The 114,937-nt window shown below is 63.0% G+C and carries 105 protein-coding genes, 2 tRNA genes and 1 pseudogene (2 of these 108 running past the window's edge); 61 read left to right on the top strand and 47 right to left on the bottom strand.

The window, feature by feature from the left end:
- From ileS to mutL, 11 genes are all read left to right on the top strand, one after another.
- Positions 1-2,371: the 3' portion of an isoleucine--tRNA ligase gene (gene ileS / locus OIM99_RS02585; protein WP_311848751.1), read on the top strand. 698 nt of this gene lie to the left of the window's left edge; 2,371 of the gene's 3,069 nt are visible here — the last part of the coding sequence; its start codon lies off the left edge, out of view; the stop codon is at positions 2,369-2,371.
- Positions 2,368-2,871: a signal peptidase II gene (lspA, locus tag OIM99_RS02590; RefSeq protein WP_311848752.1), complete on the top strand. Its 504-nt coding sequence runs from the start codon at positions 2,368-2,370 to the stop codon at positions 2,869-2,871. The genes ileS and lspA overlap by 4 nt, the downstream gene beginning before the upstream one ends.
- 77 nt (positions 2,872-2,948) lie before the next feature.
- Entirely contained in the window at positions 2,949-3,683 is a 735-nt protein-coding gene (locus OIM99_RS02595; protein WP_311848753.1) for a hypothetical protein, read from the top strand.
- 212 nt (positions 3,684-3,895) lie between these two features.
- The gene (locus tag OIM99_RS02600; protein ID WP_311848754.1) at positions 3,896-5,257 is read left to right on the top strand and encodes a pitrilysin family protein; all 1,362 of its coding nucleotides are present in this window, start codon (positions 3,896-3,898) and stop codon (positions 5,255-5,257) included.
- A 74-nt stretch (positions 5,258-5,331) separates the two neighbouring features.
- Positions 5,332-6,612, top strand: coding sequence for a pitrilysin family protein (locus OIM99_RS02605; RefSeq protein ID WP_311848755.1), 1,281 nt, complete (start codon positions 5,332-5,334; stop codon positions 6,610-6,612).
- A gap of 266 nt (positions 6,613-6,878) precedes the next feature.
- The gene (locus tag OIM99_RS02610) at positions 6,879-8,042 is read left to right on the top strand and encodes an ABC transporter substrate-binding protein (protein WP_311848756.1); all 1,164 of its coding nucleotides are present in this window, start codon (positions 6,879-6,881) and stop codon (positions 8,040-8,042) included.
- A 24-nt stretch (positions 8,043-8,066) separates the two neighbouring features.
- The gene (locus OIM99_RS02615; RefSeq protein ID WP_311848757.1) at positions 8,067-8,930 is read left to right on the top strand and encodes a branched-chain amino acid ABC transporter permease; all 864 of its coding nucleotides are present in this window, start codon (positions 8,067-8,069) and stop codon (positions 8,928-8,930) included.
- Complete coding sequence (locus OIM99_RS02620; RefSeq protein WP_311848758.1) at positions 8,927-9,940, top strand: branched-chain amino acid ABC transporter permease; 1,014 nt, start codon at positions 8,927-8,929, stop codon at positions 9,938-9,940. The genes OIM99_RS02615 and OIM99_RS02620 overlap by 4 nt, the downstream gene beginning before the upstream one ends.
- Positions 9,937-10,698: an ATP-binding cassette domain-containing protein gene (locus tag OIM99_RS02625; RefSeq protein ID WP_311848759.1), complete on the top strand. Its 762-nt coding sequence runs from the start codon at positions 9,937-9,939 to the stop codon at positions 10,696-10,698. Before OIM99_RS02620 ends, OIM99_RS02625 begins: the two co-directional genes overlap by 4 nt.
- Positions 10,688-11,416, top strand: a complete 729-nt coding sequence (locus OIM99_RS02630; protein ID WP_311848760.1) for an ABC transporter ATP-binding protein — start codon at positions 10,688-10,690, stop codon at positions 11,414-11,416. The genes OIM99_RS02625 and OIM99_RS02630 overlap by 11 nt, the downstream gene beginning before the upstream one ends.
- Before the next feature lie 98 nt (positions 11,417-11,514).
- Positions 11,515-13,350 (top strand): DNA mismatch repair endonuclease MutL, encoded by a 1,836-nt coding sequence (gene mutL, locus OIM99_RS02635; RefSeq protein ID WP_311848761.1) that lies wholly within the window; start codon positions 11,515-11,517, stop codon positions 13,348-13,350.
- Here the strand turns inward: mutL and rsmD are convergent, their stop codons facing one another.
- The gene (gene rsmD / locus OIM99_RS02640) at positions 13,351-13,911 is read right to left on the bottom strand and encodes a 16S rRNA (guanine(966)-N(2))-methyltransferase RsmD (protein WP_311848762.1); all 561 of its coding nucleotides are present in this window, start codon (positions 13,909-13,911) and stop codon (positions 13,351-13,353) included.
- A gap of 6 nt (positions 13,912-13,917) precedes the next feature.
- On the bottom strand, positions 13,918-15,975 hold the full coding sequence (locus OIM99_RS02645; protein ID WP_311848763.1) for a pseudouridine synthase: 2,058 nt from the start codon (positions 15,973-15,975) through the stop codon (positions 13,918-13,920).
- A gap of 54 nt (positions 15,976-16,029) precedes the next feature.
- Here OIM99_RS02645 and OIM99_RS02650 point away from each other — a divergent pair, with 54 nt between their 5' ends.
- From OIM99_RS02650 to OIM99_RS02660, 3 genes are all read left to right on the top strand, one after another.
- Complete coding sequence (locus tag OIM99_RS02650) at positions 16,030-16,485, top strand: nucleoside deaminase (protein WP_311848764.1); 456 nt, start codon at positions 16,030-16,032, stop codon at positions 16,483-16,485.
- Positions 16,486-16,769: 284 nt separating this feature from the next.
- Positions 16,770-17,522, top strand: coding sequence for an IclR family transcriptional regulator C-terminal domain-containing protein (locus OIM99_RS02655; RefSeq protein WP_311850332.1), 753 nt, complete (start codon positions 16,770-16,772; stop codon positions 17,520-17,522).
- 378 nt (positions 17,523-17,900) lie between these two features.
- Positions 17,901-18,932, top strand: coding sequence for a hypothetical protein (locus OIM99_RS02660; RefSeq protein WP_311848765.1), 1,032 nt, complete (start codon positions 17,901-17,903; stop codon positions 18,930-18,932).
- Positions 18,933-19,115: 183 nt separating this feature from the next.
- Here the strand turns inward: OIM99_RS02660 and OIM99_RS02665 are convergent, their stop codons facing one another.
- A complete protein-coding gene (locus OIM99_RS02665; RefSeq protein WP_311848766.1) occupies positions 19,116-20,018 on the bottom strand; it encodes an alpha/beta hydrolase in 903 nt (300 codons plus the stop codon).
- 216 nt (positions 20,019-20,234) lie between these two features.
- Here OIM99_RS02665 and OIM99_RS02670 point away from each other — a divergent pair, with 216 nt between their 5' ends.
- A complete protein-coding gene (locus OIM99_RS02670; RefSeq protein ID WP_311848767.1) occupies positions 20,235-21,245 on the top strand; it encodes an NAD-dependent epimerase/dehydratase family protein in 1,011 nt (336 codons plus the stop codon).
- A 129-nt stretch (positions 21,246-21,374) separates the two neighbouring features.
- Here OIM99_RS02670 and OIM99_RS02675 read toward each other — a convergent pair whose 3' ends face one another.
- The 6 genes from OIM99_RS02675 to nikR all read right to left on the bottom strand — a co-directional run bounded on the left by OIM99_RS02675 (position 21,375) and on the right by nikR (position 26,684).
- Positions 21,375-22,475, bottom strand: a complete 1,101-nt coding sequence (locus OIM99_RS02675; RefSeq protein WP_311848768.1) for a 5-methyltetrahydropteroyltriglutamate--homocysteine S-methyltransferase — start codon at positions 22,473-22,475, stop codon at positions 21,375-21,377.
- Between the two features lie 247 nt (positions 22,476-22,722).
- Positions 22,723-23,967, bottom strand: a complete 1,245-nt coding sequence (locus OIM99_RS02680) for an amidohydrolase family protein (protein ID WP_311848769.1) — start codon at positions 23,965-23,967, stop codon at positions 22,723-22,725.
- Between the two features lie 51 nt (positions 23,968-24,018).
- On the bottom strand, positions 24,019-24,612 hold the full coding sequence (locus tag OIM99_RS02685) for a hypothetical protein (protein ID WP_311848770.1): 594 nt from the start codon (positions 24,610-24,612) through the stop codon (positions 24,019-24,021).
- Positions 24,599-24,964, bottom strand: a complete 366-nt coding sequence (locus tag OIM99_RS02690; RefSeq protein ID WP_311848771.1) for a Rieske 2Fe-2S domain-containing protein — start codon at positions 24,962-24,964, stop codon at positions 24,599-24,601. Before OIM99_RS02690 ends, OIM99_RS02685 begins: the two co-directional genes overlap by 14 nt.
- 308 nt (positions 24,965-25,272) lie before the next feature.
- A complete protein-coding gene (locus OIM99_RS02695) occupies positions 25,273-26,226 on the bottom strand; it encodes a LysR family transcriptional regulator (RefSeq protein WP_311850333.1) in 954 nt (317 codons plus the stop codon).
- A complete protein-coding gene (nikR, locus tag OIM99_RS02700) occupies positions 26,223-26,684 on the bottom strand; it encodes a nickel-responsive transcriptional regulator NikR (protein ID WP_311848772.1) in 462 nt (153 codons plus the stop codon). Before nikR ends, OIM99_RS02695 begins: the two co-directional genes overlap by 4 nt.
- Before the next feature lie 201 nt (positions 26,685-26,885).
- Between nikR and OIM99_RS02705 the strand changes: the two genes are divergently transcribed.
- The 3 genes from OIM99_RS02705 to OIM99_RS02715 all read left to right on the top strand — a co-directional run bounded on the left by OIM99_RS02705 (position 26,886) and on the right by OIM99_RS02715 (position 28,254).
- Positions 26,886-26,959 (top strand) — tRNA-Gly (locus tag OIM99_RS02705).
- Between the two features lie 350 nt (positions 26,960-27,309).
- Complete coding sequence (locus OIM99_RS02710) at positions 27,310-27,606, top strand: PRC-barrel domain containing protein (RefSeq protein ID WP_311848773.1); 297 nt, start codon at positions 27,310-27,312, stop codon at positions 27,604-27,606.
- Between the two features lie 408 nt (positions 27,607-28,014).
- Positions 28,015-28,254, top strand: coding sequence for a hypothetical protein (locus OIM99_RS02715; RefSeq protein WP_311848774.1), 240 nt, complete (start codon positions 28,015-28,017; stop codon positions 28,252-28,254).
- 189 nt (positions 28,255-28,443) lie between these two features.
- Here the strand turns inward: OIM99_RS02715 and OIM99_RS02720 are convergent, their stop codons facing one another.
- Positions 28,444-29,916, bottom strand: coding sequence for a lyase family protein (locus OIM99_RS02720; RefSeq protein ID WP_311848775.1), 1,473 nt, complete (start codon positions 29,914-29,916; stop codon positions 28,444-28,446).
- A complete protein-coding gene (locus OIM99_RS02725; protein WP_311848776.1) occupies positions 29,913-30,896 on the bottom strand; it encodes a tripartite tricarboxylate transporter substrate binding protein in 984 nt (327 codons plus the stop codon). The genes OIM99_RS02720 and OIM99_RS02725 overlap by 4 nt, the downstream gene beginning before the upstream one ends.
- A gap of 94 nt (positions 30,897-30,990) precedes the next feature.
- Here OIM99_RS02725 and OIM99_RS02730 point away from each other — a divergent pair, with 94 nt between their 5' ends.
- Positions 30,991-31,914 carry a LysR substrate-binding domain-containing protein gene (locus tag OIM99_RS02730; protein ID WP_311848777.1) on the top strand — a complete coding sequence of 308 codons (924 nt, stop codon included), beginning with the start codon at positions 30,991-30,993 and terminating at the stop codon, positions 31,912-31,914.
- A 25-nt stretch (positions 31,915-31,939) separates the two neighbouring features.
- Here OIM99_RS02730 and OIM99_RS02735 read toward each other — a convergent pair whose 3' ends face one another.
- The 4 genes from OIM99_RS02735 to OIM99_RS02750 all read right to left on the bottom strand — a co-directional run bounded on the left by OIM99_RS02735 (position 31,940) and on the right by OIM99_RS02750 (position 36,832).
- Positions 31,940-32,530: a hypothetical protein gene (locus OIM99_RS02735; protein WP_311848778.1), complete on the bottom strand. Its 591-nt coding sequence runs from the start codon at positions 32,528-32,530 to the stop codon at positions 31,940-31,942.
- Positions 32,531-32,627: 97 nt separating this feature from the next.
- Entirely contained in the window at positions 32,628-34,055 is a 1,428-nt protein-coding gene (locus tag OIM99_RS02740) for a TolC family outer membrane protein (protein WP_311848779.1), read from the bottom strand.
- Positions 34,056-34,192: 137 nt separating this feature from the next.
- A complete protein-coding gene (locus tag OIM99_RS02745; protein ID WP_311848780.1) occupies positions 34,193-36,415 on the bottom strand; it encodes a TonB-dependent receptor domain-containing protein in 2,223 nt (740 codons plus the stop codon).
- Between the two features lie 48 nt (positions 36,416-36,463).
- Positions 36,464-36,832: a hypothetical protein gene (locus OIM99_RS02750; protein ID WP_311848781.1), complete on the bottom strand. Its 369-nt coding sequence runs from the start codon at positions 36,830-36,832 to the stop codon at positions 36,464-36,466.
- 185 nt (positions 36,833-37,017) lie between these two features.
- On the opposite strand from OIM99_RS02750, the gene OIM99_RS02755 reads away from it, so the two are divergent.
- Together OIM99_RS02755 and OIM99_RS02760 are read left to right on the top strand one after the other, a co-directional pair.
- Positions 37,018-37,788, top strand: coding sequence for an SIMPL domain-containing protein (locus OIM99_RS02755; RefSeq protein WP_311848782.1), 771 nt, complete (start codon positions 37,018-37,020; stop codon positions 37,786-37,788).
- A gap of 250 nt (positions 37,789-38,038) precedes the next feature.
- Entirely contained in the window at positions 38,039-38,833 is a 795-nt protein-coding gene (locus tag OIM99_RS02760; protein WP_311848783.1) for a hypothetical protein, read from the top strand.
- A gap of 18 nt (positions 38,834-38,851) precedes the next feature.
- Here the strand turns inward: OIM99_RS02760 and OIM99_RS02765 are convergent, their stop codons facing one another.
- Genes OIM99_RS02765 through OIM99_RS02775 form a run of 3 tightly spaced genes read right to left on the bottom strand, consistent with a single transcriptional unit; the run spans position 38,852 to position 41,427 of the window.
- On the bottom strand, positions 38,852-39,634 hold the full coding sequence (locus OIM99_RS02765) for an ABC transporter permease (protein ID WP_311848784.1): 783 nt from the start codon (positions 39,632-39,634) through the stop codon (positions 38,852-38,854).
- On the bottom strand, positions 39,631-40,416 hold the full coding sequence (locus OIM99_RS02770) for an ABC transporter ATP-binding protein (RefSeq protein WP_311848785.1): 786 nt from the start codon (positions 40,414-40,416) through the stop codon (positions 39,631-39,633). Before OIM99_RS02770 ends, OIM99_RS02765 begins: the two co-directional genes overlap by 4 nt.
- Positions 40,417-41,427, bottom strand: coding sequence for an ABC transporter substrate-binding protein (locus OIM99_RS02775; protein WP_311848786.1), 1,011 nt, complete (start codon positions 41,425-41,427; stop codon positions 40,417-40,419).
- Between the two features lie 363 nt (positions 41,428-41,790).
- Between OIM99_RS02775 and OIM99_RS02780 the strand changes: the two genes are divergently transcribed.
- The 3 genes and pseudogenes from OIM99_RS02780 (at position 41,791) to OIM99_RS02790 (ending at position 43,068) form a co-directional block, all read left to right on the top strand.
- Positions 41,791-42,270: a BA14K family protein gene (locus OIM99_RS02780; RefSeq protein WP_311848787.1), complete on the top strand. Its 480-nt coding sequence runs from the start codon at positions 41,791-41,793 to the stop codon at positions 42,268-42,270.
- Between the two features lie 166 nt (positions 42,271-42,436).
- A pseudogene (locus tag OIM99_RS02785) lies at positions 42,437-42,709 on the top strand (DoxX family protein); the annotation flags it as partial.
- Positions 42,664-43,068, top strand: coding sequence for a tripartite tricarboxylate transporter substrate-binding protein (locus OIM99_RS02790; RefSeq protein ID WP_311850334.1), 405 nt, complete (start codon positions 42,664-42,666; stop codon positions 43,066-43,068). The pseudogene OIM99_RS02785 and the gene OIM99_RS02790, both read left to right, overlap by 46 nt.
- A gap of 4 nt (positions 43,069-43,072) precedes the next feature.
- Here the strand turns inward: OIM99_RS02790 and OIM99_RS02795 are convergent, their stop codons facing one another.
- Genes OIM99_RS02795 through OIM99_RS02805 form a run of 3 tightly spaced genes read right to left on the bottom strand, consistent with a single transcriptional unit; the run spans position 43,073 to position 46,830 of the window.
- On the bottom strand, positions 43,073-44,305 hold the full coding sequence (locus OIM99_RS02795) for a cytochrome c (protein WP_311848788.1): 1,233 nt from the start codon (positions 44,303-44,305) through the stop codon (positions 43,073-43,075).
- Positions 44,302-46,068 carry a GMC family oxidoreductase gene (locus OIM99_RS02800; RefSeq protein ID WP_311848789.1) on the bottom strand — a complete coding sequence of 589 codons (1,767 nt, stop codon included), beginning with the start codon at positions 46,066-46,068 and terminating at the stop codon, positions 44,302-44,304. The genes OIM99_RS02795 and OIM99_RS02800 overlap by 4 nt, the downstream gene beginning before the upstream one ends.
- Before the next feature lie 3 nt (positions 46,069-46,071).
- Positions 46,072-46,830 carry a gluconate 2-dehydrogenase subunit 3 family protein gene (locus OIM99_RS02805; RefSeq protein WP_311848790.1) on the bottom strand — a complete coding sequence of 253 codons (759 nt, stop codon included), beginning with the start codon at positions 46,828-46,830 and terminating at the stop codon, positions 46,072-46,074.
- A 396-nt stretch (positions 46,831-47,226) separates the two neighbouring features.
- On the opposite strand from OIM99_RS02805, the gene OIM99_RS02810 reads away from it, so the two are divergent.
- Both OIM99_RS02810 and OIM99_RS02815 read left to right on the top strand, forming a co-directional pair.
- Positions 47,227-47,634, top strand: a complete 408-nt coding sequence (locus OIM99_RS02810) for a DCC1-like thiol-disulfide oxidoreductase family protein (RefSeq protein ID WP_311850335.1) — start codon at positions 47,227-47,229, stop codon at positions 47,632-47,634.
- Positions 47,635-47,648: 14 nt separating this feature from the next.
- On the top strand, positions 47,649-49,262 hold the full coding sequence (locus OIM99_RS02815; protein WP_311850336.1) for a DUF4166 domain-containing protein: 1,614 nt from the start codon (positions 47,649-47,651) through the stop codon (positions 49,260-49,262).
- Between the two features lie 164 nt (positions 49,263-49,426).
- Here the strand turns inward: OIM99_RS02815 and OIM99_RS02820 are convergent, their stop codons facing one another.
- A complete protein-coding gene (locus OIM99_RS02820; RefSeq protein ID WP_311848791.1) occupies positions 49,427-51,112 on the bottom strand; it encodes a SulP family inorganic anion transporter in 1,686 nt (561 codons plus the stop codon).
- A 129-nt stretch (positions 51,113-51,241) separates the two neighbouring features.
- On the opposite strand from OIM99_RS02820, the gene OIM99_RS02825 reads away from it, so the two are divergent.
- The 5 genes from OIM99_RS02825 (at position 51,242) to OIM99_RS02845 (ending at position 56,439) form a co-directional block, all read left to right on the top strand.
- The gene (locus tag OIM99_RS02825; protein WP_311848792.1) at positions 51,242-51,928 is read left to right on the top strand and encodes an isochorismatase family protein; all 687 of its coding nucleotides are present in this window, start codon (positions 51,242-51,244) and stop codon (positions 51,926-51,928) included.
- Positions 51,929-52,070: 142 nt separating this feature from the next.
- Positions 52,071-52,973 (top strand): DUF3829 domain-containing protein, encoded by a 903-nt coding sequence (locus tag OIM99_RS02830; RefSeq protein ID WP_311848793.1) that lies wholly within the window; start codon positions 52,071-52,073, stop codon positions 52,971-52,973.
- Between the two features lie 10 nt (positions 52,974-52,983).
- A complete protein-coding gene (locus OIM99_RS02835; RefSeq protein ID WP_311848794.1) occupies positions 52,984-54,585 on the top strand; it encodes a gamma-glutamyltransferase family protein in 1,602 nt (533 codons plus the stop codon).
- 22 nt (positions 54,586-54,607) lie between these two features.
- A complete protein-coding gene (locus tag OIM99_RS02840; RefSeq protein ID WP_311848795.1) occupies positions 54,608-55,468 on the top strand; it encodes a class I SAM-dependent methyltransferase in 861 nt (286 codons plus the stop codon).
- 86 nt (positions 55,469-55,554) lie between these two features.
- Positions 55,555-56,439, top strand: a complete 885-nt coding sequence (locus tag OIM99_RS02845; RefSeq protein WP_311848796.1) for an AraC family transcriptional regulator — start codon at positions 55,555-55,557, stop codon at positions 56,437-56,439.
- Positions 56,440-56,484: 45 nt separating this feature from the next.
- On the opposite strand, the gene OIM99_RS02850 is transcribed toward OIM99_RS02845, so the two are convergent.
- The 3 genes from OIM99_RS02850 to OIM99_RS02860 form a co-directional block, all read right to left on the bottom strand.
- On the bottom strand, positions 56,485-57,309 hold the full coding sequence (locus OIM99_RS02850) for a prephenate dehydrogenase (protein WP_311848797.1): 825 nt from the start codon (positions 57,307-57,309) through the stop codon (positions 56,485-56,487).
- A gap of 189 nt (positions 57,310-57,498) precedes the next feature.
- Complete coding sequence (locus OIM99_RS02855; RefSeq protein ID WP_311848798.1) at positions 57,499-58,341, bottom strand: amidohydrolase family protein; 843 nt, start codon at positions 58,339-58,341, stop codon at positions 57,499-57,501.
- 4 nt (positions 58,342-58,345) lie between these two features.
- Positions 58,346-58,963 carry a glutathione S-transferase gene (locus OIM99_RS02860; protein WP_311848799.1) on the bottom strand — a complete coding sequence of 206 codons (618 nt, stop codon included), beginning with the start codon at positions 58,961-58,963 and terminating at the stop codon, positions 58,346-58,348.
- A gap of 233 nt (positions 58,964-59,196) precedes the next feature.
- On the opposite strand from OIM99_RS02860, the gene OIM99_RS02865 reads away from it, so the two are divergent.
- Together OIM99_RS02865 and OIM99_RS02870 are read left to right on the top strand one after the other, a co-directional pair.
- Complete coding sequence (locus tag OIM99_RS02865) at positions 59,197-59,988, top strand: alpha/beta hydrolase (protein ID WP_311848800.1); 792 nt, start codon at positions 59,197-59,199, stop codon at positions 59,986-59,988.
- Positions 59,989-59,999: 11 nt separating this feature from the next.
- Positions 60,000-60,962, top strand: a complete 963-nt coding sequence (locus OIM99_RS02870; protein ID WP_311848801.1) for a tripartite tricarboxylate transporter substrate binding protein — start codon at positions 60,000-60,002, stop codon at positions 60,960-60,962.
- Between the two features lie 187 nt (positions 60,963-61,149).
- Here the strand turns inward: OIM99_RS02870 and OIM99_RS02875 are convergent, their stop codons facing one another.
- The 7 genes from OIM99_RS02875 to OIM99_RS02905 all read right to left on the bottom strand — a co-directional run bounded on the left by OIM99_RS02875 (position 61,150) and on the right by OIM99_RS02905 (position 67,383).
- Complete coding sequence (locus OIM99_RS02875) at positions 61,150-62,118, bottom strand: tripartite tricarboxylate transporter substrate binding protein (RefSeq protein ID WP_311848802.1); 969 nt, start codon at positions 62,116-62,118, stop codon at positions 61,150-61,152.
- Between the two features lie 37 nt (positions 62,119-62,155).
- Positions 62,156-63,004, bottom strand: a complete 849-nt coding sequence (locus tag OIM99_RS02880) for an alpha/beta hydrolase (protein ID WP_311848803.1) — start codon at positions 63,002-63,004, stop codon at positions 62,156-62,158.
- Between the two features lie 123 nt (positions 63,005-63,127).
- Positions 63,128-64,141, bottom strand: a complete 1,014-nt coding sequence (locus tag OIM99_RS02885; protein WP_311848804.1) for a DUF4105 domain-containing protein — start codon at positions 64,139-64,141, stop codon at positions 63,128-63,130.
- Between the two features lie 196 nt (positions 64,142-64,337).
- Positions 64,338-64,787 carry an NUDIX hydrolase gene (locus tag OIM99_RS02890; RefSeq protein ID WP_311848805.1) on the bottom strand — a complete coding sequence of 150 codons (450 nt, stop codon included), beginning with the start codon at positions 64,785-64,787 and terminating at the stop codon, positions 64,338-64,340.
- Positions 64,788-64,892: 105 nt separating this feature from the next.
- Positions 64,893-65,879, bottom strand: a complete 987-nt coding sequence (locus OIM99_RS02895) for an NAD(P)H-quinone oxidoreductase (RefSeq protein ID WP_311848806.1) — start codon at positions 65,877-65,879, stop codon at positions 64,893-64,895.
- Positions 65,880-65,890: 11 nt separating this feature from the next.
- The gene (locus tag OIM99_RS02900) at positions 65,891-66,517 is read right to left on the bottom strand and encodes a fumarate hydratase C-terminal domain-containing protein (protein ID WP_311848807.1); all 627 of its coding nucleotides are present in this window, start codon (positions 66,515-66,517) and stop codon (positions 65,891-65,893) included.
- Positions 66,514-67,383 (bottom strand): fumarate hydratase, encoded by an 870-nt coding sequence (locus OIM99_RS02905; RefSeq protein WP_311848808.1) that lies wholly within the window; start codon positions 67,381-67,383, stop codon positions 66,514-66,516. The genes OIM99_RS02900 and OIM99_RS02905 overlap by 4 nt, the downstream gene beginning before the upstream one ends.
- Before the next feature lie 199 nt (positions 67,384-67,582).
- On the opposite strand from OIM99_RS02905, the gene OIM99_RS02910 reads away from it, so the two are divergent.
- The 3 genes from OIM99_RS02910 (at position 67,583) to OIM99_RS02920 (ending at position 70,582) form a co-directional block, all read left to right on the top strand.
- Entirely contained in the window at positions 67,583-68,656 is a 1,074-nt protein-coding gene (locus OIM99_RS02910) for an Ldh family oxidoreductase (RefSeq protein ID WP_311848809.1), read from the top strand.
- A 9-nt stretch (positions 68,657-68,665) separates the two neighbouring features.
- Complete coding sequence (locus OIM99_RS02915; RefSeq protein WP_311848810.1) at positions 68,666-69,499, top strand: DNA-binding transcriptional regulator; 834 nt, start codon at positions 68,666-68,668, stop codon at positions 69,497-69,499.
- Between the two features lie 90 nt (positions 69,500-69,589).
- A complete protein-coding gene (locus tag OIM99_RS02920; protein ID WP_311848811.1) occupies positions 69,590-70,582 on the top strand; it encodes a tripartite tricarboxylate transporter substrate binding protein in 993 nt (330 codons plus the stop codon).
- Between the two features lie 127 nt (positions 70,583-70,709).
- On the opposite strand, the gene OIM99_RS02925 is transcribed toward OIM99_RS02920, so the two are convergent.
- From OIM99_RS02925 to OIM99_RS02935, 3 genes are read right to left on the bottom strand one after another with little or no spacing between them, the layout of a single operon-like run.
- The gene (locus OIM99_RS02925; protein ID WP_311848812.1) at positions 70,710-71,651 is read right to left on the bottom strand and encodes a DUF6282 family protein; all 942 of its coding nucleotides are present in this window, start codon (positions 71,649-71,651) and stop codon (positions 70,710-70,712) included.
- Between the two features lie 24 nt (positions 71,652-71,675).
- Positions 71,676-72,593 carry a hypothetical protein gene (locus tag OIM99_RS02930; protein ID WP_311848813.1) on the bottom strand — a complete coding sequence of 306 codons (918 nt, stop codon included), beginning with the start codon at positions 72,591-72,593 and terminating at the stop codon, positions 71,676-71,678.
- A 12-nt stretch (positions 72,594-72,605) separates the two neighbouring features.
- On the bottom strand, positions 72,606-73,388 hold the full coding sequence (locus tag OIM99_RS02935) for an aldolase/citrate lyase family protein (protein WP_311848814.1): 783 nt from the start codon (positions 73,386-73,388) through the stop codon (positions 72,606-72,608).
- Between the two features lie 252 nt (positions 73,389-73,640).
- Here OIM99_RS02935 and OIM99_RS02940 point away from each other — a divergent pair, with 252 nt between their 5' ends.
- Entirely contained in the window at positions 73,641-74,567 is a 927-nt protein-coding gene (locus OIM99_RS02940; RefSeq protein ID WP_311848815.1) for a slipin family protein, read from the top strand.
- Positions 74,568-74,667: 100 nt separating this feature from the next.
- Complete coding sequence (locus OIM99_RS02945; protein WP_311848816.1) at positions 74,668-75,693, top strand: fatty acid desaturase; 1,026 nt, start codon at positions 74,668-74,670, stop codon at positions 75,691-75,693.
- 123 nt (positions 75,694-75,816) lie between these two features.
- Here the strand turns inward: OIM99_RS02945 and OIM99_RS02950 are convergent, their stop codons facing one another.
- From OIM99_RS02950 to OIM99_RS02970, 5 genes are read right to left on the bottom strand one after another with little or no spacing between them, the layout of a single operon-like run.
- Complete coding sequence (locus OIM99_RS02950; protein WP_311848817.1) at positions 75,817-76,392, bottom strand: TetR/AcrR family transcriptional regulator; 576 nt, start codon at positions 76,390-76,392, stop codon at positions 75,817-75,819.
- Positions 76,393-76,436: 44 nt separating this feature from the next.
- The gene (locus tag OIM99_RS02955) at positions 76,437-76,928 is read right to left on the bottom strand and encodes an aromatic-ring-hydroxylating dioxygenase subunit beta (RefSeq protein WP_311848818.1); all 492 of its coding nucleotides are present in this window, start codon (positions 76,926-76,928) and stop codon (positions 76,437-76,439) included.
- Complete coding sequence (locus OIM99_RS02960) at positions 76,928-78,262, bottom strand: aromatic ring-hydroxylating dioxygenase subunit alpha (protein WP_311848819.1); 1,335 nt, start codon at positions 78,260-78,262, stop codon at positions 76,928-76,930. Before OIM99_RS02960 ends, OIM99_RS02955 begins: the two co-directional genes overlap by 1 nt.
- An 8-nt stretch (positions 78,263-78,270) precedes the next feature.
- Complete coding sequence (locus OIM99_RS02965; RefSeq protein ID WP_311848820.1) at positions 78,271-79,431, bottom strand: enolase C-terminal domain-like protein; 1,161 nt, start codon at positions 79,429-79,431, stop codon at positions 78,271-78,273.
- The gene (locus OIM99_RS02970; protein WP_311848821.1) at positions 79,431-79,829 is read right to left on the bottom strand and encodes a VOC family protein; all 399 of its coding nucleotides are present in this window, start codon (positions 79,827-79,829) and stop codon (positions 79,431-79,433) included. The genes OIM99_RS02965 and OIM99_RS02970 overlap by 1 nt, the downstream gene beginning before the upstream one ends.
- 416 nt (positions 79,830-80,245) lie before the next feature.
- On the opposite strand from OIM99_RS02970, the gene dctP reads away from it, so the two are divergent.
- From dctP to OIM99_RS03000, 6 genes are read left to right on the top strand one after another with little or no spacing between them, the layout of a single operon-like run.
- Positions 80,246-81,235, top strand: a complete 990-nt coding sequence (gene dctP / locus OIM99_RS02975; protein ID WP_311848822.1) for a TRAP transporter substrate-binding protein DctP — start codon at positions 80,246-80,248, stop codon at positions 81,233-81,235.
- A 30-nt stretch (positions 81,236-81,265) separates the two neighbouring features.
- On the top strand, positions 81,266-81,802 hold the full coding sequence (locus OIM99_RS02980; protein ID WP_311848823.1) for a TRAP transporter small permease subunit: 537 nt from the start codon (positions 81,266-81,268) through the stop codon (positions 81,800-81,802).
- Positions 81,799-83,109: a TRAP transporter large permease subunit gene (locus tag OIM99_RS02985; protein ID WP_311848824.1), complete on the top strand. Its 1,311-nt coding sequence runs from the start codon at positions 81,799-81,801 to the stop codon at positions 83,107-83,109. Before OIM99_RS02980 ends, OIM99_RS02985 begins: the two co-directional genes overlap by 4 nt.
- Positions 83,106-83,987: an FAD binding domain-containing protein gene (locus tag OIM99_RS02990; protein WP_311848825.1), complete on the top strand. Its 882-nt coding sequence runs from the start codon at positions 83,106-83,108 to the stop codon at positions 83,985-83,987. Before OIM99_RS02985 ends, OIM99_RS02990 begins: the two co-directional genes overlap by 4 nt.
- Positions 83,980-84,462 carry a 2Fe-2S iron-sulfur cluster-binding protein gene (locus tag OIM99_RS02995; protein WP_311848826.1) on the top strand — a complete coding sequence of 161 codons (483 nt, stop codon included), beginning with the start codon at positions 83,980-83,982 and terminating at the stop codon, positions 84,460-84,462. Before OIM99_RS02990 ends, OIM99_RS02995 begins: the two co-directional genes overlap by 8 nt.
- On the top strand, positions 84,459-86,816 hold the full coding sequence (locus OIM99_RS03000; protein WP_311848827.1) for a xanthine dehydrogenase family protein molybdopterin-binding subunit: 2,358 nt from the start codon (positions 84,459-84,461) through the stop codon (positions 86,814-86,816). The genes OIM99_RS02995 and OIM99_RS03000 overlap by 4 nt, the downstream gene beginning before the upstream one ends.
- A 7-nt stretch (positions 86,817-86,823) precedes the next feature.
- Here OIM99_RS03000 and OIM99_RS03005 read toward each other — a convergent pair whose 3' ends face one another.
- On the bottom strand, positions 86,824-87,762 hold the full coding sequence (locus OIM99_RS03005; RefSeq protein ID WP_311848828.1) for a class I SAM-dependent methyltransferase: 939 nt from the start codon (positions 87,760-87,762) through the stop codon (positions 86,824-86,826).
- Positions 87,763-88,554: 792 nt separating this feature from the next.
- On the opposite strand from OIM99_RS03005, the gene OIM99_RS03010 reads away from it, so the two are divergent.
- A complete protein-coding gene (locus OIM99_RS03010; RefSeq protein ID WP_311848829.1) occupies positions 88,555-88,860 on the top strand; it encodes a hypothetical protein in 306 nt (101 codons plus the stop codon).
- 118 nt (positions 88,861-88,978) lie between these two features.
- On the opposite strand, the gene OIM99_RS03015 is transcribed toward OIM99_RS03010, so the two are convergent.
- Positions 88,979-89,063: transfer RNA gene (locus tag OIM99_RS03015), tRNA-Leu, on the bottom strand.
- A gap of 228 nt (positions 89,064-89,291) precedes the next feature.
- On the opposite strand from OIM99_RS03015, the gene OIM99_RS03020 reads away from it, so the two are divergent.
- The 4 genes from OIM99_RS03020 to polA all read left to right on the top strand — a co-directional run bounded on the left by OIM99_RS03020 (position 89,292) and on the right by polA (position 96,086).
- Complete coding sequence (locus OIM99_RS03020) at positions 89,292-90,110, top strand: ABC transporter ATP-binding protein (RefSeq protein WP_311848830.1); 819 nt, start codon at positions 89,292-89,294, stop codon at positions 90,108-90,110.
- The gene (locus tag OIM99_RS03025; protein ID WP_311848831.1) at positions 90,107-91,627 is read left to right on the top strand and encodes a hypothetical protein; all 1,521 of its coding nucleotides are present in this window, start codon (positions 90,107-90,109) and stop codon (positions 91,625-91,627) included. The genes OIM99_RS03020 and OIM99_RS03025 overlap by 4 nt, the downstream gene beginning before the upstream one ends.
- Positions 91,628-91,797: 170 nt before the next feature.
- Entirely contained in the window at positions 91,798-92,901 is a 1,104-nt protein-coding gene (locus OIM99_RS03030; RefSeq protein WP_311848832.1) for a hypothetical protein, read from the top strand.
- A gap of 131 nt (positions 92,902-93,032) precedes the next feature.
- Entirely contained in the window at positions 93,033-96,086 is a 3,054-nt protein-coding gene (gene polA, locus OIM99_RS03035; protein ID WP_311848833.1) for a DNA polymerase I, read from the top strand.
- A gap of 219 nt (positions 96,087-96,305) precedes the next feature.
- Here polA and OIM99_RS03040 read toward each other — a convergent pair whose 3' ends face one another.
- Both OIM99_RS03040 and OIM99_RS03045 read right to left on the bottom strand, forming a co-directional pair.
- On the bottom strand, positions 96,306-98,564 hold the full coding sequence (locus OIM99_RS03040; RefSeq protein WP_311848834.1) for a molybdopterin cofactor-binding domain-containing protein: 2,259 nt from the start codon (positions 98,562-98,564) through the stop codon (positions 96,306-96,308).
- A 10-nt stretch (positions 98,565-98,574) separates the two neighbouring features.
- On the bottom strand, positions 98,575-99,030 hold the full coding sequence (locus OIM99_RS03045; RefSeq protein ID WP_311848835.1) for a 2Fe-2S iron-sulfur cluster-binding protein: 456 nt from the start codon (positions 99,028-99,030) through the stop codon (positions 98,575-98,577).
- Positions 99,031-99,304: 274 nt separating this feature from the next.
- Here OIM99_RS03045 and OIM99_RS03050 point away from each other — a divergent pair, with 274 nt between their 5' ends.
- Genes OIM99_RS03050 through OIM99_RS03060 form a run of 3 tightly spaced genes read left to right on the top strand, consistent with a single transcriptional unit; the run spans position 99,305 to position 103,666 of the window.
- A complete protein-coding gene (locus tag OIM99_RS03050; RefSeq protein WP_311848836.1) occupies positions 99,305-100,624 on the top strand; it encodes a UbiA family prenyltransferase in 1,320 nt (439 codons plus the stop codon).
- Between the two features lies 1 nt (position 100,625).
- On the top strand, positions 100,626-101,945 hold the full coding sequence (locus OIM99_RS03055) for an FAD-binding oxidoreductase (RefSeq protein WP_311848837.1): 1,320 nt from the start codon (positions 100,626-100,628) through the stop codon (positions 101,943-101,945).
- 5 nt (positions 101,946-101,950) lie between these two features.
- Entirely contained in the window at positions 101,951-103,666 is a 1,716-nt protein-coding gene (locus OIM99_RS03060; RefSeq protein WP_311848838.1) for a hypothetical protein, read from the top strand.
- Here OIM99_RS03060 and OIM99_RS03065 read toward each other — a convergent pair.
- Positions 103,663-104,079, bottom strand: a complete 417-nt coding sequence (locus OIM99_RS03065) for a DUF6636 domain-containing protein (protein ID WP_311848839.1) — start codon at positions 104,077-104,079, stop codon at positions 103,663-103,665. The genes OIM99_RS03060 and OIM99_RS03065 overlap by 4 nt on opposite strands.
- Before the next feature lie 134 nt (positions 104,080-104,213).
- On the opposite strand from OIM99_RS03065, the gene OIM99_RS03070 reads away from it, so the two are divergent.
- Both OIM99_RS03070 and OIM99_RS03075 read left to right on the top strand, forming a co-directional pair.
- A complete protein-coding gene (locus OIM99_RS03070; RefSeq protein ID WP_311848840.1) occupies positions 104,214-105,056 on the top strand; it encodes a folate-binding protein in 843 nt (280 codons plus the stop codon).
- Positions 105,043-105,768, top strand: coding sequence for a tRNA-uridine aminocarboxypropyltransferase (locus OIM99_RS03075; RefSeq protein ID WP_311848841.1), 726 nt, complete (start codon positions 105,043-105,045; stop codon positions 105,766-105,768). The genes OIM99_RS03070 and OIM99_RS03075 overlap by 14 nt, the downstream gene beginning before the upstream one ends.
- A gap of 112 nt (positions 105,769-105,880) precedes the next feature.
- Here OIM99_RS03075 and OIM99_RS03080 read toward each other — a convergent pair whose 3' ends face one another.
- Positions 105,881-106,780, bottom strand: a complete 900-nt coding sequence (locus OIM99_RS03080; protein ID WP_311848842.1) for a hypothetical protein — start codon at positions 106,778-106,780, stop codon at positions 105,881-105,883.
- 166 nt (positions 106,781-106,946) lie between these two features.
- On the opposite strand from OIM99_RS03080, the gene OIM99_RS03085 reads away from it, so the two are divergent.
- The 7 genes from OIM99_RS03085 (at position 106,947) to OIM99_RS03115 (ending at position 114,050) form a co-directional block, all read left to right on the top strand.
- Positions 106,947-107,714 (top strand): DNA-3-methyladenine glycosylase I, encoded by a 768-nt coding sequence (locus OIM99_RS03085; RefSeq protein ID WP_311848843.1) that lies wholly within the window; start codon positions 106,947-106,949, stop codon positions 107,712-107,714.
- Positions 107,714-108,340 (top strand): HD family hydrolase, encoded by a 627-nt coding sequence (locus OIM99_RS03090; protein ID WP_311848844.1) that lies wholly within the window; start codon positions 107,714-107,716, stop codon positions 108,338-108,340. Before OIM99_RS03085 ends, OIM99_RS03090 begins: the two co-directional genes overlap by 1 nt.
- A gap of 18 nt (positions 108,341-108,358) precedes the next feature.
- Positions 108,359-108,871, top strand: a complete 513-nt coding sequence (locus tag OIM99_RS03095) for a protein-tyrosine phosphatase family protein (RefSeq protein ID WP_311848845.1) — start codon at positions 108,359-108,361, stop codon at positions 108,869-108,871.
- The gene (locus OIM99_RS03100) at positions 108,871-109,866 is read left to right on the top strand and encodes an NUDIX hydrolase (protein ID WP_409371497.1); all 996 of its coding nucleotides are present in this window, start codon (positions 108,871-108,873) and stop codon (positions 109,864-109,866) included. The genes OIM99_RS03095 and OIM99_RS03100 overlap by 1 nt, the downstream gene beginning before the upstream one ends.
- A gap of 87 nt (positions 109,867-109,953) precedes the next feature.
- The gene (locus OIM99_RS03105; protein ID WP_311848847.1) at positions 109,954-111,120 is read left to right on the top strand and encodes an acyl-CoA dehydrogenase family protein; all 1,167 of its coding nucleotides are present in this window, start codon (positions 109,954-109,956) and stop codon (positions 111,118-111,120) included.
- Between the two features lie 68 nt (positions 111,121-111,188).
- Positions 111,189-112,364, top strand: a complete 1,176-nt coding sequence (locus OIM99_RS03110; protein WP_311848848.1) for a CaiB/BaiF CoA-transferase family protein — start codon at positions 111,189-111,191, stop codon at positions 112,362-112,364.
- A gap of 3 nt (positions 112,365-112,367) precedes the next feature.
- Positions 112,368-114,050, top strand: coding sequence for a thiamine pyrophosphate-binding protein (locus OIM99_RS03115; protein WP_311848849.1), 1,683 nt, complete (start codon positions 112,368-112,370; stop codon positions 114,048-114,050).
- A 197-nt stretch (positions 114,051-114,247) separates the two neighbouring features.
- On the opposite strand, the gene OIM99_RS03120 is transcribed toward OIM99_RS03115, so the two are convergent.
- Positions 114,248-114,937: the end of a cation:proton antiporter gene (locus tag OIM99_RS03120; protein WP_311848850.1), read on the bottom strand. It continues 1,143 nt past the right edge of the window; only the last 690 of its 1,833 coding nucleotides appear in the window; the start codon falls outside the window, past its right edge — the gene reads right to left on this strand; the stop codon is at positions 114,248-114,250.

The following is a 114,937-nucleotide window of genomic DNA, read 5'->3' on the forward strand; positions in this document are numbered from 1 at the left end:
GCTCGCCAAGGGCGTCGGCGATGCCGCGAAGCGCGCCATGCGCGATTCCGGCGAGAGCGATGAAGACATCGCCGGCGTCGATGCGATCAACGAAGAGCTGCAGGCCGCCTCCGTCGTCATCTGGACGACGACGCCCTGGACCCTGCCCGGCAACCGCGCGGTCGCCTTCTCACACAAGGTCGAATACGGCCTCTATCGCGTCGTCGAGGCACCAGAGGACAATTGGGCCAAGACCGGCGACAGCTATGTGCTGGCCGATCGTCTGGCCTCCGCCGTCTTCCAGGCGGCGCGCGTCGAGAAATTCGAGCGCGTGCGCGACGTCGATCCCTCCGACATCGCTGCGTGCAGCCATCCGCTGAGCCATCTGCCGGGCTATGGTTTCGACGTGCCGCTGCTCGACGGCGATCATGTCACCGACGATACCGGCACGGGCTTCGTCCACACCGCGCCAAGCCATGGCCGCGAAGACTTCGACATCTGGATGGCCAATGGCCGGCTGTTGGCCGAACGCGGCATCGATACGCGCATCCCCTACACGGTTGCGCCGGATGGCTCCTACACCAAGGAAGCGCCGGGTTTCGAAGGCAAGCGCGTCCTCGACGACAAGGGCAAGAAGGGCGATGCCAATGACGCGGTGATCCAAGCGCTGATCGCCGCCGGCCATCTCGTCGCGCGCGGCAAGCTGAAACATCAATATCCCCATTCCTGGCGCTCGAAGAAGCCGGTGATCTTCCGCAATACGCCGCAATGGTTCATCGCGATGGACAAGCCCTTCGCGAGCACGGAACCCAGCAATGGCGCGACCTTGCGCGACATCGCCTTGCAGGCGATCCAGGACACGCGCTGGGTGCCGGCGGCGGGCGAAAACCGCATCAACGGCATGATCGCCAACCGGCCCGATTGGGTGGTGTCGCGTCAGCGCGCCTGGGGCGTACCGATCGCCGTCTTCGTCAAGAAGGGCACGCATGAGCCTCTGGTCGACGAGACGGTGAACAAACGCATCGCCGATGCTTTCGAAAAGGAAGGCGCCGATGCCTGGTTCGCCGCCGACGCCAAGGCGCGCTTCCTCGCCAGCGATTACGATCACGACACCTACGACAAGATCGACGACGTGCTCGACGTCTGGTTCGATTCCGGATCGACCCATGCGTTCACCCTGGAAGACCCGGTGCACTTCCCCGGCCTTGCCGGCATCAAGCGCGTGCGCGATGGCGGCCCCGACGAGGTCATGTATCTGGAAGGCTCCGACCAGCATCGCGGCTGGTTCCATTCGTCGCTCTTGGAGAGCTGCGGCACGCGCGGCCATGCGCCCTATGACGTGGTGCTGACGCACGGCTTCGTGCTCGACGAGAACGGCCGTAAGATGTCGAAGTCGCTCGGCAATGTGGTCGCGCCGCAGACGGTGATCAAGGATTCCGGCGCCGACATCCTGCGCCTGTGGGTGGCGGCGTCCGACTATTCGGACGATCTGCGCATCGGCAAGAATATCCTGACTACTTTCGTCGAAACCTATCGCAAGCTGCGCAACACCATCCGCTGGATGCTGGGCTCGCTGGCGCCGTTCACCGAAGCCGATCGGATCAAACCGGCCGACATGCCGGAGCTTGAACGGCTGATGCTGCATCGCCTTGCCGAGCTCGATGGCGAGGTGCGCGAGGCCTATCAGAAGTTCGACTACAAGAAGGTCATCGCGGCGCTCTCCGCCTTCATGACCAGCGATCTGTCGGCCTTCTATTTCGACGTGCGCAAGGACGCGCTCTATTGCGATCCGCTGTCGAGCCGCACGCGCAAGGCGGCGCTGACCGTGATCGACGAGATCTTCAAGCGCGTGACGACCTGGTTCGCGCCGATCCTCGCCTTCACCTGCGAAGAGGCGTGGCTGTCGCGTTATCCCTCGGAAGACGGTTCGGTGCATCTGCAAGCCTTCCCCGACACGCCGGCGGCGTGGCGCGACGAGGCTTTGGCGCAGAAATGGCGCACCATCCGCACTGTCCGCCGGGTGGTCACCGGCGCGCTCGAGATCGAGCGGGCGCAAAAGCGCATCGGCTCGTCGCTGGAAGCCTGCCCGGTCGTCACCATCGCCGACCAGGCGGTTTATGACGCGGTGATGAGCGTCGATTTCGCCGAAGTCTGCATCACCTCCGGCATCGTGGTGAAGCTCGGCGACGGCCCGGCGGAGGCCTTCCGGGCCGACGACGTGAAGGGCGTGGCCGTGACCTCGGCCCCTGCCTCGGGCATCAAATGCGCCCGGTCGTGGAAATATTTCGACCCGGCGACGGCTGAAGCTGACTATCCGGGCGTGACGCCGCGCGACGCCCAGGCCTTGCGTGAGCTGAAAGCCGCCGGGCGGTTGCCAGGAAACGCCGCATGACGCCACGCGTCCTCGGTCTCTTCGCCATCTTTCTGGCCCTGGTCATCGACCAGGGCCACAAGCACTGGATGCTCTATACTTATGACATCGGCGCCCGGCAGCCGGTGTCGGTGACCCCCTGGTTCGACCTGGTGTTGGTCTTCAACACCGGCATTTCCTATTCCTGGCTGCAGGTGCATCCGCTGATTCTGCTGGCGCTGATGGCGACGGCCGTGCTGTTCCTGGCGATCTGGCTGTGGCGGGCCGGCAGCGCGCTGACCACCTTCGGCCTCGGCCTGATCATCGGCGGGGCCCTTGGGAATGCCTATGACCGCTGGCAATATGGCGCAGTCGCAGATTTCTTTTATTTCCATATGGATACAGAGCGTTACGGACGCCTGTCCTGGTATGTTTTCAACCTCGCCGACGTCGCCATCGTTGCCGGTGTGGCCCTCTTGCTGTATGAAACACTCTTTACAGGAGAAAGCCGGCAGGATCGCGCGGATGGCGCAGTCGGCTAAAGTAGAGCCGTGGCGCCACTAAATCGCCCTCAATGGCGGGCAGGTTCGGCGGCTCAATTTCGCGAGTGAGGAAGAGTATGACCCTTCGCATGCCGGCCCTGGGCCGCACGATCACGCTGGCGGCGGCCGCCGCCCTGACCGGAGGCTTTCTGGCGGTGACGCCGGCGAGCGCACTCGACGATGGCGACCAAAGCTTTCTGGAGACCGTGAAGGGTCTCGCCGGCTATGCCATCGGTTTTGGCATGGGCGCCAGCGACGAGGACGAAAAGCCGCGCATTCAGTATCGCGAGCGCGCGCCGCTGGTGCTGCCGCGCGATAAATCGGCCCTGCCGGCTCCCGGCAACGGCGCCGCCGCGCGCAATCCCAACTGGCCGCAGGATTATGACGAAGCCCGTCGCCTGAAGGCCAATGCCGCCAAGAACCGCAACCGGGACCTCGATTACAGCGGCAGCGCCCGGATGAGCAACGAGGAACTGGCCCGCGGCCGCACCGCCCGGCCCGCCGCGCGCAACCCCGGCGACGAACAATGCGGCGCCGGCGGCACCAATAGCTATGGCGAAATCTGCAATCAGGCCCGCTACTGGTATGTGATGAAGAATACCCGCAGCAAGGAAGACACCAGCCGCGACCTGCAGGCGGGCGTCGAGCCGGACCGCAAGGCCCTGACCGATCCGCCGACGGGCCTGCGCCGCGCCACCACGACGGTCAAGGCGACCGTCGAGGCGCCGCGCGAGGAAGTGCCGCTTCTCGATGCAGCCGGCCAGGCGCGCGAGGAAGCGCGTATCCGTCGCGAGCGGTACGAGAATCAGTAGACGTTTCGCCGTCTGACGGACCGAAAAGATCAGAAAGCGCGTTTCTCACGAAACGCGCTTTTCTCTTGCGCGAGTAACCCTACGAGCAAGCTCGGCAGTCCCCCGTACCGCGGGGCATGACGAACGCAACCTGAGCACCTATATTGCGTCTTTCCGAACCGCCGCTCCCCCGCCAGGGGCAAACGGCGGAGCGACATGCGGAAGGAACGCAATTGACAGTTCAAGCCCAGGGAAAAGGCGCTAGCGCCGCCCTCACGCCCCATGCGACGGCCCCCGACGCGAAAGGCGCAGGCCCCGATATCGGCCACTTCCATCTCGCCAACGGATTGGAAGTCGTTGTTATTCCCGACAATCGCGCGCCCGTCGCCACCCATATGGTGTGGTATCGCAACGGCTCCGCCGATGATCCGGTCGGCAAGTCAGGCATAGCGCACTTCCTTGAACATTTGATGTTCAAAGGCACGGCTCGGCATCCCAAGGGCGAATTCTCGGAAATCGTCGCCGAACTCGGCGGCCAGGAGAACGCCTTCACCTCGATCGACTACACCGCCTATTACCAGCGCGTGCCGAAAGAGCATCTGCCCGTCGTGATGGATTTCGAAGCGGACCGGATGACCAATCTGGTGCTCACCGACGATGTGGTGACGCCGGAACGCGATGTCGTGCTGGAAGAGCGCCGCATGCGCACCGACAGCGATCCCGCCGCGCAGCTCGGCGAAGCGGTGCAGGCCGCGCTCTATACGCATCACCCCTATGGCAAGCCGATCATCGGTTGGGAGCATGAGATCGAAGGGCTCGATCGCAACGATGCGCTCACCTATTACAAGCGCTTCTATACGCCCGAGAACGCCGTTCTCGTCATCGCCGGCGACGTGACCAGCGACGAAGTGCGCGCGCTCGCCGAAGAAACCTACGGCAAGATTCCGGCGCGGGGCGAAGCGCCCCGTCGCACCCGCACCAAGGAGCCGCCGCCGCGCGCCCATCGCCTCGTCCAGCTCGCCGATGAAAAGGTCGAGCAGCCGAGCGAACAGCGCGTCTATCTGGTGCCCTCCTACACGACGGCGGAACCTGGCGAAGCGGAAGCGCTCGAACTCGCCTCCCATCTCTTGGGCGGCGGCCCGACGAGCCGGCTCTATCACGCTCTCGTCGTCGACAAGAAGATCGCGGTCGCCGCCGGCACCTATTACATGGGCACGTCGCTCGACGATACGCGCTTCTATGCCTATGCGGTGCCCGCCCCCGACGTCTCGCTCGAAACACTCGACGCGGCAGTCGGCGCCGTCATCGATGCGATGGCAAAAACGCCGGTGCCGGAAGGCGATCTGGCCCGCGCCAAGACCCGGCTCATTGCCGATGCGGTCTATGCGCAGGACAGCCAGACGTCGCTGGCGCGCTGGTATGGCGCGGCACTGACGACCGGCCATACGGTCAAGGACGTGAAGGAATGGCCTAATCGTATCGATGCCGTGACCGCCGAACAGGTGCGCGCCGCGGTGGCGAAGTGGCTGACGCCCAATCGTGCCGTGACCGGCTTCCTGCGGATGAAAGACGACGGCGAAGCGCAGGCGGCCTAACCGCCACGCCTTATTCCTAGCGTATCCGCGCCCTTCGGCGCGGGACGCTGTATTTGTTTCGAGTTGGATTGATCATGAACGCAGCAGCAGAAATCCGCAGCAAGAGCCGCGCCGAAACCGTCCAGAAAATCGTCACACCGCGCGGCATCGAAGTCTGGTTGGTGGAAGACTATGCCGTCCCGCTTGTCGCCGTAGACTTTGCTTTCAAGGGTGGTTCGACCCAGGATCCCACGGGCCTTTCGGGCACGGCGACCGTGCTCGCCGGTCTGCTTGACGAGGGCGCCGGCACGCTCGATGCCGATGCCTTCCATCGGGCGCTGGACGACAAGGCGATCGAACTGTCGTTTCATACCGGCCAGGACAATTTCCATGGCGAGATGAAAACCCTGTCGCGGAATATCGACGCGGCTTTCGACATGCTGCGCCTCGCGGTCAACGAGCCGCGCTTCGACACGGATGCGATCGAACGGGTGCGCAGCCAGCTCATCGCCGGCCTGCGCCACGAAGCCAACGATCCCAATGCGGTGTCCGGCAAGGCGTGGCGGGAGGCGGCCTTCCCGCATCATCCCTATGGCCTGCCGACCGGCGGCAGCCTGGAGAGCGTACCGCTGATCGGCCGCGAGCACATCGCGGCGTTGCGGCAACGGCTGTTCGCGCTGAGCAATCTCAAGGTCGCCGTCGTCGGCGCCATCGATGCCGACCGGCTGGCGAAACTCATCGATCGCGTGTTCGGCGCCCTGCCGGCCGCACCGTCGCTGACCGCCATTCCCGACATCGCGCCGCAAGGTGCGGGCACCCGCAAGGTGATCGAGATCGACGTGCCGCAGTCGACCCTGCGCTTCAGCCTGCCGGGCATTGCCCGCCATGACGCCGATTTCATCACCGGCGCCGTGGTCAATCATATTCTCGGCGGTGGCGTGTTCTCCGCCCGCCTGTTCAAGGAAGTGCGCGAAAAGCGCGGCCTCGCCTATTCGGTGTGGACGCAATTGCACGCCAACGACCATACCGCGCTGTTCTCGGGCGGCACGTCGACCAAGAACGAGCGCGCTGCCGAATCCCTTCAGGTGATCGAGGAAGAGATCAACAAGATCGCCGAGACCGGGCCGACCGCCGAGGAACTGGCGAAAGCGCAGAAATATATGATCGGCTCTTATGCGCTGCGTTTCGACACATCGACCAAGATCGCCGCCAATCTCGTGTCCTTGCAGACAGACGGCTATCCGGTCGATTATCTCGATCGCCGCAACGGCCTGATCGCCGCCGTCACCCTCGACGACGCGCGCCGCGTCGCCAAGCGCCTGTTCGATCACGAACGGCTGCTGGTGGCCGTGGCCGGCAAGCCCTCGGGGCTTTGACGATTTACCGCGAGCTCTGTGTCATCCCGGACACGCGAAGCGTGATCCGGGAGCCAGGGCAAACGGTAAAACGTTGCGCGCTAAACGCACCCGATCAGTCCCGCCCAGTCTCTACCACACGCCCCTGGCTCCCGGGTCGCCTGCGGCGCCCGGGATGACACGGAGAGTTCTGCAACATCTACCAGACTAGACAGCACCTAGCTTTCCGGGTGAACCTGTCTCCACCGAGCGCGCCATGACGCGCAGGTCCGATGGGGAGGGAAGCCATGAGGATCGTATGTTCCGCGCTAGCGGCGACAGCACTCACGCTGGCAGGCTTTGCCGCGCAAGCGCAAGAGACGGTGAAGATCGGCATTCTGCAAAGCTTTTCGGGCATCACATCGCTGGGCGGCCAGCAGGCCGACGGCGCCGTCAAACTGTTCATGAAGAAATATGGCGACACCGCCGGCGGCAAGAAGATCGAACTCATTCGCCGCGATACGACAGGTCCCAATCCGGAAGTCGCCAAACGGCTGGTGCAGGAAGTCGTCACCCGCGAACGCGTCAATCTGCTGATCGGACCGGACTACACGCCCAATACATTGGCCGCGGCGCCGATCCTGATGGAAGCCAAGGTGCCGTCCTTCGTCACCGGCGCGGCAACCACGGGCATCATCGGCGAGAAATCGAAATATTCGACGCGCACTTTCTTCGCCGTGCCGCAACTGTGCCGGCCGCTTGCCGCCTATGCGGTGAAGAACGGCTGGAAGCGCGTTTATGTCGCCGTCGCCGATTTCGCACCCGGCCATGACTGCGAGAAATATTTCCTGGACGCGCTGAAAGAGGCCAATGGCGAACTGGCCGGCAATGTGCGCATCCCGGTCTCCAATCCGGAATTCTCCGGCTATATGCAACGCATCCGCGATGCCAAGGCGGATGCGGTGTTCATCTTCATGCCGATCGGCGAATTGAGCATCGGCATTCTGCGCGCCATCAACGATTCCGGCCTCAAGAGCACCGGCATCAAGATCATGGGCACCGGCGACATCACCGACGAGACCTATATCGACGCTGTCGGCGATGCGGCGATCGGCACGATCACTACCGGCATCTATTCGACCCAGCACAATTCGCCTTTGAATAAGGAATTCGTCAAGGAATGGGCGGAATTGAACGGCAAGCAACGCATCGGCTGGGGCGCGCTGGCGGTCTATGATTCCATGCGCCTCACCTATGATGCGCTGAACGCCCAAGGCTCGGGCAAGTTCGATCCGGACAAGTTCATTTCCTTCGTCCATGGCCGCACGTTCGAGAGCCCGCGTGGCCCCGTCACCATCGACAAGAGCAACGGCGACATCATCCAGAACATCTACATCCGCCGCGTCGATAAGGTGGACGGCGTGTTGCAGAACGTCGAGATCGAGAGTTTCAGCAACGTCGGATTTAAATAGCCCGCAGTCGCTGGAGCCCCTCTCATGACGGCTGTTCTGACGGTGCTCTTCAACGGCATCGCCTATGGCTTCCTGCTGTTCATCATGTCGGTCGGGCTCTCGGTCACGCTCGGCATGATGAACTTCGTCAATCTGGCGCAGGCCAGCTTTTCGATGTTCGGCGGCTATGTGATGATCATGGCCATGCAGTGGTTCGGCATTCCGTTCCTTTTGACCTTGCCGCTGGTCTTCATCGCCATCGGCCTTCTCTCGGTCATCATGGAACGGCTGGTGTTCCGGCACTTCTACAACACCGACGACCTGACGCAGGTGCTGTTGACCATCGGCCTGGTGTTCATGTCGATCGCCACCGCCACCTATTTCTGGGGCGGCACCTATCAGCGCATCGACATGCCGCCGTGGCTCATCGGCCAACGCGAGATTTTCGGCTTGACCCTTGAAACCTATCGCATCTTCCTGATCGCCATCGGTCTGGCCATGGCGCTGGCCTTGATCCTGGGACTGGAGCGCACGCGCTTTGGCGCCATGGTGCGCGCCTGCGTCGACAATCGCCGGGTGGCCGGGGCTTGCGGTTTGAACACCGGCCTGATCTTCGCGCTTACCTTCGCCGTCGGTGGCGGGCTCGCCGGGCTTGGCGGCGCGCTGTCGGCCAATCTCCTCGGTCTCGATCCGAACTTTCCGCTGCGCTATCTCGTCTATCTCTTGATCATCGTCTCGGTCGGCGGCATGGGCACGATCAGCGGCACTTTGATCGCCGGCATCGCGCTCGGCGTCGCCGATGTGATGGGCAAATATTACTTCCCGCAGTTTGGCGGCTTCGTCATCTATGTGCTGACGGTGCTGTGCATGCTGTGGCGCCCGCAAGGCCTGATGGGGCGCAAAGCATGAGCGCTTTCGACAGCCCCGAGCAACGCGCCGCTTCCGGCACCGGCTATTTCGCCAGCCTGTCGCGCTGGAACATTTTTGAAATCCTCTTCTGGCTGGCGCTCGCCGGCCTGTATTTCTGGCCCCATGCGGATCTGGTGCTGATGAGCCAGATTTTCATCTGGGGCCTGTTCGCCATGTCGCTCGACGTGCTGCTTGGCTATCGCGGCATTCCCTCGCTTGGCCACGCGGCCTTTTTCGGCATCGGCGCCTATGTGGCGGGCTATTGCGGTAAGTTCGGCTGGACCGAGCCGATCAGCGCCCTGGTGCTGGCCATGCTGGTCGCGGCCGGTGTCGGCTGGCTCACCGGCAAGCTGGTGCAACGGGTGGCCGGCGTCGCGCTGTTGATGGTGACGCTCGGGCTCAATCTCATTCTCTACGATCTGGTGCATCGCTCGACCGAGATCACCGGCGGCGACGACGGTCTGCAGGGCATCGTCATCGATCCGGTGCTGGGCCTGTTCCGCTTCGACATCTTCGGCCGCACCGCCTTCTGGTACGCCTTGATCGTCACCTTCGTGCTCTTCGTGGCGACGCGGGCGATCATCAAGTCGCCGTTTGGCTTGGCACTGACCGGCGCGCGGGAGAACTCGCGGCGCATGATCATGCTCGGCGCGCCGGTGGAAGGCGATGTGTCCCGCGCCTTCGCGCTCGCCGCCGCTTTGGCCGGTGCCGCCGGCGCGCTCCTCACCCAGACGACGCAATTCGTCGCGCCCTCCTCGCTGTCGTTCCAGCGCTCCGCCGACGTGCTCGTCATCCTCATCATCGGCGGTGCCGGCCGGCTCTATGGCGGCTTCATCGGCGCGCTGATCTTCCTGTTCCTGCGCGATTGGCTGGCGGCGATCAGCCCGGTCTATTGGTATTTCTGGATCGGCCTTCTGCTCGTCCTCGTCGTCTCCTTCTTCCGCAAGGGCATCCTGCCGACGATCGAGGATTTTTACACCCGCTGGCGCGGCCGACGAGGCGCGCCATGACGCAGATGCCCGCATCTGCCGATCTCGTGCTGGAAACGCGAGACATGCACATGGCCTTCGGCGGCCTCGTCATCTTCGAGCGTATGAATTTTTCGCTGCGGCGTGGCGAACGCCACGCCATCATCGGCCCCAATGGCGCCGGCAAGACCACGTTCGTCAGCCTGGTCACCGGCTTGTTGAAGCCGAAGTCCGGCGCGGTGATGTTCGAGGGCCGCGACGTGACGCGCCTGTCGCCGCAGGAACGCGTCAAGGCCGGCATGGTGCGCACCTTCCAGATCAATTCATTGTTTCGCGCGCTCAATCCGCTCGAATCCGTGGTGCTGGCGTTGCTCGAGCGCGAAGGCAAAGCGCATCTGTCGCTGCGCCACGTCGCCGCCGAGAAGTCGCTCATCGGCGAAGCGATGGAGCTGCTGCATCAGTTCGGCCTCGATCGCGACGCCTATGCGCTGACCGAGGCCTTGCCCTATGGCAAGCAACGCCTGCTTGAAATCGTGCTCGCGCTGGCGCTACGCCCAAAACTGCTGCTGCTCGACGAACCGGCGGCCGGGCTGTCGACGCAGCAGGGCCATGAAGTGTTCGCGCGTCTCGCCCATTTGCCCCAGGAGACGACCATCCTGTTCATCGAACACGATATGAACCTGGTATTCAGCTATGCGGATGTGGTGTCGGTCTTCGCCGCCGGGGCGCTGGTGCTGAGCGATACGCCGGAGAATGTGCGCAAGAGCCCGCGCGTGCGGGAGGTCTATCTTGGGAATTGAGACAATAATTGACCTTGCCCCCGTGCTCAGCGTCCGCAACCTCGCCGCCGGCTATGGCCCGGCGCAGGTGCTGCACGATGTCAGTTTCGATGTCGCGTCTGGCGAAATGCTCGTCGTCATCGGCCGCAACGGCGTCGGCAAGACCACGCTGATCGAGACCCTGTGCGGGCTGACGACCTGGCAGGGCGGCGAGATCACCTTTGCCGGCACCCGCATCGAAAAGCTCTCGCCCTTCCGGCGCAACCGGCTCGGCATCGGCTGGGTGCCGCAGGAGCGTGAAGTGTTTCCGACGCTGAGCGTCGCGGAAAATCTCGATGTCGTCTATCGCGGCGGCCCGTGGACGAGGCCAGCGCTCTACGATCTCTTTCCACGCCTCGCCGAGCGGCGCAGCCACTATGCGCGGCAGCTCTCGGGTGGCGAGCAGCAGATGCTGGTGATTGCCCGGGCGCTCGCCACCAATCCCTCTCTGCTGCTACTCGACGAACCGGTGGAGGGCCTGGCGCCGCTCATCGTCCAGGAAATGATCGCCGCCATCCACAAAATGCGCCGAGAAAGCGCCATGAGCATCATCATGGTGGAGCAGAAACACGATATCGCGCTCGCCCATTCCGACCGTTGCCTGGTCATCGACCACGGCGCCATCGTCCATACCTCGGCCAGCGCCGAGCTGCTGGCCGACCACGCCCTGCTCGACCGGCTGATCGGGGTGGCGGAATAGGCGTTCCTGCTGGTGGATGGCCGCAATTTCAGCCGTATTCGGGTTCAGATGGGCGGCCTGCCGGGCTAGAATACGGTCCGAATCCTCCGAGTGCCCCCATGACCGTCCGCCGCCTCGATCCCATTCTGGTTGACCGCATCGCCGCCGGCGAGGTGGTCGAACGGCCGGCGTCCGCCGTGAAGGAACTGGTCGAGAATGCGCTCGATGCGGAGGCGCGGCGGATCGAGGTGACGATCGAAGCGGGCGGGCGCAAGCTGATCCGCGTCGTCGACGATGGCTTGGGCATGAGCCCGGAAGACCTCGCGCTGTGCGTCGAGCGTCACGCCACGTCGAAACTGCCCGACAGCGATCTCTCCAACATCGCCACTCTGGGCTTTCGCGGCGAAGCGCTGCCGTCGATCGGCTCGGTCGCCTTGCTGGATATCGCCACCCGCGCCAAGGGCAGCAATCAGGGCCACGCCATCCGCGTCGACCAGGGCCGCAAGAGCGAGGTGATGCCCTCGGCGCATCCGCTGGGCACCAAGGTCGAGGTGCGCGACCTGTTCGCGGCGACGCCGGCGCGGCTCAAATTCCTGAAGAGCGAACGCGCTGAGGCGCAGGCCGTCGCCGATGTGCTGCGCCGGCTGGCCATGGCGCATCCGCAAGTACGTTTCGCGCTCAACGGCGACAATCTCACCGGCTTCGATCACGTCGCCTGCGCGGAGGGCGGCGAAGGCCTGCTGGCGCGGCTGGCGCAGGTGCTGGGCAAGGAATTCCGCGACAATGCTCTGGGTGTCGATGCGGAACGCGAGGGCTTGCGCCTGACCGGCTATGCCGGCCTGCCGACTTTCCATCGCGCCAATGCGCAGAGCCAATATCTCTACGTCAACGGCCGCCCGGTGCGCGACAAGCTGCTGCATGGCGCGGTGCGCGCCGCCTATATGGATTATCTGCCGTCCGACCGGCATCCGGCACTGGTGCTCTATCTCGATTGCGAGCCGCGCGATGTCGATGTCAACGTCCATCCGGCGAAGGCCGAAGTGCGCTTTCGCGATCCGGGTCTCGTGCGCGGCCTGATCGTCGGCGCGCTGAAACAGACCTTGGCCAATGCCATGCAGCGGGCAACGACGACCGGCGGCGAGCGCACGATCACCGCTTTCGCGCGGCGCAGTTTCGGCGGACCGGCGCCTTATGGGCGGCCGATGCCGCAGCGGTCTTGGGACTGGACGACATCACCGGCGGCGCCGGCTTTCCAAGAATCTGCCCTCCAAGAGCCTGCCTTCCATGAACCTGCGCAAGCCGCCTTCGCGCATGACCAGGCGCCGGCCGCCGATATGCGCGCGCATGAAGCGCCGATGGCACCGGCTGCCGTCGATGCGCCGCTCGGCGCGGCGCGCGCGCAGGTGCATGACACCTATATCGTCGCACAGACGCGCGACGGCATCGTCATCGTCGATCAGCACGCGGCGCATGAACGCCTCGTCTATGAAAAACTGAAGCGCCAGCGCGAAGCCAGCGGCATCAGCCGGCAGATGCTGCTGATCCCGGCGATCGTCGAACTCGACCCGGCCGAGGTGCAACGCCTCGTCGATCACGCGGAGACACTGGCGAGCCTTGGTCTCGTCGTCGAGCCGTTCGGCCCGGGCGCGGTCGCGGTCAGCGAAACCCCGTCGCTCTTGAAGGATGGCGACATGGTGCGGCTGGTGCGCGACATCGCCGACACTCTGGCGGAGGATGGCGCCGCGACGTCGCTCGAGCGCAAGCTCGATCACGTGCTGGCGACGATGGCCTGCCATCATTCGGTGCGGGCCGGCCGCCGGCTCAACGGCGAAGAGATGAACGCGCTGCTGCGCGAGATGGAAGCGACGCCCGGTTCCGGCCAATGCAATCACGGCCGGCCGACCTATGTGGAATTGAAGCTTTCGGATGTGGAGCGGCTGTTCGGCCGGAAGTAGTCAGACCTTTGCGAACCGCAGGAAGACGACTTGCGTGTCGCCGTAGTCGCGGCGATCGAGCAAGGTGAAACCGTCCAGCGCTGGCAGATCGGCCTTGGCGCTTTCCTCGACCACCAGCAAGGCCTCCGGCGCCAGCCAGCCGCCATCGCGCAAAGAGGCGAGCGCCAAAGGTGCGAGACCGCGGCCATAGGGCGGATCGAGGAAGGCCAGGGTGAACGGATCCTGCGGCGGCATGGCGCCGAGGCGCGTGGCATCGCGGCGGAAGATTTTGCTGACGCCGGTGAGCGCCAGGCTTTCCACATTGGCGCGCACCAGAGCGCGGCCCTCGACGCTGTCGTCGACGAACAGAGCGAAGCGCGCGCCGCGCGACAGAGCTTCAAGCCCGAGCGCGCCGGTGCCGGCGAAGAGATCGATGACGCGCGCGTTCTCAGCTGGATCGCCATGGGCATGGGCGAGCACGTTGAACACCGCCTCGCGCAGCCGGTCGGACGTCGGCCGCACCGTCTGCGACGACGGCGCTTTCAGCGCGCGGCCGCGCAGACTGCCCCCGACGATCCGCATCGCCGGTTAGCGGTCGCCACGCGACGGACGACCGCCAGGCTTGCCCGAAGGACGACCACCGGGTTTACCGCCACCAGGCTTGCCGCCAGGTCTGCCGCCACCGGGGCGACCGCCGCTTGGACGACCACCGCCGCTTGGCTTACCACTTGGCTTGTCGCCAAACTTGCCAGCCGGCCGACCGCCAGAGCGCGGACGATCGCCGTCGCGGGAAAACCGCGACGGACCTTCGCCACGGGCGGGACGCTCGCCACGCGGACCATCGCGTTTCTCGAAACGCGGACGCTCGCTCGGCGCGGGACGGAAAGGCACGGGCGGCTCGCCCTCGCGGAAAATGCGCGAACGGCCTTCGCCCCGTGGCTCACGACGCGGGCCATCACGTTTCTCAAAGCGGGGACGATCGCCAGACGGAGCGCCACGGAACGAGCGGCCTTCACGCGGCGCGTCTCCATCGCGGGAGAAACGTGGACGACCTTCGGTGCGCGGCGCACGCGACGGCAGCGTGCCGTCCGGCCTGTCGAAACGAGGACGATCGCCATCACGCGAAAACCGCGACGGCCCTTCGCCACGCGCCGGACGTTCGCCGCGCGGTCCATCGCGCTTCTCGAAACGCGGACGGTCGCCAGCGCCAACAGAGCCACGTGCGGGCCGATCACCGCCGCGCTCGAAACGGCGCTGCGGCCGTTCACCGCCCTCCGTGTTGCGGTCGCCTCTGGCCACATCGCTGCGGCCTTGTCCGCGACCGGCGACATAGGGCGCGGGCGCATCGGAACCTGGACGCGCGCCGGGCTTGCGCATCGGCCGCTCGCCCCCGGCGGCTTCGGCGAAGCGCCGGGCATTGCGCGAGGACGCGCCCGTGGACGCACCCTTGCCGCGCTTCGGCCGCTCGGCCGGCGTGACACGTTCCACGGTCACGGCGCGGCCATGACGATCCTGCGTGCTGTCGCGCGTGACGCGCTTGCGCGCGCCCTTGGCATTCTGCGTGCCGCGTTCGTCACGCAGAGTGGAGACATGCTTGCGCTTGCGATCGGGCGAATGCGGCTCGACGGGGCCTGGTTCTTCTTCGACGAAACGGCCGCGGCGCTCACGCGTGCGATCGGCATCGGGCGAAAAGATCGGCGCTTCGAAATCGGCGCCCGCGTCCTCGGCGAGCTTTTCGCCGAGCTGATCCTTCAGCACGCGGGTGCGGATTTCCTCGATCGCGCCTTCGCCCAGTTCGCCGAGCTGGAAGGGGCCATAAGAAATGCGGATGAGCCGGTTGACCTGCAGGCCGAGATGTTCGAGCACGCGTTTGATTTCGCGGTTCTTGCCTTCGCGCAGGCCCATGGTGAGCCAGACGTTGTCACCCTGCATGCGATCGATATGCGCTTCGATGCCGCGATAATCGACGCCATCGATGGTGACGCCCTCGCTCAGGCGATCGAGGATCGACTGATCGGTCTCGCCAAAAGCGCGCACGCGATAGCGGCGCAGCCAGCCGGTCGCCGGCAGTTCGAGCACACGCGCCAAGCCACCGTCGTTGGTGAGCAGCAGCAGCCCTTCGGTGTTGATGTCGAGACGGCCGATGCTGACGACGCGCGGCAATTCCGGCGGCAAGGCTTCGAAAATGGTCGGCCGGCCTTCGGGATCCTTGTCGGTGGTGACGAGACCGCGCGGCTTGTTGAACAGGAACAGACGCGTGCGTTCACGCTGGGCCAATGGCTTGCCATCGACCGTGATCTTATCCTTTTCGGTGACGTTGCGGGCCGGGCTGTCGAGCACCGTGCCGTTCACGGCGACGCGCCCCTCGGCGACCCACAATTCGGCATCGCGGCGCGAGCAGAGGCCGGCGCGGGCCATCACCTTGGCGATCCGTTCGCCGTCATGGGCGGATTCGGCGGCAGCCGCATTGACGCGCGGCCGTTTGAAACTGGGCTTGCCGGAACCTGATTTGCCCAAACCAGATTTGCCCGAACCGAAGCCCGGCTTCTGCGAATCAAATCTGGCGCCGCGCGCCTTGGGGGCGCCGGGTCGCGGGGCGCCGGGCTTGCGGCGCCCGCGCCCTTCGTGGTCAGTGTCTCTTGTCATGGATGTCTCGCGTTTGGTGGACCTGTAGCAGAGCGCCGATGCGGAAGGAACAGAATGTCTGCAGGTGAACGGATCGATCCGATGGGGATAGCGCTGGCGGCGGCCCAGGCGGCGGCCGAGCGGGGAGAGGTGCCCGTGGGGGCCGTGATCATGCGCCAGGGAGCCGTGCTGGCGGTGGCCGGCAACCGCACCCTTGATGACCGCGACCCGACGGCCCATGCGGAAATCCTGGCCATTCGGGCAGCAGCCGCCGCCATCGGCTCGGAACGGCTTTTGGACTGCGACCTCTATGTCACGCTGGAGCCCTGCGCCATGTGCGCCGGCGCGATCTCCTTTGCCCGGATTCGTCGGCTTTATTTCGCGGCAAGCGACGAAAAGGGCGGCGCGGTCGAAAATGGCCCGCGTTTCTTCGCCCAGCCCACCTGCCACCACGCGCCGGAGGTCTATGGCGGCATCCGCGCGAGCGAGGGCGCATCCCTTCTCACGGACTTCTTCAAACAGCGGCGATGAGGGGCAAAACAGCGGCGGGCGATCAGGGATCAGGCCCGTCCCGCACAGGGTGCTGCTCACCAAAGCGCCGGGACCGTTTCCGGTCTAGGACACCTTAGCGTGCAGGCACGCCTGGGCGTTCTTGGAAGTCTCCCTAGACTTGTGGCCATTTGCGCGCTATGCGCACATAGTTTTTATTTTGCGCACACAGGTTAGCCGCAGTTTTGAAGAAGTCAAGGGAAGAGCCAAGAGCAGAGGCAGGAACGGAAGACGCCCCGGACCGGGCGCGATCCTTCGTGACCAGCATGGACCGCGGGCTGCGGGTCATCCGCGCCTTTGGCGAACGGCGTGCCTTTTTGACTGTCACAGAAGTGGCGGAGCGGACCGACATTTCGCGCGCCGCCGCGCGGCGTTTCCTGAAGACGCTCGAAGCGCTCGATTATGTCGGTACCGCCGATGGCCAGCGCTATTTCCTCAAGCCCTCGGTGCTGACGCTCGGCTTTGCCTATCTGTCGTCACTCGGCCTCAACGAAGTGGTGCAGCCGGTTCTCACCTCCATGCTCGATCGCACCGGCGAGCCGTGCAGCTTTGCGGTGCTGAACGAGACGGACGTGCTCTATGTGGCGCGCGCCTATAACCACCAGCCGCTGCGCGCCGCCATTCGCGTGGGCGACCGCCTGCCGGCTTTCTCGACGGCGTTGGGCCGCGTCCTCCTCTCCGGCAAGAGCGACGAGGAGCTGCGCGCCATCATGACGACGATCCAGCTCACACGGCACACACCCGACACGATCATCGATCCCGTCCTTATCCTGGAAGAAATCGCCAAGATCCGCCGGCGGGGTCATGCCTTCTCCGCCAGCGAGCAGATTTTCGGCCTCACCGCCATTGCCGTGCCGATCCGCAATGCGGCCGGCGAAATCATCGCCGGGCTTGGCGTCAGCACACAATTTCCGGAAATGGCCGCCAAGCTCGAAACCATCATCGTGCCGCAGCTCAAGGACGCGGCGGCGACGATCGAACTGGCGATGCGCACGAACCCCTCGCCGCTGTCGATCTAACGGGGTGTTGCGAATCCTTGGTGCCATCAAGTCAGTTAAATACGCCACAGCCTTGGTGTCATCCCGGACACGCGCAGCGTGATCCGGGAACCAGGGGCGCGTGGTAGAAACTTACAAATACATCGCACCCAGCAGAGAGACCCTGCGCCAACATAGAAGCTGTTGCCCCTGGGTCCCGGATCGCGCTTTCAGCGCGTCCGGGATGACACCAAGGTGCTGGACTCTTCTTCAACGTCCGTCATTTTCCCAGAGCCTTGGTGTCAAAAATCTGGGCGCATCGGGAATGACACGGAAGGTTGTGCATTTTCCTGCACGTTTCCTTCCTGAGAAAATCGTTTAGCATCGCGCATAACGATCAAATCGTCTGGGAGGACAATCTTGCAAGGACGCGCACTCCGACGTGCCTTTCATCTTGCCTGCGCCGTGCTGGCGCTTTCCGCCGCCAGCGCTCGTGCGCAGGATTTTTACGCCGGCAAAACCATCGATTTCATCATCGGCGCCGATGTCGGCGGCGGCTATGACATCTACAGCCGCACCATCGGCCGCCACCTCGCCCGCTTCATTCCGGGCCATCCCAACGTTCTGCCCAAGAACATGCCCGGCGCCAGCAGCGCCGTCGCGGCGGCGACGCTTTACAATATCTCGCCCAAGGACGGCACCGCCATCGGCGCCCTGATGCCGGGCGCCGTGCTCGATCGTGTCTTCGACAGCCGGACCGCAGGCAATTTCGTGCCGTCGAAATTCGCTTATCTCGCCAGCGCCGACAGCGGCACGCGCGTGTGCATCACCTTCAACACATCTAAGGTGAAAGACATGGCGAGCGCGCGCACGCAGGAAGCGATTTTCGGCGCCAGTGCGGGCGGTGGTTCGACGCGCGATTATGCGGCGATGATCGCCAAGACGGCCGGCGCGAAATTCCGCATCGTCAGCGGCTATAAAGGCACGACCGACATTCTGCTCGCCATGGAGCGCGGCGAAGTCGACGGCCTGTGCGGCTTCGACTGGAACAGCCTCAAATCGCAGAAGCCGGATTGGCTGCGCGACAAGAAGATCAACATTCTTCTCCAGATCGCGCTGGAGCCCAATGCGGAGTTGAACCAACTCGGCGTACCGATCTTGTGGAATTTCGTCACCAAGGATGACGATCGCAAAGCGCTTGAGCTGATCGTCAGCCAGCAGGTGTTCCTGCGCTCCTATATCGCCCCGCCGGGGACGCCACAGACGCAGGTGAACATGCTGCGCGAAGCCTTCGCCCGCACGCTCGCCGATCCGGACTTTTTGAGCGATGCCGCGAAGGCGAAGATCGACATCAATCCCTCGTCCGGCGAGAAAGTGCAGAAGGTCGTGGAGACGCTGTATGCGACGCCGGCCGACGTGGTGGCGCGGGCGCGGGAGTTGATGACGCCTTGAGGGGTATTGAAGAGCCTCGGTGTCATCCTCGACACCTGCGCAGCAGGTGATCCGGGATCCAGGAGCGTGTGGTAAAGCGTTCAGCGTTGGAACGTGCTGACTGGGCAAACCGCAGCATTCTACTGTTTGCCCCTGGTTCCCGGATCACGCTTCGCGTGTCCGGGATGACACCGAGGTTGCCGATCAGCTTAGAAAGAACTCGACCAAAGCCTGGGCCGTCGCTTCTGCATTCTCTTCCGCCAGGAAGTGGCCGCTGTCGATAGCCTGACCCGTCGCTTTCGGCGCGAAGGTTTTGTGCCAGACATCGAGCGGCGAGCCGGCGCTGGCGGTGAGATAGAAATCGCCCCACAGCACATGCACCGGCGCGGCGATGGTGCGGCCGGCACCGAGATCGGCTTCATCGAAAGCGAGATCCTGCACGGCACCGGCCCGATAGTCCTCGCAGAAGGCATGGATGCGGGACGTGTCGCCCCAGGCATTGCGATAGGCCTGCAAGGCTTCGGCACCGAAAGCCGCCAATGATCCGCTCTTCGACCATTTCGTCAGCAGGCTCTCAAAATAGATATCTGGCCCTTGCGCGCGAATGGCCTCTTCCGGCTGCGGCTCGGGCTCCGACAGAAAGGCCCAATGCGCCGCCGGCGTGACGCCGGCCTTGATGTTCTTCCAGACCTGCACGGTCGGCAGGATGTCGAGCAGCGCCAGTTTTTCGATCCGGCCCGGCTGATCGAGCGCCAGACGATAGCCGACGCGGGCGCCACGATCATGGCCGGCGAGATGGAAGCGGACGTGACCGAGCTTTTCCATCACTTCGACCACATCGGCGGCCATGGCGCGCTTGGTATAGGCTTCGCCGCCCCGGCTCGTCGGCACCGACGACCATCCATACCCCCGTAAATCCATCACCACGACATGGAAGGATTTGGCCAGCACGGGCGCCACATCGCGCCACATGACGAGCGATTGCGGAAAACCATGCAGCAGCACCAGCGGCCGCCCTTCGCCACCGCTGCGCGCGAAAATGCGACCGGCGCGCGTATCGATCCAATGGGAAGCGAAACCAGGGAAGAAATCGGGATCGCGGTCCATCCATCACCTCATATCGTCATTGCTTCGCGGCGAAGCAATCCAGAAGCCACGGTGTAGACTCCATGGGCGTGCGCCTTGACAACCTGCCACGCGCCCTAGATTGCTTCGTCGCTGCGCTTCTCGCAATGACGGCTCCGGTGTGACCATTGCGTGCCGCGCCAACTTCGTCAACGATCGCCTGTCGATAAGAGTTCCCCATCGCCTGCAGGATTGCTCATGAAGGTTTTCATCACCGGAACCGCCGGCTTCATCGGCTTTCATCTGGCCCGCCATCTCCTCGACCTCGGCCATCAGGTCGACGGCTATGATGGGATGACCGCCTATTATGATGTGCGGCTGAAGGAAAAGCGGCATGCGCTGCTGGGCACGACCAACAATTTCCGCGCCCATATCGGCATGTTGGAAGATGAAGCCGCGCTGAATGCCGCGGCCGAAGCGGCCAATCCGGATGTCATCGTCCATCTCGCCGCGCAGGCCGGCGTGCGCTACAGCATCGAACATCCCAGAGCCTATGTGAACACCAACCTGGTCGGCACGTTCAATGTCATGGAACTGACACGCCGGCTGGCGCCGAAACATTTCCTCTTTGCTTCGACCAGCTCCGTCTATGGCGCCAATACGGTGATGCCGTTCGTCGAGCAGGAACGCACCGATCATCCTCTTACGCTTTATGCGGCCAGCAAAAAGGCCGGCGAGGTGATGACCCACTCCTATTCCCATCTTTGGCACATCCCCACCACGGCTTTCCGCTTCTTCACGGTGTACGGTCCGTGGGGGCGGCCCGACATGGCGCTCTATAAGTTCGTCGATGCGATCGAGAACGACCGGCCAATCGACATCTACAATCACGGCAAGATGGCGCGCGACTTCACCTATGTCAGCGATCTGGTGAAGGCGGTTGCCTTGCTGATCGACCGCATCCCACCCGCTGGCGGTGCGGCCGACCTGACCGACGATCCCTCGTTGTCGCCCGCTGCCCCTTATCGCGTGGTCAATATCGGGCGCGGCGCGCCGGTCAACCTGCTCGACTTCGTCGAGGAGATCGAGCGCAAGCTCGGGAAAAAGGCGATCCGTAACTATATGGACATGCAGCCGGGCGACGTGCCAGCGACCTTCGCCAGCGCCGACCTGCTGGAACGCCTCACCGGCTATCGGCCGCACACCAGCGTGCGCGAGGGCGTGTCGGCATTCGTCGATTGGTATCGGGCCTATCGGGCGGAAGGGTAGGCGGAAGCGCCGGATGTGTAACCGTCATTGCGAGGAGCAAAGCGACGAAGCAATCCAGGGCGCGTGGTAGAATGTTGCCTTAGCCCCTGGATTGCTTCGCTTCGCTCGCAATGACGGTACTCCGCTAACTTAACCCCACACCTCTTTCGAGACATCGACGATCATGCGCAGCTTGGCCCATTGCTCGTCTTCGCTCAGGGTGTTGCCGTCCTCAGTCGAGGCGAAACCGCATTGCGAGGACAGGCAGAGCTGATCGAGCGGAATGTATTTCGTCCCTTCATCGATGCGGCGCTTGATCTCGTCCTTCGGTTCCAGTTTGCCGGTCTTCGACGTCACCAGGCCCAATACCACGGAGCGATCCTTCGGCACGATCTTCAACGGTTCGAAACCGCCGGAACGATCGTTGTCATATTCCATGAAATAGCCGTGCACCTTGATGCGATTGAACAGAATGTCGGCCACCGGCTCGTAACCGCCCTCGCCCATGAACGTGGAGCGATAATTGCCGCGACACAGATGCATGGTGACGGTCATATCGGCGGGAATATCCGACATGGCGGCGTTGATCAGATCGCCATAGGCGCGGCCGATATAGTCGGGATCGTCGCCGCGCTCTTTCAGCCCATGACGATATTTCTCGTCGCAGAGCATGGCGATGAAGACTTCATCGAGCTGCAAATAGCGGCAGCCGGCATCGGCGAAATCGCGCACCGATTTGGCGTAAGCCGCGCCGAGATCGGCGAAGAAATTGTCGAGCGAGGGATAGACTTTCTCCGGCACCGCCGTGCGGCCGGTGCGGCCATAGATGGCCGACGGCGAAGGGATGCACATTTTCGCCGTGCGCTTGGTGTGATCCTGGACGAAGCGATAGTGATCGAGCATGGGGTGTCTGAGATAGCCGACCTTGCCGGTGACGCGGATGCCTTTGGGGCGCGTGTTCATGCCGGAAAAGGCCACGCCTTGCGTCATCTCATAGCCTTCGACGCCGTTCAGCCCTTCGAGATAATCGAGATGCCACCAGCTGCGGCGGAATTCGCCATCGGTGATCGACTGCAGGCCGACCTCTTCCTGTTTGGCGATGATCTTAAGGATTTCCGCATCCTCGACCTTGCGCAAATCCTCAGCGCTGAGGCTGCCGGCGGCGCGCTTTTCGCGGGCCTGCCGCAAGGACGCGGGACGCAACAGGCTGCCGACGTGATCGGCGCGGAATGGCGGTTTTGAGCGCTGCATATTGTCCTCCCTAGGCACATCGCAGGATTGGAGGACAGTCTTGCCGAACCGCGCCATCAGGTCAAAGCGGAAACCTCGGTGTCATCCCCGACAGCCGCACAGCGGCTGAGCGGGGATCCAGGGGCGAGCGCTCAAATGTTGGTCGAAACTGCGGCAAGCGATGGTCCCGCAAGGTTTCACCGCTCGCCCCTGGATTCCCGCTCGCGCCTTCGGCGCGTCGGGAATGACACGGTGGCCAATTGGAGGATCAAGCGGCTTTCAGATTGCCGAATTTGATCAGGTTCTGCTTCTGGCCGTCGTTGCGCGGCGGCAGTTTGAACAGACGCGCGGCGGTGCCGCCCAGAATGTTGTGCTTGGCCTTCTCGCTGACGAAGGGCAGATCCCAGATCGTCGAGGGCAGATCGAAATCCCAGTGCGGATAATCCGAAGCGTAGAGCAATTGTGTTTCCGCATTGATCATGCGGAACGTCGTCTCCAACGCGCCCATGTCCTGAATTTCCATCGGCTGCGACGAATAGAACATGTCGCGCATATAGTCCGACGGCTTCTTCTTCAAGATCGGGCATTCGGACGGGCGCAGCAGATATTCGTGATCGAGCTTCTGCATCAGGAAGGGAATCCAGGCGAGGCCGGCCTCGATCCAGATCACCGGCAGTTTCGGGAAGCGCTCGCCCATGCCGTTCACCACCCAATTGGTGCAGTGAAGGATGTTGAACCAGCTAAAGCCCAGCGCATGGGCAGAGATGAAGCGGTTGCAGCTCTGAAAAGTCTGGCTGCCCCAGTTCGGGCCCGAGTGGAAGGAGAGCGCCAGGCCGCGCTCCTCGATGGCGCGATAGAGCTTCATATAGGCGTTGTCGTAGACGGCCATGCGCTCGCGCACGGTGGTGATCATGAAGCCGCCGACGCCCTTGCGGTCGCCGAAGGTTTCGACCATGCGCAGGCAGCCTTCCGGATCGCTGAAGGGCAGGCAGAGCATGGTGTAAAGACGCCCGCCAGATTCAGGGATCACCTTTTCGGTGACCCAGCGCGCATAGGCCCAGCACAGTTCGAATTCCATTTCCTTCTGCGGATGCAGGCCGATGTTGAGCATGCCCGTCGGAAACAGGCAGGAATAATCGACGCCCATGGCGTCCATCCAGCGCTCGCCAAGCTGCACGTCGCGGACGCGGTTGTTCTCGGTTTTTTCCGAGGCGCGCAGCGGATAGCGCGTCACGCGGCCGCCCATGTCCTGATAGCCGAAGGTGCCCGGCGCCACCGAACCGCGGCTGCCCTTGGCGCCCGCCGCCATCGCCAGTTGCTTGAAGACCTCGTTCTCCATGAAGGGGAGAATTTCGGACATATGCTCGTTTTCGTAGTGATGGGCGTCGCAATCGACGATCATCACATCCTCGAACTTGCGGTCGCGCGCCTGTTTGGCGGCATGCGCCAGCAGTTTGCTGGTGTTCAATTCCTCGACCGATACGCGACGGCCGCGATCAGAAATCAGATCCATTAGCGTTGTCCTTCCCAGGCTATTCTTGCCCAAATCTTATTCACTGCGAACTCAGCGGGAGCTCCAGCTCTGCCAAAGCCCCAGTTCGAACACTTGCAGGTCGACCGCCTTCAACAGCGCGCCACACAGAATCATCACGTCCGTGGCATTCACCGCGGACGGTTGACCGATGGCGCCGAAGCGATTGCCGATATCGTTGTTGGCGCTGTAGAGCCGGCAGACGGCCGATATCAGCGCTTGCTGCGCATGCGGCTGGAATTTCTCGAAGTCGCCGTCGCGCAGCGCCTTTTCGATTTCCTGTGCCAGCGCCACGGCCCGCGCCGAGGCTTCGTTCTCGACAATTTCGACGGGGGCTGGAATCTTGCGCAACACTTCGACTTGCGGGGCTTGCGGAACTGAGCCGTTCTTCTTGCGCGCGACGGAGCGGGCGGCTTCGGTGCCGGGCTGCACGCCCTGCAACATCGCCTTGGCGAAAGCCGTCTTGGCTTCGGACGGCGGTTCGGCGCTCATCAGCTTTTTGGCCATCGCACGCGCCGCCGTCGTGGCGCTGCCTTTCACGCCAGATTTGGCACCACTCTTGGCGGAGGCCCGGGTGGCTGTCTTGCTGGCTGTTCTGCTGGCGGCTTTGCCTTTAGGCGACGACATAGACATCCCCGGCCTTCTCGACGACCTTATATTTGCGCAGGCGAATGCGCTTGTCGGCGACATGGCAACCGGTGCGCATGTCATATTCATAGCCATGCCACGGACAGACGAAGTTCATGTCCTTTTCCGAGAAGGACAGGCCCATCGAGGTTTTATCGGGACGCAGATGCTCCTCGACCTTGGCGATGGTCAGTCCTTCGCAGGCCGGGCCGCCCTGGTGAACGCAGTAGTTGCTGTAGGCAAAATATTCGCCCTCATGCTTGAACACGCCGACTTCGTCCTCGCCGAGACGGATGATCTGGCGCTCGCCGTTCTTGAATTCAGACGATTTGCAGACGAACTGCTCAGGCATGGTCCTTCTCTCCCAAATTTCCCGCCAAACTTTGCCGTGGCGAGCTTTCTATGAGGGTGAAGTATCGTCCTGCCGTCGCCGATGTCCAAAACAATCCATGTCTGTGAGCCCAAAGTTTTTCTTTGGTCTAAATCCAGCCCATGCCTTTTTGCGCTGCACCAGCAGGCGAGATCACGGCTCTTTGGGTCATCCCGGACGACGCAGGCGATCCGGGAACCAGGGGCAAATGGCAGGGTCTCAGTCGGACGCCCCTGGGTCCCGGATCACGCTGCGCGTGTCCGGGATGACACCGAGGCTTCGATGGATCGCTACGTCAGCCGGCGCGCCCAGGGCTGGGTCAGCTCAAGCATGGCTTCCACCAAGCGCTCGATATGGGCGTCGACCTGGCCGTCATCCAGCGCCCAGCGGCCGTTGCGGCGGCGCGCGATATAGAGCGTCCAGGTCAGCGCCGGCCGGTCGATCCGCCGCGCCGCCAAAGTGCCGGCGCGGACCTCCCGGGCAACAAGGCTGTAAGGCAGGATGGTGGCGGCGGTGCCGCGCGCCACCATGGTCTTCATGGTCAGCATCGAATGCACTTCATAGGCGACGTGCACGTTGAGCGACAGGCGCCGCGCCTCGGTCTCGACGATGTGGCGCAGGATGCCGCGCTCGCCGCCAATGGCGAGATCGTAACGCAGCGCCTCGGCGAAGGAGACGGTCTCGGTGACAGGCTGCTTGTCGGGCGCGGTGATCAGCAGCAGGTCTTCTTCGATCAAGGCGCGGCGGATAAGATCGGGCCGCTCGTCGACATTGTAGAGAAAGGTGATGTCGACCTGATCGTGATCGAGCGCATCGAGCAGGACGGGCGTGCGCTCCTCCACCAGGGAGATGGCGACATCGGGCAGACGCTTTTCCGCATCCATCAGAATGTCGGGACCCAGCATCACCACCATGCCGGAATTGACGCCGAGGCGCAGATGCTCCTGCTTGCGCGCATTGAGCGCACGCACATCACGCGCCGCCTGATCGACTTCGCCTAAAATGCGCTGCGCCCGCTGATAGAGCAATTTTCCCGCCGGCGTCGCGGTGACGCCACGCGAATGGCGCAAGATGAGGGAGACGCCGAGTTCGGTTTCGAGCTGGCGGATTTGCGCGCCGAGCGCCGGTTGGGCCAGATGCAACGCCTCGGCGGCCGCCGTCATCGTGCCGGCGTCGATCACCTTGATGAAATAGCTGAGCTGGCGAAGATTGATGGTTTCCTCCCTATCGTTCTTCGCCGCTATAGAGCCGGTGTGGAATGACTGTGGCTGTGGCCGTCGCCGTGGCTGTGACGATGGCCGCCGGGCACCACCGGCACCATATTGATCTGGCCGAAGCGCACGCCGCGCTCGGCGATGGTGCTTTCGGCCAGTTTGCGGACGTCAGCCGTCGGCCCCTTGAGCAAGGTCACCTCCATGCAGTGGCGGTGATCGAGCCTGGTGCGCATGGAGGAAATGGTGAGGTCGTGATGATCGTGCTGGGCCTTGTCGAGGCGCAGCGCCAGATCGCGGCCATCATAGTCGTAGACATAGCTGACGGCGGCGACGCATTCCGGCGTCTCGCTGCCGGCTTCAGTGCGCACCAGGGCATCGCGCACCAGGTCGCGGATGGCCTCGGAGCGGTTGGAATAGCCGTTCCGGGCCATGAAGGTGTCGATCGCGGCGGCGATGGCATCGTCGAGGCTGATGGTGAGGCGTTGCATTTTTGTCTCCGGGCGGCGGCTGGCCGACACATTTCTAGGTTTCGGCCCGCTCCCCGGGCCGGGATTCTTCTAGCAGAACCAGGCGCCAAAGGGCACCGGGCGCCGGGGCGGCGGGCGGCTCATGGTTTTGGCTTATTTTCCGGGTTGGCGGCCCGCCGCCATCTTGCGCAAATCGGCCGGCTGTGGCTATCGTCGCGGCGCGCGGGCGTAGTTCAATGGTAGAACGGAAGCTTCCCAAGCTTCATACGAGGGTTCGATTCCCTTCGCCCGCTCCAAACAATCCTTTGAGCACCAATGTCTCCGTTCACCCTTTTGGATGGCGTCGCTACGTTCGCCCACGGCGTGCTTCCTTCAAAATGTGAAATGTCTCAGCCGCGGTGTCATCCCCGACAGCCGCGCAGCGGCTGAGCGGGGATCCAGGGGCGAGCGGTAGAACGAAAATCGAGAGCTGTGTTGCATCGCCATCACGCAACGTTTTACCACGCGCCCTGGATTCCCGCTCGCGCCTTCGGCGCGTCGGGAATGACACGGAGAGTTTTTCAATAGCCGACTACGAGCGCGCCAAAAGCTCGACTTGGAACGCCTCTTTTGTTCATGCGTTGACCCCTCATCACAGGAGGGAGCCATGGACCATGGCCAGCATGTGCGTCTCGCGCTCGCCGAAATCACGCCTGATGTCGTTGAAGGCGTCACCATTTATGGGCGGGATGAGGACGTCATCAGCAGCGTCGATCATCTGCACGGATCGGGCGAGCAGGCGCAGGTCGTTTTCGATGTTGGCGGATTTTTGGGCATTGGCTCGAAGCGGGTCGCGCTTTTTGCCAGCCAGTTCGATTTCATGCGCGATGAGAATGGTAACGTCCATGCGATCACGCAGATGACCATGGATCAATTGGAAGCCTTGCCCGAACATACCGACTGAGCACGGAACAACGATTGAATTGAAACATTGGTCTTCATCTGCATCTCGCATTGCAGATGGCGGGCCATCCAAAAAGCTCTCGGCTCGCCGCCCCGTCGCTTGACTGCATGAAGGCGTGCCGGTCAAGCGGCGGGGCATTTCTACTAGATGCAAATCTACCAGGTACAAATCTACCAGATACACTTGCATCATGAGCGCGGGTGCCCCTGCATCGCGACTCTCCTCTGAACACCCGCCTATTCTGCCGCTCCCAAACGGTTGAGGTGCGGAATGCGAATTGCGATTATGAAACAAGGGCAGATCAACCCGTTCGTTCTGATCCCCCTGACGGCCCTGGCCGGGGCGCTCTTTCTCGCCGGCACCGTTCTCTTCCTGATCGCGACATAGATAGACCGGCTGCGATTGGACATGTCTTTCATCAGTGAATGGATCGAAAGTGGCGAAGGCTATCTGCGGGAGGAAAAATGCGACGGCGTGACCATGCTCGTTCGCCATACGTCAACGGGCAGTGAGCATTCCCGTGTCGCGCTGAACGGCAATCTGGTGGCCGAGATCGTCGATCGGCAGCGGCGCGGCACGATCGTGCGTCGATACCAGCCCGGCCTTCACGATACGGCGATCTATGATTTGAACAGTCCGCAGCTTTGACAAAAGGCCCGTCATTAAAAAGGCCCGTCTTGGCAGGGGAGCCAAGGACGGGCCAGTCAAGGGAGGAAACGTCCGGTGGGACGTTTTGCTGCGGCGGGATAGGAGCCGCAGATTTCAGCTTCGCACCGGATCGCTGCTGCGTTCATTGATCCATCGCAAAGATGCGGTCGGCCCCATTCGCCGGCCTGCCTAATCGGCAGAGCGGGCCAGAAGGCGCTCAAAATTCTGATCGAGGACCTTTTGAGCACGCGCCAGATTCTCGACATGCGCTTTTTGCCATTGCCGATCCGCATCGAGCGCCGCCCGCGCGGCCGTCAACATTCTCTCCACCTCAGCCGCCTGCGGGCCGCCGAGGCCCCTGCTCGATTGCACCATGTTGTCGGCATCGAGCGCGCGGCGGAACATGGCTTCCGACAGCGGCAGCGCACGGACGGAGAAATCCAGCTCGTCCGCCACCTCGCGCCAGATGCGCTGGGCTTCCGCGAAAGCCATGTCGCTTGAACGCTGCTCCTGCGCGCGCAGGTGCTCGACGAGGCGCGCCGCGAAATGGTGGCCGATGCGGAAGGGAATGTCGCCGTCACGTTGCAGCACGTCGGCGAGTTCGGTCATGGTCGAGAATTCGCTCTCGACCTCCTGCTTCGCCCGCACCGGATCGAAGTGCAGCGCGCGCACCACCTCGGCCAGACTGTCGAGCACCAGCGCCATCCGTTCGACCGTGGCCTGGGGCTGGTTGCCCTGTTCGGGATCGATGAAGGGTTTGTAGTCGCCCATGCCGGTCGCGACATTGTGGGCGACGAGGGCAAAGGCTTGCGCCGAACCGATCAGCCGGCTGGCGCGGCCGCGCAGAAAGGTGAGACCTAAAGGATTGCGCTTCTGCGGCATGATGCTGCTGCCGCCGGTCTGCGCGCCCGACGCCAGCAGCAGCCAGGGGCGCGCCTGCGCATATTGCGCGGTGAGATCGGCGACGAGAGCGCCGATGGTCAGGCCGCAGGAGGTGGCAAGCCCCGCCAGCTCGGCGCCGAGATCGATGGGGGCGATCTGGCCGGCATCGAAAGAATTTTCGATGAGACCATCGAAACCCAACAACTCCGCCAGGCGCATGCGGTCGATGTCGAAACTCGACGTGCCCATGGCGGCGGTGCCGAAGGGCGAACGGTTGATACGCGGATAAGCCTCGCGCATGCGCTCGGCGAGACGCGCGAAGGCGCTCAGGAAGCCCAGCAGATAATGGCCCAGAGTGAGCGGCTGCGCCTGCACGCCCCAGGTATAGGCCGGGATCACATCCTTAGGATGCCGGGCCGCCAGATCGAGCAGCGCGGCGCGTGTTTCGATCAGACGCTCGAAGACATGCAGATAGTCGCGCCGCAAGGCCAGCCGCTGCAAGGTGGCGCCGAGATCCTGCCGGCTGCGGCCGATATGGACGCGCGAGACATCGCGACCCGCGCGGGCGACCATCGCCTTTTCGAACTCGAGATAATCGCCGGGGCGCTCCCCGCCCGCTTCGCCGCGCGCCGCGACCGCAGCAATCGCCTCGGCAATCGTGCGGCCGAGCGCCGGCGGCAACAGGCCGCGCTCGACGAGCATCACCGCCGAGGCCTTGTTCATCTCGACCAGCCAATGAAACGCATCGGGCATGGCGGGTCGCACGGGAGCCTTAATCAACGCGGCGTCTCCGTCGCGCTATTGGCGGCGGCAACGACGGCAGCGAGACTGTCCGTCTCCTGCTTGAGGAACTGCCCGAAGGCTTGCGGCGTCGATGGTGGCGACGGCACTTCCAGCGAGGTCTTGCGCAGTTCCAAGGTTGCCGGATCGGCATTCACGGCGGCGACCGCCGCATTCAACTTGTCGACGATCTCCTTGGGCGTGCCTTTCGGCGCGAACAAGGCCGTCCAGAAGGAGGCGTCGATGCCTTTCAGATATTTGCTCTCGTTCACCGTCGGCACGTCCGGGCGCTGTGGATCGCGCTCGGCGCGCAGCATGCCGAAGGCTTTCATCTGTCCGGTCGACAATTGCTGATCGACGGAGGCAAGCACCGCCACGGCGAGATCGACATGGCCGGCGCCGATGTCCTGCAAGATGGGGCCGGCACCGCGATAAGCGACATAGCGCACTTTCAGGCCGGCCTTCTGCATCGAGAGAACGGCGGCGAGATATTGAAACGTGCCGACGCCAGGATGGGCGAGCGACAATCCATCCGGATTGGCGCGGCCATATTCGATTAGCTCGTCGAGCGTATTCGCCGGCAGGCCATTGCGGCCGAACAGCACCGCCGTCGATCGCGCGATGAGCGCCACCGGTTCGAAATCGGCGACGCGATATCGTGTTGCCGGATTGACCAAGGGCGTGACGATCATTTCATTGGTGGTGCCGAACAGCAGCGTGTAGCCGTCGGGCGCTGATGTCGCGACCTTCATGGCGCCGATCGCGCCGCTGGCGCCGCCGACATTTTCAACGACGATGGACTGGCCGAAATATTTTTCGAGAAACGGCGTGCCGACCCGCGCGGTGATGTCGGCACCACCGCCGGCCGGATAGGCGACCACAAGGGTGATCGGCCGCGACGGATAGGTGCCTTGTGCCGCAGCCGGGCTGCCGAGCCCCACGACCGCCGCCAGAAGCGCGGATTTCATCCCAAAAGACATGTGCCCTCCCCTCTTTTCGAGGGCTGCACATTTAAGACTTGCTCACTCATACGAAAAATACGAAATTTGCATCTTCACATACCATATTTGATATATGACTTCTCCCAGCCATCTGCGCGCCTTTCGCGCCGTCATGGAAACCGGCGCCGTCACCAGCGCCGCCACTGCCCTGCGCCGCGCGCAGCCGCAGATCAGCCGGTCGATTGCGGAGCTCGAAGCCGAGATCGGCTTTCCCCTGTTCACGCGCAAGGGCCGCCGCGTCGTCCCGACCGAACGTGCCCTGAAATTCTACGAGGAAGTGTGCAGCGCGCTCGACGGGCTCGATCGCGTCGATCAGGTAGCGGACGATCTGCGCCGCGAAGCGTCCGACGAATTGCGTATCCTGGCGCTGTCGCATGCCGCCTATTCCATCGTGCCGCTGGCCATCGCCCATCTGCGGCGCGAGCAGCCCGATCTGCGCTTCGCGCTGGAGATCGTATCGCGCAATGCCATGGGCGCCATCGTCTCCTATCGCAACTATGATATCGGCGTCGCGGTGCTGCCGTTCGACGGGCCTGGCGTGCGCGTCGAGGAAATCGGCCACGTGCCGATGAGCCTGTTCATGCCGCGCACCGATCCGCTGGCGCGCAAGAAAACCATTTCGGCGGCCGAGATTTGCCAACGACCGTTCATCGCGCTGGTGCGCAACACGCCGCTGCGGCAGATGCTCGATGCGCATTTCGCGGCGCAAGGCCTGCGCCTCAACATCATGGTCGAAACCCAGACCGTGCGCGCCGCCTGCGAACTGGCGAGCCGCGGCGCCGGCCTCACCATCGCCGATGCGATGACGGCGACGGCGGCCCTGTCGCCCGACACGCTGCTCGTGCCCTGGCGCGAGATCGCGCCCTCGCCCATCGGGCTCATTCATCCCGAGGGATCGCAGCCAACGTCCGCCGCGCAGCGCTTCGGCGCCATCCTGGCGCAGGTGGTGCAAGCGGGGCCGAAGGCGTTTGAGCCAAAGTGGAAGCCGAAGGACTGAAGCTCAGTCTGTCGGCCCGATCCGGTTACGACACGGGGACCTTGCGCCGTCTCGCCGGCTTGCGCTCGGCGGTTTCGTCCGACGGCGAGACGGTTGGCGCCGGCGCAGCGCTTGGCAATTGCTCCGCCTGATCGCCATAGATGCGCTTTGCGAGCGATTTCGCATATCCCTCGCTCAGCTTGCGATCGACGTCGGCCAGGTCCTGCGTGGCGGCGATGGCCGCGCCGATGACACCGTTGAAAATGTAATCGGCCTGCTCGTTGAGCGGAAATTCGGCGATGACACTGCCGCTCCTGTCCGTCACGGACACCGTCGTGCCCAAAATGTTGGCGCTGCCGACCAGCAGCGACATGACGGCATTTTTATAGTTCACGCCGTTGACGGTGATGTGCACGCTCGCCGGTCGTCCGTTCGGCATATCCTTGACGATCGTCGCGGTAGCCGCCTTGGCAACGACCGACTTGATGTCGGTGGCGCTTTGCACCGTCGGCTTGGCCGATACGGAAACGCTGCGCACCGACAGCGGACCAAACTGATCGACGAGAGCCGTCTGGCACCCCGCCAAAAGCGTCGCGAACGCAACGACGAGCGTTGCCTTAACTACATGAATAATCATCCGATCCCCCCAATCTCCGAAGCCCTAGCAGCGGCTCAGGAGAGAGGGAATGTCGACTTAAGACCATTCGTGCGGAAACTGTGGATGGCGAGACCGCTCACCGCCCGTCGGGGATGCCGGTGCCGAACCATTTGCCCTTCACCTGGTCGTAGTGCACGCCCGGATCATAGGAGCTGACGCGCAGGCCGAGCGAGCGGGCCGAGAGCTGGCCGACGGCCGACAACAGAGCGTAGGAATTGACGACGCGGTCGCGCTGCGCCGAGATCAGATTGACGCGCGATTGCAGCAGCGCCTGCTGCTGGTTCAACACTTCGATCGTCGTGCGCTGGCCGACCTTGGCTTCTTCCCGCACGCCGTTCAAGGCGATCTCGGCGGCGCGCACCGCCGCCTGGGTCGATTGGATGACACGGGCCGAAGCATCCCATTGGCCCCAAGCCGAAACCACCTGGGCGCGCACCTGATCGCGTTGCAGATCGGCCTGGAGGCGCGCCTGGGCGAGCAATTCCTTCGACTGGCGGATCGAAGAATAGGTGAGGCCACCGTCGTAGAACGGCACGGTTAACGTGCCGGCGACGGATGCGGTCGTCGCATGCATGCCGACAAGGCCCTGCTGCTCAAAGGAGCGGCTGACATTGGCGCTGGCATCGACCGAAGGCATCAGCGCGCCTTCGTTGATCTTCACCGACAGGGCCGTGATATCGACATTGTGCAGGGCCGCCTGAATCAGCGGGTGCTCGGCCTGCGCACGATTGATGGCATCAGTGAGCGAGCGCGGCACCAGGCGATCGAGCGGGCGCGCCGGATCGAGGCTTTTCGCTTCGACGCCGATATATTGCCGATAGGCAGCGAGCGAAGCCGCCAGGGTGGCTTGTGCGACGATGGCGCTGGCGCGCCCCTGTTCGAGCGCGGCTTGGGCCTGCGCAACGTCGGTGCGCGTCAATTCGCCGATGCGGAAGCGGCCTTCCGTCAGCCGCAATTGTTCGGCCAGCACTTCGACATTGTTGTTGTTGAGATTGAGCGTCGCCGTATCGCGCAGCACGTTCATGTAAGCGGCGGCGGCATTGGCGAGCAGCAATTGTTCGCTCTGGCGCAATTGTTCGCGCGAGCCCAGAACCTGGGAATCGGCCTGCCGCACGCCATTGATGGTGCGATTGCCGTTCCAGATGTTCTGCGAAACGGTGACGCCGAACATGCCCGGCGTCGTATGTGTCTGGATCACGGCGCCGGTGCCGGTGCTCGTCGCATTGGTGCCGAGATATTGCACGCCGGCCTGCGCCTGCCCGGTGATAGTAGGGCGATAGCCCGCCGTCGCCTTCGGCACGTTTTCATCGACGGCGCGGGTCGCGGCGCGTTGCTGGTTCAGGTCCGGATTGTTGCCATAGGCGCGCGTTAGGGCGCTGGAAATGGTTTCCGCTTGAGCCGGCGCCACGCCGGCGCAGGCCAGGATCGCCACCCCGACAAGCAGCGCTTTGCGGCGAACGGCGCGAACGGATGCGGGGCCGGATTGCGAGAGCCTGACTTGCATATGATCGTGTCCAGAACCATCCCCGCCAACTGACGACCACGTTAGCAGGTGTCACCCTGGATGAGTAGCCCAATAGCATGAGCTGAGCAGGCCGCAGCCAGTCCCGAAACACATCGGTGATAGCTGCGGCCAGATGGTTACCAGCGATATTTCAGCCCGGCATAAATCGCCCGGCCGGTGCCTGGCTCAAACAAAGGCGAAGCCGCCGTCGCCTTGTCGATGATGCTGGCGCTGGCGATATATTTGACGTTGCCGAGATTGCGCGCCTCGACATAGGCCGACCAGTTGCCGCCGTTGTCATAGCCCGCCTTCAAGCCGATCAGCCCATAGGCCTGGGTCTTCAGCGTATTGGCGCTGTCGACGAAATAGGCCTGCGGCACCCATTCGACATTCGGGCCGACGTAGAGCCCGCTCGGATGTTTGTAGAGCAGTTCGGCGCGCAAATAGTGGCGCGGCGCGCCCGGCAGTTGATTGTTGCCGTAGAGCGGATCGTTGCGGAAGCGGAAATCGTTGAACGTGTAGGCGAGGTTGAGCCAGAGCCGGTCGGGTGTGTCCGACAGGGTCAGGATGTTCTTCAGCAAGGTCGCGCCGAGCGCCGCCTCGATGCCCTGATGATACGTGCCATTGGCATTGGTGACGTTGCAATTGCCGAAGGCGCTGTAGAGACACAGCAGCTCGTTGCGGATGTCGGCGCGATAGGCGGCGAGATCCCAGGTGAAATCGGGCGTACGGCCGCGCGTGCCGATCTCATAGGTGGTGGCGCGCTGCGGCCGGATGCTCGTCCAGGGAATGACGGGCGCCGGGAAGCTGGAGCTTTCGCCGAAACTCGGCACTTCGGCGCTGCGCGAGACATTGGCGAAGACCTGCCAGGCCGGCGTCACGTTCCACAACAGGCCGGCCTTCGGGCTCCACAAATTGAAATTAGTGGAGCCCGACTGATTGCCGTCGCTGAGGAAACGATCCTGCCGGCTGCGCGTGGCGCGGACGAATTGCGTGCCGGCGACGATCGCCACCGTCGGCAGAACGTAAAAACTGTTCTCCGCATAGAGCGTGGTGTTTTGCGCCCGATCGAGCGACGACGACAGCAGCGCACCCTTATTGCCGGAGAGATTGGCGAATTGCTGATTGTCGATCGCGCCATTGTGCAGATTGACGCCGGCGACGAAGCGATTGCGGAAGCCGCCGATCACCCGATCGTCGGTGGCACGCACGAAGCCGCCGTAATCATTGTAGCGATAGTCGAGATATTGAAAGATCGGATGCATCAAATGGCGATTGACATAGAAGGCGCCGAATTCGACCACCGTCTTGTCGAAGCGTAAGGTCGTCTTATTGGCGAGTCGTAGGGTGTCGATATTGCGCTGCTGATCGCCGGTGATGTTGTTCAGCGCCGCCGTTTCGGGAATGGTCAGGGCCGCCGCGCGCGTCACCGAACCTGGAATGCGCTGGCGCACCGTATTGGCGTTGAAATAGAAGCGCGTCTCGACATCGTCCGAGAAGCGGTAGCCGATATTGCCGCTGCCGCGAAACGACGAGCCCTGGCTGTGATCGCGGAAGCCGTCAGCGCCTTGGGCGGAGCCAGTGAAATAGCCGTCCCAATTGCCTTGCGTGCCGCCGAGATTGAACTGGAGCCGGCGGAAACCGAAACTGCCGCCGTCGATGCTGATGCCATTCGGCCTCTCGTCGCGGCCGGTGGCGGTGACGAAATTGATGGCGCCGCCCAGCGAATTGGCGCCGTAACGCAGCGCATTGGCGCCCTTGAACACTTCGACATGGCGATAGGCCGTGGGATCGATCTCCTGGAAATCGCCATAGCCATCCGATGTGTTGATGGGAATGCCGTCCATATAAAGCTGCACGCCGCGCAGGTGGAAATTGCGCGACAGGCTGGAGCCGCGGATCGACAGACGCGTGTCGTCGCCCCATTTCGGCTGGGCGAAGACGCCAGGCACATAGTCGAGGACATCCTTGATCGTGTTGGAGGGCGTCGAGCTGCGATAGCTTTCGGCGGGAATGACGACGACGCTGCCGGGCGCTTGCGCCGCCTCGCGCTGCGCCTGGGCGGTGCCGGGCGCGGTGAGCGAACGGGCTTCGTCGGACGGGCCGATGGTCGGACGCCCCGGTGCAACAGGCGTAGCCACGACAGGCGCCGCGCGCTGGCGCTGACCGCGTGCCACGCGTGGCGCGCGTTGCGGCGTGGCAGGGCGCGCGGTGCGCTGCACGGGCCGGGCGCGATGCGGCGCATCGACAGTGACGGAAGGCAGGGATTCAGGGCTCGATTGAGCGAAGGCCGCGAACGGCATGAGAATGGCGGCGGACGCGAGCCAAAGGCTGCGTGACCGCTGTGAAACGGGCAACATGGAAAACTCCGAAGCTGAAGGAAGGACGAGCGCGATAAGCGCGCGGATTCAGCTCAGAGCCGGCGGGCCACGCGGCTGTGCAGCGAGAACGAGTTGCGTCGCGGGATCGCCGAATGCGACGGGCAAGTCCATCGCATGGCCGATGCCAAGACGGGTGCTGAGCGCCGCAACCACCGGCGGCAGGCCGACGGCCATGCCGCGCGCGATACAGATCGGGCAATGAACCTCGCCCGTCTTGCCATCGGGCGCATGCTGCCCGTCCGGCGAGGTGAGACAGAGGACATAGCTGTCGGCGAAGGCATCCTGGGCGCGCGGCGCCGACAGAACACCAAACAGAAACAGATTGAGGACGAGCGCATAGGCACCGGCGGCGCTGGCCAGCGCTCCACACCATTTACCTATGGACTTCAGTCTCACCGTCAGTACCCCTTCATCCCTCTTAGCACGCGCGATTTGGGATGTCGGCGCCAGCAAATTGCGGCATCATGACGCGAACAAGAGCAACAGGAGGGCTGACGATCCACTCATTCCCCGTTCATCCGCGTCCTGCCATGGGCCTGCCATGGAGCCGCCACGTGCCTGCGGCATAGGAGCCTGGTTTGATGAAAGGAATTTCGATGAAGCTGAAACCGTTTTCCATCGCCGCCCTCGCTTTCGCGAGCTGGGCGGCCATCGCCACAGGAGCCTCGGCGCAACAGATGACCTTGACCAAGGACAGCCTTCCGCAGATCACCACCACCGGCACCGCGCGCGCCACCGACAAGCCGGACCAGGCGACCATTTATCTCGGCATCCGCGTCGAGAAGCCGACGGCCAAGGAAGCCGCCGACGAAGCCTCGAAGGCGTCGAAGAGTTTTCTGAGCGATCTGCGCGGCCAGGGCGTCACCGATGCCGACATCAAGACGCAGCAGTCGCAGGTGGCGCCGATCTTCGATCAGGAGCGCGCGCCCAACGGCAATATGATCCGCAAGCAGCGCGGCTTCATGGCCATGCAGAGCTTTTCGGTACGCGTGCGCGACGTGGCAAAGGCTGGCGATGTGGCGCGGCGCGCCCTACAGAACGGCGCCAACATCTTCAACGGCGTCAATTTCGAACTGGCCAATCCGAAGGCGCGGCGCATCGCTCTGGGCGCTGAAGCGGCCAAGGTGGCGCGCACTGAGGCGGAAGCCTATGCGAACGCCATGGGCCTCAAGCTCGGCCGCATCATGATGATGCAGCCGGCGGACGGTGGACCGCATTACGCCGCCGCCCCCGCCGCCATGCGCATGAAGGCCGATGCCGGCGGCGCCGAGGAAACACCAATCCCGCTTGAGCCGGGCGAAGTCGAAACGGAAGCGGCCATGTCGGTGACATGGGAGCTGGTTGCGAACTGAGTCTTGAAACAAAAAACCCCACGTTTGGTGGCCGTGGGGTCTTAAGGCAGCGCCAGGAGGCACTTGAGGGCCCCGGGACGGTCAACCAAGCCGCGCCGTGAGACACGGCCGGCAGCGCCATTAGTTAAGCGCGCTGCCGGCCTTTCGTCAATTGGTTAAGCTACGGGCCAAGCAAACCTTTCCACCCGGCCGGCCTATTGAGAGCCTGCCGGTTCCACGCTAGCCTTGCCTCGGCTGGGAGTGGAAATGAATGAACAGATGTTTGGTTGGAAGCCTTGCGTTCGTCTTGAGCGCGGGATGGCTGCCTTCTAGCGCGCTTGCCCAAGGCGAAAGCGCCTTTTGCCGGACCCTAGAAGGCACGCAAATTGGCGACATGAAGATGTGCGCCTCGCGCGATGGGGCACCCAAGGGATTACAAGTTCAGATCGCCTTCGGTGATACGGGCGCCGGCAGGACCTTTGCCGAAGATGCCGCCACCGAAAAAGGGCGCAAAAGCCTATGCGCCATGGTGCCCGAAGTTTTCAAACAGGATCTTGGTCTGCCATCCACCGGCATCCACTGGCTTCCCAAGACCAATCGCCTGATTTGCAATTTCGGCGATACGAATCAGCCCGGCTTCGAGCAGGTCGTGGCCCAATCCCCGCCTCCGGAACCACAAAAGAAATCGGAGCAGGCCATGCCCGATCTGACAGGCCCTGCGAAGAAACTCCTCGCGCGTGACCTCGCTGCGCAAACCAGCAAGTGGGACGGGCAGCGGATCGAGACGACAATGTCCTGTTTCTATGCCGACAGGAACGACTATCGCTGCATCGGTGGCGGCACCAGGATCGATGTCAGTCGGGTGGCAAACGCTGAAGGACGGCAATGGGTCGAGGACCGCTGCGACACCCTGAGCAAGAGCACTTCTCGTGCCTGCAATTTCCGCATCGTCTTCGTCTATGGCCGCTACACCACACACAGGGTATCTGACAGGAGCGAAATCACACTCGTTCTTCCTGTCGGCGAAGTAGCGGAACTCTATCCAGTTTCGAGCGGACGGCGCTAGGAAGCGCCGTCCTTTGCCTCACATCTGCGTCGCCGCCGACTGGTGCCAGGGCACCAGGATGCGGCGCAGGACCGCGACGGCGCCGTAGAGCAAGAGACCGATGAGCGCCAGGATCAGGATCACACCGAAGAGCTGATCGACCTGCAATTCCTGCAGGCGCACCACGGCGAGATAGCCGAGGCCCGCATTGCCGCCGATGAATTCGCCGACGATGGCGCCGATGATGGCGAGCACGATGGCGACCTCGGCGCCGGTGAGAATCACCGGCAAGGCCGAGGGCAGTTCGAGCAGCAGGAAGGATTGCAGCGGCGTCGCGCGCATCGAGGCGAAGACCTCGCGGTCGCCCGCATCGGTCGATTTGATGGCGACGAGCGTGTTGGCGAAGATCGGGAAGAAGGCGAGGACGCCGGAAATGACGATCTTCGATTCCAGGCCGAAGCCGAACCACAGGATGAACAGCGGCGCCAGCGCCACTTTCGGGATGAGCTGCAAGGCGATGATGAACGGCTTGAAGGCCCATTCGACCGGCGGCAGTTTCGCCATCAGCGCGCCCAGCGTGACGCCGGCGATCAACGCTGAGAAGAAGCCGCCCAGGGTTTCCGTCAAGGTCACCTGAATGTGGCGCCACACGCTGGGATCCGCGATCTGGGTGAGGAAGGCGCGGCCGATCTTTTCCGGCGGCGGCAGGATGAAGGGCGAGATCGTCGCGCCATGCACGTAATAGGACCAGGCGCCGAAGAACAGCGCTAGAGTGGCGAGCGGCAGGACGATGCGCAGGATGGTTTCGCTGTTGCGCTTCATGCCGGATATCCCGCGATGTCAGAGCGGATGGCGCGCACCAATTGCTGGAATTCCGAGGTTTCCTGCATGGCGATGGTGCGCGGACGCGGCAGGTTGACCTCATGCACGGCGTGAACGTGGCTCGGGCGCGGCGACAGCACGACGACCTTGTCGCCGAGAAAAACCGCCTCAGAAATGGAATGGGTAATCAAGAGAACGGTAGCTCCGGTCGCCTTGCAGATGCGTTGCAGTTCGAGGTTCATCTGATCGCGCGTCATGGCGTCGAGCGCGCCGAACGGTTCGTCCAAGAGAACCAGACGCGGATCGATGGCAAGCGCGCGGGCCAAGGACACGCGCTGGCGCATGCCACCGGACAATTGCCGCGGCTGCGCCTTCTCGAAGCCTTGCAGACCGACCAAGGCGCAAAGCTCCCGCGCGCGGGCGAGGCGTTTCTCTTTCGGCTCGCCGCGCAGGCGCAGCGGCAACGCAATATTGTCCTCGATGCTGAACCAGGGAAACAGCCGCGAATCCTGAAAGGCGAAAGCGAGCGAGCGCACCGCTTCCCCGCCGCGCGATTTCCATACCGAATGGCCGGCGATCGACACATCGCCTTGCGTCGGCCGCTCAAGTCCGCCGATCATGCGCAGCAAAGTGGTCTTGCCGCAGCCCGACGGCCCGAGCACGCTGATGAATTCGCCGGCCTTGGCGCTGATGTCGATGCGATCGATCGCCTTGACGCTGCCGGCGGCGCTCTCAAACGTCTTGCCGATATTATCGACAACTAATTCAGGCTGTGCGCTCATTCAGCCAACCGCCTTGTCGCGTGCGGTGTTGTCGTAGAGCGCGGTCGGCGCAATGTTGCCCTTGAGCATGCCGGAGCCGTTCATGATCTTTTCCGCTTCGGCCCATTGTTCGGGCACGTTGCGCAGAATGTTCTGCGGCCCCTTGGCCGTCCAGGTCTCGGCGTTCTGCTTGAGATCGGAGATCGAGGTCTTGATGTCGTCGATGCCGGGCACTTCGAACGCCTTGCCGATACCGCGCACGATCGGTTCGAGATCGGAAGCCTTGAGGATGGCGTCGATCGCCTTGTGTTCGGCGCGCAGGAAGCGGACGTAGAGATCCTGATTGGCGGCATAGGCCTGGGGCGCAGCCACATAAACCTGGCCGGGAATGCCGTCGTCGATCGGGAAGGTGACGACTTCGGGAATCGCCGCTTTGATCTTCACCAGCGAGGAAATGCTGGCCATGAAGCCGGCGATGCGCTTGGCCTGGATCAAACCATAGCTCGCCGCCACGTCCGGCACGCGCACGCGCTCGACCTTGCTGCCATCGACACCGCCGCCGCGCAGCAGCAAGTTGAGCGTGCCTTCCATCGAGCCGCCGAGGCTGGCGACGCCGATGGTCTTGCCCGCAAGGTCCTTGGCGTCCTTCAACGGCGCATCGGGTGCCGACACCATGTAGAAGGGCGAAATCTGCGCGATGGTGGCGATCGAAATCAAAGGCGCGCCGGCATCGACCCGGCTGGTGATGTAATTGGCGCCGCCGGTGCGGGCGATCTCGGCCTGGCCGGCGATGACCAATTGCGCCGCCGTCGTCGCGCCCTTGCCGTTGATGACCTCCACATCGAGGCCTTCCTGCTCGAAGAAGCCGGCGACCTTGGCGTGGAAGACCGAGGCATAGGACAGGGAGAAGTTGAACGGCGTCACGAAGCGCACCTTGCGCAGCGGCTGCGCCACGGCACGCCCGGCGCCCGCCAACAAGGCCAGCGAGGCACCGGCCGCGGTGAACTGGCGCCGATCGATCTTGTGCGTCATGTTTTCTTTCCTTTCTTCAAAAGCCGGCGGGAACAGCATGAGGAGCAGCCTTGCGCGCAAGCGCAGATGCCCACAGCCGCAGCGCGTTTCACCAGCTAAACATCTCATTTCAGCCCAAAAACTGGCGCCGAACTTGCCATGTCCCACCGGCAGCGTCGAGGCTTCCTGTCGTCAGCAGAGCCATTTGCCGTGAGGCAAATTTTCGCAATGCAGCAACTTTGGCACCACCTTCAGTGCGGACGATTGCCGGTGCGCCAATGAAGCCTTTGCCCTGAAACGGCTGCGATTACCTGTTTGGATTCACCCTGGAAACGTCGGCTGGGGCCGGCGCTGCGCGTGCGGGTATCTGAAAAGGATAAGGCTATGAACAAATTCCTGCTTGTTTCGGCCGCGACCATAGGTCTGCTGTGTGCCGCGGCCACACCGGGTTCGGCACAAGTGGCGCGGCCCGACGGCATGCTGAAAGCGCAAGGCAACGACAACAACGTCGTTCAAGCGCAGTTTCGCGGCGGCTTCCGCGGTGGCGGTTTCCGTGGCGGCTGGGGCGGTGGCTGGCGCGGCGGCGGATGGGGCTATCGCGGTGGCTATTATCGCGGCTGGGGACCTGGCATCGGCCTTGGGATCGCCGGTGGCGCGCTCCTCGGCGGGGCGCTCGCGGCGCCCTATTACTACGGCGGCTATTATGGCGGCGCGCCCTATTACGATGACGGCTATTACGGCGGCGCGGCGCCAGCCTATTCGGGAGGCGGCGGCGTGGCCTATTGCATGCAGCGCTATCGCTCCTACGATGCCGTCAGCGGCACGTTCTTGGGCTATGACGGCTTGCGCCACCCCTGCCCGTAGGACCACTTCGCTTCAGCTTGAAAAGGGCGCGGATCACCGCGCCCTTTTTTGCATAGGCGCCTAACAATCTGTTGAAAGTATCGTACTGCGTCACTGCGGCTCTGGCCAAGGTGCCGGAGCGATGCGATGCAAGCATCCGCAGCAACAGTTTGGGGGAGCCTGCGTCATGCCATCGATCATCCAATCGCTTCTGTCGGCCACCTGGTTCGGTTATCTCGCTCGCATCGTTTTGACCTTCATGTTCTGGGGCAGCGGTCTTGCGAAAGTCATCGACTTCAATGGCGGCGTGAATGACATGGCGCATTTCGGCCTGCAGCCGGCGGCGCTCTTCAACATCGCCACGGCGGCGACGCAGCTCGTCGGCTCATTGCTGATCATCTTCAACAAGTGGACGTGGCTGGGTGCCGGCGCCCTCGCCGTCTTCACCGCCCTGACCATTCCCATCGCCCATCCGTTCTGGACGATGCAGGAACCGATGCGGACCATGGAATTCCATTGGGTGACCGAGCATATCAGCGTTATCGGCGCGCTGATGGTGGTGGCCTACGCTTCCAGGCCGGCACCTGGTTCGCTCTCTTCCTGCCGAAGGGCACGCCAGCACCGATCGTCAAGAAGCTCAATGATGCCACGGCGAAAGTGCTGGCGGCGGACGAGCCGCGCCAGCGGCTCGAGGCGATCGGCGCCGTCATCGTTTCGCCCGATCGGATGACGCCCGCCTACCTCAAGCGCTTCGTCGCCGAGGAAGTCGACAAGTGGAAAGGCCCGATCGAGCGCACCGGCGTCAGTATCAGCCAGTAACGCCTCACGGCGCGCCGCGGCTGTCCTTGGCGCGCGTGCTGTCGACGGGGGCTGCCGCATTGCCCCAGGCATTGCGCACATAGGTCAACACATCGGCGACCTGCTGATCGTTGAGCCGCCAGGCGAAGGACGGCATGGCCGGCGTCGTCGGCGCGCCCTTGGTGTAAGCGCCCTGCGTGCCCGCCATGACGACACGCAGCAGCGTAGCTGGATCATCGGATTGCACGACGGCGCTGCCAGCCAGACGCGGGAACAGCTGCGGCTGGCCCGTGCCATCGTCCTTATGGCAGGCGGCACAGCTATCCTTGTAGATCGCCTTGCCGGCGACCATGCCCGGATCATTCGCCGCCACGGGCGTCGCCGACGAAGCCGGCGCGCGCACCTGTTTGAGATAGGCGGCCATGGCGCGCAGATCGGTTTCCGGCATGTTGGACGTCGACTTCTGCACCACTTCGATCATCGGGCCTGACGCCACCGTGCGGCCGTTGGCGCCGGTCTTCAGATAAGCGACGATCTCGTCATCGCTCCAGCCGCCGAGGCCCTTGCGATTGTCGCCGGTGATGTCGGGCGCGTACCAGCCCTGCAACACGCCGCCGCGCAGCGGCTGGCTGGAATCATCAGCGCCCGTCGTCGTCTTCGCCGTGTGGCAGGTGCCGCAATGGCCCGGCCCTTCGACCAGATAGGCGCCGCGATTCCATTCGGGCGAGCGCGATGGATCGGGCTTGAAACGCCCTTCCGAGAAATTCAGCAGGTTCCAGCCCAGCAGCGACAGGCGAATGCTGAACGGGAACGGCAGTTGATTGGACTCGATGCGATTGCGGATCGGGCTGACGCTGCGCATATAGACCCAGAGCGCCGCGACATCGCGATCGGTCATCTTCGTGAAGGCCGGATAAGGCATGGCCGGATAGAGCCGCTTGCCGTCCTTGCCGCGCCCCGTATGCAAGGCATTCTTGAAATCGGCGAAGCTCCACGTGCCGATGCCGGTTTCGGGATCGGGCGTGATGTTGGAGCCGATCAGCGCGCCGAATGGTGTCTGCAACACGACGCCGCCGGCAAAGGGCTTCTTTTCATCGAGCGTATGGCAGCCGGCGCAATCGCCTTCGGTGGCGATGCGGCGCCCCGCTTCGATCTGCGGAAAATTCTGTTCGTCGACCGCTCGCACGCCCTGGGCCATCGCCGAGGTGAGAACGCCCGCCAGGAGAAGGCTTGCGAAGTGAAGAGCTGCCGTTCTCATGCCTGCACCAGCGGGCCGGGGTTGCGCATGTATTTCTGGATGATCGCATCAGCCGCCCAATAGGCGAGCGCACCGACCGTGCCGGTCGGGTTCTTGCCGGCGTTCTGCGGAAAAGCCGAGGCGCCGATGGCGAAGACATTGTGCACGTCCCAGCTTTGCAGATAGCGGTTGAGCGGGCTGGTCTTGGGATCGGCGCCGACGATGGCGCCGCCGGTGTTGTGCGTGCTCTGATAGGGCACGATATTGTAGGGCTTGGTGCGGCGCGACACCACCGACTGGCGCGGGTTCAGCGCTTTGGCGATCTCCTGCATGCGATCGGTGACCCAGTTCGACATGCGAATGTCGTTGTCGGGGAAATCGAAGGTCATGCGCATCAGCGGATTGCCGAAACGATCCTTATAGGTCGGATCGAGATCGAGATAGTTGCCACGGATGGCATAACTCGATCCCTGGCTCGAGAAGCTGAAGGCGCGCAGATAATTGTCCTTCGTCGCCTTCTTCCAGGCCGAGCCCCAGCGCGGCGTGCCGGGCGGCACCGGGCGATAGGAAATCGGCCGGCCGTTGGTGGGAATGCAATTGATGCCGGCACCACCGACGAAATCTTTCCCCGTGTGATCGAAGGCATCGCCGTTGTAATCGTCCACCGTCTGGCCGAGCGAGCCTGCGGCAATGAACGGATTGAAAATCTTGTCGTCGAAGAAGAGCTGGACGCCGGAATTGGTCTGATAGCAGTAATTACGGCCGACCGTGCCCTCGCCCGTATTGGGATCATAGGCCTGGCCGATCTTCGACAAGAGCATCAGCCGCACGTTGTGCAGACCATAGGCACAGAGCAGCACCAGATCGGCGGGCTGTTCGAATTCCTCGCCGTTGACATCCACGTAAGTGACGCCCGTGGCATGTTTGCCGGTCGGATGCATGTTGACGCGCGTCACCTCGCACAAGGTGCGGGCCTCGAAATTCGATTTGCGCATCAAGAGCGGCAGAACGGTGGTCTGCGCGCTCGACTTGGAATAGTTGGAACAGCCGAAGCGTTCGCAGAACCCGCAATAGGTGCATTGGCCCATGGCGATGCCGAGCGGATTGACATAGGCGCCCGACAGATTGGCCGACGGTGTGGGAAACGGATGCAGGCCGATGCCTTGCGCGGCTTGCGCGAACATGGTCGGCGCCAAGGTCATCTTCATCGGCGGCAGCGGATAGTCGCGTGCGCGCGGTCCCTCGAACGGATTGCCACCGGCCTGCGTCTGGCCTTTCAAAACGCCGGCTTTGCCGGAAATGCCGGCGAGATATTCGAACCGATCGTAGGAATTCTCCAGTTCGTCATAGGTCAGGCCCCAGTCCTGCACTTGCAGGTCCTTATGGACGAAGCCTGCGCCATAGCGCTGATCGAGATGGCTCTTCAGATTGAAATCGGAGGGAAAGAAACGCCAGGTGTGGCCATTCCAATGCACGCCCGCGCCGCCAACGCCATTGCCCGGCAGGAAGGAGCCGAATTCGCGGATCGGCAGCGCCGTCTGCGAGGTGTTGTTGCGGAAGGTGAAGGTTTCTTGCGCCGGCTTGAGGAACAAATCCTGGCGGATCGCATAGCGCAATTCATCGGGCATATAGCCGACGTTGAAATCGGTGGCGGTATCGCGCCACGGACCGCGCTCGATGGCGACGACATCATAGCCGGCATCGGTCAGTTCATGGGCCAAGATCGCGCCGGTCCAACCAAGACCGACAATCACGACATCGCGGCGGGGCAGTTTACGAGCCATGGATCAGCGCCTTACCCAGGTGGAATTGCCCATGATCGAGACGGGCGGAAGCGGATAGGGTTGATTGTGTTTGTCGATATGGTCGCGATAGTCGTAGCGCGCGCCGGGGAAGCCGATCATGCGCCAGCTCACCATGTCCTTGTTGCCGCCATAGATCGGATCGGCGAAGAAGCCTTCCATGGTGTTCTGCAGCAGCAGTTCGAACAGGCTCTTGGCGTCACCGCTGTCGAACTTGATGCTGTTGGCTTCCATCTTCTTCAAGAGATCGTCCTGCTCGGCCGGACTCAGGCCGTCGAAGCTCTTGCCCGCGAAATTGGCCTTGCAATAGGCATCGAGCCCGGCGAGCCCCTGCCGATAGCGGCCCATGGGAGACAGCGGTGATTGGAAGCCTTGTGACGGCGTGCCGTTGGCGAACGGCGGCTGCATGTAGAGGTTCTGCGCGCTGCCATAGGAGCCGGAAAGCTGCCGGTCGATGAACACGGCGCAGCCCGCATCCTTGCCGCCGACGCTGACATCATCGGCCGGGATCAGCCGATCGACGATGGCTTCGACGGCACGCGCCTCGGCCGGTGTGAAGAAGGTCCAGCCCCCCGGCACGACCGGCGTCGGCGGCGTGGCGCTATAGGGTTGCCAGGGCAGGATGCCGGACAGGCTCGCGGCTTGTACGCGACCACCGGCCGAAGCCAGAACGGCGATCGCGGCCGTTGACGCCAAAAAACGCCGGCGCGTGACAGACACCGGCGGTGCTGCATCGAGGGACACGTCAGCCTCACTTGATTATATTTGAATCAGACGAATGAAAAAGCACTCCCGTTCGCTTTCACCGTCAAGCGAATTAATTCCTCGAATTGAACCGAATGCGCGGCATTTACTTTTGTTGCGATGCATATGCCGACGATGGATGAAGCCGTCATCGCCTGCATGCAGCACCCTTCGCTGTACGAGAGGTGATCGACATAAACACGATGCGATGGGCTTTACCTGTCACGATGCCGTGGCCAAGCCTGCACCTCGCTTTCGCCGCTTTCGGCTGCGAAACTCATCTCTCGGCGAGACCTCCCTTGCAGGTTCCATGATTTTTGCGCATGGCCGCTCTCTCCTGTGCGCACAGCCGCGATCGCCCTTGATCTACCCGACGACGCACCGCATCATGCCTTCATGACCGGATCGACTCATGAGCCGATCATCGTGTTCGACGCGCACTGCGTGTTGTGTTCGACCAACGCGCAGTTCGTGCTGCGTCATGATCGCCGTCGCCACTTCAAGCTCGCCACATTGCAAGGGGCGACCGGGGCGGGGCTTTACCGGCGTTTCGACCTGAACCCCGACAATCCCGACAGTCTCATCGTCGTCGAAGGCGATCGGCTGCGCCGCGACAGCGATGCCATTCTCGGCATTTGCGAGGGGCTCGGCTGGCCGTGGCGCGCCCTCACAGTGTTGCGCATCGTGCCCAGAGCGATCCGCGATCCGCTGTATCGCCTGATCGCGCGCAATCGCTATCGCTTGTTTGGCCGCCGCGACACCTGCTGGGTGCCGAGGCCCGAAGACAGGGAGCGTGTCCTCTGAGCGCCATCCTCGTCATCGGCGGATATGGCGGCTTTGGCGCGCGGCTGACGCGCCGTCTTCTGGCGCGGGGCCATCACGTTCTCGTCGCCGGCCGTTCGGCCGACAAGGCGGAAGCCTTTTGCGCCCCCCTGCCGATGGCGACGGCTTTGGTCGCCGACCGCAACGACGATCTCAGCGCCCTGCTCGCCGCCCATCGTCCTGATCTGGTGATCGATGCGGCCGGACCGTTTCAGACGGGCAACGATCGCCTGCCCTGTGCCTGTATCGCCGCTTCGATCCCCTATCTCGATCTGGCCGATGCGCGCGACTTCGTCACCAACATTCACGCGCTCGACGCGCCGGCGCGCGATGCCGGTGTCGCGATCATAGCTGGCGCTTCCAGCGTGCCGGCTTTGTCGGGCGCGGTCGCCCGTCAATTGGCGCAAGGCCTGTCGCGGGTACGCCGGATCGACATCGCCATCAGCGCCTCGAACCGCGCCACGGCTGGTTCTTCGGTTGCCCGCGCGATCCTCAGCTATGTCGGCAAGCCGCTGCAGCTCTGGCGCGGACAGAACTGGAGCCCGACATGGGGCTGGCAGGAACTGCGCCGACAAAATTTTCGCCTGGCCGATGGTACACAGCTGCGCAACCGCTGGCTCGCCATCGCCGATGTACCCGATCACGATCTGCTGCCGGCCAGCTTGCCCGGCCGGCCGGCGGTGACTTTCCGTGCCGGCACCGAATTCGCCAGCCAGACGCTCGGGCTCTGGCTGTTGAGCTGGCCGGTGCGCTGGATCGGCCGTGGTTCGCTCACGCCACTCGCACCTCTGCTGGCGCCGCTGCAACGGCTCACCAAGCGCTTTAGCGACACGCGTTCCGCCATGGCCATGACGATGATCGGCGAGATGGACGGCCGTTTCATCGAACGGCACTGGACCCTGATCGCCGCCGATGGCGACGGACCGGAAATTCCGACACTCGCCGCCGCCATCCTGGCCGACAAGATTTTGGCGCGCGAGATCGAACCCGGTGCGCGGGATGCTGGTGGGCTACTGACCCTGGCCGATTTCGAACCCTTGTTCGCCACGCTGTCGATCCGTCACGAACAGAGCCAGACCTTGCTGCCGCCGCCGCTTTACGCCCGCGTGGCCGGCACGGAGTTCGCGCGCCTGCCCGAAAAAGTGCGCGCGATGCATGACCTGCGCGGCGACGGCGGTGCCGAGGGCGAAGCCGACGTGGCGCGCGGCGATCACCCGCTGGCGAAATGCGCCGCGTGGATGATGGGCTTTCCGCCGGCCGGCCACCATAAAGTGCATGTGGCGTTCAGCGAAAGCGACGGCGTCGAATGCTGGACACGCGCCTTCGGCCAACATCGCTTCAAGAGCCATCTCAGCGCCAAGGGCGGCCAATTGACGGAGCGGTTCGGGCCGCTGCGCTTTCGCTTCGATCTGCCGTGCGATGAAAAGGGCCTGACCATGCCGATCAAAGGCTGGAGTGTCTTCGGCCTGCCTTTGCCGCTGGCGCTCGCCCCGCAAAGCATTGCACGCGAATGGCAGGAGGACGGACGCTTCCATTTCGACGTGCCGATCGCTCTGCCGGAAATCGGCCTGGTGGTTCATTACAAGGGCTGGCTCGAACCGCTGCCGTGATGCATGCACGAACGTCCACCCGTCATTGCGAGAAGCGTAGCGACGAAGCAATCCAGGGGCGCGTGGTAAAATGTCGAGAATGCCTATGTTGCAGGCACATTCTCGCCTATGATTCGATCCTGCACCCCTGGATTGCTTCGCTGCGCTCGCAATGACGATAAAACTCAAGTCTCCGGTCCGGCTTCGGAAGGCATTTTGACGCCAGCCGCCGCCAGCGCTTCGTGCAGCGTGGGGAAAATGTGGTTCTCGCCGAGCAACGCGACAAGACCATGGCGCTCCATGTCGGCGCGCAGATAAGGGCTGACCCGACCGAAAACCACCTCGACGCCGTTCTGAGACAGCTCCCGGAAAAGTTCGTCGGCCGAACGCGCGGCGGAATAATCGATATTGGTGATGGGGCCGGCATCGATCACAAGCCGATGCACCTTATGCGGCGCTGCATCGATGAGCGCGCGCACCTTCTGGGCGAAGAAATGATCGTTGGCATAGAAGAGGTCGGCGCCGAAACGCAGCACGATCAGGCCCGGCGCCGTCTCGATGCCGGGCACGGCGCGCACGGGCAGCCATTTGCTATCCTTGCCCTGCGCCAGCACGATCGTATGCGGATGGTAGCTGTGGCGGACATGGCGCAGCAGCGACAAAGTAATCGCCAACAGGATGCCTTGTTCGACACCGATCAGCACCACCGCGGCGGCCGTGGTGAAAGCCAGCCAGAACTCGCCGGGACTTTCGCGCAGGATCGCGCGCAGGCTCTTGATGTCGATGAGGCCGATGGCGATGGTGAAGACCAAAGCCGACAGGATGCCGTGCGGCAGATATTGCAGCCAGTCACTGAGGAACAGCAGAACCAGGACGACGATCGCGGCAAAGGCGACCTGCGCCAATTGGCTGCGCGCGCCGGCGGAATCGGCGGCGGCGGTTTGCGTCGGGCTGCCGTTGACGACGAATGTGCCGCTGGCGGCGGCCGCCGCATTGGCCGTGGCAAGGCCTAAAATATCGGCATCGGCATCGACACGTTCGCGATAGCGTTCGGCGAAAGCGCGACCGGCGGCGGCGCTCTGTGCGATGATCATCACGCAACAGGCGCCGGCCACCGGCAGCAGAGCCAGAACTTCCTGCCAGCTCACCAAGGGCAGATGCAGGCCGGGCAAGCCGCCCTGCACCGGTCCCAGCACGGCGATGCCACGGCCGGCGAAATTGAAGACATAGCTGGCGGCGATGCCGAGCACGACGGCAAGCAACGGCCCCGGCAGACGCGGCAGCCAGAATTTGCAGCCAAGCACAGCCACCACGACGGCGGCGGCCACCGCCAGAGTGGGCAGATGAATCCTGTCGAGAGACTGCACGATCGACCAAATCTGCATGAGCGTTCCATGCGGCTGCTCGCGCAGGCCCAGCATGTCGCCCAGCATGGCGATCGCCACCTGCACGCCGACGCCGGCGAGAAAGCCGACCAGCACCGTGCGCGACAGGAAATCCGCCAAGAATCCCAGTTTGAAAATGCGCGCCAGCAGCAGCAGCCCGGCGGTGAGCAGCGCGACCATGCCAGCGAGCGCGACATATTGGGCGCTGCCCATCGGCGCCATGGCGGAGAGGCGGCTTGCAAGAATGGTGGCGGTGGCAGAATCGGCGGCGACGACCAGATGGCGGGACGCGCCGAAGACGGCGAAAGCCAGCGTCGGCCACAACACCGTGTAAAGGCCGCTGACAGGCGGCATGCCGGCGATGCGGGCATAGCCGAGCACCTGCGGAATGCTCATTGCCGCCAATGTGGCGCCGGCCACGATGTCGCGCAGCGCCTGCGCCCGATCGAGCGGCAATATCCCTTTCAACACGGGCAAGCGCATCATCACCTTCGCTCCCGACTCGCTCCATCGCTAGCATAAGCGCCTTGCCGGCCTCCTTCGCAAGCTTGCAATTGACAGCGGCTGATGGGGCGGGCTTGCTCCCTCAAGACGCTGCTTACAGGAAGGATCCGAATGCCCCTCGTGTCGATCAATGCCCGGCCTGCGGCGGTGGAGGTGGATCTCACCCGCGCCGCCGTGCTCGTCAACGATATGCAGAATGCCTTTTGCGCGCCTTCCGGCTATCTCGACCGCATCGGCTTCGACATTGCCCCCGCCGCCGCGACGGCGGCCAAGGTGGAACAGTTCTGCACGGCTGCCCGCGCTGCGGGTTTGCCTGTTGTCCTCATGCAGAACGGTTTCTCGCCCGACTATCACGAGGCGCCCGGCCCCGCTTCGCCGCTCTGGCATAAATCCAACGCCTTGCGATACATGCGTGCGCATCCAGAAGAACAGGGCCGCATTTTGACGCGCGGCACCTGGGACTACGAACTGATCGAAACGCTGCGCCCGCAATCCGGCGATCTGCTGATTCAGAAAGCCGCCGACAATGGCTTCGCCGGCACCGATCTCGATCGCCTGCTGCGCGCTCGCAACATCAACACGGTTTTCGTCTGCGGCATTTCCAGCAATGTCGGTGTCGAGTCGGCACTGCGCGCGGCCTATCATCTGGGTTATTTCGGCATCATGGTAGCTGATGCCTGCATGGCCGTCGGTCCGCCCTTCATGCAGGAAGCGACCGAGTTCAACATCGCAAGTTTCTTTGGCTGGGTTGCCAGCGTTCATGACATTTCTGAATCATTCGGCAGCACCAAGCCGTGACGATGCGCGTGAATAAACAGCAATAATATCAACGTCGAATAGGGACCGTGCGCAAGCATGCGACACATGCATGGACGTCGCCTTGACTTGCCGAGCAGATGATACCTAGATCGCCGCGTTATTGCTTTTAATGGGATAAAAGATGCGCTTATTTCGTAATAGTTTGATCGCAAGAACCTTGGTCACAAGCCTTGCATTCACTGCAGGCCTTGCCACCGTGCCGGTGCTCGCGCAGCCGAAGCCCGATGACCGCGCGGTCTCGCAATTCTGGGATGCCTATCGCACCTTGAGCCGCGAATGCGGCAGCGCCGCTTGGACCTTGTGGCAATCGAATTCCTACGAGCGTTGGCGCACGGGTAAGTCGCCGATCCTCACGATGCATTATTCATCGCGCTTCTATCAGACCCTGCCGCCGGGGCCGCAAGCCGTGCCTGAGCCGACCCGCAGCCAGGCGGTCGATATGATGAAGAAGGCCAATGACATTCTGAAGGCCACGGGCCCCGATTTCAGCACGCTGGCCGATTATATCAACGCCAAGGATTTCAAGGACGACAAATATAAGAAGGGCGACGAGATCAACAAACGCCTGACCGCGGCGGGCCAGGCCTGTTTCGACGTCAATCAGGAGATGGAAAACATCTACACGGTCTATGCCGAGAAGCGCGCGGGCGAACTCGCCGGCACAGCCACCGACAAACCGGGTGCGCAACAGCGCGTTTCGGATTGGCAGATGGCGCGCGATCTCGCGACCGAACTCGCCAAGGGCACCAAGATCGATCTCGCAGCACTGGAGACGAAAACCAAAGCGCTCTCCGAAATGGTCGAGAAACGCATTGCCGATCCGGCGCTGGCCGCGTCGCGCTTCTATCGCGATCTGAACAAGGATGTCGCGGTGGAGCTGCGCAAGACCGTGCGCGAGATCAAGGAACGGCCGAAGCTGCTGCAAGAATATGGCGAACAGCGGCCGCGCAGCCGCTTCGTCAATTTGCGCAGCGAGATCAACGTCGGCGGCGGGCGCAACCTGCTCGACGAGATCAGCAAATAAGGATCAGACCATGGCCCCTCGCACTTTGACCACCAGCCATGCCGGTCAGGGCATGGTCACTGCACCTCATGCGCTCGCCAGCGAGGCCGGCCTGCGCATTTTGCAGGAAGGTGGCAATGCGATCGAAGCTATGGTGGCGGCCGCCGCCACCATAGCCGTGGTCTATCCGCATATGAACTCGATCGGCGGCGACGGCTTCTGGCTGATCTCCCGCGCCGGCACGCCCCCGATCGCCATCGATGCCTGCGGCAGCGCCGCGCGCAAGGCCACGCTGGCTTATTATGCGGACAAAAAGCTCGACGCCATTCCGGCGCGCGGGCCTTTCGCCGCCAATACGATGGCGGGAACGGTTGCTGGCTGGGGCGCGGCACTCGCCGTCTCGCAGGAGATGGGCGGGCGCATGCCGCTGGCGCGGCTGCTGGAAGATGCCATCGCACGCGCGGAACAGGGCATCACGGTGAGCGAAAGCCAAGCGGCGCTGACCACATCGAAGCTCGGCGAACTGGCGCTGCAACCGGGCTTCGCTCAGTCCTATCTGGTCGGCGGCCGGCCGCCAGCCTGCGGCGAGACGATGCGGTTTCCCGCACTCGCACGCACCTTGCGGCAGCTCGCGGCGAAGGGCACGCAGGATTTCTATCGCGGCGAACTCGCCCGCTCGATCACAGCCGATCTCGCCCGTTGCGCCGCGCCGCTGACGCTTGAAGATTTCGCCGGCTATGACGCTCAGCAAGTTGCGCCGCTCTCGGTCACGACCGGTGTCGGCCGGCTCTACAACATGCCGCCGCCGACGCAGGGCCTCGCTTCGCTGCTCATTCTGGCGCAGTTCGATCGCCTGAAAGTGGCGCAGGGAGAAAGCTTCGATCACATCCACGGACTGATCGAAGCCACCAAACAGGCCTTCCTGCTGCGCGATAAGTATATCGGCGATCCAAGTTCGATGACTCAAGATGTCGCGGCTTTCCTGAGCGACATTCGCGTACAGGCGCTGGTCAACCGCATCGATCGCCGCAAGGCCCTGCCCTGGCCGCAACCGGCCTCGCCCGGCGATACGATCTGGATGGGCGCCATCGATGCCGCCGGCACTGCGGTGAGCTTCATTCAATCGACCTTCTTCGAATTCGGCAGCGGCGTCGTGCTGCCGGAGAGCGGCATCATCTGGCAGAATCGCGGTGCCAGTTTCAGCCTGCAGCCGGGCTCACCGCGCACCCTGGGACCGGGGCGTAAACCATTCCACACGCTCAACCCGGCGATGGCGCATCTCAGCGACGGGCGCTGCATGGTCTATGGCACGATGGGTGGCGAAGGCCAGCCGCAGACACAGTCGGCCGTGTTTACGCGTCACGTCTATTTCGACGAGGATTTGCAAGACGCCATTACCGCGCCGCGCTGGCTGCTCGGCCGCACCTGGGGCGAGGACAAAATGAACCTGCGCCTGGAAAACCGTTTCGATCCGGCTTTGATCGCGGCGCTGCGCCAGGCCGGCCATGATGTCGAGCTGATCGAGCCCTACAGCAATACGATGGGCCATGCTGGTGCGATCACGCGCGCCGCCGATGGACAACTCAAAGGCGCCTCGGACCCACGCAGCGACGGCGCGGCGCTGGGGTACTGACGACGCAACAATGGGGTGAATGATGCCCGAACAAACCACCGAGCCTGATAACACGGCAGTGCGCGTGGCGTTGTGGCGCGCCTTGCATCTGGTGGCCGATGCGCCGCCGCCGGTGTTGGCTGACGACATCGGCCTCAAGCTGGTGGCGCCCGACGCCAGCTGGCGGCAGCGCCCCGACATGGACCCGGGATTCACGCGGCTCTTCCGCGCCTCGATCGTCGCACGCGCCCGCTTCATCGAAGATCTCGCTATCCATCAGGCCGGCAAGGGCGTCGGCCAATATGTCATCCTTGGCGCGGGTCTCGACACGTTCGCGCAGCGCCGGCCCGAGATAGCCTCGGGCTTGCACATTTTCGAAATCGATCAGCCTGGCACGCAGGCCTGGAAGCGGCAGCGCCTTGTCGAATGCGGCTATGGCATTCCCGATACGCTGCATCTCGTGCCTGTCGATTTTGAGGCCGGCGACGATTGGCAGCAGCGGCTGGCGGCAAACGGCTTCGACGTGAACCGCCCGGCCGTCGTCGCTTCGACCGGCGTCAGCATGTATCTGACGAAAGAGGCGGTGACTGCGACCTTGCGCCAGATCGCGGCGCTGGCACCAGGCTCCACGTTCGCCATGACATTCCTGCTGCCGCTCGACATGATGGACGATGACGTGCGGCCCGGCTTCGAAATCGCCGCGAAAGGCGCCCGCGCCGCCGGAACACCTTTCCTGAGTTTCTTCATGCCAGACGAGCTTCTCGCCTTGGCCCACCAAGCCGGCTTCAAGGAGGCGCAACACATCTCCGGCACGACGCTGACGGAGCGTTATTTCGCGGGGCGCAGCGATGGCTTGCGTCCGCCTCATCATGCCGAGGACCTGCTCGTCGCGACGACACGGTGATGAGGCGGCCGTGACAGAACCGCAAGATCGGTCGAGCAGGTCTTGTCTGCCTGCGGTTAGCTGGCGCTGCCACGGAGAACAGAGTGATGAAGGCGGCGCTTCAAAGCTATCATGCCCGCATGCAGCGGGTGCTCGATCACATCGACCAGCATCTAGATGACGATCTGGACCTGGATGCGCTGAGCAGCGTCGCGGCCTATTCGAAATATCATTTCCACCGGCAGTTCACGGCGACCTTCGGGTTGTCGGTGCATCGCTATGTCCAGCTTGCCCGTATGAAGCGCGCTTCGCACCGGCTGGCCCATATGGACGCCCAAAGCGTCACGGATATCGCGATGGATGCCGGTTACGATGCACCGGATGCCTTCGCCCGTGCCTTTCGGCAACGGTTCGGGCAATCGCCTTCGTCGTTTCGGAAATCTCCCGACTGGGCGCCGTGGCTTGCGGCCTTCGGGCCTCTCGACAATGCGAGGAGCAAGCTCATGCAGATTACCTATGAACCCGATGACGTGACGATCCGCGACGTGCCGCCAACGCCGGTGGCGATCATGGAACACCGAGGCGATCGAGCGGGACTGCCCGACACCATCCAGCGGTTCATCGCGTGGCGTAAGGCCGCCGGCCTGTCGCCCCAGACGAGCCCCACGTTCAACGTCTTTCGTTCCGAACGGATTCCCGCGAACCCAGCCGATTATAGCATGGACCTGTGTGTCGGGACCGACCAGCCGATCGATGCTCATGACGGGCAGATGAAGGCAGGCATCATCCCCGGCGGACGCTGCGCCGTGTTGCGCGTCGCCCACAATACCAACAACCTCGAGCCAGCCGCGCTCTACCTTTATCGTGATTGGCTTCCAGCCAGCGGCGAGGAAGCACGCGACTTCCCGATCTATTGCCAACGGCACTTTTCGGTGTTCCCGAACGTGCCGGTGCCTGATGTGGTCTGCGAATTGTTTCTGCCGCTGAAATAAAGCCCTCTCGTATCTCTCACCGTCTCATTGAAACGGTGGGAGATTTCAAGCCACCGATGCGTCGTTCTGTTGACGCGTGGCAACAGAGCGGCGCGCCGCGTCGGCGCCTTCCAGTTCATCGGCAAGTTCGGCGGCAAGGCTGAAAAACTTGCGCCGCATTTCGGCGGCAAAGGGATTCAGCCGTTCGATGGCATCGAAGACTTCCGGCGCGTCGTCGCGCACCATGTTGATGCCCTCCATCAACAGATCGAAGCTGCGCGTCGTCATGGTGGAGGGCAAGGGCTCCATCTGCACCAGCACTTTGGCGATGAGATGGGTCAGGCCCTGCACGGCGGCGGCTTCGCGGTCATGCGCCTCCGGCGTCGTCATGATGACATCGAGCGCGAAGTGGCGACGCAGGAAGGCGGCAATGCGCGGCGCCTGTTTGCCGCGAATGGGACAAAGCGCGATCTTCAAGCCGGCAAGACCGCCGCGGGCGCTTTGCGGACCAAAGAGTGGATGGGTGCCGACGACATCGACATGAGCGGGCAGGCCCGCCGTCATGATCTCAGCCGGCAGCGCCTTGACCGAGCCGACATCGAGCACCAGCACGCCCGGCGACAGATGCGGCGCGATGGCTTCGACCGCTTGCGCCATGGCCGCCACCGGCATGGCCAGAACGACGATCGGGCAGCGCGCCGCTTCCGGCAGACCGACGAAGGTGACGCCTTGCGGCGCCCCTGCCTCTCCGGCTGCGTGTTTCGGATCATGGCAGCGCAGATCGAAAAACGGATGCAGATGTTCAGCCATCAGGCGGCCGAAAGCGCCAAAGCCGATGATGCCCAGACGCGGGCGCTGGTGGGGACGTTCAGAAAGTTTGCCAGGAAACACGATGGACCTCTTGAGACTACGCCAGAGGTCACGCTCCAACCGCTGGCTGACAGCGGTTGAAAAAGACAAAGCCCTTCCTGCCGCTAGATGCGCGGCGCGTAATACGAATGCTGGAAGGTGGCGGTGCTCATGGCGCTTCCCTTAGACGCAAAGCCGGGGTGAGGTCAATGCGGCAAACGGGCCAGCGTCTTAAGCGGCCGGAAAGCCGAACAGCCGGGCTGGATTCTCAGCCAGGATGCGGACCGCCGCGGCCTCGTCGCCAACCCAGGCCCGGAAAAGCGCCATCAGATGGCCGACATCGGGCGTCAGATCGCCCATGCGCAGATGCGGCCAGTCCGATCCCCACAGCAGTTGATCGGGATTGGCCTCGACCAGAGCGTCGTGGAAGGGTCTGAGATCGGGATAATCGGGCAGCTCGCGCGAATTGCGGCAGAGCGCCAGCTTCACCCAGAGGCGCCCGTCGCGCACCAAAGCGCACAGCCGCTGGAAGTTCGCATCTTCAACACCGCTGGCGACATTCGGTTTGCCCATGTGATCGAGTATGATGTCGAGGCCGAGCGCCAGCAGACGCTGTTCGTTGGCGACGATCGCTTCGCAGTCGGCCCAGATGTGCGCATGCAGCCCCAGAGCGCGCAGGCGCGGTGCCAGCTTTTCCAACGCGTCGAGGCCGACGCTGCCGGGCAACGGCCCGCCCGACGCGGTCTTGATGTCGACGAAGCGCAAGGCGCGCACGCCGACCGCGTGCCAGGCCTGCAATTGCGCCTCGCTGACCTCGGCGCCGGCGACAGCGATGCCACGATAGGCGTTCGGCCGCTGGCGCAGTGCGTCGAGGAAGGCCGCGTGATCGAAGCCGTAGACCGATGACGGCTGCACGATCACCGCGCGCGAAGCGCCCATCTCTGCCAGCGCCGCCTGGTGCCGGTCGAGCCAGGCTTCGGGCACGTCGCCTGAGAAAGAGGCCTGGGCGAAGCGCGGCCGCGGGCCGATGACGTGGCCATGGCAATCGCAGACACCGGCAAGCGCGTCAGCCATCTGGTCAGCCATCCTGAAATTGCGTGGCGCGCGCCGCGGGCCTTGCCTCGAAAGCTTCGTGCCACAGCGCCAGGCGCGGATGACGATCGCGCCAAGGATCGGCGGCGAAGCGGAAGTCGCTGTAGGCCAGCGCGCAACCGACAGCGATTTCACCGATGCCGATCGCATCCGTGGCGAAAGTCGCTACCTCGTTCTCCAGATGCCGCAAAGTTGCGGCGCGCTTGTAGGCAAAGGCTTCCATATGAGCCGGCGACTTCTGCGCTTCCGGCCGGTCGCGTTCGTTGCGAGCAAGAATCAGCAGATCGAGAAAGCCGCTGCCGAGCGCGTGCCGGCGCAGCGCCGTGAGGCGCGCGTCACCGCCTGTGGGGATCAACGGACGGCGCCCGGAAATCTGATCGAAATATTCGAGGATGACGTAGGAATCGAACAGGACGCGGCCATCCTCCAACACGAGCGTCGGAATCTTGTTCAACGGATTGTCGGGAATGAGATCGGCATTGGCCGACGACATGGCGACGACCGTGCGCAGGCGCTCGATGCGATCGGCCAGGCCCAGTTCGTGGGCGGCCAGCATGACCTTGCGCACATAGGGCGAGCGCGGCGACCAGTGCAGCTTCATCATGCGCCAAGGCCCTTTCCGGCGTGGCAAGAACTCAGACAGAGAGACCTTGAACTAGAGCGGAGAGGCAGAGCGATCATCCAGGAGCATCCGTTTGATATTGAACCCAAAGGCGAACAGCCCGGCGACGTCAATCGAGCGCCGTAAATTTCCTCTTACAAAAATCATAAACCTATATTATTAGGTCTGATATACAGCCGAAACGCAACTTGGCAACTGCAAAGCGGGGAGACGCCGTGTCTGGGGTCCGTGAAGAATATCTGCATCGCTATAACGATGTGACGATCCGCGTGCGCGCCGAAGGGCAAGGACCGCTGATCGTTCTGCTGCCCTCCCAGGCGCGCGATTCCGACGATTACGACGATGTGGCGCAAGGCATCGCGCAGGCCGGCTATCGCGTGCTGCGGCCGCAGCCGCGCGGCATCGGCGACAGCCAGGGCCCGCTGGAAGGCATCACCTTGCGCGATCTGGCGCAGGACGTGGCCGAAGTGATCGGCGCGGAAAAAGCCGGCCCGGCCGTCGTGCTGGGCCATGCCTTCGGCCATTACGTAGCGCGCCAGCTTGCCGTCGCTTTTCCCGCCACCGTGCGCGGCATTGTCGTCGCGGCGTCGGCGGCGAAAACTTACCCTGCCGATCTGTCGCGCGCCGTGACCGAGGCCGGCGATCCGTCACTGCCTGATGACGTCAGGCTGGCGGCTTTGCGCAAGGCTTTCTTCGCGCCGGGCAATGATCCGACACCGTGGCTTGCCGGCTGGCATCCGCATATGCAGGCGCCGCAGCGCGCGGCGCGCGCCGCCATTGTGCAAGAAACCTATTGGTCGGGCGGCAATGGACCGCTGCTCGATCTGCAGGCGGAGTTCGATCCGTTCAAGCCGCCGGAGCGGCGCAATGAAATGCGCGAGGATTTCGGCGATCGGGTGAGCGTCGCGCTCGTCCGCAACGCCAGCCATGCGCTGATCCCCGAACAACCGGAAGCTGTTACGCGCGCCGTCGTCGATTGGATGCGCGCCATCGATCATAAATCTTAGAGGAGGAAACCATGTTGATGTGCAGACGCGCCGTGCTCGCGGCGGCGCTGACGGCTGTCGTCGCGCCCGCAATGGCGCAGGATTATCCGAACCGTCCGATCACTTTGGTCGTGCCTTATGCGGCCGGCGGCCCGGTCGACATCGCCGGCCGTTCGACGGCGGAAGCCTTGTCGAAACAGCTCGGCCAAGGCGTCGTGGTGGAGAACAAGCCCGGCGCCGGCGGCCTGGTCGGCACGCGCTATGTCGGCACCGCCCGCCCCGATGGCTATACGCTTCTGCTCGGCTCTCCCGGCCCTCTGGTGATTGCGCCGAGCGCCGATCCGGCTTCGATCGATATCGAGAAAGATTTTTCGCTGATCGGCGTGATCGCGGAATCGCCGCAGGTGCTCGTCGTCTCGGCCAAACTGCCGCCGAAGACGTTCAAAGAGTTCATCGCCTATGCCAAGGAAAAGCCTGGCGCGCTGAACTATGGCTCGGCCGGCATTGGCACGACGCCGCATCTCGCTGCCGAACTCTTGAACCGCGCCACCGGCATCAAGACCGTTCATGTGCCCTATCGCGGCACCAGCGCCGCCGTGCCCGACGTGGTGTCCGGCGAATTGCAGATGATCTTCGGCGACATCGCCACCTTGCGGCCGTTCGTGCAATCGAAAGCGGTGACGGCGCTCGTCATCGGCGGCCCGCGTCGGTCCAACCTTTTGCCAGAAGTGCCCAATGCCACCGAGGAAGGCTATCCAAGCCTGGTCTCGCGCAACTTCTCCGTCCTCATGGCACCGACTGGCCTGCCGGCGGAGATCGCGGCGCGTCTGAACAAAGCGCTGACGGACGCCAAGACCGACAAGACCTTTCTCGACCGGATGGATCTGCAAGGCATGACGCCGATCGACAGTTCGCCCGATCAGGCGCGGCAATATCTGCGCGACGAGCGGCAGACCTGGGAACCGCTGGTCAAGGAGATGGGGCTGAAGTTTTAGGTCTGTTGCGACGCATCTTGGTGTCATCCCGGACGCACCGCAGGTGCGATCCGGGAGCCAGGGGCAAACGTCAAAATCTTGGAAATAGCTGCGGCACAGCTATTTTTTCTAACATGTTACCGCTCGCCTCTGGATCCCGGATCACGCTGCGCGTGTCCGGGATGACACAAAGGCTCCGGCTGATCCCTCAGTTGATCTTCACATTGGCGATCTCGACCACCTTGCCCCAGCGCTCGATCTCGCTGCGCACATAAGCGGTGAATTCCGCCGACGAACTGCCGACAACGCCGAGCCCCTGCTTCTCCAGACGATCCTTCACGTCGGGTGCACGCAAGGTTGCGATGCTGAGATCATAGAGCTTCTGCGCCACGGCTTGCGGCAGGCCGGCCGGCGCGACGACGCCATACCAATTGTCGGCCAGCACATCCGGCTCGCCGACTTCGGCGGTGGTCGGAACATCCGCCAGCAAGGGCACGCGGTTCTTGCTGCCCACCGCAATCGCCCGCAATTGTCCCGCCTGCACGGCGCCGAGCAGCACAGGCACGTCGGCGAACATCAGTTGCACATGGCCGCCGAGAAGATCGTTCACCGCCGGCGCCGCGCCCGGATAAGGCACGTGAACCATATCGGTCTTGGTGGCGATCTTCAGAAGTTCGGCGGCCAGATGCGGCATGCCGCCATTGCCCGAGGAGGCGAAATTGAGCTTGCCCGGCTGGGCGCGCGCCAAAGCGACAAATTCCTTGAAATCCTTGGCGGGAACTTTTGGCCCGACGACCAGGAGTTCCGGCGCCGACACCGCCTGCGTCACCAGGTAAAGATCCTTCAGCGGATCATAAGGCATCGCCTGTTTCAGAGCGACATTGAGCGCCAAAGTGCCGGAGCTGGCGATGCCGATCGTGTAACCATCGCGATCCGCTTTCGCCACCTGCCCGATGCCGGTCATGCCGCCGGCTCCGCCACGGTTCTCGATGACCACGGGCTGGCCCGCGACGCTTGACAGTTTTTCGCCAATGACGCGCGCCACGAGATCGGCGGGGCCGCCAGCCGCGAACGGCACGATCATCTTGATCGCCTTGGACGGATAGTCCTGCGCGTGAACGGGAACAGCGCAGGCCAGCAACACAGTGGCGAGCAGACCTGAAGCAACTCGTTTCATCTTTCCCTCCTTGTCCTCGACATCGGCGAGGTTATTCTCACAATGTCTTCATCCAACTGGCGATCGCCTCCACCACCGCGGCCGGCTGTTCCGGGATCAGCGCATGGCTGGCGTTGGGAATGATTTTCACCGTCACCCGATCGCCGAATTCCTCGCGGCTCTCGTTCCATTTTTCTTTCGGCTTGAACGGATCGCTGTCGGGCACGAGATCGAGCATTTTCACGCCACCACCGTTCCAATATTCAGCCTGTTTCGTCGCCGTGGCCGCCGCGCCCTGAATGCGGTTCGCTGCCGGCGCCCAGCCTTTCAGCCAGACGGAGGCATCGTGCCCGGGCAAGAAGAAGCCGCGCTTGAGGGCGGCGAGCCGCGTCTCGTCAGGCAGTTTCGGATCGCCGGATTGTTGCACGACGGCGCGCAATTCATCGGGAAAAGTTTTCGCAGCGGCGGCGATCAGCACGATGCCGCGCACGAGCTGCGGATGATCGGTCGCCACCATGCGCGCCACCCAATTGCCATAGGCATGACCGGCGATGACGGCGGGGCCAGCCTTCTCTTGCGCTATAACGGCAGCGACATCGGCGGCGAGATCCTGCATGCGGACATTCTCGGTCGGCCCCGTGCTGGCGCCGGCGCCACGCGGCTGCGGCCGCACCACGCGGAAGCCCGCCTTCGCCAGACCCGCCGCGACCGCATCGAAGTCTTCGGAATCGCGCCCACGCGACGGCAGCATGACGATCAGCGGTCCGCGCCCCTCGGCGATGACATCGATTTTGGCCGGTCCGGCCTCGACCATCGTGCGGGTGCGCGGCGCCTCTTGCGCAGCGACAGCGGTCGTCGCGCAGATCCATGCAGCCAGAAGGGCGCCGCCTCGGCGAAATATTGGCATCTTGGGCATTTCTCCCTCTCCCACCTGCCGTCATTGGGACGGTCTCAGGCTCCCTTTCAACCTATAACCTATATAATTGATCTTTGTAAATGGAGGGAAGCGGCGATTTGCGCGGGATGGCTTTCAGTCGATCATGCCGGTGCGAATGGCCTGCGAGAACTGCGGATCGCGATCGGCGGCCTTGGCGCGCTCGGCGATGCGGCCCGTCCGGCGCAATTCGTCGAGGCTGTGGCCGGGCACCAGGCCGCCGACGTCATGAATATATTCGGGCAGATAGCCGGAAAACAGCAGCCGCGTGTCGAGCGGCAGGCCGGGCACGATGTGCTTGACCATCTCATAGACGATGGTGGTGCAATTGGCGGTGATCGTGTTGTACCAGCGCGGCTTGTCCGCAAGGCTGTTGGCTTTCGCCACATAGGCAAGAAAGAGAGAGCGCATGGCCGGCCGCGTCAGGCCGATGCGATAGAGATAGACGTCTTCCTTGCGGATGTTGGTGCGCAGGCGAATGATGTCGCGCTCATCGGCGGCGATGAGGCTCAGTTCGAACTCCTTGAAGAAACCGCCGATCTCCGAAAAATCCTCGCCCTTCTCCTTGCGGATCTCCACCGAGAAGGTGACATGATCGCCGCCTTCAAAGCCAAAAGAGACGAGCGTGTGTGCGATCGACGGACTGGCCCAATAGGACAGAGCGAGATCGACCGAAGACAGGCGCGAGAGATCATAGGTGCGCGCTTCCCAGCGCGGCGTATAATCGGCTTCGCTGCGCCAATCGAAATTGCGCACTTGCGTCAATCGCACGATGTCGGGCTTGCCAGGATCGATCTCCGCTCGCGTGGTTTGCGCGACATCATCGGCCCAGAGCCGATCGTTGCGGGGCGAGATACTGACCCACCAGAGCAGGAGAGCGGCAAAGCCGCCGGCATAAAGCAGCGAAATTTTGCAATGCCCCATCACCAAAGCGATGATGGCGACCAGCGCGAGCAGTGCCCAGACCGCCACAGCGGCACCTTTCGCGACGGGAGGCCCTGGGAATTGATACCAGAGCGCCAGCGCGCCCCAGGCGCCGGTGAGCAGGATCGCGAGAGCCGCCAAGATGCCGAAGGTGATCCGCCAGAAGCGGTGCAGGGCTCGACCCATGGGGGGAATCTCCGATCGGCAATCATTTGAAATACGAACAGCTTGGAAGCAGCGATATCAGCAAAGAACCCTCCGTGTCATTCCCGACGCGCCGAAGGCGCGAGCGGGAATCCAGAGCAACCGCTGCCGCGTTGATCGTTTTACCGCTCGCCCCTGGATCCCCGCTCAGCCGCTGCGCGGCTGTCGGGGATGACACTCAAGGTTTCCGACAAACGCGCTTCGCCGCCTGCCGCGCGACATCGGCGACGCCGAAACTCATGGCAAGATCGGCGCTCTCCAAAGTGTCGAGATCGAACCACGCGGCTTCCAGCGCATCGTCGCCCGCGACAGGCGTGCCCGATATCCAACGGCAGCGGACCGCGACTAAGATATAGTGGTGCCGGATATTCCGGTCGGCATCGAGATCCAACGCATCGACGGCCGTGACGACGTCACACGCTTCACCGCGAACGCTCGTCTCCTCGAACAGTTCACGGACCGCTGCGGCTTCGATGGTTTCGCCGAGATCGATCTTGCCGCCGGGAAAGCCCCACAGGCCGACGTCAGGCGGATTGGCGCGGCGCACCAGCAGCACGCGATTGTCGCGAATGACGACAGCCAGGACAGCCGGGATTGGTCGCCGCACGGCGGGAGGTAAATCGGGCATAAAACCACACCGTCATTGCGAGCGCAGCGAAGCAATCCAGGGCAAAAGAACGGAACGTCGTAATAGGCCTTCATAGGGCATTTCCTGACGACCTACCACACGCTCCTAGATTGCTTCGACGCGCAGCACCACCTTGCCGACCTGTTCGCCCGCATCCATCAGAGCATGGGCGTCGCGCACGTCGCGCCAATCGAAGGTGGCGCAGATGTGGTTTTGAATGCGGCCGCTCTCAATCAAAGGCCAGACCTGTTCGACCAGTTCGCTGGCGATGCGGCCTTTATAGGTCGCCGGCCGTGGCCGCAGGGTCGAGCCCGTCAAGGTAAGACGGCGACGGACGATGTTGCGCACGTTGACCTCAGCCATCTCGCCGAGATGGCTGGCGATGAGGACGACGCGGCCATCGGGCGCCAGCAGTTGCAACTGCTTTTCCGTATAAGGCCCGGCCTGGCCGTCGAGCACGACGTCGACCTTCTCCTTGCCGATCGCGGCGACAACGTCGGCGACCCAATCGCCGCGATAGCTCACGGTGATATCGGCGCCGATCTCGCGGCACTTGCTTTGCTTCTCGTCCGTGCCCGCGGTGGCAATGACACGCGCGCCGCGCAATTGTTTGGCCATCTGGATCGCCGCCATGCCGACGCCGCTGGTGCCGCCCTGCACCAGAAGCGTTTCGCCATCGCTCAATCGCCCGAGCCAGATGACATTATTCCAGGCGGTGAAGAAGGCTTCCGGCAAAGCCGCCGCTTCGACGAAACTGCTGCCCTTCGGCAGCGGCATGCATTGCAGCGCCGGTACGGCGCAGAATTCGGCATAGCCACCGCCGTTGACCAGCGCGCAGACTTCATCGCCGGCTTGCCACTGCGTGACGTTGGCGCCGACCTGTTCGATGACGCCTGAAACATCGAGCCCGGGCAGATCGGTGGCGCCGGGCGGCGGCGGATAGAGGCCGCGCCGCTGCTGCACGTCGGGCCGGTTCACCGCCGCCGCCTTGACGCGGATCAGCACATCATCGGGACCAAGCTGCGGCATCGGCCGGTCGCAGAAGGCCAGCACTTCAGGCCCGCCGGGCCGGGTGATCTCGATTGCTTTCATCAGTTTCTCGTTCAGCTTTGCGAAGGGCGGCGAAGGTTTTCCAGAATATCCGGCAGGCGCGCCTGCGCCGAGACCATGATGCGCTCGTAGATAGATTCCCCATGGGCATCGATGGCGACCGTCACCGGCCCGAAGCCCGACAGACGGATCTGGTTGAGACGAAATTGCATGATCAGATCTGTCCAGGCGACATCGACGACGCTTTCGACGCCCTGGCTCAACAGCGCCGAAGCGCCGCCGACGAAGGAGAAATAAATGCAACCGACGTCGCGCATAGCCTCGACACTTTCGCGCGACAGCCCGCCCTTGCCGCCCAGTGCGGTGAGACCGAGGCCGCGAATCAAGGTCGGCATCAGAGCGTTGAAGCGGCTCGACGTGGTCGGATTGACGTAGTGCATGCGCGTCGGCCGGCCGTCTTCTTCGTCGTAACAAACGCCCATATGGAAGAAGGCGCCGCCGCGCATCGGCAAGGGCATTTCGCGGCCGGCTTCGACTTCGGCGACCATGCGCTTTTGCGTCGGCATGCCGACGGTGGCGACAGCATCGCCTTCGAGCAGCACCAAATCACCGGCTTTCAAAGTGCGCGCTTCATCGGGCGTCAGGGGCAAGCGCAGGCGGCGTAAAGATGAAGTGTTCATTCGATGCGCTCCACGACACCGGAATTGTAGATCTTCGCCCGCGTGCGCCGGTTGATCCAGCAGTTGAACGATACGGCGATCGGCGTGAAGCCATGACCCGAGGCATAATCGATATGGACGCCGAAGGTGGTCGTCGTGCCGCCGCAGCCCATCGGGCCAAAGCCCGTCTGATTGACCGCGCGGGTGAGGCGCTCTTCCATGTCGGCCACCATCGGATCGGAGTGGCGCGTGCCGAAGGGCCGCAAGGTCGCATCCTTCGACAGTTTCGCCGCGTGATCGAAGGTGCCGCCGATGCCGACGCCGATGACAACCGGCGGACAATGCTGGCCACCGGCGCGCATCACCATCTCCAGAATGCAGCGCTCGATCTCTTCAAGACTGGGGCTGACCAAAGTTTCGATCGCCGCCCAGCGGCCGCCCCCCAGCGCCTTGGGCGCGCAGGTGATGTCCATGTAATCGACATCGCCGATGAGCTCCCAGGAGACCAAAGGCATGTCCTTGCCTTTGAAACTGCGCTCATTGGTCAGCGGATGGGTGACGAAGCGCATGATCGGCGGCTGGATCGTCTCGACCAGATGTTCGAAACCGTCGACGATCGCCTGGCGAATGTCGCCGTCCATACGCACGCGCGAGCCGATCTTGATCGTATAGCTCGGCACGCCGGCATCGGAGCAGAGAAAGCGACCGGTCGTCTCCGCCGTCTCGGCGCTCGCCAACATCAAGGCCAGGGTTTCGCGGGCATGTGGCACGGTTTCGGTCGCGACCGCTTCGCGCAGCTTGGCTTTCGAGCTTTCAGGAATGCGGCGCAGCGACCAATTGTAAAGATCGGCCGTGACCTCCTTGACCAGATCATAGGTGATCGCCATTCAGCCCTCCTACACAGCCCCCAACCCCCACCACCCTCGTGGCCCACCCGGCAGGACAGAGCGCCACATCTAGCGAGCACCCGTTGCGCCGCCGGTAAAAGGCGCTATCGTTTCGCTGGGTGAAATAACCTGGGAGTGGCCCGTGGCGGACTAAAGCCGGCCTATTTTCTGTCCGGCCTGCCATGGGGAGGGAGCGAGTTTGTCATCACAATCTGAAAGCATTCTGCTGTCGGTCACCGCCTTGACCGACGAGGTCGCAGTCCTGTTTGCCGACGCCGGTCTGTCTTCGGCTGACGCACAGCGGATTGCCCGGGCGCTGATCGAGGCCGAGCAGCAAGGCTTGAAATCGCATGGCCTGATGCATGCGCCTGTCTATCTCGAGCGCATGCGCAAAGGCTCGGTCTCGACCCATGATCGCGCCGAGACGGTGAGCGACCATGGCGCGGTCGCCGTGCTCGATGCCCGCCATATGCTTGGCCATCTTGCCGCCGAACAGGCCATGGCCTTGGCCATCGAGAAATCGGGCCGTTTCGGCATCGGTGCCGTCGCCGTGCGGCATGGTTTTCATTTTGGTGCCGCTGGCCGCTATGTCGCGCAAGCAGCGCAAGCCGGCATGGTCGGCATCGCCATGTCCAACACCCGGCCGCTGATGCCGGCACCCGGCGGCGCCGAAGCCGTGGTCGGCAACAACCCGATCGCAATAGCCATTCCCACCGCCGACGAACCGATGGTCGTCGTCGACGTGGCGATGAGCGAAGGCGCGCTCGGGCGCATCCGCCATCATCATCAACGCGGCGAACCAATTCCCGGCAATTGGGCGGTGACGGCCGAGGGCCTGCCAACGACGAGCGCGGCGGAAGCGATCAAGGGTCTGCTGTTGCCGACCGGCGGGCCGAAGGGTTTTGCTCTGGCGATGGCGATCGACATGGCCTGTGGCCTGCTTTCAGGCGGTGCGGTGGGCAGCGAAATCAATGCGCTTTATGGCGATACGAGCAAGCCCAACGATTGCGCCTTTCTGTTCCTTGCCCTGAACCCGCGAGCCTTCGGGGCCGACGATCTGCCGCAGCGGGCGCAGGCACAACGCGAACATATCCGCCAGGCCCGGCGGGCGCCCGATACAGCGGCGATCCGCACACCCGGCGAGATGAAATGGCGCACCGCTGCAACGCAGCAAGAAACCGTGAGGATCGACCGCAACACTTTGTCGGCGCTGCGCGCCTGCGCCGCCCCAGTTGATACGCTTGCCGTTTCTCACGGCGGCGAAAGACCTTAAGATCAGGCCGTGTCTCTTCCCGCTAGCCCTGGTGCGCGCGTGCTGTCGTTTCATCCGGTTCAATCGGTCGTCAAAACGCTGGAGCTTCTGGCCGAGGTCAATCGCACAAGCCTGGCGACCGTTGGCGAATTGCATAAGCGCACCGGCATGCCGAAGCCGACCATCGTGCGCCTGCTCGAAACCCTGATGGCCGCCGGCTATGTGGTGCGCGACGAGCGCATGCGGGGCTATCAGGTGACCTCGGCCGTGCAGCGCTTGAGCGCCGGCTTCCATGGCGCCCCGCTGGTGATCGAGGCGGCGCGACCCTGGGCGACGGCTCTGACATCGCAGATCAAATGGCCCTGCGCCGTGTGCCTGCTCGATCGCGACGCGGTGGTCGTGCGCTACAGCACCATTCCCGACAGTCCGATCTCACCTTTCCATGCGACGCTCGGCTATCGCTTGACCTTGGGCGGGCGGGCGCTCGGCCGCGCCTATCTGCTTTTTTGTCCGGAGGAAGAACGCCAGATTCTGCGCGCCGCCATGCGCACGTCGTCCGATCCCGAAAACCGCAGCCTCACCGACGACGATCTCGAGCGGCTGATCACGCAAGCGCGCTTTCGCGGCTATACCGATCGCGACAGCAACGTGGAGCCGCGCAATTCCGACACGATCGCCGTGCCGCTGATGCAAGGCGAACGGGTGGTCGCCACCTTCGGTGTCACTTACTTCCGCTCCGTCGTCACCACGCCGGAAGATCGCGCCCGCATCATCCATCCGTTGAAAAAGGCGGCGGCCAATATCGAGGCTCAGCTCGAGCAATTGTCGGCGCCCCTGCCCGGTGCGTTTCAGGATGAGAAATGACGGCGGGTTTCTGCCCTTGAAACGCGGCCACCAGCCATATCGTCGCGCTGATAACGCGCCTTAGGCCGCGTTCCGAGGAGAGGGATTTTCATGCCGATCATGACCCGCCGCGCTTTCGCGGCCACACTTGCTGGCGCCGGTGCCTTGGCGCCAAGCCTTTTGACCCAAAGCGCCTTTGCACAAGCCTGGCCGGCGCGCCCGGTGACGATGTTCGTACCGTTTCCGGCCGGTGCTTCCACCGACGTGGTCGCCCGCTTCCTGGCCGAAAAACTGCGTGCCGAATTCGGCCAGGGCTTCGTCATCGACAATCGCCCTGGTGCGGGCGGCAATATCGCCGCCGGCATGGTGACGCGCGCGACGCCCGACGGCTACACCTTGTTTGTGTCCAGCTCCGGCCCGCTCGCCACCAACAAGCTGCTCTATAAATCGATGAATTTCGACCCGACCGCCGATTTCGAACCGATCGCCTTGATCGGTGACGTCAATGTGGTGATCGCCGTGCATCCGTCCGTGCCGGCGAAAACGCTGGCCGAGTTAATCGCCTATGGCAAGGCCAATCCCGGCAAGCTCTCTTTCGGCAGCCCCGGCTATGGCCTGATGGGCCATATGGTTGGCGAACTGCTGCAACGGACGGCCGGTTTCACGATGACGCACGTGCCCTATCGCGGTTCGGCGCCGCTCGCCGCCGACGTCACCGCCGGCGTCGTCAACGTGGCGATCGACTTCCTGCAGCCCTATATCGAACTGGCGAAAGCCGGCAACGTGCGCGCCCTCGCTGTCACCGCCGATGCCCGCGCGCCGCAACTGCCTGAGGTGCCGACCCTCAACGAATCCGGCCTGCCCGGCTTCAACGCGGCGTCCTGGTTCGCGCTCGTCGGCCCCAAAGGCATGCCGCAGCCGGTCGTCGAAAGCCTCAGCAAGGCCGCCAACGCCTGGGTGCGCAGCGACGAAGGCAAGGCGCAGCTCGAAAAGGTCGGCATGCGCGCGATCGGCGGCGGCCCGGAGGCGATCCGCAAGGCGCAGGCCAGCGAATTCGCCAAATGGGCCGAAGTGGTAAAAGAGGCGAAGATTTCGCTCGACTGACGACGAAGGGTTTCAAAAAGCAAAAGCGCGCCGGTTTCGCCGGCGCGCTTTTTTATGCCGAGGCCTCGGTGTCATCCCGAACACGCGCAGCGTGATCCGGGATGACACCCAGGTGTATCAATATCCGCTAGTGCTTCGTTTCCAGATTCAGCAGCGCCGCGGCGTTGTCGCCGGTCATCGCCTTGATCTCGGCATCGGTGAACTGCAGGTCAAGCAGGTGACCGACGATCTCGCGATAGCCATCGACCGGGCGCGGCGCGTTCTTTAGGCCAAGGTCAGAGGACAGAACCGTCCTGCTGGGGCCAACCACGTCGATGACGCGCTTCAGCTCCGCCGGCTCGAACTTCTTCGAGCCGCCCTCGACGAACATGCAGATCGAATGTTCCATCACGGCGCCGAGTGCGGCCAGACCGCGAATCTCGGCATCGTTGATGCTGTTCACCTTATAGGTCGGGTGATTGACCAGCATCTTCTTGACGCCACGCGCTTTCGCTTCCTCGAAAACGGCGAAGATTTCGGCGGTGGCAAGATGGCCGCCAGCCAAGATGACGTCGCCTTCAGCGATGAGATCGAGGATCTGTTTCACTTCGTCGATCAGCTTGCCATCGGCGCCAAACACCGTCAGCGGAATCGGCTCGAGCATTTTCTTGGCGGTCGTCGGAAAAGTCTTCACCGTCCCCGCTGCCAGCACGTCGATATGGTTCTTGGCCGAGAGCGTCGGCATCCACACCTGCTTGGCGCCGATCTTGATGGCGTGATCGACCGCATGCGGGTTGAAGCCGCCAGACGCATTGTTGAGCACGATGCCGGAGAACAACTTTACGCCCGTGTTCGGCACCAGCTTTTCCAGGATGATGGCGTGCGGCGTGCCGAGATAGAAATGATCCTTGTAAAGCAGCGCGCGGAACTTCGCCTCGGCGCAATCCATCATCGCATCGTGATGGTCGAGAATGCGTGGCATGGCGGCGGGGCCGCTGTGGCAGTGCAGATCGATGGCGCCGACGAGGAGCTTTTCGATTTCAGCGGCGCGGGGGTGAGCTTTTTTGGTGGTCGTCTTGGTGGTCGTCATGGAATCCTCCTTTGAAGGCTTCTGTTAAGCGGTTTCGCCGGGCATGGGATAATCGTCGGCATTGATCACCCAGCCGGGCTTGTTGGAAAAATCGAGGCGCGGCGGCGAGAAAATGTCGATCATCTGATTAAGGCCGGGCACCACCGAGCGCGACGTGTGCACCGACGGCGGCGGAATGACGGTGAGCGACGGCGCGGCCATGAATTCATGTTCGTCCTCGCGCCAGATGCGCATATCAGGTGTCCACGGCCAGCGGATGTCGTGGATATAGGCGCCGTCGATGACCAGCGAGCCCTGTTCGAAATCATCGTGATGATGTGGCGAGAGTTTGGCGATGTCGCGCACGCCGTCCCTGGGATCGAGCATGTTGATCATCAAGTTGGTGCAGCGGAAGATGCGGCCGAACCGGCCTTCGCCCTCGGTCACGTCCAGGCTGTAGCGCCGGATCTTCCAGCCGCCGCGCGGCTGCGGCCAGGGCTGCAACAGCGCCACATTCGGATGCGGCTTGGCATAGGAGGCTGCATTGGCGCAGCGCGCCGCCAGATCGTTCGCCACCGTGGAAAAAATGCGGATGATGCGGCCGTCCTGCGCCGCGACGACTTCGGAATCGCCTGGCGGCATGAAGGCGATGGAATTGCCCGGCGTCTCCACCGTTTCGCCAAGCGCCGACAGACGCGCGTCTGTCGTCGCATCGGGCAGCAGGACGCAATATTCATCGGGGTGGTTGGAGCGCGCCAGCTTCGCACCGGCCTTCACATCGGAGAAGGCAACGAGGAAATTCTGCCCGCGCGCATACCAGGTGCGCACGAGCGGTTCATTGTCCTGCGGCGGCTCGGAATAAAAACGGGCATAATCGGCGCCGGCAAAGGCCGTCACGGGCGCGGCTTTCGCTGGCGCCGCCGGGGCCAATTTGGCGCGTGGATCATCGGCATGAAAAGCCATGGCTCTCTCCCTTTAGCTCGCGACTTTCAAGGCGGACATTTCAGCCAGGGCCTGGGCCGCCGCTTTTCTCAAAAAGCCCTGATCGGACGACACGATGAAGGCGCTGGCGCCGCGCGCGGCGAAATCAGCGGCCTCCTCGGCGCCGTCGACCATGACACAGACCGGCTTGCCGACCTTCTTGGCCGCCGCGATGATGGCGTCGACCGCCTCGCGAATAACCGGCGCATCGCGGGTCGGCGCGCCGAAAGCGACGGTGAGATCGCCACGGCCGATGAACACCGCATCGAGCCCTTCGACCGCGACGATGGCATCGATGACATCGAGCGCCGCCGGATCCTCGATCATGGCGATGGTCGCAACGCTCGCGTCGGCGGCATCGACCAGGTTCCACATCTTGCTGCCGCCATAGCCGCCAGCCCGGGTGACGCCCGAGAAACCGCGCGCGCCGCCGCGATAGCGGCAGGCTGACACCAGAGCTTGCGCCTGGGCGACGCTCGCCACATGCGGCGCCAGCACGCCAACGGCACCGCAGTCGAGCACCGACTGGATGGCATCGGCCGAGAGCACCGGCACGCGCACCACGCCGGCCGTTTGCGCCGCGCGCGCCGCCAGAAGCGACACGTCGGTCGAGCCGTGATCGAAGGGGGCATGTTCCTGATCGATGACGACGAAATCAAAGCCGGTGCCGCCGATGATTTCGATGGCATGGCTGGTCGGCGTCTTGATGAAACTGCCGACCAGACATTCACGGTTCAGCAGACGACGGCGGAAAGAGGACTGGGTGGAGTTGAGCATCGACTTCTTCAATGAAAGAGCAATGAAAGAGGATGCAGATGTCTCCCACTTTTGCCGGCCGGATGGAGGGGTGACGCGGCAGCGTTTCACCAGATGGAATATCGCTGGAGCTAGGCCGGACTGGCGCGCTCTAACACCGGGCGGAAAGCCTTTTCGATCATGAACTTAATTTAACGCGCTCTGGCTTAGACATCGCTTGGGAGAGGGTATAATATCGTTGCGGGGACTGACCGCTTGTTCGGGAGTTCCCCTATGAACCCCATCACCCTCTTTCTCACTTTGGCCTGTGCCGCCGTCGGCATCGCCTTGGGCGTCAACGGCAGCCCCTATTGGGCTGGCGCCTTCATCATCGCCGCCGTCATCATCGCGCTCGCGCTGAAGATGGCCAACACCTGGCAGAAGTTCGTGATCCTGCGCGCCGGCAAATTGCATGGCGTCAAGGGGCCCGGCCTTTTTCTCATCATTCCGATCATCGACAATGTGGTGGCGGTGATCGACGAGCGCATTCAGACCACCGCCTTCAGCGCCGAGGCGGCGCTGACCAAGGATACGGTGCCCGTCAATGTGGACGCCATCATCTTCTGGTTCGTCCACAATGCGCAGAACGCCGCCTTGAACATCACCAACTATCGCGAAGCCATCGATCGTGTAGCGCAGACGTCGCTGCGCGAAATGATTGGGTCGTCGATGCTCTCGGCGCTGCTCTCCGAGCGGACGGCGGCCGATGCGTTTCTGCGCGATGAAATCGGCCGCAAGACGACCGACTGGGGCATTTCGGTGAAGTCCGTCGAAATCCGCGACGTCGCCATTCCCGTCGCTTTGCAGGATGCCATGTCGCGACAGGCGCAGGCCGAGCGCGAGAAACAGGCGCGCGTCATTCTGGCGTCGGCGGAGGCGGAGATCGCCGAGAGATTTGTCGATGCCGCCACGACCTATGGTAGCCAGACGGCGGCCCTGCATTTGCGCGCCATGAACATCATCTACGAGACCACCAAGGAACGGGGCGCCACCATTCTCATGCCCTCTTCGATGGTTGACAGCATGAATCCGACCGTCGCTCTGGCGCTCATGGGACAGGGCGATGCGGTGAATATCAAAGCCAACGGGCCGCCCCCGTCGCAGGACCAAACCGCCCCCGTCGAGGTGCCCCCCGACGCGCCAGGCGGTTTAACGCATTAGGCGTTCGACCGGGCGCGACAGTACGTCCTCTATCCTCCCCACCGGCGGCGCGCGACATCTCGTGCCGGGGCGAGAAGCCCGTTTGGGATCACGAGGGTCAATGGTTCAGAATCCTGTCGAAATACGCGCCTTGGCACGTCTCTTTGCCCGCTATCGCACCCCCAGCAACGCCCGCAGCATTCTAGAACTTGGCATTACGATCGTACCTCTGGCCGCGCTTTGGGCCTTGGCCTGGGCCGCCTATACCCTGGGCTATTGGTGGATCGCCCTGCTCCTGGCGGTGCCGGCAGCCGGCTTTCTCGTCCGTCTGTTCATGATCCAGCACGATTGCAGCCATGGCGCCTATTTCCGCAACCGTTCGGCGAACGACTGGATCGGCCGGACCATCGGCGTCATGACTTTGACCCCTTACGGCTTCTGGCGTTCCACGCACTCCACCCATCATGCCAATGCCGGTAACCTCGATCATCGTGGCATCGGCGACATCGACACGCTGACGGTGCGCGAATTCTACAGCCTGCCGACATGGCGGCGCACCCTCTATCGCCTGTACCGGCATCCGCTCGTGATGTTCGGCCTTGGCCCGGCCTATCTGTTCATTCTGCAACATCGCCTGCCCAAGGGCATGATGCGCAGCGGTTGGCGGCCCTGGCTCAGCACGATGGGAACGAATCTTGCGATCGCCGCGCTCGCAGGAACGCTGATCTGGCTCGTGGGCATCGGGCCATTCCTGCTGGTGCATGTACCGATCGTGATTCTCGCGGCGTCCGTCGGCGTCTGGCTGTTTTATATCCAGCACCAGTTTGAGGACACGTTCTGGGCGCGCGGCGAGGCCTGGAGCTTTCACGAGGCAGCGCTGCACGGCAGCTCTCACTATGATCTGCCGGGCATTCTCAGGTGGTTCACGGCCAATATCGGCATCCACCACGTTCACCACCTCAGCAGCAAGATTCCGTTCTATCGCTTGCCCAATGTCCTGCGCGACTACCCGCAGCTCGTCGCGGTCCATCGCATCACCTTGCTGCAAAGCCTGAAATGCGTGCGTAAGACGCTGTGGGATGAACGGACCCGGCAACTCGTCTCGTTTGGAGAGGCGCGCCGCGCCATCGCGACGCAAGCCATCTGAAAATCCTTGTTGTCATCCCCGACGGCCGCGTTGCGCGGTCACCACTTCAGGTTTAACCGCTCGCTCTGGATTCCCGCTCGCGCCCTTTGGGCGCGTCGGGAATGACACCGACAGGCCAGCAACTCAGCCCTTCGCGGCCGGCCCCAGAATGATGTCGCACATGGCGTTGCACAGGCGCTCGATGTCGCGCAGGTCGTTGAGGCGGCGGTTGATGACGAAACCGTCGTTGGCCATCATGAAGAGGTTCGGCAGCACTTCATAGTCGAAGCCATTGTCGGGCAGCACGCCTTTCAGCATGTCCATCAAACGGTCTTCGGTCCATTTCAGCAGCGGCGCCGGCTTGGGCTTCTTCGGGTCGGCCGAGGCCAAGGCCTCCATCAGGCTGTTGACGAGGCCGACATTCTCTTCGGGCATATCGCGCCACACACCCAGCATGATGGTGCGCAGCTTCTCGCGATTGTCTTTCTGCTTGTTGACGCGCTTTTCGAGCCGCTCGAAGGCCTCCTTGTACCAGGGCACCAGGACCGCATAGAGCAGATCGATCTTCGAAGGAAAATAGGAATAGACACTGCTGACACCGATCCCCGTGAGATCGGCGATCTCCTGCAAGGTGGTGCTGTGATAGCCGCGCTCAGAGAAGAGGTCGTAGGCGCTATCCAGGATAGCCTGCCGGATTTCCTTCTTCTTGACCTGAACCATGCTCTCCTTCGTCCCTATAATGGGCGTCCCTGCAAGGGACATCCTTACAACGGAATGGTCATCGGTGCATGCGTGGCGTCGCTGTTCATCAAGGCAACCCGCTTCATCTTGATTCGAAACGCTTCGCCCGAGCGAACCAGATCATAGGAATGGCGGCCTGAATAGAGCGTCTGTTTGTCGCCCTGATGGACGACGCAGATGAAGGTGGCACCGACCTTGAAGGCCGCTTCACCTTCTTCCTGCCCCGCCGGCTCGACCTCGATATTGCCGACCACGTGGGTGGTACGTGGCATCGGCGTCAGCACCAGGGCGCGCTCTTCCAGGAGCCGCTGGACGCGGATCGACAGGATGCCGTGGTCCTCGTAGATGATCGAGGCGACATTCAGCGGATCGGTCTGCCCGGGCTTGCTCGGCATCCAATAAATGCCCTGCGGCTCATAGAGTTTGAGCCAGCCTTGAAAATCGCCGCTGTCGAGCAGGCGAGCCTCCTCGAACAGAAAGAGCTCGATCTGTCTTTGGGTCGTCTGGTCGAACATTAGGCAGCCTCGGCGGTCAGATAGTTCAGCCATGCCTGGAACTGAACGCGCATCGGCATTTCGCTTGCCGCGCCCGAAAGCATGCCATTGGTGTCGCGGCGATCGCTGTCGAGGCCGCGGGAGAAGTCGACCCAGGGACCTTCGTCCTTCGACAGACCCTGCTGGCAGCGCTCGAGCATTTCGATATCGTCGGAGAAGATCATCGAAGCCGGCGAGCCAAGCGTCGTCAGGAAGCGCACCGAACGGTGGAACATTTCGTCCGGCGCACCCTTGAGACGGAAGCAGTAGATGCGCACAAGCGTGCGATCGACGGCGATCGGCGTCGCCACCCGCATCTGCTGGTACTGCGCGTTGATGATGAGATTGGGATAGACGATGTTGTTGAAGCGGTTCATGCCGAGGATCTGGGCCGTCCGCTCCTCTCCGACCTTGGCGACGAGAGAGGCCCTATATTGCGTCGCAACGGGATCGGCCTCTTTCTGCACCAGCACGCCGTTGGAATAGATATTGGTCATATAGGCATGGCCGCCCGGCAGGCCATTGAGCTGGATGCCTTCCCATTCCTTGAAGCCGAAGCCATTGGCAAGCAGCATTTCGCGCGTCTGATCCTGATCGAGGATCGAGGCATTGGCGGGCGCCTTGCGCGCCGGCATCACCGATGAGGCATGAACGAAGCTCGGGTGGAAAATATCGGCGGCATTTTCCATATGCAGCTTCCAATTGCCGCGATATTCCACCGAGAAATAGGATTCACCCATTTCCACTTCGCCATCGGGCGCGCGATCGACGAGATTGTCGATCACCTCGGTCATCGCGCCGAGATGATTGAGCAAAGGCTCCGGATTTTCATTCAGCGTCGCGAAGATGAAACCGCGATAGGTCTGGATCTGCTTAATCCGCTGCATGTGATTGTTCGAATCGTTGAGATCGAAGCTCGCCGGATAGCTCTGGCGATGCGGCACTGACGAGAGGGAGCCATCCGGCTTGAACACCCAGGCGTGATAGGGACAGCTGAACAGCCGGCTGGTGCCCTGATCGACCATGCAGAGGCGCGCGCCGCGATGCGGACAGCGATTGATCAAGACGTTGATCTTTTCATCCTCGCCGCGCGTGACCAGCACTTCGTGGCCGCCAAGCCGCGTGCGCACGAAATCACCCGGCTTCTTCACCTGGCTTTCATGGGCGACATAGATCCAGAGCCGGCCGAAAATGCGCTCCTGTTCCAATTGAAACACGGCGGGATCGGCATAGGCGCGCCGATGCACATGGTCGGGGCGCACAAGACCGCGGATATCATCGGCGGTCGGGATATCGAGGGCATGAGGTTCGGTCATGGTGGGCCTCACTGGAGAAGGTCTTCGAAGATCGTTTGAAACGGCGGGCAGGTTTCCAGGCCGGTGCCGGGGCGATCGGGCAGAACGGCCTTGCCGTCGTGCAGCGGCAGATGCGCGGTCAGACTGCCGAACAGGCTCGCTTGATCCATCGCCACTTCGGCGAGGCCGAGCCCAAGGCCGGCGACACAATGGGCCGCGAACAGATGGCCGGCATGGGGCGCGCAACGCTGGCGGCTCCAGCCATGGGTCTCGAGATCATCGAGGATGCGCAGATATTCGACGAGGCCGTAGCTCAGCGAAATATCGAATTGCAGCATGTCGCGCTCGGGCCGCAGGCCGCCGTGGCGCAAGAGATTGCGCGCGTCGTCGCGGGAGAAGAGATTCTCGCCGGTCGCCAGCGGCAAGGGCGAGGCGGCGGCGATTTCGCGATGCAGATCGTAATCGAGCGGATGCACGGGCTCCTCGATCCAGGCGAGAGCGAAGGGCGCCAAGGCGTCCACGTAGCGCAGGGTTTTTGCGCGATCGAACGTGCCGTTGCCATCGACCGCGAGCGACATGCCGGGGCCAAGCAATGCGTGGATCGCCGCGACACGCGCCACGTCTTCCGCCAAAGTCACGCCGCCGATCTTGATCTTGAAGCGGCGGTGGCCTTCATCGACGGCGCGGCTGATGTCGGCGCAGAGAAGCTTGATGTCATCAACATCACGGTAATGGCCGCCGCTGGCGTAGACAGGCACGTGCCCATCGGTTGCCTGTCCGGATACTTCCGCCAGCAGTTTCCACAGAGGCACACCGGCCAGTTTCGCCTTGAGATCCCAGAGCGCCGCGTCGATGAGGCCTACCGCGCCGCAGCGCTCGCCATGACCGCCCGGCTTCTCGTCCGCCATGACGAGCGCCCAGGCTTTATGCGGATCGATGCCGCCGCTGCCATCGGAATACGATTCAGGCGAAGCCTCGGCGAGGCGCGAGATGAAGCGTTCGCGCAGCAGACCGCCGTGGCCATAGCGGCCGATCGAATCGAAAGCGAGGCCAACGACGGGCCGGCCATCACGCATCGCATCGCTGTGAATGGCGAGCGCGCTCGCCGTCATGCCGCCGAAGCCGATGCTGGAGTTGCGGCTGGCCGAACCCAGCGCGACCGTCTTTTCCCTGATGGCCAGAATGCGCATCAGACGTCCTTCGACTGCCGCCAGTCGTGCGCCGAGACGTCGAAGACAATGCCGTTGATGTCCTTGAACTTCTTCTCGGCATCGACGCCGGGATAGCTCGGCAACTGCATGAAGAACTCTCCGCCGAGCTGTTTGATCTTCTCGGCGGTCTCGTCCTCGTTGTCGACGACGAAGCCGAAATGATGCAGGCCCGCCCAATCCGGACCGCCCTTGCCGCCGATCGTGCCTTCGGGGAAATGCAGCAGGGTGAGGTTCATCACGCCATCCGACAGCGAGATGGCATTGCCGATCGGACTGTCGACCTGGCTGACCCGCTTCAGCTCGAACGCGCCCTCATAGAAGGCCGCGGCCTTCTCAAGATCGGGCACTTGAATGGCAATATGTCTGATTTTGGCCATGACATTCTCCGTTAGGCCCGCGCAAACGGCGGAAAAACTGAGGATAGCGGCACTGCGCCGGCTCTATACTGTATCATAAAATAGAATCTTCTTCGGTTTTGAAAGCGAAAAATTCAGGCAGGCGGGATGAGGCCTCAGCGTCCTCAATATTCTCCTCAGGCCAGATCGCCTGATGCTCGCAAAAGAAATGCTTGCCTTACAAGCATTACTTGGCAATTCCAGAAACCGATACCCGTCGTAACGCGATCACCTTGCGGCACCGCGAAAGAAATGATCGCCGCAAACGAATTGCGCTGCAATGCAGCATATACTGCTCGAATAATAATCGGTTTTGCTGAAAAAAGCCTCTTGACTGAATTATGAGACGCAAACATTGTTTATTACCATAATTCTTCAAAACCGAAGGAGATTTTGTTATGCGTGCGCAGCCCCGCTTGGCCTCCCCTCCCCTTCGGTTTTTAGCGACGGCCCTAGGCTGTCTGTTCGCGGTCGGCGGTGCATCGGCGGCGGAAATCACGTTGAAGGCCGCCGTCTTCGTGCCGCCCACCACCACCTACGGCATTCCGTTCAAGCGCTTCGTCGATCACGTCAACGAGACCGGCAAAGGCGTGCTGCAGATCCGCATCGTCGGTGGCCCGGAAGCGGTTCCCGCCGACGGCCAGGCGCAAGCCGTGCGCACCGGCGTGCTCGACATCGCCTCCATTCCGCCGACCTATTACAAGAGCGTGATGGTGGAGGGCGACGCGCAGATCCTCTCCGACATGTCGCTCGCCGAACAGCGCAAGTCCGGTGCTTACGAGGCGCTGAACAAGATCGCCATCCAGCGGATGGATTCGATGTATCTGACCACCTACGGCATCGGCGTGCCGTTTCATCTCTATCTCACCAAGGAGATGGCGGTCTCGGGGATCAACGATCTTAAGGGTCTGCGCTTTCGCGGCCAGCCGAATTACAACGCCATTTTCAAACATTACGGCATTGCCGGCGTGAATATCGCCGCACCGGAAGTCTATACCGCGCTCGAACGCGGCACGGTGCAGGGCTTCGGCTGGCCGCTCTGGGGCATCGAGGACTTCGGCTGGGAAAAGCTGACGAAGGTGCGCGTCGATCCGGGCTTCTACAACGTGATCGTCAATATCCTGATGAACAAGCGCAAATACGATTCGCTCGATGCCGCGCAGCGCAAGGTCATCGACGATGCGGTCGTCTGGTTCGAACAGGACAACGAAAAATATACCGCCGATACCACCAAGGCGACCTTGGCCACCCAAACCAAGGCCGGCATCAAGTCGGTCGACTTCGGGCCGCAGTTCAAGCAGACGGCGATCGATCTCTACTGGGACGATCTGAAGAAGCTGAGCCCCGACGCCATCGGCAAGCTGCAACCGCTGCTGACCAAGAAATAAGTCTTCAGACAGAGTGCGTGGGGCCGCGGTATGCAGATGATTTTTCGGCTCAACGGCTGGTTGGTGCGTCTTCTCTGCATCCTGGCCGTGGCCTCCATCGCGGCGATGACGCTCGGCATCAGTGCCGAGGTCGTTCTGCGGATGTTCGGCTTTCCTTCCATCGTCGGCCTCATCGAGCTGACCGAATATGGGCTCTTCATCTCGACGTTCTTCGCCGCGCCGCACCTGTTGCGCACGAACGAACATATCCGCGTCGATATTCTTATGTCGCGAGTGGATCAGACAACGGCGCGAAATCTTGAATATTTCGCGCTGGCCTGCATCATCCTGATTTGCGTGATCACTGGCGCGGTCAGCACGCTCATCATGATCGGCAATATCCAATCGGCCACCTTGATCTTCAAGGATCTGATCTTCCCGCAGTGGTGGCTTGACTGGATCATCCCGCTCACTTCGCTCGCCATGGCGGTGCAGGCGCTGGAACTGATGGTCATGCTGAAATCCCATCCCGTGAGCACCGAGGCTTCCGAACATGTTCCGGGCCTGAGAGCGGAGGAACTGCCGTGAGCTGGGGATCCATCCTGACGCTGATGTTCGCGTCGAAAGTCGGCCTTCTTCTCACGGCATTGCCGGTCGCCTTCGTCTTCTTCATCATCAATATCGTCGGCTCCTATCTGATCTTCGGCGGCTTTCCCGGCCTCGAACAGATGGTGCGCAACGAACAATTATCCGTCGCGCAGTTTTCGCTGGTGCCGATTCCGCTCTTCGTGCTGATGGGCGAAGTGCTTTTTCATACCGGCCTAGCGATGAAGTCGATCGATGCGGTCGATGCCGTCATCCGCCGCGTGCCCGGCCGCCTGGCCGTGGTGACCCTGGTGGCGGGCACGATCTTCTCGGCCATTTCCGGTTCGACCATCGCCACCACCGCCATGCTCGGCTCCCTGCTGCTGCCGCAGATGCTGCAGCGAAACTACGAGCCGAAAACGGCCATGGGGCCGATCCTCGCCATCGGCGGCGTCGATATCTTGATTCCGCCCTCCGGTCTCGCCGTTCTGCTCGGCAGCCTTGCCGGCATTTCGATTTCCGGCCTGTTGGTCGGCGGCATCGTGCCCGGTCTCATCCTGGCGGCGCTGTTCATCGGCTATGTCATCTTGCGCTGCTGGCTCAATCCGGAGCTGGCACCGACCTATGAAGACACCGGTGCGCCGGTGGCCCATCCCTGGCTCAATCTCATCGTCACCGTGCTGCCGCTGATCGGCATTTTCGCCCTCGTCGTGGTCTCGATGATCGGCGGCTGGGCGACGCCGACGGAAGCCAGCGCGCTTGGGGCACTGGCCACCGTGCTCGTCGCGCTGCTCTATCGGCAGTTGACCTGGGAGAGCCTGCAGAAATCGCTGATGGGCACGGCTTCGATCTCCGGCGCGCTGCTTTTCATCATCGTCGGCGCCACCACGTTCGCGCAGCTTCTCAGCTTCTCCGGCGCCACCGCCGGCCTGGTGGCTTTGATCGAAAGCTCCAATCTGCCGCAGACCGTTATTCTCATCGGCATGCTGACCATTCTTCTGGTGCTCGGTTTCTTCATCGACCAGACCAGCATCATGATGATCACTCTGCCGTTCTACATGCCGATCTTGCGCGCCATGGGTGTCGATCTCGTCTGGTTCGGCATTCTCTATCTCCTGTGCATGCAGATCGGCTTGCTGACGCCGCCCTTCGGCCTGCTGCTCTTCGTGCTCAAGGGCGTGTCCCCGCCCGGCATCACGGTCGGGCTGATCTACCGCGCCGCCATTCCCTATGTCTGGCTGACGATCTTGATGATGGTGCTGATCTTCGTCTTCCCGGCCATCGTCACGGCTTTCGTGGCCAGTCCATGAAGGCGCCGGCTTTCGCCTATCGGAGACCGGAAGAGCTTGCGGAGGCGCTGTCGCTGTTGACGACAGAGGGCGCCCAAGTGCTCGCCGGCGGGCAAAGCCTGATTGCCTCCTTGAACATGCGCCTATCGGCACCAGCTTTGCTCGTCGACATCAATCGCATCGGCGCGCTGCGCGGCATCGAAGATCGTGAGGATGGCATTCGCATCGGCGCCCTGGTCCGCCACGTCGATGTCCTCCATTCGCCGGTCATCGCCCGACAGGTGCCGCTACTCGCCATGGCTTTGCCCCATGTGGCGCATATGGCGGTGCGCAATCGCGGCACCACTTGCGGCAGCCTGGCATTGGCCGATCCATCGGCGGAAATGCCGGCGCTGGCGGTGGCGCTCAATGCCGAGATCGTTCTTGAAAAACACGGGGACCGGCGCCAGGTGGCGGCCCGCGATTTCTTCCAAGGGCTTTACCAGACGGACCGCGAAGACGATGAAATGATCACCGAGGTGATCTTTCCGCGCGCCGCCGACGATGAGATGTTCGGCTTCGCCGAACTCGCCCGGCGGCACGGCGACTTCGCCACCGTCGGCATTTCGGTGCGTGCGCGCCACACCGGCGACGCACTGGAAAATCTCGACGTCGTCGTCTTCGGCTCCGAGGCAATGCCGCTGCTCAGCCCAGCCGGCCCCAGCTTGCGCATCGCCGCCGATGCGACGGAGCCGATGCTGGCCGACATGGCCGAGACCATCGTGGCCGATATGGAGCCGATGGAGAATCACCAGGGCCGCGCCGACACCAAACGCAAGCAGGCGGCCGTGCTGCTGCGGCGCACGTTTAAGGATATGCAATCGCGGGCCTTCGCGGGGAGAGGCAATGGGCATGGCTGACCTGCACAGCATCGCCTTCATGCTCAACGGCAAATCCGTCACGGCGGACGTCGATGCGCGGCTGCACTTAGCCGATTTTCTGCGCCACACGCTGCACCTGACCGGCACCCATGTCGGCTGCGAACATGGCGTTTGCGGCGCCTGCAATGTTCTGGTCGATGGCCGCTCGACGCGAAGCTGCCTGATGCTCGCGGTGCAAGTCGACGGCGCTCAGGTCGAAACCATCGAGGGCCTGACAGCGAGCGGCCAGATCGCCGATCTGCAGGAGGCCTTCACCGCCCGCAACGCTCTGCAATGCGGCTATTGCACGCCCGGCGTGCTGGCGACCGCCGCCGAGCTGCTGAATGGGGAAAAGCCGACGCGGGAAGAAATCCGCGACGCGCTCTCGGGAAACTATTGCCGCTGCACCGGCTATCACGCCATCGTCGATGCCATCGAGACGGTCGCCGGCAAACGGCAGGGTGGCGCGCCATGACCGCGGCTCTGAAAACCGGCGCCTCCGTCCCGAGGCGGAATGCGGCTCGGCTCGTTGCGGGCAAGGGCCGCTATACCGACGACATTCAGGTCGCAGGCCTCCTGCATGTCGCCTTCGTGCGCAGCTCCTATCCGCATGCGCGGCTGAAGCGCATCGACACGCGCGCGGCTGAAGACATGCCCGGCGTCGTTGCCGTGCTGACCGGCGACGATCTCGCCAAGGTCTGCGCGCCCTGGCAGACGCAGCTCGCATTGTTGCCAAGCCATCTGTCGCCGCCGCAGATGCCGATGGCACAGGGCGAAGTCTGCTGGCAGGGCGAGGCGGTCGTGGCCGTGGTCGCAGCCTCCCGGGCGCTGGCCGAGGATGCGACCGAAACCATCGAGATCGAATGGGAGGAACTGCCCGTCGTCGCTGACATGGCTGCGGCGGCTGGCGCCGATGCCGCCGTGGTCCATAGCGCCATGGCCAGCAACCTCGGCCTCGATCACACGATTTCGACCGGCGATGCCGACGACGCCTTCCGCCAGGCTTCTGTCACCGTCGAACACACATTCAGTTTCGACCGCCAGACCGGCGTCACCCTTGAACCGCGCAGCATCCTCGCCGAATTCGATCCGCGCCTGCGGCAACTGACCATTCATCATTCGCATCAGGTGCCGCACCAGATGCGGGATATTTTCGCCGCGCAACTCAAGCTGCCGTTGTCCAGTGTCCGCGTCGTCGCGCCCGATGTCGGCGGCGCCTTCGGCCTCAAGCTCGCCGCCTATCCCGACGAAATGGCGGTGGCCGCAATAGCCGTTCTGCTGGAGCGGCCGGTGAAATTCTGCGCCGACCGACTGGAAGCCTTCGTCAGCGACAATCATGCGCGCGAAGCGAAAGTGCATGGCCGCATGGCGATGGATGCGAACGGCAAGCTCACCGCGATGGATGTCTCCGTCGTCTCGGGCTTTGGCGCCTATTCGGCCTATCCGCGCGGCAGCGTCGGCGAAGCCTTGCAAGCGGTCCATATGGTGGCGGCGCCCTATAAGATGGCGCATCTGCGCGGGCGGGTGCGCGGCTATTTCCAGAACAAGCCGCCGAGCGGCGTGCTACGCGCCGTCGGCCAGCCCATTGCCACCACCGTCACCGAACAATTGCTCGATCTCGCGGCGCGCCGGCTCGGTCTCGATCCGGCTGAATTGCGCCGCCGCAATTATGTCGACACCGCCACGGCCACGGCGCGGTCGGCCGGCGGGATCGTGCTCGCCGAACTGTCGCTGGAGCGCTGCCATGACCGGCTGCTGCAACTCATGGACTATGCCACATTGCGCCAGCGGCAGCAGATGCACCGCGACAAGGGCATCTATCGCGGCATTGGCCTCGCCGCTTTCATCGAACAGACCGCCGTCGGCCCGACGCTTTACGGTGCGCAGAATGTGCGGGCATCGGCGCAGGAAACCTGCCGGCTGACGTTGGAAGCGGACGGCGCCATCCGCTGCGCGACGAGCATTACCGACCAGGGCCAGGGCACCAGCACCGCTTTGGCGCAGATCGTGGCCGATGCGCTTGGCGTCGACATCGAAACGGTGGAGATCGCCACCGGCGACACGCAGTTGACGCCCTTTGGCGGCGGCGCCTGGGCCTCGCGCGGCACGGCGCTGGGCGGCGAAGCAGCGCTGCGCGCCGCGCGAAAGTTGAAAGAGAGCGTATTGGGGATCGCTGGCGCTTTGCTGCAGACCGAACCCGGTCTCCTCAAGATCGAAGACGGTCGCATCTACAATACGGCCAGCCCCCTGCCGCAGATGAGCCTCGCCGATATCGCGACCACAGCCTATTTCAAGGCACATCTGGTGGCGCTGGCGGAACTGCCTTCCCTGGAAATCACCGAAAGCTTCGCGCCGCGCGATCTGCCTTATGTCGCCGCCAACGGCATTCAGGCGGCGCATGTGGAAGTCGATGTCGAACTCGGCACCATTCGCGTGCTCGACTTCTGGGTGGTCGACGATTGCGGACGGGTGATAAACCCTTTGCTGGTCGACGAGCAGATCCGCGGCGGCGTGGTGCAGGGCATCGGCGCGGCGCTTTACGAGCAATGCATCTATGGCGTCGACGGCCAGTTGGAGAACGGCAGCCTGGTCGATTATCTCGTGCCGATGGCGAGCGAAATGCCGGATATCCATGTCGCCCATGTGCAGACGCCGACCAGCGCCACGACGCTGGGCGCGCGCGGCGTCGGCGAAGCCGGCACGGTGGGCGCGGCGGCGGCCATCTGGACCGCCGTCAACGATGCGCTGGCGCCCTTCGGCGTCGTTCTATCGGAACAGCCCTTCACGCCGGAGCGCGTCTTGGACGCACTCGCGGCGCGGAAGGATTGATCGCGCGTCAGGCGCCGACGGCGACACGAATGTCGTTGCGCTGGCCGACTTCGACGAAACGTGCGCCGAAATTGCTGAAGCGGCCGCTCGTCACCGTCACGATGTCGGTGAGCGGCATGGCTTCGGCGTCACTCTTTGGCCGCGTAACGAATAATTCGGCCTGAAACAGGCCGTCCGCTTCGAAGCCCGATGTGTCGATGCCACGGCCTCTGAGCGTGTGCAGGCTGCGCTCGAACTCCTGTTCATCGCGAAAGCGGCGCTGCACGAAGGTCGATCCCGCCAGCTTCTCGGTCACCATGCCCCGCTCGTCGAACGCATCGATGAAATCATCGTAAGGGAACATGCGCAGGACGAAGGAGATGATCCACGGCGTGGTTTCCAGCGCGCCAAGCAATTGCTGATAGGTGCGATCGGTGACATAGCCGATGGCGCCCGTCGACAGCAGCACATTGGCCGGCGCGACGATGGCGGCGTCACGCGCCGAAAGCTGCTCGTTTTCCAAATCGGCGGCGATGCCGTTCGCATGCAGTCCGACCGCATTGGCATAGCGAATGGCCGATTCGGAAATATCGACGCCGATGAATCGGCCAAGACCGATGTCCGGCCAGCTCGCATAGAAATTGCGATCGAGGCGGATCATCTCCTCGTCGTCGAGTTCCATGATCTCGCGTCGCGCATAGCGCTGGCGCAAATTGGCGAAGTTCACCGGGAAGCGATGAATGGCAGCGTTGATTCCATAAGAACAACCGATATCGAGCACGGTGTTGGAATGGCCGTGGAGACGGGCTCTTGCATCGAGCAATTGCCTGATCACCGGTTCAGCGACATCGGGGATCATGTAATCGAGAGCGCCCAGCACCGAAAAGTAAGATCGCGGGTCGCTCTGTGTGTAGATGTCGTCAAAGACGGCCTTGTTTTGATTAATTCTGGCGAGTGTTCCAGACAATACGTGCTCTCCTCTGCTGACGCCTCTGCGACAGTGACGGCCTCCAAGAATTTAGTCGTATGACGATTAGACCTAGCCGATGCCCCCACCGGTTTCAACCGGCCATCGGATAAGATCGAATGATCAATAGGTTGCGGCCACCGAGATCCATATGATCAAGAGAATTGTCGCCCGCGCGAGCCCCTTTTCGTGACGCACCAGGGACTCAACGAACGGCGAAGCTTTTCGATCCAAAAAATCCGACAGATCGCGAAGACGACGTGAACTTTGTCCGCCTGTCGGCGTTGCGCAAGGAAACCGACTCTGCAAACCGACTTTGCCGACGAAACATCTCAACGCCATCGCACGCTCATCTCCTGAGCCCGACTGTCCGCGATGGATTCAAATAAAATCGAGAGTCATGTCCGATCGGACGATCTGTTACCTCGCGATCGCCTTGCTTGTGATGATCATCTGCATTGCGATGCTCATTTCAGAAACGACTGAAAGCCCTGTCGTTCCGAGCAAAGTTCCCGTTCAGCCGATTGGCTCGCCGCCGTGAAGCGGAATCTCCGATTGCCGTACCGTCATTGCGAGGGGCGTAGCGACGAAGCAATCCAGGGGCGCGTGGTTGAGTGTCGATAAATGTTTGTGGCACAAGCATATGTACTTCCTCGACCCGACACCTTGACTCCTGGATTGCTTCGCTGCGCTCGCAATGACCGTTACCTCAGACGAACGAAAGGTGCGCGAATGGGAGTGATGGTTTCGCTTGCGATGACGTGTTTCATCTCTTGTTGCATCACGTGCGGCATGCTCGCCCCCGCCCTCGCCGACACACTGCTGACGCAGCGGCAAGCGCAGGCCAAAGCCATCGCCATTCTCAAAGGCGATCCTTACGGCCGGACCACGGCGGAGGTTTCCAGACACATTCGCAAGACCGAGCTGCTGCGCGCCGGCACGTCCATCTGCGGACCGATCACCAGACCGCTCTGGTCCTTCCACGTGGTCGTGCCGGCGGCCGAGAATCCGGCCGGACCGGCCACCATCGCCGGCACGCTTGTCCTCGATGCCGCCTCGGGACGGCTCGAATGCGCCGGATTGCCGTTTCTGGATTAGGTCTTGTTCTGGATTAGGTCTTGGCGGACGGAAAAACCGCCCGCCGCCGCAACGGCCCTGGCGGCCGGAGGCCGGCCGTTAGCAGCCTCGAACTATCTGACTGATTTTCCGAAAGAATTGGTGCCCAGGAAAGGACTCGAACCTTCACGCCTTGCAGCACAGGTACCTGAAACCTGCGTGTCTACCAATTCCACCACCTGGGCGACGGGGGGTCTCTTACGGGGCGGGATGGCGCCTTGTCAATCACATGACGGCACGAAAGCGGCCAATCCCCATAATCTCTCCCGCAACCGGCCGGCGGGACGGGGCGCGGAGGGCATTCCAAGCTTTCCCAATCATATACAGGCCGCTTTCGGCGATCATATTAACCGGCGGGCAAGCGGGGCGGCGCGATAGTCCGGTCGCCGGCCTTATGCCGCGACGGATCACTCATGACGGGTCCCGCAGACCAATTTCCCACGACGCCCCCAACGCCTGCCGCCGTCAGCCTGCGCGGGCTGACGAAACGATTCGGCGACCGCGCCGCCGTCGGCGGGCTCGATCTCACCGTGCGCGCCGGCGAGCTTTACGCCCTGCTCGGCCCCAATGGCGCCGGCAAGACCACGACCTTGCGCATGGTCGCAGGCCTGTTGCCCGCCGATGCAGGGACGATCGAGGTTTTCGGCATCGACGCGCGGCGCGATCCGATCGCCGCCAAACGGATCACCGCCTGGCTGCCCGACGAGCCGATGCTCTACGACAAGCTCGATCCGCTCGAATATCTGGAATTCGTCGCCGGCCTGTGGAACGTGGCGCCTGAGATCGCGGAAGAACGCGCCGTCGCTCTGCTGCACACGCTTGGCCTGTGGGAACATCGTTTCGAGCGCTGCGAGGGTTTTTCGCGCGGCATGAAGCAGAAGGTGGCGCTGGCCGGCGCGCTGATCCACGATCCCAATCTGCTGATGCTCGATGAGCCGCTGACCGGGCTTGATGCCGCCATCGCCCGGCAGGTGAAGGATCTCTTGATGGAGCGGGTGCGCGCCGGCGCCGCCATCGTGCTGACGACGCATATTCTCGATGTCGCCGAACGGCTCGCCGATCGCATCGGCATCATTCACGACGGGCGGCTGATCGCCGAAGGCACGCTCGCAGAGCTACGCCAGCTCGCAGGACAAAACCATTCGACACTCGAAGATGTGTTTCTCGAATTGACAGGACAAGGCCCGGAGGGACAAGGCCCAGCGGCGCAGCCGACTGCCATCGACGCATGAGGCGAGACTTCACCCGCTTCCTCACGCCAGGCTCTTTCGGCTGGCTGATCGCCCAGGATCTGCGACTGTCGCTGCGCCGTTTGCAGGGCATGTTCGGCGCCTTGAAGCCGCGCACGGCGAGCCTGATCCTGCTCACCGCGCTCATTGCCTTTCATGGCCTCGCCTGGCCCGTCGCGCATTGGCTGGGCGCGGACGGCGATCAGCGCCTGTTCTATCCAAGCCTGGCGGCGGGCGTGCTGTTCGTCCTGTTCTGGCTCGTCTCACAATCACTCACAGGCGCGACGCGGGCGCTTTATACGCGCGGCGATCTCGACCTGCTGCTCGCCTCGCCTTTGCCGCCGACACATATTCTCGGCGCGCGCGCCATCGCCATCGCCGCCGAGGCGATGGGCGCGGTGGCAATCCTCGTGCTGCCCATCGCCAACATGAATGTCCTCGTCAACGGCTGGCGATGGCTGGCGATCTATCCCGCTTTGCTCGCCGGCGGCCTGTTCGCGACGGCCATCGGCATCGCGCTGGCGCTCGGTCTCATCCGTCTGTTTGGGCCGCGCCGCACCCGTGTCGTCTCGCAGGTGGTGGCGACATGTGTCGGCGCGGCCTTCGTCCTCAGTCTGCAAGTGCTCAATCTGTTTCCGGATTCGACGCGGGAAAACATCATCGCCGCGATCCAGCGATCGGAGCCCGGCCTGTTCAATCGCCATGGCCTGTTGTGGCTACCCGTGCGCGCGGCGGCCGGCGATCTGCAAGCTCTCATCTTCTGGTTTCTGCTCGCCGCCGGTGTCTTCGCCCTCACCTGCCTGATCATGGGCCGGGCTTTTACGACGAGCGCCGTGCAATCGGCCGGCCTTGGCGCGGCGCGCGCCAAGCCACGGGCCATCCGCTTTCGCGCCCAGCGTGGCCGCATCCTGCGCCATAAGGAATGGCGGCAGATCGCACGCGATCCTTGGTTGCTCAGCCAATTGCTGCTGCAGGTCATCTATACACTGCCGGTCGCTTTCATCATCTGGCGCAGTCTCGGCACGCAAAACGCCGCTGCCGTTTCCGTGGCGCCGGCCATCGTCGTCATCGCGTCGCAGCTCTCGGCCTCCTTGGCCTGGATCACCATATCGAGCGAAGATGCGCCGGAATTTATCGCCAGCGCGCCGGTGACCCGTGGCGAAATCGAATGGCGCAAGCTGGAAGCCGTCGCACTGCCGCTCGGCCTCTTCCTGGCGCTGCCACTCGTAGGCCTCGCTTTCGTTTCGCCGACGGCGGCTTTATGGGCTGTTGTCTTCGCCGTCTGCGCCGCATCGTCAACGGCACTGCTCAATCTGTGGCATCCGATGCCGGGACGCCGGACGATGGTGATGCGCCGGCATTCGCAATCGAAACTCATCGGCATGATGGAACATCTGCTGTCGCTTTTGTGGGCGGTGGCGATGGTGCTGACCGTGCTCGGCAGCGTGTTCGCATTTTTGCCCATCGGCCTCGCGCTCGCCGTGCTGTGGTTCAACAGGCCCGCGCGCAGCGCCGCTTGATTAACCTTACCGGACAACGACATCCACTGCGGCCCCACGACGGACCCGTGTTTGCAACCGTGTCTGTGCATCGCGGGACTCTGTCCCGCAACGAAACACAGCGCACGGAAACAGGACAGATGTCGTCGCAAGGCAATGCACAGATCGTCCCAAGGCCGGGATCAAGTCCCGTGATCTTCGGCTCTGCCGCGGCTGCGCCCGCCCCGGTCCAGAACTTTGCTCTGAACGGCCATTTGCTGGCCCTCGTTCTCTGCCTGCTGACATCGCTGCTGGCTCATGCCGGCGCGCTGCCGTCGGGCTTCGGTTGGCTCGCGCGGCTGGCGGCCTTCTTCGAACCCTTCGCCTGGCCCGCCTATTTCGCCTTCGCCGGCTTCGCCTGTCATGGTCTTCTGCAGGTGAAGTGGCAGGACATGTCGCGCGATTATATCGAACCGGCGATCATCTACAGCGCGCTGTGGGTGGCGTTGAACGCGGCGGCGATCTATGGCGCCAATTTTCTCATGCTGCCGGCCCTGGCCGTATCGCTGCGCGCCACCATCGGCATCTGGGAAGTGCCGGCGCTGTTGGCGCTGCCCGCCCTCATGCTGACGGTGCAGCGGTTCATCGGTCCGCGCCCGCTCCTGCTGTTGCTTCTGGCCATCGCCTTGCACGTGATGGAGCCACGCACCGGCTTCGCCTTCGTCGATGCGGCCTTGAGCGGCTTCATCTATTTCGTGATCGGCACGCTTTATGCGCGGCAATTGCGTGGGCTTGCCGCCTGGGCCTCGAAACATACGACGCTGGCCATCCTGTTTCTCTGCGTCTGGTGCCTCTACAATGCGCTGACGGCCTTCTATCCGACCGCCGTGGCGATCCCGGCCCTCGTCAATCTGCCGCTCGCCGGCGCGCCGCTCACCAGCCTGCCCTTCGCCAAACTCGGCCTGGCGCTCGCCGGCATCGGCGCCGTCACGCTGCTGGCCGGGCTGATCGGTCACGTGCAATCCGTTCGCGCGCTGGCCGCCGAGCCGCGCATCGCGCATCTGTGGCGACCGGTGACTTTACTGACGCCTTTCGTCTTCGGCCTTTTGAGCGGCCTTCTCGTCACGGCACGGTTGGCGCCCAGCCATGCCGGCGCCCTGGCGGTGCTGGCGGTCATGGGTTTCACCGCCCTTGTCACCATCGCGGTCGTGCGCGTGTTCGGGCTGACGCAGACGCCGGCGCCGCAAGAGCTTGCCACGACGGTGAAATTGCAGGCCGTGCGGCAGTTGAATGGCAGCAGCACGCCGCAATCTTGAGGTTTTGCTTGAAATTCGTCCGGAGTTTTCCGGTCTGAGACGGGGATAGCCCCATTCCGCGCATAGCATCGCTGCGGCGGAGGGGCTAAACTGCGGGCCCGCATTTGCCGCAACATTCCCGCAGCGAGACCATGGCTCCGACGCACAAGCCCCTGTCCAAGGGCGACCATATTTTCCTCGTCGATGGATCGTCCTTCGTCTTCCGCGCTTATTTCCAATCGATGCGCCAAGACGCGAAATACAACTATCGCTCCGACCGACTGCCGAATGGCGCGGTGCGCCTGTTCTGCACGAAACTGTTCCAGTTCATCGAAAAGGGCGCGATGGGCATCATGCCGACCCATCTCGCCATCATTTTCGACAAATCGGAAAACTCGTTCCGCAAGGAAATCTATCCGCCCTACAAGGGCAATCGCTCGGAACCGCCGGAAGACCTCATTCCGCAATTCCCACTGATGCGCGAAGCGGTGCGTGCCTTCGGCCTCTTGCCGGTCGAGCAGGATGTCTACGAGGCCGACGATCTGATCGCCACCTATGCGCGCCAGGCGCGCGAGCGCGGCGCCGACGTGCTGATCGTCTCCGCCGACAAGGATCTGATGCAGCTCATCCAGCCGGGTGTCTCCATGTATGACCCGGCCTCCGGCATCGCCGGCAACGCGGGCGCGCGCGAGGAGCGGCGCATCGGCGAAGCGGAAGTGCAGGATTATTTCGGCGTGCCGGCCAATAAGGTGATCGACGTGCAGGCGCTGGCCGGCGATTCCACCGACAACGTGCCCGGCGCCCCGGGCATCGGCATCAAGACCGCGGCGCAGCTCATCACCGAATATGGCGACCTCGACGCGCTGTTGGCGCGGGCCGGCGAAATCAAACAGCCCAAGCGGCGCGAGACCCTGACCAATCCGGAAAATATCGAGAAGATCCGCATCTCGAAAAAGCTGGTGACCCTGGTCGACGACGTGAATGTACTCACACCGATCGACGATCTCACCCTCAACCCGCCCGATGGCAAGACGCTGGTGTCGTTCCTGAAGGCGATGGAATTCTCCGCCATCACCAAACGCGCCGCCGATATCTTTTCGGTCGATGCCAATGAGATCGAGCCCGATCCGCGTCTCGTCGGCCCTGGCGGCTGGCGTGGTCGCAACGGTGAAGCTGCGGCAGCGCCGGAAGCCGAAGCCGCACCGCCGGCCACCGTCGAGACAAACGGCAAGACCGACACCAACGGCCCGCGCAAGAACGCCCGCTATGGCGAACAGGCGCCGAGCGCCGTCATCGCCACCGGCCCCGGCGCGCTCGCCAGCGCGCGTGCCGAAGCCTTCCGGTCGATGGCCTTCGATCTAAAAAAATACCAGACCATCACCTCGCTCGAAGCGCTCGATGCCGTGCTCGCCTCGGCCTATGATATCGGTCGCGTCGCCATCGACACGGAAACCTCTTCGCTCGATCCGCAGCAGACGCAGCTCGTCGGCCTGTCCTTCTGCGCCAAGCCGGGCGAAGCTTTCTATGTGCCGTTAGGCCATCGCGGCGAAGGCGGCGGCGATCTGTTCGGTGGCGGCGAACTGGTGCCGGGGCAATTGCCACTCGATGAGGTGCTCGCCCGCGTCAAACCGATTCTGGAAGATCCGGGCGTGTTGAAGATCGCCCATAACGCCAAATTCGATTGGATCGTGCTGCGCCAGCACGGCATCACGATGGAGCCGGTCGAAGATACGCTGCTGATGTCCTATGTGCTCGATGCCGGGCGCAGCGATCACGGCATGGACGTGCTGTCGGAGAAGATTCTCGGCCACAAGCCCATTCCCTTCGGCGAAGTGGCCGGCACCGGCCGCAATTTCATCGGCTTTGCCCGCGTCAACATCGAGAAGGCGACCGAATATTCGGCCGAGGATACCGACGTCACCTTGCGGCTGTGGAACGTGCTGAAGCCGCGCCTTGTCGCCGAGCGCATGAACAGCATCTACGAGACGCTGGAACGGCCGATGATCGAAACCCTGGCGCGCATGGAACGGCGCGGCATTTCGATCGATCGGCAAATCCTGTCGCGGCTGTCGGGCGAATTCGCGCAAGGCATGGCGCGGCTCGAAGCGGAAATTCAGGAGCTTGCCGGCGAAAGCTTCAACCTCGGCTCGCCGAAACAGTTGGGCGACATTCTGTTCGGCAAGATGGGCCTGCCCGGCGGCAAGAAAACCGCCACCGGCGCCTGGTCCACCGCCGCCGGCGTGCTGGAAGATCTGGCTGACGAAGGCCATGAGCTGCCGGCACGCATTCTCGACTGGCGGCAATTGCAGAAACTGAAGTCGACCTATACGGACGCGCTGCCCGAATATGTGAACCCGCAGACCAATCGCGTTCACACCTCCTATGCGCTGGCGGCGACGACGACCGGCCGTCTGTCCTCGTCGGAACCGAACCTGCAGAACATTCCGGTGCGCAACGAAGCCGGGCGCAAGATTCGCACGGCTTTCGTCGCGGCGCCAGGCAACAAGCTCATCTCGGCCGACTATTCGCAGATCGAATTGCGGCTGCTCGCTCATATCGCCGACATTCCGCAGTTGAAGGCGGCTTTCGACAACGGTCTCGACATCCACGCGATGACGGCATCGGAAATGTTCAACGTGCCGATCGAAGGCATGCCGAGCGAAGTGCGCCGTCGCGCCAAGGCGATCAATTTCGGCATCATCTACGGCATGTCGGCTTTCGGCCTTGCCAACCAGCTCGGCATTCCGCGTGAAGAAGCCGGCGCCTATATCCGCAAATACTTTGAGCGCTTCCCCGGCATCCGCGACTATATGGACGCGACGAAGAAGATTTGCCGCGAACAGGGCTATGTGACGACCATCTTCGGCCGCCGTTGCCACTATCCGCGCATCACCGCCTCCAACCCTTCAGAGCGCGCCTTCAACGAACGCGCGGCGATCAACGCGCCGATCCAGGGCTCGGCCGCCGACATCATCCGCCGCGCCATGGTGCGCATGGACGATGCCTTGAGCGCCGCCAAGTTGAACGCGCAGATGCTGTTGCAGGTGCATGACGAACTGGTGTTCGAAGTGCCCGAGACCGAGGTGGACGCGACCATCAAGGTGGTGCGCCAGATCATGGTCGAGGCGCCGCATCCAGCCGTGCAGCTTTCCGTGCCGCTGCAGGTCGATGCCAAGGCGGCGCATAATTGGGACGAGGCGCACTGAGGCCGCCACTTCCCCTAACAACATGACGCAGCGCGCTTTGTGCGCTTCAGTGTCATCCCGGACGCACCGCAGGTGCGATCCGGGAACCAGGGTGCGTGGTAGAGTGTTTGCGCTTTAAAGGCACGTTGAAGCGTTTGCCCCTAGATCCCGGATCACGCTGCGCGTGTCCGGGATGACACCTAGGCTTCGGCCACGTGCTCCAAAGCAGCGCTACACCTGCTAAGCCAACCCCGCCTTCAGCCGGTCCGGCGTGAACGGCGCCTGCCGCAGGCGCAGGCCCGTGGCGTCGTAGATCGCATTGGCCACGGCGGCGGCGAGCGGGCGCATGGAGCTTTCGCCAGCGCCTGAGGGCGCAAGCTCGGGGCGATTGATCAGCACCACGTCGATCGTCTCCGGCGCCTCGGTCATGTCGAGGATCGGATAGGTCTGCCAGTCGACGCTGGTGACGTTCTTGTCGTCGAACTTCACCTCTTCCCAGATCGCCCGCGACATGCCCTGCACCACATTGCCTTCGATGGTGGCGGTGAGCTGGCGCGGATTGATGATGACGCCGCAATCATGCGCCACGGTGAATTTGCGGCCCCAGACCTTGCCGGTCTTCAGGTTCACCTCCACTTCGGCGACGATGGCCGAGCGGGTGCCGCTGCGCTGCGCATAGGCAATGCCCTGTCCGCGCGCGATCTCGCCGCTCACCTGTTTGCGCGCCGACGTGCGCGGCTGCCAGCCGGCCTTCTCGGCGGCGGCTTTCACCACGGCGATATCGCGCGGCTCGGCCAGATGTTTCAAGCGGAAGGCCACCGGGTCCTGATTGGTGGCAAAGGCGATCTCGTCGATGAAGCTTTCGCTGGCGAAGTGCAATTGCGGCCCCAACGGATCCCGGAGATGCGCGCCGCGCAGCGGCGAGCCACGATCGAGCAGCGGCGGCACCGTCTCCCAGGTCTTGCGCTTGGCGGTGAAGCGATAGCTTTCCTCCGGCGTGTTGAACACATTGGTCGGCTTCAGCGGCACGCCGATCGCTTGGCCCGCCAATGTATCGGCGGTGGCGCTTTCGTTGCTGCTGACATCGAGCCGCGAAAAGCCTTTCGAGGCGAAATCCCAGGCGATGATATTGCCGTCCTTGTCGACGGCGGCGCGCGCCTTATGCACGGAAGCCGGACCTTTCGGGTCCCAGCCGGTGCCGTCCTGGCGCGTGCCGATGACGCGCACCGATTTGCCGGTGAGCCTGGCGATCAAGGCGGCATCGGCCACCGCATCGCCGGCATCGTTGCGGCCATAGGAACCCGGCCCCGGCACCCAGATGCCGCGCACTTTCTCTTTCGGCAGATTGAGCATGGCGGCGGCGCCTTCGCCGGCGAAATGCGGCTTCTGCGAGCCGGTATAGAGGGTCGCTTCGCCCTGCCCCATTTCAATCACGGCGCAGGCCGGCCCCATGCTGGCATGGGACTGGAACGGCCATTCATAGGTCGCTTCGATCACCCGCGCCGCGCTGGCGAAGGTCGCGTCGACATCGCCGACGTCCTTGTCGCCGCCCTTGGCGACGACAGGCGCGTTGCGGATATGATCGTAGAGCTTGTTCTGGTCCGGGAACGGCGGTTTTGCGTCGGACCATATCACTTTCAGATCGCGTGCCGCCTTCACCGCATCATATTCGCGCGGCGCCAGCACGGCCAAAAAGGCCTTTTCGCGCACGATCTGCACACCGGGAATATTTTTGACCGAGGCTTCATCGACAGTCACCGGCTCGGCGCCGGCCACCGGCGGGCGGATGACGCGCGCATGCACCATGCCCGGCACTTTGATGTCGACCACATAGTCGATGGTGCCCATCACCTTCGGCGCCACGTCGCGGCGCGCCGGCGAGGTGCCGATCACCTTATAGTCGGCGGGTTTCTTGCGTTGGCCCTGACCTTTGACGAACAGGGCATTGCCGATCTGCTTGTTCCATTCGAGTTGGGTGTCGAAGAAACGACCACCGATCAGTTCGCCGTAAGAAACCTTTTTGTTCGCATCCGAGCGGGCATGGACGACGCCATCGGTGACCGTCAATTCCTCGGCCGGCACGTTCAGATGTTTCGAGGCCATGGCGACGAGCTGATAGCGCGCTTCGGCGGCGGCGCTGGCGAGCGCCACGCCACCCATCTGAATGCCGGTCGAGCCTGAGGCACCACCCTGATTGACGCTGGTGCCGCTGTCGCCCTGGTCGATGGAGACTTTCGCCACCGGCAGATCGAGCTCCTCGGCGACCATCTGGGCGCAGCCGAGATCGGTGCCCTGGCCCATGTCCATCTTGCCCCAATAGGCGACGACGGAGCCATCGGCATTGACGGTGATGTAGGAGGAGAGATTTCTGGGATCGAGCGGCGGACGTTTGTCGGCGCCGAAGACGGCGGCCCGGGCTGAAGCGCCGGGCAGAACGACGGCGACGGTGAGGGCGCCGGCCGAAGCGAGAAGGGTGCGGCGATTGAGTTGAATGGTCATGTGCGCCTCCTCAAGCCAGAGCGGCGCGCTTGATGGCGCGCAGGATGGCAACATGGGTGCCGCAGCGACATTTCAATCCGCTCATCGCATCGCGGATCTGAGCGTCGGTCGGTTTCGGCGTCTTTTCGAGGAAGGCGGCGGCGGTCATCAGCCAGCCGTTGAGACAGTAGCCGCATTGCGGCACTTCTTCGGCGATGAAGGCCTCCTGGATCTTATGCGCCTTGCCATGGCCAAGGCCGGCCAGGGTCGTCACCTTCGATGTGCCCAGCGAGTCGACGGGCGTAATGCAGGAGCGCACCGGCTCGCCGTCGACCAGAACCGTACAGGCGCCGCATTGCGCCAGCCCGCAACCGAACCTAGGGTTTTTCAGACCGAGATCATCGCGCAGCGCATAGAGCAGCGGCATGTCGCCGTCTGCATCGATCGCATGGACGCGGCCGTCCACGTTCAGTGAAATTTTGGCCATCAGCGCCTCCCTATAAATTTTACAATTGGTGTTTTCTAATTCTTGCGCCGTTTTTGCGCGTTCGTCCACGGCCAAGCCGAGGGCACGCACGGTCATTTGAGTGGACTGCGCGGGCTCATGGAGCGAGCGATTTAACCAATTGTTAACCTTAACAAAAGGTTAAGCATCCGTCTCCCGACAAAATCCCGATTTTGTTCACCATCCGGCCGAGAATTCATTTTTCCGCGAGCCGGCATGCTATTGTGCGGCCATACAAATCCACGAGCTGACGCAGATGTTACAGGGACTGCAGGGCGGCGGCCAAACGATCGCGGTCAATCTCGACCGTGACCTTTTGCGCTCCAACGCGCCCGTCGAAACATGGGCGATTTCGCTCAAGGCAAAGCCGATGGCCCTGTTGCGGGCGCTCGGCCGCGTCTTCCGCCGCAAGCAAAGCCTTACCGCCGCCTTGGCCGATGAATTGCCGGTCGATCCGTCCGCTTTCGTCTACAACGCCGCCGAGATTCAGCGATTGAACGAAGCGCAGGCCAACGGCGCCAAGGTCGTCGTGGAAAGCACGCTGCCCGCCGCCTGGTCCGGCCCGATCACTGAACATCTCGGTCTTGGCAATCCCGGTCTTGGCAACCCCAGCCTCGGTATGAGCGAAGCTTCACCGCCGACCGCTTCGCAAATTCAGGTGACGAGCGGACCGGCGCAATCGCTGCGGGCGAAACTGCGCGCTTACGCCAAGGCCATGCGCCTCGAACAATGGTCGAAGAACATTCTCGTCTTCGCACCCGCCGTGCTGGCGCATCGTCTCGACGAAATACCCGTTTTTATCGCGACCCTGCTTGCCTTCCTCTGCCTCGGCCTGGTGGCCTCGTCGATCTACCTGCTCAACGACATAATGGATCTGAAGCAGGACCGGCGCCATCCGACGAAGCGCAACCGCCCCTTCGCCAGCGGTGCCTTGCCGGTTTCACACGGCCTGGTGTTGATCCCCGCGCTCTTGATCGGCGCGACCTTGATCGCCTCGCAACTGCCGCCGCTGTTCTCGGCGACGATCGGCGCCTATGTGGTGCTGAATTTCGCCTATACGTTCTATTTGAAGCGGCGGCTGATGGTCGACGTCCTGTCGCTGTCCGCCTCCTACACGCTGCGTATTCTCGCCGGCAATGCCGCCACCGGCATTGAACTGTCGTTCTGGCTGCTCGCCCTGTCGATGTTCCTGTTCCTCAGCCTGGCGCTGGTGAAACGCTATGTGGAACTCGATACCGTCACCGTCGATGACATCAACGAAAAGCGGGTGATGGGCCGTGGCTATCGCTATGGCGACATCGACATGGTGTCGCAGCTCGGCGTCGCCAGTGCCTTCTCGGCGGTTCTGGTGTTGGCACTCTATGTCGATCGCGCCGGCCGCAACGGGCTCTATAAAACACCAGAACTGATCTGGCTGATCTGCCCGATGCTGCTCTATCTGATGGCGCGCATGTGGTTTCTCGCCAAGCGACGCGAATTGATCGACGACCCCGTGCATTTCCTGCTCCGCGACTGGCGCAGCCATCTGATCGGTGCGGCGGCGATCGTCGTGATGCTCGCGGCAACGTGGTTTTGACATGAGCGTCAAGCTGCACGCCTGGGGACGGATCGCCACGGCCGATGTCGTGGCCCTGACCCCGAGCGACAGCGCCTCGGCCAGCTTGCCGACTCACGCCTATCTGCCCGTCGGCAACAGCCGCAGCTATGGCGACAGCGCCATGCCCACAGGCACCGCAATCCTGACACGCGGCCTCAATCGCATTCTCGATTTCAATGCGGAAACAGGCCTCCTGCGCGCCGAGGCCGGCATTCTACTTAGCGACGTCATCGCGCACGTGGCGCCACGCGGCTGGTTTCTGCCGGTGACGCCGGGCACGCAATTCGTGACGCTCGGTGGCGCGCTGGCCAATGACGTACACGGCAAGAACCATCATCGCGCCGGTAGTTTCGGTTGCCATGTGCGGGCCTTCGAGCTCATCCGTTCCGACGGTGCGCGCCTGCTCTGTTCGCCGCAAAGCAACGCCGGGCTTTATGCCGCCACCATCGGCGGCATGGGCCTGACCGGCCTCGTCACCTGGATCGAACTGGCGCTGAAGCCAACGCCGACCCCTGATGTGATCGAGGAGACCATCCGTTTCCCGAGCCTCGATCGGTTCTTCACGCTCAGCGCCGAGAGCGACGCTGCCTACGAATATTCCGTCGCCTGGATCGACAGTTCGGCGCGCGGCGCGGCGCTGGGACGCGGCCTGTTCATGCGCGCCAATCATGCCGATGCACCGGCAGCCCCACGCCAGGGCGTGCGCCTCGCGTTACCCTTCACGCCGCCGCTCTCGCTGATGAACGGCACCAGCATCGGCTTGTTCAACGCCGCCCAGTTCGCCTTGGCGAAAGAGGGTAAGCGGCGGCGCGGCTATGGGCAATTCTTCTATCCGCTCGACGGCATCGGCGGGTGGAACAAAGCCTATGGCCCGCGGGGCTTTCATCAGCACCAGAGCGTTCTGCCTTTGCCCAAGGCCGAAAGCGCCATCGCCGACATGCTGAACGCGCTGCATGAAGCGCGTATCCATTCCTTCATCAGCGTCTTGAAAATTTTCGGTCGGCAGGCTTCGCCCGGCCTTCTCTCGTTCCCGCGCGAGGGCGCGACCTTGGCGCTCGACCTGCCCAATCACGGGGAAGCGACGCTGCGGCTGCTCAGCCGGCTCGATGAGATCACCCTGCGCGCCGGCGGCGCCGTGAACCCCTATAAAGACAGCCGCCTGCCCCGCGACGTGTTCGAGGCCTCGTTTCCGTCCCTGGCGCAGATGCAGCCCTGGCTCGACCCGCTAGCGGCCTCGCAATTCAGCCGCCGGATCGGCTTTACCCATCATCCCAATTCAACCATCCTGGCCGCCGAGTGAAACCCGTGCTAACCGCCAACGACATGACCTTGTCGGACACCAAGCCCGCCGCGATCCTGAAGGTTTCGCCACTGACCCTGTTGGCGGTGTGCCTCATCGTCGCGATGGTTTTGCTGGCCCTGCCGATCCGCCTGCCGGTCGGCGGCAATTACTGGGACATCATCGTCTATTTCGATGCGGCGCATCGGCTGAACAACGGCCAGACCCCGCATACGGATTTCTTCACGCCGGTGGGCGGCCTTGGCTACTACCTGTTCGTCGCGGTGAAGAAGCTTTGGCCGCAGGCCAATCCGATCCTGGCGGTGCAATGGAGCACGCTGATCATCGCCGCGCCTTTGATGGCTTTGATCGTCGCCCAGGTCGACCGGCTGTCGCGGCCGCAGGCGCTGGGCCTGATCCTGCCCTTCATTCTGTTCGGCTTCCTGCCGATCAACGGCATCGAAGCCTATCCGTCGTCGACCTTCGATGCCTTCGGCAATTACAACCGGCAATCGGTGCTGCTGCTTTATGTTTTAGTCTCAGCGCTGATGTTCGTGCAGACGCGCGTGCTGCGTAATGTCGTCATCGCCATTCTACTCTCGGCCCTGTTGTTCATCAAAGTGACCGGCTTCGTCGTCGGTTTCGCGCTCGTCGCCTATGCGCTCGTTTGCGGGCGCATCAACTGGCGCGACTTCCTCTTTGCCCTCTTCGGCTTTCTGGCGATCAATTATGCCATCGAGCTGATCAACGGCATGTACAGCGAATATCTCGCCGACATTCTGCAATTGGTGACGATGAATCGTGGCACGTTCCTGCCGCGCCTCGCCGGCGTCATGACGCTGAAGTTCGACATGATCGCCTGCATCGCGGCACTGCTCGCCATCACTGCCTGGGAAGCCCTGCCGCGCCACGCGGCAGCGGTGACGAGCGGCAGTTTTCAGACGCTCTTTGGCGCGGCCCGCAAACTCCTCAATTCAAGCGCCGCCTGGCTCGCCGTTACCGCTGCCGGCGCGATCATTTTCGAAACCCAGAACACGGGCAGCCAGGAGTTCATCTTCATCTGGCCGGTGCTGCTCGGCATCCTGTGCAAGTGGAAGTCCAGCGTCGACAAGCGCCGGCCGGTGGTGTTGCTGCTCATCGCGGCGATCACCTTGCCGGTGGCCCTGCATACGCTTTATCGCGCCACCCGCGCCACCGCTGCCGCCATCGCCTATCAGCCGCTGCCGGCCGAATATCTCGACCGTCTCGGCCGCGCCAGCGCCGGCAAGGCGCTCATCGCCCGGGCGCAGATCCTCAACGATCATTATGCCCGCTTCCAGGACAGCTATCGGTCTTTAGCCAAACAGGATCAGTTGCCGTCCCTCGCCTTGCATGCCGAACCCGACTATCAGATCGCCTGGTTGTTGAATGTCGACGCTGCGGCGAAAGCGCTGGTCGATTATGAAACGCGCAACAGCGTGCATTTCGACAGCGTGTTCTCGCTCGACTTCGTCGATCCGTTCTCCTACCTGCTCAACCGCAAGCCGATCCGCAATGTGTCGATCGGCATCGATCCGACCCGCACGTTCCCGGCCTTGACGCCGGAGACCGTCACGGAGATCGCCAATATGGGGGCCATTCTGATCCCCAAATGTCCGATCACCAGTTTCCGCGATCAGATTCGCGACGGTTTCGAACCGGCCTTGCGCAACCGGCGCACGGTGGAACTGACGCCGTGCTGGGATCTCTCGCTGCGCAACTAGAAAACGCGCTGGCGCGCCCGCGACAATTCAAAACCGGCACCGCGTCCGTTGCGGCAGAGCATGCCGGTTTCCGCCGAATGGCAGGTGAAGCCGCCGCGCGACCAGACCGCCCCATAAGGCAGCACCGGCAGGTTCGGATCGGCGACCGTATCGCCGTGACAGATGCGGGCCCCGCGCGTCGATCGCTGCAAGATTTCGAAGGCGTTGCCCCAATCGAGATCGCATTCGCGCGGGCGCGGCGGCGGCCGGTTGGTCGTCTGCATGATGTCACAGCGCAATGACGCACTGTCTTCATCATAGCTGCAATGGATATTGCCCGACGGCGCGCGGAAACTGTCGCCCTCCGCAGCCTGAGCGGCCGGGATCCACGCCAGGCCCAGAACGGCCGCCTGCAGCAGTTTCAGTAATGACATGGCATCCCCCGATCCACCTAAAAGACCCGCATAGCTTAGAACGAGATCAAGGACTTGTGCCATTTCGCACAGCCACGCCGAAACCCTATCGAGTTGCCGCTTGCAGTTCTCGCCATCGGGCTTAACTAGGGTCCATGACCAACGCTGAGACCGACACCGCCACTCAGGCGACCCTGCTGACCGGACGGGCGGTTTTGCGCGTGACCGGGCGCGACAGCCGCGATTTCCTCAACAATCTCGTCACCAGCGATATTGAGAAACTGCAACCCGGCGAAGGCCGGTTCGCCGCGTTGCTGACACCCCAGGGTAAAATCCTGTTCGATTTCTTCGTCGTTCCCGACGGCGACGGGCTTTTGATCGACTGCAATGCCGCGCAGGCCGCCGATCTCGCCAAAAGGCTCGGCTTCTACAAACTGCGCGCCGACGTGCGCATCGCCGATGAAAGCGCGGCGCTGGCAGTCGCCGCCTGGGCGCAGGAACCGCCGCCGGGCCAGGCGCTGGCCTTCCGCGATCCGCGCCATGAGGGGCTCGGCTGGCGCGTCATCGGGCCACCCGATGAACTCGACCAGATGGGCGTCGAGGCCGGCGGCGAGGAGGCTTATGCCGCCCGCCGCATTGCGCTTGGCGTGCCGGAAGGCGGTGCCGATTTCGCTTATGGCGACGCCTTTCCGCATGAAGCCAATATGGACCGGCTGCATGGGGTCGATTTCCGCAAGGGCTGCTATATCGGCCAGGAGGTGGTGTCGCGGGTCGAACATCGCGGCACGGCGCGCAAGCGCATCGTGCGCGTCGGTTTTACCGGCTCCGCGCCGGCGCGCGGCAGCGACGTGCGCATCGGCGACATCGCGATCGGCCAGATGGGCTCTTCGTCCGGAGAACAAGGACTGGCACTCCTTCGGCTCGACCGGCTAGACGATGCCGCCGCGCCCGTGGCCGCGGACGGCGTGACATTGAGCGTGTCCCGTGACCCAAGCTGAAGGCCGGCGCCCGCATCGGCGCAAACCCGCTCCCCGTCCCGCTTTGCCCGCCACCTTGCTGGAAGGGCCGCTCTGCGCCCATTGCGGCAAGCCGGAGGCGCTGTGCGTCTGCGATGCCATCGAACCGATCAACAATCGCGTCGAGCTCCTGGTGCTGCAACATCCGCAGGAACAGGACAAAACCCTGGGCACGGCGCGCGTCGCCGTCACCCATCTGGCCAAGGCCACCTTCCGCATCGGCCTGTCCTGGCCGAGCCTGTCGGCGGCGCTCGACCGCGACGTCGATCCCAAGCGCTGGGCGGTGCTGCACATGGGCGCTTCCCCTGAAGAGGACGCGCCGCAGGATCGCGACATCGCCTTGCTCGACCGCCACGGCGCCCCAGCCGGCAACCAAGCCGCCGCCATGCGCGCCATCGACGGCATCATCCTGTTCGACGGCTCATGGAGCCAGGCCAAGACGCTGTGGTGGCGCAATGCTTGGGTGCTGAAATGCCCCCGGCTGGTGCTGCGCCCGACGCAGTCCTCGCTTTATGGCAAACTGCGCAAGGAACCGCGCCGCGAGGGCCTCTCGACCCTGGAAGCAGCCGCCTTCACCCTGAGCCGGCTGGAGCACAAGCCCGAGATCGAAAAGGCCATGCTGTCGACCTTCCGGCGTATGCTGCAGCGCTATCGCTCCGCCTTGGAACCGCAAGGCGGCTCCCACGCACCTTAAAGCGCGCAATTGCTCGTGGCATTGCATCCGACATAGCAAGGCTGAAGGCGCAAATCCCTTTCGAGATGTAGGCTTAGGAGAGGAGGCCGCACGTAAAAATTCTGCGTTCCTACTAGACTGAACTTATAGATCCGCTGATTTGAGTTATCGCTTTTGTATAAGCCGCTATCTTTTCTGCCTCAGCCTTGGCCTCCTGATCTTGCTGCAAAATCCACACGATCGACTGCTTCAATATCTCAAAATATTTGAGGCATTCGCTTTCATTGAGTTCGTGAACTCCTTTGCTCAAAATGTTGTAGATGATCGCGTTCTTGACCATAAACGCAGGTAGGAAAGAGCTAAGAAAAGTGATTTTCTCGGCCATACGCAGCTTTACGAACTCTGCGTCCTGCCATCCCATCGCATCCTTGTGCGCTGTGAACCTCTTAAGTATCAGGCGTTCAAAAATTCGTCTCAGATAAACGAACGAACCTATGCCAACGCCATGAGCGGCGAGCCCTATTGCCATATGCAACTCTCGCGAATCCGAACGCTCTAAGACATTTCTAAACGTTTTGCTTTCGTCGTTGGCAATGTCCGCTAAAGAGGGAAGTTGCCCAACCTTTTGTATGATCAGATCATCAATGCGAACGAAATAATATAGTGCGTGTTCGCGATCACGGGCGCATATTAGAGAAACTGTATCGAAGGACTTTCGGCTTTGAATATTGTTCCAGGGGTCGCCCCCTGGCACCCCTTGGCCGGAAACGGCGAAGGTGGATTGCCTACAGCAGAACGGACAATGGCCGTCAGCCGTCCGTTGTTGACGACGATACAGAACTTCAATCTCTTCGATACAACCAGCCAAATCTAGTCGCTGATACAATGGTTCTTGAAAGAGAAATTCTTCAACTGTCGTAAACGGCTTAATTGCATCACTGCCATCTGAGTCCACAGAGCGCTCCTCTTCTGATTTCATTACAAGTTTAGATTGAGGTGCAAAAATAAAAAAGCCCACCATGACTGAAGACAAGTCAATAGCCGATCATCGGAAGGTCTTAGATTGTAGCTTGGCGTCGGCTGACACCGGGTTTTTACCGCAAACGCCACCCAGTAGCACCGGGCATTACTTGGGGCTTTCGGGCGGTTGATTTTTCCGGCTCTTCCCAATCGGTAGTCAGCCGCGTTACACCTTTCCCATGCCGACCCTGAAGAAAACCACCGCGAAGACCGCTTCGAAACCCGCAGCCAAAGCCGCGCCGAAGGCCAAGGCCAAAGCAACGGCTAAACCCGCTGCCAAATCGGCAGCGAAGCCCGCAGCAAAACCTGCTCCTGGCCCGAAACCCCTACGGCCACCCGTCACCCACGCGGACGGCATCGCCCGTTGCCCTTGGCCTGGCGAAGACCCGCTTTACGTCGCCTATCACGACGAGGAATGGGGCGTGCCCGAGTGGGACAGCCGGGCACTGTTCGAGAAGCTCATTCTCGATGGCTTCCAGGCCGGGCTGTCGTGGATCACCATTCTGCGCAAGCGCGACGCCTTCCGCAAAGGCTTCGACGGTTTCGAGCCGGCGAAGATCGCCCGCTATACGCCGGCCAAGGTCGAACGGCTGATGCAGGACGAAGGCATCGTCCGTAACCGCTCCAAGATCGAAAGCACGGTGAAATCGGCGCGCGTGTGGCTCGACATCGAGAGCAAGCAGGGCTTCTCGAACTATCTGTGGGATTTCTTCGACGGCAAGCCGCTGCAAGGCGGGCGCCGGCACATGGGCGAGATCCCGACAGAATCGGACATCTCGCAGAAAATCTCGAAGGACTTGAAAGGGCGTGGCTTCAACTTCTGCGGCCCGACCATCGTCTATGCCTTCGCCCAGGCGGTCGGCATGGTCAACGACCATCTCGTCGGCTGCCATTGCTACGAACGCTGCGCCCAGCTCGCCTATCGGCCGAGCCACGGGACAAAATGATGGCGCGGCGCCCTGTTGTTGCGCCGCGCGCCTTTCAACGCATGTTGTCAGGCCGGCGCCTCGATCTGCTCGACCCTTCGCCGCTCGATATCGAGATCGAAGACATCGCCCATGGCCTGGCGCGCGTGGCGCGCTGGAATGGCCAGACCACGGGTCCGCATATCTTCTCCGTCGCCCAGCATTCGGTGCTGGTGGAACGCATCGCTGCCGATCTCGATCCCGGTCTGCCGGCGCGCTGGCGCATGATGATCCTGCTGCATGATGCGCCCGAATATGTGATCGGCGACATGATCTCGCCGTTCAAGGCGGTCATCGGCGAGGATTACAAGAGCGTCGAGAACCGCATTCTCGCGGCCATCCATCTGCGCTACGGTCTGCCGGCCGCGCCGCCGGCGGCACTCGTCAAAATGACCAAACAGGCCGACCGCGCCGCCGCCTTCATCGAGGCGACGCGGCTCGCCGGCTTCTCGATCGGCGAGGCTGAGCAATTTTTTGGCCGGCCGCAGATCAGCGCCCGCAATATCGACGCACTGGTGTCATCTATGGACGCGACCACCGCCAAGACTTTGTTCCTCGAGCGATTCGTGGAACTGGAAAGCGAAATGCACAGCACGACGAAAGGCTGACTGAACAAAGGCTGATCCATGTCCCGCATTCACGTCTGCTCGCTGGCGAAGATCGAAGACACAGTGCGCGAAACCGGCGCGCGCAGTCTGATCACGCTGATCAACGCCGATACTCCGGTGACGCGCCCGACGATCATCACCTCAGAGCGGCATCTGTTGCTGTCGATGTCGGATATCGTCGAACCGATCGAAGGGCACCTGCCGCCGCAATCGGCCCATGTGGACACTTTGCTGACCTTCGTGCGCCATTGGGACCGGCGCGAGCCGCTGCTCATCCATTGCTTCGCCGGGGTAAGTCGCTCGACGGCGGCGGCCTTCATCACAGCCTGCGCGCTTTTGCCCAGCCGGAATGAGAGCGAATTGGCGCAATTGATCCGCACCCGCTCGCCGACGGCGACGCCCAATGCGCTGCTGGTCTCCCTCGCCGACCAGGCACTCGGCCGGGGCGGGCGGATGAGCCAGGCGGTCTCCGCCATCGGCATGGGCGAAATGTGCTACGAAGGCGTGCCCTTCATGCTCGAGATCGATTGATCGTGACGAAAGCCCCCTCTCCCCGCAGTCTGCCCGTCGAAATCAATCTGACCGCGGCGATCGCGACAGTCGTCGGGGACGATCCGGCCATTCTGGTGGCCAATGTCGGGCGCAATCGCGGGGAAGCGGCTCTCCCATCAGGCCCGTTCGATCCGCTGGCGCACCGCACCTTCGACATCGGCCTGCGCACCTGGGTCGGCGAACAGACCGGCGTGCCGCTCGGCTATGTCGAACAGCTTTATACGTTCGGCGATCGCGGCCGGCATGCGCAGGAAGGCGACCGCAAACATGTGGTGTCGGTCGGCTATCTGGCGCTGACGCGCCAGGGCCCGGCGAAGGAGAGCGCCATACCCCTGGCGTCGGGCGCCAGTTTCCGGCCCTGGTATGGTTTCTTTCCCTGGGAAGACTGGCGCAGCCGCAAGCCCAACATCATCGACGCCAATATCGTGCCGGCGCTGCGCAAATGGGCGGTGCGCGATCCCAACCGGCCGAATGCCTATGGGCTGACGCGAACGGAACGGGTGCGCATGCTGTTCGAGGACGATGGCGGCCGTTTCAACGACGAGAACGTGCTCGACCGCTACCAGCTTCTCTATGAAGCGGGCCTGGTCGAGGAAGCACGGCGCGACGGCCGCGCCAGCCCGTTGATCGAGGACACCGGCCCGCTTGGCGAGCCGATGCGCGACGACCATCGCCGCATCCTCGCCACCGCCATGGGCCGGCTGCGCGCCAAGATGAAATACCGGCCGGTGATTTTCGAACTGATGCCGGAAAGCTTCACGCTGACGGCCCTGCAACGCACCGCCGAGGCGCTGGAAGGCCGGCGGCTGCACAAACAGAACTTCCGCCGCTTCGTCGAAAACGCCGCCGTGGTGGAGCCGACCGGCGGCACCTCGACCCGCACGGGCGGGCGGCCGGCGGCGCTGTTCCGCTTCCGCCGCGAGGTCATTCAAGAGCGCCCGGCAGCAGGCCTGCGCGTCGGCGTCCGCGGCTAGACGAAATCCGCTTGCCTTGGCGGTGCGATATCCGCTTGGCTTGGTGGAAACCAAGACGGCTCAGACCGTCGTTGCGAGAGGGCGTCCATGGACTTCGCGCTGACCGATCAACAAGAGCACATCCAGGATGCGATCGCCCGCATTTGCGCGGATTTCGACGATGCCTATTGGCTGAAGCAGGATCGCGAGGGCGGCTTTCCACACGACTTCTATCAGGCTTTGGCGGAGGGTGGATGGCTCGGCATTTGCGTGCCGGAAGCCTATGGCGGATCAGGCCTTGGCATCACCGAGGCAGCCGTGATGATGCGCACCATCGCGGAATCGGGGGCCGGCATGTCGGGCGCATCCGCCGTGCATATCAATGTGTTCGGTCTCAACCCCGTCGTCGCGTTCGGCACGGAGGAACAGCGCCAACGCATGCTGCCGCCGATGATCGCCGGCCACGAGAAGGCCTGCTTCGCCGTGACGGAACCCAATACCGGGCTCAACACCACGCAACTCAAGACGCGCGCCATCGCCAAGAACGACCGCTATGTCGTCAACGGCCAAAAGGTCTGGATATCGACGGCGCAAGTGGCGCATAAAATTCTGCTTCTGGCGCGCACCACGCCCCTGGAAGACGTCAAACGGCCGACCGAAGGTCTCAGCCTGTTCTATACCGATTTCAATCGTCAGCAGATCAAGGTGCATGAAATCGAGAAGATGGGCCGCAAGAGCGTCGACTCGAACGAATTGTTCTTCGAGGATTTCGAAATCCCAATGGAGGATCGCATCGGCGAAGAGGGGCTGGGCTTCAAATATATTCTTGAGGGCATGAATCCCGAACGGATCCTGATCGCGGCCGAGGCCGTGGGCCTCGGCAAGCTCGCTCTGTCGCGCGCCACCGACTATGCCAAGAGCCGCGTCGTCTTCAATCGGCCCATCGGCCAGAATCAGGCCATCCAGCATCCCCTGGCGAAAAACTGGGTCGAACTGGAAGCGGCGTGGCTGATGGTGCTGTCGGCCGCCTGGCACTACGACCAGCGGCTGCCCTGCGGCGCGGCAGCGAATGCGGCGAAATATTTCGCCGGCGAAGCGGGATTCCAGGCCTGCGAACAGGCGGTGATGACCCATGGCGGCTTCGGCTATGCCAAGGAGTTTCATGTCGAACGCTATCTGCGCGAAGTGATGATCCCGCGCATCGCGCCTGTCAGCCCGCAGCTCGCACTGAGTTTCATCGCCGAGAAAGTGCTGGGGTTGCCGAAATCCTATTAGTCGGCGTTAGATCGGCCGATCCACCGGTGCTATAGACAGAACCCTCGTTTGCTACCTTCTGGAGACCCATGACCGCTCCGCTTGCCTCCGTCCGTGTGCTTGAACTTGCGCGCATTCTCGCCGGTCCCTGGTGTGGCCAATTGCTTGCCGATCTCGGCGCCGACGTGGTGAAAGTGGAGCGCAGCGGCGCCGGCGACGATACGCGCCAATGGGGCCCGCCCTTCATCGAAGACGTGAACGGCGATCCGCTGGCCGCCGCCTATTTCTACGGCTGCAACCGTGGCAAGCGCAGCATCGAGGCGGATTTCGAAACGCCGGAAGGACAGGCTTTGGTGCGCCGGCTGGCGCAACATGCCGATGTCGTCATCGAGAATTTCAAATTCGGCGGCCTGAAGAAATATGGTCTCGATTACGAGAGCCTGAAGGCGATCAATCCGCGCCTCGTCTATTGTTCGATCACCGGCTTCGGCCAGACCGGCCCCTATGCGCCGCGTGCCGGCTATGACTTTCTGATTCAGGGCATGGGCGGCGTCATGCATATGACCGGCGAGCCCGATGGCCCGCCGCTAAAATCCGCCGTCGCCATCGCCGACGTGTTCACCGGCCTCTATGCGGCCAATGCGGTGCAGGCGGCTCTGATCCGGCGCAGCGAAACCGGTGAAGGCGCTTACATCGATTGCGCTCTGCTCGATTCACAAGTGGCCGTGCTTGGCTATCAAGCGCTGAATTATTTCGCGTCCGGCAAGGTCGGCGGCCGCATGGGCAATGGCCATCCCAATCTCGTGCCTTACGACGTCTATCCGGTGGCCGACGGCAATGTCATTATCGCCACCGGCAATGACGGCCAGTATCGCAAATTATGCGACATCCTCGGCGCACCGGAACTGGCTACCGATCCGCGCTTTCTCGTCAACAAGGACCGCGTCACACGGCGGGCCGAGCTGACGGCGCTTCTCAACGATCTGACGCGCAAATTTAAGCGCAGCGATCTGCTGGCGAAGCTGGAAGTAGCGCATGTGCCGGCCGGGCCGATCAACACGGTGGTCGATGTTTTCGACGATCCGCAGGTGATTGCGCGCGGCATGCGCATCGATCAGCCCAATCCGCGCGCCAAGGGCGGCACGACGCCGGGCGTGCGCTCGGCCATCGTCATCGACGGTCAGCCGGCGGCGGCTGAACGCCCGGTGCCGGCGCTGGGCGAACACACGCAAGACGTGCTGACCGACAAGGCCTGGGGAGGTTAGCCGATGACCACCGCGCCGACTAATGCCCGCACGGGCGCGCAGATCCTCGTCGATCAACTGACCATTCAGGGCGTCGAGCACGTCTTCTGTGTGCCGGGCGAATCCTATCTCGCCGTGCTCGATGCCTTCCACGACGCCAAGATCAACATTACCGTCTGTCGTCAGGAAGCGGGCGCCGGCATGATGGCCGATGCCAGCGCGCGGCTGACGGGCCGGCCCGGCATCGTCTTCGTGACACGCGGCCCCGGCGCCACCAATGGCGCCCATGCGATCCATATCGCCGAACACGATTCCGTGCCGCTGATCATGTTCATCGGCCAGGTGGAGCGCGGCATGCGCGGGCGCGGCGCCTTTCAAGAAATGGACTATGAGCGCTATTTCGCCTCCACAGTGAAATGGGTCACGGAGATTGACGACCCGCAGCGCATTCCCGAAGTGGTGGCGCGCGCCTTTCACGTCGCTTTGCAAGGACGGCCCGGCCCGGTGGTGATCTCGCTGCCGGAAGACATGCTGGTCGAAACAGCCAGTGTTGCCGACGCCTTGCGCGTCGAAGCGGCGCAAGCCGCGCCCGGCACCCATGATCTGGCACGGCTCACGGAACTGCTGGCGCAAGCCAAGCGACCGATCGCCATTCTCGGCGGCAGCGGCTGGTCGCCCGAGGCTTGTGCGCAATTCCGCGCTTTCGCCGAGGCCTTCGATCTGCCGGTCGCGGCCTCGTTTCGCCGCACCATGCTGTTTAACGGCGAACATGCCAATTATGCCGGCGAGCTGAGCCTGGGCGCCAATCCGGCGCTGGTGAAGCGGGTGCAGAGGGCCGATCTCGTTCTGTTGATCGGCGGGCGGCTCGCCGAAGTGCCGTCGCAAGCCTATACGCTGCTCGACGTGCCTGTGCCGCGCCAACGGCTGGTGCATGTGCATGCGGATGCCGCTGAGCTTGGCCGCGTCTATCAGCCCACATTGGCGATCAACGCCACGCCGCAGGGTTTTTGCGCAGCGCTCGGCACGCTGTCGCCGCCGCAGACGCATCCCTGGAGCGCCGAAACCAAGGCGGGGCGGGCCGATTATCTCGCCTTCTCCGGACTCGATACGCCAATCCCCGGCGACGTGCAGCTCAACCAAATCATGCTGTGGCTGCGCCAGCGTCTGCCCGCCGATGCCATCGTCACCAATGGCGCCGGCAATTACACCACCTGGCTCGGCCGCTATCTGCGCATCCGCCAATTCGACGGCCTGCTGGCGCCGGTGTCGGGCTCAATGGGCTATGGCCTGCCGGCGGCGGTCGGCGCGAAGCGGCTGCATCCCGAGCGCATGGTGGTCAGTTTCGCCGGCGACGGCTGTTTCCTGATGAACGGCCAGGAATTCGCCACCGCCGTGCAATATGATCTACCGATCGTCGTCGTGGTCATCGACAACGGCATGTACGGCACGATCCGCATGCATCAGGAGCGGGAATATCCCGGCCGTGTCTCCGCGACCCTGCTCAATTCGCCTGACTTCGCGGCGCTGGCACGCGCTTATGGCGGCCATGGCGAGAGCGTGGTGAAGACGGAGGAATTCGCGCCGGCCTTCGAGCGCGCGCTTGCAGCGGGTAAACCGGCGATCGTGCATGTGAAGATCGATCGCGACGCCATTACGCCGGCAACGACTTTGACGAAGATTCGCGAAGCGGCGTTGAAAGGCCGCTGACGGGCTGTTGAAGGACCTCGGTGTCATCCCGGACGCTTGCGCAGCAAGCGATCCGGGATCCAGGGGCCACAAGCGCATGCTGCTCGTCTTGATGCTCGCAAGAAGATGCGGGCGCGATCGAACATTCTACCGCTCGCCCCTGGATCCCGGATCACGCTACGCGTGTCCGGGATGACACCGAGGTTTGCAACAACCTGCTATTCGCTCTTCTCAGTCTTCTCGGCCTTGGGCCGGCCCATCGCCTTGACGCGCGTCGACATGCGGATGGCGCGGCGTTGGCGCGCGCCTTCCGTCTTGGGTTGCAGCAGGGAGCGGTATTCGTCACGCTTGTCGTGGATCGAGGCGATGACATAGCCCATCGGCACGCCCATATCGACGAGCACGGCTTCGGCCAGTTGCAGGCTTGCTTCGATCGTTTCGGGCACCGCGTCGGTGGCACCGATCTCATAGAGATGGGTGGCGTGGTTGGCGTCGCGGGCGCGCGCCACGATGGTCAGTTCCGGCTGTTCGCGATGCGCGGCTTCGACGACCAGTTCGACGGCTTTGGGGGAATCCATCGTCACGACGATGCCGCGGGCGCTGCCGACACCGCATTTCTTCAACAGCTCGGCCCGCGTCGCGTCGCCCCAATAGATCTGCATGTTGGGATTGCGCTCGCGCTCGCGTTGCACGAGGCGGATATCGTCATCAATGGCGATGAAGGGAATCTTGTGGCGCACCAGCATATCGCCGACGAGCGTGCCGACGCGGCCATAGCCGACGATGATCACCTGACCCGCCACCACATCGACCGGCGCGGAAAATTCGTCGGGCACTTTCACTTCCGGCCGCACGGGCGCCCATTTGAACGTCAGTGACGCGATGAACGGAATGGCGATCATCGACAA

The sequence above is a fragment of the Methylocella sp. CPCC 101449 genome (assembly GCF_031921685.1).
Classification (GTDB): domain Bacteria; phylum Pseudomonadota; class Alphaproteobacteria; order Rhizobiales; family Beijerinckiaceae; genus Terripilifer.

Bases quoted from the DNA above. Each gene is read 5' to 3' on its own strand.
- OIM99_RS03095 (WP_311848845.1), top strand. From the start codon at position 108,359: ATGTCCCGCATTCACGTCTGCTCGCTGGCGAAGATCGAAGACACAGTG.
- OIM99_RS02920 (WP_311848811.1), top strand. From the start codon at position 69,590: ATGCCGATCATGACCCGCCGCGCTTTCGCGGCCACACTTGCTGGCGCC.
- OIM99_RS02810 (WP_311850335.1), top strand. From the start codon at position 47,227: ATGACCGGATCGACTCATGAGCCGATCATCGTGTTCGACGCGCACTGC.
- OIM99_RS02980 (WP_311848823.1), top strand. From the start codon at position 81,266: ATGCAGATGATTTTTCGGCTCAACGGCTGGTTGGTGCGTCTTCTCTGC.
- OIM99_RS02745 (WP_311848780.1), bottom strand. From the start codon at position 36,415: ATGTTGCCCGTTTCACAGCGGTCACGCAGCCTTTGGCTCGCGTCCGCC.
- OIM99_RS03105 (WP_311848847.1), top strand. From the start codon at position 109,954: ATGGACTTCGCGCTGACCGATCAACAAGAGCACATCCAGGATGCGATC.
- OIM99_RS02760 (WP_311848783.1), top strand. From the start codon at position 38,039: ATGAACAGATGTTTGGTTGGAAGCCTTGCGTTCGTCTTGAGCGCGGGA.
- OIM99_RS02945 (WP_311848816.1), top strand. From the start codon at position 74,668: ATGGTTCAGAATCCTGTCGAAATACGCGCCTTGGCACGTCTCTTTGCC.
- OIM99_RS02710 (WP_311848773.1), top strand. From the start codon at position 27,310: ATGGACCATGGCCAGCATGTGCGTCTCGCGCTCGCCGAAATCACGCCT.
- OIM99_RS02995 (WP_311848826.1), top strand. From the start codon at position 83,980: ATGGCTGACCTGCACAGCATCGCCTTCATGCTCAACGGCAAATCCGTC.
- OIM99_RS02900 (WP_311848807.1), bottom strand. From the start codon at position 66,517: ATGAACACTTCATCTTTACGCCGCCTGCGCTTGCCCCTGACGCCCGAT.
- OIM99_RS02935 (WP_311848814.1), bottom strand. From the start codon at position 73,388: ATGCTCAACTCCACCCAGTCCTCTTTCCGCCGTCGTCTGCTGAACCGT.
- OIM99_RS02955 (WP_311848818.1), bottom strand. From the start codon at position 76,928: ATGTTCGACCAGACGACCCAAAGACAGATCGAGCTCTTTCTGTTCGAG.
- OIM99_RS02740 (WP_311848779.1), bottom strand. From the start codon at position 34,055: ATGCAAGTCAGGCTCTCGCAATCCGGCCCCGCATCCGTTCGCGCCGTT.
- OIM99_RS02905 (WP_311848808.1), bottom strand. From the start codon at position 67,383: ATGGCGATCACCTATGATCTGGTCAAGGAGGTCACGGCCGATCTTTAC.
- OIM99_RS02645 (WP_311848763.1), bottom strand. From the start codon at position 15,975: ATGACAAGAGACACTGACCACGAAGGGCGCGGGCGCCGCAAGCCCGGC.
- OIM99_RS03115 (WP_311848849.1), top strand. From the start codon at position 112,368: ATGACCACCGCGCCGACTAATGCCCGCACGGGCGCGCAGATCCTCGTC.
- OIM99_RS02990 (WP_311848825.1), top strand. From the start codon at position 83,106: ATGAAGGCGCCGGCTTTCGCCTATCGGAGACCGGAAGAGCTTGCGGAG.
- polA (WP_311848833.1), top strand. From the start codon at position 93,033: ATGGCTCCGACGCACAAGCCCCTGTCCAAGGGCGACCATATTTTCCTC.
- OIM99_RS03000 (WP_311848827.1), top strand. From the start codon at position 84,459: ATGACCGCGGCTCTGAAAACCGGCGCCTCCGTCCCGAGGCGGAATGCG.
- OIM99_RS02680 (WP_311848769.1), bottom strand. From the start codon at position 23,967: ATGGATCTGATTTCTGATCGCGGCCGTCGCGTATCGGTCGAGGAATTG.
- OIM99_RS03110 (WP_311848848.1), top strand. From the start codon at position 111,189: ATGACCGCTCCGCTTGCCTCCGTCCGTGTGCTTGAACTTGCGCGCATT.
- OIM99_RS03020 (WP_311848830.1), top strand. From the start codon at position 89,292: ATGACGGGTCCCGCAGACCAATTTCCCACGACGCCCCCAACGCCTGCC.
- OIM99_RS02690 (WP_311848771.1), bottom strand. From the start codon at position 24,964: ATGCCTGAGCAGTTCGTCTGCAAATCGTCTGAATTCAAGAACGGCGAG.
- OIM99_RS02960 (WP_311848819.1), bottom strand. From the start codon at position 78,262: ATGACCGAACCTCATGCCCTCGATATCCCGACCGCCGATGATATCCGC.
- OIM99_RS02825 (WP_311848792.1), top strand. From the start codon at position 51,242: ATGCCCCTCGTGTCGATCAATGCCCGGCCTGCGGCGGTGGAGGTGGAT.
- lspA (WP_311848752.1), top strand. From the start codon at position 2,368: ATGACGCCACGCGTCCTCGGTCTCTTCGCCATCTTTCTGGCCCTGGTC.
- OIM99_RS02800 (WP_311848789.1), bottom strand. From the start codon at position 46,068: ATGGCTCGTAAACTGCCCCGCCGCGATGTCGTGATTGTCGGTCTTGGT.
- OIM99_RS02965 (WP_311848820.1), bottom strand. From the start codon at position 79,431: ATGCGCATTCTGGCCATCAGGGAAAAGACGGTCGCGCTGGGTTCGGCC.
- OIM99_RS03050 (WP_311848836.1), top strand. From the start codon at position 99,305: ATGTTACAGGGACTGCAGGGCGGCGGCCAAACGATCGCGGTCAATCTC.
- OIM99_RS03065 (WP_311848839.1), bottom strand. From the start codon at position 104,079: ATGTCATTACTGAAACTGCTGCAGGCGGCCGTTCTGGGCCTGGCGTGG.
- OIM99_RS02675 (WP_311848768.1), bottom strand. From the start codon at position 22,475: ATGCAGCGCTCAAAACCGCCATTCCGCGCCGATCACGTCGGCAGCCTG.
- OIM99_RS03010 (WP_311848829.1), top strand. From the start codon at position 88,555: ATGCTCGCCCCCGCCCTCGCCGACACACTGCTGACGCAGCGGCAAGCG.
- OIM99_RS02890 (WP_311848805.1), bottom strand. From the start codon at position 64,787: ATGCCCGATTTACCTCCCGCCGTGCGGCGACCAATCCCGGCTGTCCTG.
- OIM99_RS02925 (WP_311848812.1), bottom strand. From the start codon at position 71,651: ATGACGACCACCAAGACGACCACCAAAAAAGCTCACCCCCGCGCCGCT.
- rsmD (WP_311848762.1), bottom strand. From the start codon at position 13,911: ATGCGGATCGTCGGGGGCAGTCTGCGCGGCCGCGCGCTGAAAGCGCCG.
- OIM99_RS02855 (WP_311848798.1), bottom strand. From the start codon at position 58,341: ATGGCTGACGCGCTTGCCGGTGTCTGCGATTGCCATGGCCACGTCATC.
- nikR (WP_311848772.1), bottom strand. From the start codon at position 26,684: ATGCAACGCCTCACCATCAGCCTCGACGATGCCATCGCCGCCGCGATC.
- OIM99_RS03055 (WP_311848837.1), top strand. From the start codon at position 100,626: ATGAGCGTCAAGCTGCACGCCTGGGGACGGATCGCCACGGCCGATGTC.
- OIM99_RS03025 (WP_311848831.1), top strand. From the start codon at position 90,107: ATGAGGCGAGACTTCACCCGCTTCCTCACGCCAGGCTCTTTCGGCTGG.
- OIM99_RS02665 (WP_311848766.1), bottom strand. From the start codon at position 20,018: ATGGACCGCGATCCCGATTTCTTCCCTGGTTTCGCTTCCCATTGGATC.
- OIM99_RS02870 (WP_311848801.1), top strand. From the start codon at position 60,000: ATGTTGATGTGCAGACGCGCCGTGCTCGCGGCGGCGCTGACGGCTGTC.
- OIM99_RS02770 (WP_311848785.1), bottom strand. From the start codon at position 40,416: ATGAGCGCACAGCCTGAATTAGTTGTCGATAATATCGGCAAGACGTTT.
- mutL (WP_311848761.1), top strand. From the start codon at position 11,515: ATGACCGTCCGCCGCCTCGATCCCATTCTGGTTGACCGCATCGCCGCC.
- OIM99_RS02610 (WP_311848756.1), top strand. From the start codon at position 6,879: ATGAGGATCGTATGTTCCGCGCTAGCGGCGACAGCACTCACGCTGGCA.
- OIM99_RS03070 (WP_311848840.1), top strand. From the start codon at position 104,214: ATGACCAACGCTGAGACCGACACCGCCACTCAGGCGACCCTGCTGACC.
- OIM99_RS02655 (WP_311850332.1), top strand. From the start codon at position 16,770: ATGGACCGCGGGCTGCGGGTCATCCGCGCCTTTGGCGAACGGCGTGCC.
- OIM99_RS02670 (WP_311848767.1), top strand. From the start codon at position 20,235: ATGAAGGTTTTCATCACCGGAACCGCCGGCTTCATCGGCTTTCATCTG.
- OIM99_RS02625 (WP_311848759.1), top strand. From the start codon at position 9,937: ATGACGCAGATGCCCGCATCTGCCGATCTCGTGCTGGAAACGCGAGAC.
- OIM99_RS02885 (WP_311848804.1), bottom strand. From the start codon at position 64,141: ATGGGTCGAGCCCTGCACCGCTTCTGGCGGATCACCTTCGGCATCTTG.
- OIM99_RS02735 (WP_311848778.1), bottom strand. From the start codon at position 32,530: ATGATTATTCATGTAGTTAAGGCAACGCTCGTCGTTGCGTTCGCGACG.
- OIM99_RS03090 (WP_311848844.1), top strand. From the start codon at position 107,714: ATGGCGCGGCGCCCTGTTGTTGCGCCGCGCGCCTTTCAACGCATGTTG.
- OIM99_RS02970 (WP_311848821.1), bottom strand. From the start codon at position 79,829: ATGGCCAAAATCAGACATATTGCCATTCAAGTGCCCGATCTTGAGAAG.
- OIM99_RS02860 (WP_311848799.1), bottom strand. From the start codon at position 58,963: ATGATGAAGCTGCACTGGTCGCCGCGCTCGCCCTATGTGCGCAAGGTC.
- OIM99_RS02725 (WP_311848776.1), bottom strand. From the start codon at position 30,896: ATGTCTTTTGGGATGAAATCCGCGCTTCTGGCGGCGGTCGTGGGGCTC.
- OIM99_RS02650 (WP_311848764.1), top strand. From the start codon at position 16,030: ATGTCTGCAGGTGAACGGATCGATCCGATGGGGATAGCGCTGGCGGCG.
- OIM99_RS02795 (WP_311848788.1), bottom strand. From the start codon at position 44,305: ATGAGAACGGCAGCTCTTCACTTCGCAAGCCTTCTCCTGGCGGGCGTT.
- OIM99_RS02830 (WP_311848793.1), top strand. From the start codon at position 52,071: ATGCGCTTATTTCGTAATAGTTTGATCGCAAGAACCTTGGTCACAAGC.
- OIM99_RS03040 (WP_311848834.1), bottom strand. From the start codon at position 98,564: ATGACCATTCAACTCAATCGCCGCACCCTTCTCGCTTCGGCCGGCGCC.
- OIM99_RS02895 (WP_311848806.1), bottom strand. From the start codon at position 65,879: ATGAAAGCAATCGAGATCACCCGGCCCGGCGGGCCTGAAGTGCTGGCC.
- OIM99_RS02620 (WP_311848758.1), top strand. From the start codon at position 8,927: ATGAGCGCTTTCGACAGCCCCGAGCAACGCGCCGCTTCCGGCACCGGC.
- OIM99_RS03085 (WP_311848843.1), top strand. From the start codon at position 106,947: ATGCCGACCCTGAAGAAAACCACCGCGAAGACCGCTTCGAAACCCGCA.
- OIM99_RS02765 (WP_311848784.1), bottom strand. From the start codon at position 39,634: ATGAAGCGCAACAGCGAAACCATCCTGCGCATCGTCCTGCCGCTCGCC.
- OIM99_RS02875 (WP_311848802.1), bottom strand. From the start codon at position 62,118: ATGAAACGAGTTGCTTCAGGTCTGCTCGCCACTGTGTTGCTGGCCTGC.
- OIM99_RS02775 (WP_311848786.1), bottom strand. From the start codon at position 41,427: ATGACGCACAAGATCGATCGGCGCCAGTTCACCGCGGCCGGTGCCTCG.
- OIM99_RS02845 (WP_311848796.1), top strand. From the start codon at position 55,555: ATGAAGGCGGCGCTTCAAAGCTATCATGCCCGCATGCAGCGGGTGCTC.
- OIM99_RS02840 (WP_311848795.1), top strand. From the start codon at position 54,608: ATGCCCGAACAAACCACCGAGCCTGATAACACGGCAGTGCGCGTGGCG.
- OIM99_RS02595 (WP_311848753.1), top strand. From the start codon at position 2,949: ATGACCCTTCGCATGCCGGCCCTGGGCCGCACGATCACGCTGGCGGCG.
- OIM99_RS02820 (WP_311848791.1), bottom strand. From the start codon at position 51,112: ATGATGCGCTTGCCCGTGTTGAAAGGGATATTGCCGCTCGATCGGGCG.
- OIM99_RS02930 (WP_311848813.1), bottom strand. From the start codon at position 72,593: ATGGCTTTTCATGCCGATGATCCACGCGCCAAATTGGCCCCGGCGGCG.
- OIM99_RS03045 (WP_311848835.1), bottom strand. From the start codon at position 99,030: ATGGCCAAAATTTCACTGAACGTGGACGGCCGCGTCCATGCGATCGAT.
- OIM99_RS02730 (WP_311848777.1), top strand. From the start codon at position 30,991: ATGACTTCTCCCAGCCATCTGCGCGCCTTTCGCGCCGTCATGGAAACC.
- OIM99_RS02880 (WP_311848803.1), bottom strand. From the start codon at position 63,004: ATGCCAATATTTCGCCGAGGCGGCGCCCTTCTGGCTGCATGGATCTGC.
- OIM99_RS02715 (WP_311848774.1), top strand. From the start codon at position 28,015: ATGTCTTTCATCAGTGAATGGATCGAAAGTGGCGAAGGCTATCTGCGG.
- OIM99_RS02605 (WP_311848755.1), top strand. From the start codon at position 5,332: ATGAACGCAGCAGCAGAAATCCGCAGCAAGAGCCGCGCCGAAACCGTC.
- OIM99_RS02755 (WP_311848782.1), top strand. From the start codon at position 37,018: ATGAAAGGAATTTCGATGAAGCTGAAACCGTTTTCCATCGCCGCCCTC.
- OIM99_RS02685 (WP_311848770.1), bottom strand. From the start codon at position 24,612: ATGTCGTCGCCTAAAGGCAAAGCCGCCAGCAGAACAGCCAGCAAGACA.
- OIM99_RS02835 (WP_311848794.1), top strand. From the start codon at position 52,984: ATGGCCCCTCGCACTTTGACCACCAGCCATGCCGGTCAGGGCATGGTC.
- dctP (WP_311848822.1), top strand. From the start codon at position 80,246: ATGCGTGCGCAGCCCCGCTTGGCCTCCCCTCCCCTTCGGTTTTTAGCG.
- OIM99_RS02950 (WP_311848817.1), bottom strand. From the start codon at position 76,392: ATGGTTCAGGTCAAGAAGAAGGAAATCCGGCAGGCTATCCTGGATAGC.
- OIM99_RS02940 (WP_311848815.1), top strand. From the start codon at position 73,641: ATGAACCCCATCACCCTCTTTCTCACTTTGGCCTGTGCCGCCGTCGGC.
- OIM99_RS02615 (WP_311848757.1), top strand. From the start codon at position 8,067: ATGACGGCTGTTCTGACGGTGCTCTTCAACGGCATCGCCTATGGCTTC.
- OIM99_RS02780 (WP_311848787.1), top strand. From the start codon at position 41,791: ATGAACAAATTCCTGCTTGTTTCGGCCGCGACCATAGGTCTGCTGTGT.